Source organism: Streptacidiphilus jeojiense (genome assembly GCF_000719095.1).
GTDB classification, from domain to species: domain Bacteria; phylum Actinomycetota; class Actinomycetes; order Streptomycetales; family Streptomycetaceae; genus Streptacidiphilus; species Streptacidiphilus jeojiensis.
The window spans coordinates 1-115,343 of sequence record NZ_JOEH01000016.1 but is presented as its reverse complement, the minus strand read 5'-3'; the positions used below and the strand labels follow the sequence as shown (position 1 = coordinate 115,343).

General features: G+C 72.1%; 93 protein-coding genes and 1 tRNA gene (1 of these 94 running past the window's edge). 62 read left to right on the top strand and 32 right to left on the bottom strand.

Features of this window, described 5'->3' with window-relative positions:
• The 7 genes from IF29_RS0121450 to IF29_RS0121420 all read right to left on the bottom strand — a co-directional run.
• Nucleotides 1-700 carry the 5' portion of a WXG100 family type VII secretion target gene (locus IF29_RS0121450; protein ID WP_030257408.1) on the bottom strand. It extends 575 nt beyond the left edge of the window, so the window shows 700 of its 1,275 coding nt (coding positions 1-700); it begins with the start codon at nt 698-700; the stop codon falls past the left edge of the window.
• A gap of 12 nt (nt 701-712) precedes the next feature.
• On the bottom strand, nt 713-1,009 hold the full coding sequence (locus tag IF29_RS0121445) for a DUF6317 family protein (protein ID WP_030257407.1): 297 nt from the start codon (nt 1,007-1,009) through the stop codon (nt 713-715).
• A complete protein-coding gene (locus IF29_RS0121440) occupies nt 1,009-1,365 on the bottom strand; it encodes an SAV_915 family protein (protein WP_051725606.1) in 357 nt (118 codons plus the stop codon). Before IF29_RS0121440 ends, IF29_RS0121445 begins: the two co-directional genes overlap by 1 nt.
• 97 nt (nt 1,366-1,462) lie before the next feature.
• Nucleotides 1,463-5,314 (bottom strand): multifunctional oxoglutarate decarboxylase/oxoglutarate dehydrogenase thiamine pyrophosphate-binding subunit/dihydrolipoyllysine-residue succinyltransferase subunit, encoded by a 3,852-nt coding sequence (locus IF29_RS0121435; protein ID WP_030257401.1) that lies wholly within the window; start codon nt 5,312-5,314, stop codon nt 1,463-1,465.
• A 260-nt stretch (nt 5,315-5,574) separates the two neighbouring features.
• Nucleotides 5,575-6,735 carry a sensor histidine kinase gene (locus IF29_RS0121430; RefSeq protein ID WP_051725605.1) on the bottom strand — a complete coding sequence of 387 codons (1,161 nt, stop codon included), beginning with the start codon at nt 6,733-6,735 and terminating at the stop codon, nt 5,575-5,577.
• The gene (locus IF29_RS0121425; RefSeq protein ID WP_030257395.1) at nt 6,732-7,460 is read right to left on the bottom strand and encodes a response regulator transcription factor; all 729 of its coding nucleotides are present in this window, start codon (nt 7,458-7,460) and stop codon (nt 6,732-6,734) included. The genes IF29_RS0121430 and IF29_RS0121425 overlap by 4 nt, the downstream gene beginning before the upstream one ends.
• Nucleotides 7,461-7,649: 189 nt before the next feature.
• On the bottom strand, nt 7,650-8,348 hold the full coding sequence (locus IF29_RS0121420) for a spermine/spermidine synthase domain-containing protein (protein WP_037596022.1): 699 nt from the start codon (nt 8,346-8,348) through the stop codon (nt 7,650-7,652).
• Between the two features lie 155 nt (nt 8,349-8,503).
• Between IF29_RS0121420 and lon the strand changes: the two genes are divergently transcribed.
• Together lon and IF29_RS0121410 are read left to right on the top strand one after the other, a co-directional pair.
• Complete coding sequence (gene lon / locus IF29_RS0121415) at nt 8,504-10,948, top strand: endopeptidase La (protein WP_030257384.1); 2,445 nt, start codon at nt 8,504-8,506, stop codon at nt 10,946-10,948.
• A gap of 128 nt (nt 10,949-11,076) precedes the next feature.
• Nucleotides 11,077-12,555, top strand: coding sequence for an FtsW/RodA/SpoVE family cell cycle protein (locus IF29_RS0121410; protein WP_051725604.1), 1,479 nt, complete (start codon nt 11,077-11,079; stop codon nt 12,553-12,555).
• A gap of 151 nt (nt 12,556-12,706) precedes the next feature.
• On the opposite strand, the gene IF29_RS0121405 is transcribed toward IF29_RS0121410, so the two are convergent.
• Nucleotides 12,707-13,924: a YncE family protein gene (locus IF29_RS0121405; RefSeq protein ID WP_030257379.1), complete on the bottom strand. Its 1,218-nt coding sequence runs from the start codon at nt 13,922-13,924 to the stop codon at nt 12,707-12,709.
• Nucleotides 13,924-14,742 (bottom strand): polysaccharide deacetylase family protein, encoded by an 819-nt coding sequence (locus IF29_RS0121400; RefSeq protein ID WP_030257377.1) that lies wholly within the window; start codon nt 14,740-14,742, stop codon nt 13,924-13,926. The genes IF29_RS0121405 and IF29_RS0121400 overlap by 1 nt, the downstream gene beginning before the upstream one ends.
• Before the next feature lie 127 nt (nt 14,743-14,869).
• On the opposite strand from IF29_RS0121400, the gene IF29_RS0121395 reads away from it, so the two are divergent.
• Together IF29_RS0121395 and IF29_RS0121390 are read left to right on the top strand one after the other, a co-directional pair.
• Nucleotides 14,870-15,664 carry an enoyl-CoA hydratase/isomerase family protein gene (locus tag IF29_RS0121395; RefSeq protein ID WP_232242325.1) on the top strand — a complete coding sequence of 265 codons (795 nt, stop codon included), beginning with the start codon at nt 14,870-14,872 and terminating at the stop codon, nt 15,662-15,664.
• Nucleotides 15,665-15,808: 144 nt separating this feature from the next.
• Nucleotides 15,809-19,549: a S8 family serine peptidase gene (locus IF29_RS0121390; protein WP_051725603.1), complete on the top strand. Its 3,741-nt coding sequence runs from the start codon at nt 15,809-15,811 to the stop codon at nt 19,547-19,549.
• Between the two features lie 93 nt (nt 19,550-19,642).
• Here IF29_RS0121390 and xylA read toward each other — a convergent pair whose 3' ends face one another.
• Nucleotides 19,643-20,815 carry a xylose isomerase gene (gene xylA / locus IF29_RS0121385; protein ID WP_030257371.1) on the bottom strand — a complete coding sequence of 391 codons (1,173 nt, stop codon included), beginning with the start codon at nt 20,813-20,815 and terminating at the stop codon, nt 19,643-19,645.
• 110 nt (nt 20,816-20,925) lie between these two features.
• On the opposite strand from xylA, the gene xylB reads away from it, so the two are divergent.
• From xylB to IF29_RS0121370, 3 genes are all read left to right on the top strand, one after another.
• On the top strand, nt 20,926-22,362 hold the full coding sequence (gene xylB, locus IF29_RS0121380; RefSeq protein ID WP_030257368.1) for a xylulokinase: 1,437 nt from the start codon (nt 20,926-20,928) through the stop codon (nt 22,360-22,362).
• A gap of 55 nt (nt 22,363-22,417) precedes the next feature.
• Nucleotides 22,418-23,650, top strand: coding sequence for an ROK family transcriptional regulator (locus IF29_RS0121375; RefSeq protein ID WP_030257365.1), 1,233 nt, complete (start codon nt 22,418-22,420; stop codon nt 23,648-23,650).
• Nucleotides 23,651-23,744: 94 nt separating this feature from the next.
• On the top strand, nt 23,745-24,782 hold the full coding sequence (locus tag IF29_RS0121370; protein WP_051725690.1) for an ABC transporter permease: 1,038 nt from the start codon (nt 23,745-23,747) through the stop codon (nt 24,780-24,782).
• Between the two features lie 145 nt (nt 24,783-24,927).
• Here IF29_RS0121370 and IF29_RS0121365 read toward each other — a convergent pair whose 3' ends face one another.
• Together IF29_RS0121365 and IF29_RS0121360 are read right to left on the bottom strand one after the other, a co-directional pair.
• Entirely contained in the window at nt 24,928-25,161 is a 234-nt protein-coding gene (locus IF29_RS0121365; protein ID WP_030257361.1) for a hypothetical protein, read from the bottom strand.
• A 13-nt stretch (nt 25,162-25,174) separates the two neighbouring features.
• Nucleotides 25,175-26,347, bottom strand: a complete 1,173-nt coding sequence (locus IF29_RS0121360; protein ID WP_030257358.1) for an inorganic phosphate transporter — start codon at nt 26,345-26,347, stop codon at nt 25,175-25,177.
• A 345-nt stretch (nt 26,348-26,692) separates the two neighbouring features.
• Between IF29_RS0121360 and IF29_RS0121355 the strand changes: the two genes are divergently transcribed.
• Nucleotides 26,693-28,291 carry a C40 family peptidase gene (locus IF29_RS0121355; protein ID WP_157623858.1) on the top strand — a complete coding sequence of 533 codons (1,599 nt, stop codon included), beginning with the start codon at nt 26,693-26,695 and terminating at the stop codon, nt 28,289-28,291.
• Between the two features lie 47 nt (nt 28,292-28,338).
• On the opposite strand, the gene IF29_RS0121345 is transcribed toward IF29_RS0121355, so the two are convergent.
• From IF29_RS0121345 to IF29_RS45135, 3 genes are all read right to left on the bottom strand, one after another.
• Nucleotides 28,339-30,651, bottom strand: a complete 2,313-nt coding sequence (locus IF29_RS0121345) for an FdhF/YdeP family oxidoreductase (RefSeq protein ID WP_030257353.1) — start codon at nt 30,649-30,651, stop codon at nt 28,339-28,341.
• Nucleotides 30,652-30,737: 86 nt separating this feature from the next.
• A complete protein-coding gene (locus IF29_RS0121340) occupies nt 30,738-31,457 on the bottom strand; it encodes an HAD family hydrolase (protein WP_030257350.1) in 720 nt (239 codons plus the stop codon).
• Between the two features lie 52 nt (nt 31,458-31,509).
• Nucleotides 31,510-31,896, bottom strand: coding sequence for a PASTA domain-containing protein (locus tag IF29_RS45135; protein WP_051725601.1), 387 nt, complete (start codon nt 31,894-31,896; stop codon nt 31,510-31,512).
• A gap of 241 nt (nt 31,897-32,137) precedes the next feature.
• On the opposite strand from IF29_RS45135, the gene IF29_RS0121330 reads away from it, so the two are divergent.
• The 3 genes from IF29_RS0121330 to IF29_RS0121320 all read left to right on the top strand — a co-directional run bounded on the left by IF29_RS0121330 (nt 32,138) and on the right by IF29_RS0121320 (nt 34,534).
• Entirely contained in the window at nt 32,138-32,932 is a 795-nt protein-coding gene (locus IF29_RS0121330; RefSeq protein ID WP_030257345.1) for a DUF1684 domain-containing protein, read from the top strand.
• Between the two features lie 29 nt (nt 32,933-32,961).
• Nucleotides 32,962-33,543, top strand: a complete 582-nt coding sequence (locus IF29_RS0121325) for a GNAT family N-acetyltransferase (protein WP_030257342.1) — start codon at nt 32,962-32,964, stop codon at nt 33,541-33,543.
• A 127-nt stretch (nt 33,544-33,670) separates the two neighbouring features.
• On the top strand, nt 33,671-34,534 hold the full coding sequence (locus IF29_RS0121320) for a fumarylacetoacetate hydrolase family protein (protein ID WP_030257339.1): 864 nt from the start codon (nt 33,671-33,673) through the stop codon (nt 34,532-34,534).
• A gap of 132 nt (nt 34,535-34,666) precedes the next feature.
• Here the strand turns inward: IF29_RS0121320 and IF29_RS0121315 are convergent, their stop codons facing one another.
• Nucleotides 34,667-35,428: a TetR/AcrR family transcriptional regulator gene (locus IF29_RS0121315; RefSeq protein WP_051725600.1), complete on the bottom strand. Its 762-nt coding sequence runs from the start codon at nt 35,426-35,428 to the stop codon at nt 34,667-34,669.
• 57 nt (nt 35,429-35,485) lie between these two features.
• Nucleotides 35,486-36,397, bottom strand: a complete 912-nt coding sequence (locus IF29_RS0121310) for an AurF N-oxygenase family protein (RefSeq protein WP_030257334.1) — start codon at nt 36,395-36,397, stop codon at nt 35,486-35,488.
• Nucleotides 36,398-36,527: 130 nt separating this feature from the next.
• Here IF29_RS0121310 and IF29_RS0121305 point away from each other — a divergent pair, with 130 nt between their 5' ends.
• The 4 genes from IF29_RS0121305 (at nt 36,528) to IF29_RS0121290 (ending at nt 42,904) form a co-directional block, all read left to right on the top strand.
• Entirely contained in the window at nt 36,528-37,262 is a 735-nt protein-coding gene (locus IF29_RS0121305; protein ID WP_051725599.1) for a rhomboid-like protein, read from the top strand.
• 4 nt (nt 37,263-37,266) lie between these two features.
• The gene (locus IF29_RS0121300) at nt 37,267-38,961 is read left to right on the top strand and encodes a DUF885 domain-containing protein (RefSeq protein ID WP_030257330.1); all 1,695 of its coding nucleotides are present in this window, start codon (nt 37,267-37,269) and stop codon (nt 38,959-38,961) included.
• 140 nt (nt 38,962-39,101) lie between these two features.
• On the top strand, nt 39,102-41,243 hold the full coding sequence (locus IF29_RS0121295) for a DUF4139 domain-containing protein (RefSeq protein WP_051725598.1): 2,142 nt from the start codon (nt 39,102-39,104) through the stop codon (nt 41,241-41,243).
• A 41-nt stretch (nt 41,244-41,284) separates the two neighbouring features.
• Nucleotides 41,285-42,904 carry a mucoidy inhibitor MuiA family protein gene (locus tag IF29_RS0121290; protein WP_030257326.1) on the top strand — a complete coding sequence of 540 codons (1,620 nt, stop codon included), beginning with the start codon at nt 41,285-41,287 and terminating at the stop codon, nt 42,902-42,904.
• Here the strand turns inward: IF29_RS0121290 and IF29_RS0121285 are convergent.
• Nucleotides 42,884-44,029 carry a phosphotransferase family protein gene (locus tag IF29_RS0121285; protein ID WP_051725597.1) on the bottom strand — a complete coding sequence of 382 codons (1,146 nt, stop codon included), beginning with the start codon at nt 44,027-44,029 and terminating at the stop codon, nt 42,884-42,886. The two genes, IF29_RS0121290 and IF29_RS0121285, sit on opposite strands and share 21 nt — an antisense overlap.
• Nucleotides 44,029-45,255 carry an Rv3169 family protein gene (locus IF29_RS0121280; RefSeq protein ID WP_051725596.1) on the bottom strand — a complete coding sequence of 409 codons (1,227 nt, stop codon included), beginning with the start codon at nt 45,253-45,255 and terminating at the stop codon, nt 44,029-44,031. The genes IF29_RS0121285 and IF29_RS0121280 overlap by 1 nt, the downstream gene beginning before the upstream one ends.
• Before the next feature lie 248 nt (nt 45,256-45,503).
• Between IF29_RS0121280 and IF29_RS0121275 the strand changes: the two genes are divergently transcribed.
• The 5 genes from IF29_RS0121275 to IF29_RS0121255 all read left to right on the top strand — a co-directional run bounded on the left by IF29_RS0121275 (nt 45,504) and on the right by IF29_RS0121255 (nt 51,390).
• Nucleotides 45,504-45,866 (top strand): SAV_915 family protein, encoded by a 363-nt coding sequence (locus IF29_RS0121275; protein WP_051725595.1) that lies wholly within the window; start codon nt 45,504-45,506, stop codon nt 45,864-45,866.
• 14 nt (nt 45,867-45,880) lie between these two features.
• On the top strand, nt 45,881-46,393 hold the full coding sequence (locus IF29_RS43760; protein ID WP_051725594.1) for an Lrp/AsnC family transcriptional regulator: 513 nt from the start codon (nt 45,881-45,883) through the stop codon (nt 46,391-46,393).
• A 154-nt stretch (nt 46,394-46,547) separates the two neighbouring features.
• Complete coding sequence (gene lysA / locus IF29_RS0121265) at nt 46,548-47,858, top strand: diaminopimelate decarboxylase (RefSeq protein ID WP_051725688.1); 1,311 nt, start codon at nt 46,548-46,550, stop codon at nt 47,856-47,858.
• 146 nt (nt 47,859-48,004) lie between these two features.
• Nucleotides 48,005-50,722 carry a sensor histidine kinase gene (locus tag IF29_RS0121260; protein WP_084714711.1) on the top strand — a complete coding sequence of 906 codons (2,718 nt, stop codon included), beginning with the start codon at nt 48,005-48,007 and terminating at the stop codon, nt 50,720-50,722.
• Entirely contained in the window at nt 50,719-51,390 is a 672-nt protein-coding gene (locus IF29_RS0121255) for a response regulator (RefSeq protein ID WP_030257309.1), read from the top strand. Before IF29_RS0121260 ends, IF29_RS0121255 begins: the two co-directional genes overlap by 4 nt.
• 33 nt (nt 51,391-51,423) lie before the next feature.
• Here the strand turns inward: IF29_RS0121255 and IF29_RS0121250 are convergent, their stop codons facing one another.
• The 3 genes from IF29_RS0121250 to IF29_RS0121240 form a co-directional block, all read right to left on the bottom strand.
• Nucleotides 51,424-51,957 (bottom strand): universal stress protein, encoded by a 534-nt coding sequence (locus IF29_RS0121250; protein ID WP_037596018.1) that lies wholly within the window; start codon nt 51,955-51,957, stop codon nt 51,424-51,426.
• Between the two features lie 174 nt (nt 51,958-52,131).
• Nucleotides 52,132-52,878 (bottom strand): DUF2071 domain-containing protein, encoded by a 747-nt coding sequence (locus IF29_RS0121245; RefSeq protein ID WP_030257304.1) that lies wholly within the window; start codon nt 52,876-52,878, stop codon nt 52,132-52,134.
• Nucleotides 52,875-53,213, bottom strand: a complete 339-nt coding sequence (locus IF29_RS0121240; protein ID WP_030257302.1) for a metalloregulator ArsR/SmtB family transcription factor — start codon at nt 53,211-53,213, stop codon at nt 52,875-52,877. Before IF29_RS0121240 ends, IF29_RS0121245 begins: the two co-directional genes overlap by 4 nt.
• Before the next feature lie 192 nt (nt 53,214-53,405).
• Between IF29_RS0121240 and IF29_RS0121235 the strand changes: the two genes are divergently transcribed.
• The 7 genes from IF29_RS0121235 to IF29_RS0121205 all read left to right on the top strand — a co-directional run bounded on the left by IF29_RS0121235 (nt 53,406) and on the right by IF29_RS0121205 (nt 66,172).
• Nucleotides 53,406-57,029, top strand: coding sequence for a DNA polymerase III subunit alpha (locus IF29_RS0121235; protein ID WP_030257299.1), 3,624 nt, complete (start codon nt 53,406-53,408; stop codon nt 57,027-57,029).
• Nucleotides 57,026-58,030: a DNA polymerase Y family protein gene (locus IF29_RS0121230; protein ID WP_030257296.1), complete on the top strand. Its 1,005-nt coding sequence runs from the start codon at nt 57,026-57,028 to the stop codon at nt 58,028-58,030. Before IF29_RS0121235 ends, IF29_RS0121230 begins: the two co-directional genes overlap by 4 nt.
• Nucleotides 58,031-58,095: 65 nt before the next feature.
• Nucleotides 58,096-59,445 carry an MFS transporter gene (locus IF29_RS0121225; RefSeq protein ID WP_198037523.1) on the top strand — a complete coding sequence of 450 codons (1,350 nt, stop codon included), beginning with the start codon at nt 58,096-58,098 and terminating at the stop codon, nt 59,443-59,445.
• Between the two features lie 801 nt (nt 59,446-60,246).
• Nucleotides 60,247-61,206, top strand: coding sequence for a D-2-hydroxyacid dehydrogenase family protein (locus IF29_RS0121220; protein ID WP_030257290.1), 960 nt, complete (start codon nt 60,247-60,249; stop codon nt 61,204-61,206).
• Between the two features lie 58 nt (nt 61,207-61,264).
• Nucleotides 61,265-62,185, top strand: coding sequence for a homocysteine S-methyltransferase (gene mmuM, locus IF29_RS0121215; RefSeq protein WP_030257287.1), 921 nt, complete (start codon nt 61,265-61,267; stop codon nt 62,183-62,185).
• Between the two features lie 362 nt (nt 62,186-62,547).
• Nucleotides 62,548-65,352 carry a glycoside hydrolase family 48 protein gene (locus IF29_RS42230; protein WP_084714705.1) on the top strand — a complete coding sequence of 935 codons (2,805 nt, stop codon included), beginning with the start codon at nt 62,548-62,550 and terminating at the stop codon, nt 65,350-65,352.
• A gap of 76 nt (nt 65,353-65,428) precedes the next feature.
• A complete protein-coding gene (locus tag IF29_RS0121205) occupies nt 65,429-66,172 on the top strand; it encodes an IMP cyclohydrolase (RefSeq protein ID WP_232242314.1) in 744 nt (247 codons plus the stop codon).
• On the opposite strand, the gene IF29_RS0121200 is transcribed toward IF29_RS0121205, so the two are convergent.
• The gene (locus tag IF29_RS0121200; RefSeq protein WP_051725592.1) at nt 66,112-66,540 is read right to left on the bottom strand and encodes a nuclear transport factor 2 family protein; all 429 of its coding nucleotides are present in this window, start codon (nt 66,538-66,540) and stop codon (nt 66,112-66,114) included. The two genes, IF29_RS0121205 and IF29_RS0121200, sit on opposite strands and share 61 nt — an antisense overlap.
• A gap of 97 nt (nt 66,541-66,637) precedes the next feature.
• Here IF29_RS0121200 and IF29_RS0121195 point away from each other — a divergent pair, with 97 nt between their 5' ends.
• The gene (locus tag IF29_RS0121195) at nt 66,638-67,198 is read left to right on the top strand and encodes a TetR/AcrR family transcriptional regulator (RefSeq protein WP_232242312.1); all 561 of its coding nucleotides are present in this window, start codon (nt 66,638-66,640) and stop codon (nt 67,196-67,198) included.
• A 202-nt stretch (nt 67,199-67,400) separates the two neighbouring features.
• Here the strand turns inward: IF29_RS0121195 and IF29_RS0121190 are convergent.
• A tRNA-Arg gene (locus IF29_RS0121190) sits at nt 67,401-67,472 on the bottom strand.
• 181 nt (nt 67,473-67,653) lie between these two features.
• Between IF29_RS0121190 and IF29_RS0121185 the strand changes: the two genes are divergently transcribed.
• From IF29_RS0121185 to murA, 27 genes are all read left to right on the top strand, one after another.
• Nucleotides 67,654-68,064: a response regulator gene (locus IF29_RS0121185; RefSeq protein WP_030257275.1), complete on the top strand. Its 411-nt coding sequence runs from the start codon at nt 67,654-67,656 to the stop codon at nt 68,062-68,064.
• Nucleotides 68,065-68,140: 76 nt separating this feature from the next.
• Entirely contained in the window at nt 68,141-69,802 is a 1,662-nt protein-coding gene (gene argS, locus IF29_RS0121180) for an arginine--tRNA ligase (protein WP_030257273.1), read from the top strand.
• Between the two features lie 153 nt (nt 69,803-69,955).
• Nucleotides 69,956-71,347 (top strand): diaminopimelate decarboxylase, encoded by a 1,392-nt coding sequence (lysA, locus tag IF29_RS0121175; protein ID WP_030257272.1) that lies wholly within the window; start codon nt 69,956-69,958, stop codon nt 71,345-71,347.
• Between the two features lie 132 nt (nt 71,348-71,479).
• A complete protein-coding gene (locus tag IF29_RS0121170) occupies nt 71,480-72,772 on the top strand; it encodes a homoserine dehydrogenase (RefSeq protein ID WP_030257269.1) in 1,293 nt (430 codons plus the stop codon).
• A 21-nt stretch (nt 72,773-72,793) separates the two neighbouring features.
• Nucleotides 72,794-73,864, top strand: coding sequence for a threonine synthase (gene thrC, locus IF29_RS0121165; protein WP_030257268.1), 1,071 nt, complete (start codon nt 72,794-72,796; stop codon nt 73,862-73,864).
• A gap of 240 nt (nt 73,865-74,104) precedes the next feature.
• A complete protein-coding gene (thrB, locus tag IF29_RS0121160; RefSeq protein ID WP_030257265.1) occupies nt 74,105-75,025 on the top strand; it encodes a homoserine kinase in 921 nt (306 codons plus the stop codon).
• A 544-nt stretch (nt 75,026-75,569) separates the two neighbouring features.
• Complete coding sequence (gene rho / locus IF29_RS0121155; RefSeq protein ID WP_030257264.1) at nt 75,570-77,708, top strand: transcription termination factor Rho; 2,139 nt, start codon at nt 75,570-75,572, stop codon at nt 77,706-77,708.
• Between the two features lie 103 nt (nt 77,709-77,811).
• Nucleotides 77,812-78,888, top strand: coding sequence for an LCP family protein (locus tag IF29_RS0121150; RefSeq protein WP_051725591.1), 1,077 nt, complete (start codon nt 77,812-77,814; stop codon nt 78,886-78,888).
• Between the two features lie 230 nt (nt 78,889-79,118).
• Entirely contained in the window at nt 79,119-79,343 is a 225-nt protein-coding gene (gene rpmE, locus IF29_RS0121145; RefSeq protein WP_030257258.1) for a 50S ribosomal protein L31, read from the top strand.
• A gap of 118 nt (nt 79,344-79,461) precedes the next feature.
• Nucleotides 79,462-80,541, top strand: coding sequence for a peptide chain release factor 1 (prfA, locus tag IF29_RS0121140; protein ID WP_030257255.1), 1,080 nt, complete (start codon nt 79,462-79,464; stop codon nt 80,539-80,541).
• 57 nt (nt 80,542-80,598) lie between these two features.
• Nucleotides 80,599-81,465, top strand: coding sequence for a peptide chain release factor N(5)-glutamine methyltransferase (gene prmC / locus IF29_RS0121135; protein WP_030257253.1), 867 nt, complete (start codon nt 80,599-80,601; stop codon nt 81,463-81,465).
• Nucleotides 81,466-81,583: 118 nt separating this feature from the next.
• A complete protein-coding gene (locus IF29_RS0121130; protein WP_030257250.1) occupies nt 81,584-82,231 on the top strand; it encodes an L-threonylcarbamoyladenylate synthase in 648 nt (215 codons plus the stop codon).
• Nucleotides 82,232-82,338: 107 nt separating this feature from the next.
• Nucleotides 82,339-82,986, top strand: coding sequence for an arsenate reductase/protein-tyrosine-phosphatase family protein (locus IF29_RS0121125; protein WP_030257248.1), 648 nt, complete (start codon nt 82,339-82,341; stop codon nt 82,984-82,986).
• 88 nt (nt 82,987-83,074) lie between these two features.
• Entirely contained in the window at nt 83,075-84,316 is a 1,242-nt protein-coding gene (locus tag IF29_RS0121120; RefSeq protein ID WP_051725590.1) for a serine hydroxymethyltransferase, read from the top strand.
• A gap of 152 nt (nt 84,317-84,468) precedes the next feature.
• Nucleotides 84,469-85,812, top strand: coding sequence for an MraY family glycosyltransferase (locus IF29_RS0121115; protein WP_030257243.1), 1,344 nt, complete (start codon nt 84,469-84,471; stop codon nt 85,810-85,812).
• A gap of 218 nt (nt 85,813-86,030) precedes the next feature.
• Entirely contained in the window at nt 86,031-86,480 is a 450-nt protein-coding gene (locus IF29_RS0121110; protein WP_030257241.1) for a Cg1360 family ATP-synthase-associated protein, read from the top strand.
• A gap of 275 nt (nt 86,481-86,755) precedes the next feature.
• On the top strand, nt 86,756-87,553 hold the full coding sequence (gene atpB / locus IF29_RS0121105; RefSeq protein ID WP_030257239.1) for a F0F1 ATP synthase subunit A: 798 nt from the start codon (nt 86,756-86,758) through the stop codon (nt 87,551-87,553).
• A gap of 73 nt (nt 87,554-87,626) precedes the next feature.
• Nucleotides 87,627-87,878, top strand: coding sequence for an ATP synthase F0 subunit C (gene atpE / locus IF29_RS0121100; RefSeq protein ID WP_030257237.1), 252 nt, complete (start codon nt 87,627-87,629; stop codon nt 87,876-87,878).
• A 39-nt stretch (nt 87,879-87,917) separates the two neighbouring features.
• Nucleotides 87,918-88,466, top strand: a complete 549-nt coding sequence (locus IF29_RS0121095; protein ID WP_030257234.1) for a F0F1 ATP synthase subunit B — start codon at nt 87,918-87,920, stop codon at nt 88,464-88,466.
• Entirely contained in the window at nt 88,463-89,278 is an 816-nt protein-coding gene (locus IF29_RS0121090) for a F0F1 ATP synthase subunit delta (protein ID WP_030257231.1), read from the top strand. The genes IF29_RS0121095 and IF29_RS0121090 overlap by 4 nt, the downstream gene beginning before the upstream one ends.
• A gap of 138 nt (nt 89,279-89,416) precedes the next feature.
• Nucleotides 89,417-90,991: a F0F1 ATP synthase subunit alpha gene (gene atpA / locus IF29_RS0121085; RefSeq protein ID WP_030257230.1), complete on the top strand. Its 1,575-nt coding sequence runs from the start codon at nt 89,417-89,419 to the stop codon at nt 90,989-90,991.
• A gap of 28 nt (nt 90,992-91,019) precedes the next feature.
• Nucleotides 91,020-91,931, top strand: a complete 912-nt coding sequence (locus IF29_RS0121080) for a F0F1 ATP synthase subunit gamma (protein WP_030257228.1) — start codon at nt 91,020-91,022, stop codon at nt 91,929-91,931.
• Nucleotides 91,932-91,933: 2 nt separating this feature from the next.
• Nucleotides 91,934-93,379 carry a F0F1 ATP synthase subunit beta gene (gene atpD / locus IF29_RS0121075; RefSeq protein WP_030257226.1) on the top strand — a complete coding sequence of 482 codons (1,446 nt, stop codon included), beginning with the start codon at nt 91,934-91,936 and terminating at the stop codon, nt 93,377-93,379.
• A 165-nt stretch (nt 93,380-93,544) separates the two neighbouring features.
• The gene (locus tag IF29_RS0121070) at nt 93,545-93,916 is read left to right on the top strand and encodes a F0F1 ATP synthase subunit epsilon (protein ID WP_030257222.1); all 372 of its coding nucleotides are present in this window, start codon (nt 93,545-93,547) and stop codon (nt 93,914-93,916) included.
• 165 nt (nt 93,917-94,081) lie between these two features.
• Nucleotides 94,082-94,615: a DUF2550 domain-containing protein gene (locus IF29_RS0121065; protein ID WP_030257220.1), complete on the top strand. Its 534-nt coding sequence runs from the start codon at nt 94,082-94,084 to the stop codon at nt 94,613-94,615.
• Between the two features lie 141 nt (nt 94,616-94,756).
• Nucleotides 94,757-95,329, top strand: coding sequence for a cob(I)yrinic acid a,c-diamide adenosyltransferase (locus IF29_RS0121060; RefSeq protein ID WP_030257217.1), 573 nt, complete (start codon nt 94,757-94,759; stop codon nt 95,327-95,329).
• A 28-nt stretch (nt 95,330-95,357) separates the two neighbouring features.
• On the top strand, nt 95,358-96,656 hold the full coding sequence (gene murA / locus IF29_RS0121055; RefSeq protein ID WP_030257215.1) for a UDP-N-acetylglucosamine 1-carboxyvinyltransferase: 1,299 nt from the start codon (nt 95,358-95,360) through the stop codon (nt 96,654-96,656).
• Between the two features lie 145 nt (nt 96,657-96,801).
• Here the strand turns inward: murA and IF29_RS0121050 are convergent, their stop codons facing one another.
• Nucleotides 96,802-97,158, bottom strand: a complete 357-nt coding sequence (locus IF29_RS0121050; RefSeq protein WP_051725589.1) for a hypothetical protein — start codon at nt 97,156-97,158, stop codon at nt 96,802-96,804.
• A 198-nt stretch (nt 97,159-97,356) separates the two neighbouring features.
• On the opposite strand from IF29_RS0121050, the gene IF29_RS0121045 reads away from it, so the two are divergent.
• The 3 genes from IF29_RS0121045 (at nt 97,357) to IF29_RS0121035 (ending at nt 101,507) form a co-directional block, all read left to right on the top strand.
• The gene (locus IF29_RS0121045) at nt 97,357-98,211 is read left to right on the top strand and encodes a 3-hydroxyacyl-CoA dehydrogenase family protein (protein WP_030257210.1); all 855 of its coding nucleotides are present in this window, start codon (nt 97,357-97,359) and stop codon (nt 98,209-98,211) included.
• 220 nt (nt 98,212-98,431) lie between these two features.
• Complete coding sequence (locus IF29_RS0121040; protein ID WP_030257209.1) at nt 98,432-98,773, top strand: STAS domain-containing protein; 342 nt, start codon at nt 98,432-98,434, stop codon at nt 98,771-98,773.
• Between the two features lie 199 nt (nt 98,774-98,972).
• Nucleotides 98,973-101,507 carry an ATP-binding protein gene (locus IF29_RS0121035; RefSeq protein ID WP_157623856.1) on the top strand — a complete coding sequence of 845 codons (2,535 nt, stop codon included), beginning with the start codon at nt 98,973-98,975 and terminating at the stop codon, nt 101,505-101,507.
• Nucleotides 101,508-101,545: 38 nt separating this feature from the next.
• On the opposite strand, the gene nucS is transcribed toward IF29_RS0121035, so the two are convergent.
• Nucleotides 101,546-102,205 (bottom strand): endonuclease NucS, encoded by a 660-nt coding sequence (gene nucS, locus IF29_RS0121030; protein WP_030257204.1) that lies wholly within the window; start codon nt 102,203-102,205, stop codon nt 101,546-101,548.
• A gap of 524 nt (nt 102,206-102,729) precedes the next feature.
• On the opposite strand from nucS, the gene IF29_RS0121025 reads away from it, so the two are divergent.
• On the top strand, nt 102,730-103,122 hold the full coding sequence (locus IF29_RS0121025) for an SCO5389 family protein (protein ID WP_030257202.1): 393 nt from the start codon (nt 102,730-102,732) through the stop codon (nt 103,120-103,122).
• 105 nt (nt 103,123-103,227) lie between these two features.
• On the opposite strand, the gene IF29_RS0121020 is transcribed toward IF29_RS0121025, so the two are convergent.
• The gene (locus tag IF29_RS0121020) at nt 103,228-104,322 is read right to left on the bottom strand and encodes an LLM class flavin-dependent oxidoreductase (protein ID WP_030257199.1); all 1,095 of its coding nucleotides are present in this window, start codon (nt 104,320-104,322) and stop codon (nt 103,228-103,230) included.
• 368 nt (nt 104,323-104,690) lie between these two features.
• Between IF29_RS0121020 and IF29_RS0121015 the strand changes: the two genes are divergently transcribed.
• Nucleotides 104,691-105,029 carry a hypothetical protein gene (locus IF29_RS0121015; RefSeq protein WP_030257196.1) on the top strand — a complete coding sequence of 113 codons (339 nt, stop codon included), beginning with the start codon at nt 104,691-104,693 and terminating at the stop codon, nt 105,027-105,029.
• 14 nt (nt 105,030-105,043) lie between these two features.
• Here the strand turns inward: IF29_RS0121015 and IF29_RS0121010 are convergent, their stop codons facing one another.
• Nucleotides 105,044-105,811 carry an ABC transporter permease gene (locus IF29_RS0121010; protein WP_030257193.1) on the bottom strand — a complete coding sequence of 256 codons (768 nt, stop codon included), beginning with the start codon at nt 105,809-105,811 and terminating at the stop codon, nt 105,044-105,046.
• Nucleotide 105,812: 1 nt separating this feature from the next.
• A complete protein-coding gene (locus IF29_RS0121005; protein ID WP_030257190.1) occupies nt 105,813-106,847 on the bottom strand; it encodes an ABC transporter ATP-binding protein in 1,035 nt (344 codons plus the stop codon).
• Between the two features lie 130 nt (nt 106,848-106,977).
• On the opposite strand from IF29_RS0121005, the gene IF29_RS0121000 reads away from it, so the two are divergent.
• The gene (locus IF29_RS0121000; protein ID WP_030257189.1) at nt 106,978-107,781 is read left to right on the top strand and encodes an alpha/beta fold hydrolase; all 804 of its coding nucleotides are present in this window, start codon (nt 106,978-106,980) and stop codon (nt 107,779-107,781) included.
• 186 nt (nt 107,782-107,967) lie between these two features.
• On the opposite strand, the gene IF29_RS0120995 is transcribed toward IF29_RS0121000, so the two are convergent.
• From IF29_RS0120995 to mce, 3 genes are all read right to left on the bottom strand, one after another.
• The gene (locus IF29_RS0120995) at nt 107,968-108,903 is read right to left on the bottom strand and encodes a coiled-coil domain-containing protein (RefSeq protein WP_030257186.1); all 936 of its coding nucleotides are present in this window, start codon (nt 108,901-108,903) and stop codon (nt 107,968-107,970) included.
• Between the two features lie 111 nt (nt 108,904-109,014).
• On the bottom strand, nt 109,015-113,205 hold the full coding sequence (locus IF29_RS0120990) for a hypothetical protein (RefSeq protein WP_063757564.1): 4,191 nt from the start codon (nt 113,203-113,205) through the stop codon (nt 109,015-109,017).
• A 262-nt stretch (nt 113,206-113,467) separates the two neighbouring features.
• On the bottom strand, nt 113,468-113,899 hold the full coding sequence (mce, locus tag IF29_RS0120985) for a methylmalonyl-CoA epimerase (RefSeq protein WP_030257179.1): 432 nt from the start codon (nt 113,897-113,899) through the stop codon (nt 113,468-113,470).
• A 201-nt stretch (nt 113,900-114,100) separates the two neighbouring features.
• Between mce and IF29_RS0120980 the strand changes: the two genes are divergently transcribed.
• On the top strand, nt 114,101-115,279 hold the full coding sequence (locus IF29_RS0120980; protein ID WP_030257177.1) for an acetyl-CoA C-acetyltransferase: 1,179 nt from the start codon (nt 114,101-114,103) through the stop codon (nt 115,277-115,279).
• Nucleotides 115,280-115,343 lie beyond the last annotated feature (64 nt).

Sequence of the window (115,343 nt, the reverse complement as noted above, 5' to 3'; positions counted from 1 at the left end):
TGTCCTTGCCTGCGGCCTTGAGCGCTTGGCGCTCGGAGTTGAGCCTGGCCCAGGCGTCCTGGGTGCCTTTGGACGCTGAGTCGAGCTTGCTCCTGGCCTCCTCCGCCTGGGCGGTGCCGCGATCGTCCTTCGCGGCATAGAGGTCGCGCAGGAAGGCGGAGGCGGTGGCCTTGTCGGCGGTCTTCATCGGGCTGTTGGGGTCTATGTCGTCGAAGAGCCGCTTCAGCTGTTCCGCCGCCTGGACCCGGGCCTGCTGGGCGGTGTACGTGATCTGTCGGTAGACCTCGCCGTAGGAGTTCAACTCGGTGATCGCCTGCCGTTCCTTGGGGCTGGGCGGGTTGGCGGTCACCATTTCGAGGGGTTCGCCCCGCGGTCCCACTGCGACACCCTTGCCCCTGGCCGCGTCGGCGGCGTTGTAAAGGGCGCTTTCCGCGGCGGCGAGTTGGCCGCCCAACTCGGTGAGGACGGAGCCGACCGAGCCGATCAGGTCGGCGAGCCCGCCTGCGGTGATCGCGTCCTCGCTCCACTTTCCCCGGAACTCCTCGGCGGAGTCGCCCTGCCAGCCGGCGTCGCCCACGAGCGAGTCGACCTTCCCGCTGAGCGGCTTCACCACGCCGTCCAGATCCTCCCTGGCACCGGTGAGGGTCGTGCCCATCGCCTGGATGCCGCTGATGTCGCCGCCGATCCAGCTCTCTGACATGTCGCCGTCCGCCTATTCCGCCATGAGGTCTTCGAAGACCCCGTGGACGTCCACGTCATTGCGCTGGTACGAGTCGTGGGCGTACGTCAACTTGTCGCCGTGCTCGTCGATCCGGTCGGCCATCTTGGTGTGCAGGCCGTCGATGGCGTCCAGCAGTATCCCCATGGCCTGGTTGAGGCCGGGGTCGCCGCCGTCCGCCACCGGTGGGGTGACCTTGGGTTTGAGGCCGCGGTAGTTCTCCGCCTCGGCGTGGAAGGTGCCGGCCATGCTGGAGAGGTCGCCGAGGACGACCTGGTATCCGGCGCCCATCACGCTTCCTTCCGGTACTCGGCGAGGTCCGTGGACGTCCAGCGTCGGGCGGTCGGGTCGGTCTGCGGATCCAGGTGGACGGCGCCGAGACCGGCGCGCCGCATCAGTCCGACGAACCATTCGGCGGAGGCTGCCACCCAGGGCTGGGCCGCGCCGAGCCGCTCCATGAGCAACTGCGGTGAGGTGAAGGCGACCGGTACCGGTCCGGTGGGGCCTTCCAGCAGCTCGAAGACGATCCGCGGCTGCAGGTCGGGCGGGTACTGCGGGTGCGCGGGCACGCAGAGCACGGTGTCCGCGGGCGGCGCAGCGGCCCCGTCGTAGCGGCCTGGGTTGAGCGCGCGGTCGATCCGGGACATACCACCCCCGTTGTTTGTGTACGGCCGTCCGATGGTAGCGCGGGGGGACATGCCGACGGGCCCGGCACCATGGGTGCCGGGCCCGTCGGGTCGGGGGTTAGATGGCGAAGACGTCCTCGACGAGTTGGTGCTGTTCGGCGGCGTGGCGCTTGGCGGAGCCGACGGCGGGGGCCGAGGAGGCCGGGCGGGCGACGCGGCGCAGGCGGGAGCCGTTGGCGTTGCGGCCGACGACCACGTCCAGGTGGTCCACCAGGTTGAGCGCGATGAACGGCCAGGCGCCCTGGTTGGCCGGCTCCTCCTGGGCCCAGACGTACTGGACGTCGTCGCCGTAGCGCTGCAGCTCCTCCTGGAGCTCGGCGATCGGCAGCGGGTACAGCCGCTCGACGCGGACCAGTGCCGTGTCGGTGATGCCGCGCTCGGTGCGGGCCGCCTCCAGGTCGTAGTAGAACTTCCCGGCGGTGATGACGACCTTGCGGACGTTGGCCGGGTCGACCGTGGAGTCGCCGATCACCGGGCGGAACGCTCCGCCGGTGAACTCCTCCGCCTTGGAGGCCGCGGCCTTCAGCCGCAGCATCGACTTCGGGGTGAAGACGATCAGCGGCTTGTGGTGCGGGTTGTGCACCTGCCACCGCAGCAGGTGGAAGTAGTTGGACGGGAGCGTCGGCTGAGCCACCGTCATGTTGTTGTCGGCGCACATCTGCAGGAAGCGCTCGATGCGCGCGGACGAGTGGTCCGGTCCCTGGCCCTCGTAGCCGTGCGGCAGCAGCAGGGTGACCCCGGAGGTCTGGCCCCACTTGGCCTCGGCGGAGGTGATGAACTCGTCGACGATGGTGGAGGCGCCGTTGACGAAGTCGCCGAACTGGGCCTCCCACGCGACCAGCGCGTTCTTCCGGGCGAGGGAGTAGCCGTACTCGAAGCCCATGGCGGCGTACTCGGAGAGCAGGCTGTCGTAGACGGTGTAGCGGGCCTGGTCCTCGGTCAGGTAGAGCAGCGGGGTGTAGTCCTCGCCGGTGACCCGGTCGACCAGCACCGCGTGCCGGGTGCCGAAGGTGCCGCGGCGGCTGTCCTGGCCGGCGAGCCGGACCGGGTGGCCCTCCATCAGCAGCGAGCCGATGGCGAGGGTCTCGCCCATGGCCCAGTCGATGGTGCCGTCGTCGATGCTGGCGGCGCGGCGCTGCAGCTGCGGCAGCAGCCGCGGGTGCACGGTGAGCCAGTCCGGCAGGGCGACCTGGGACTCGGCGATGCGCTTGACCATCTCCTGGGAGATGCCGGTCTGCACCCGCACCGGGAAGGTGGCCTGCGGACGCTCGCTGGTGGCCGGGGCCGGGCTGGCGTTGGCCTCGCGGACCTCCACGAAGACCTTCTCCAGCTGGTCCTGGTAGTCCTTGAGCGCCTGCTCGGCCTCCTCGACGGTGATGTCGCCGCGACCGATCAGGCCCTCGGTGTAGAGCTTGCGCACTGAGCGCTTCTTGTCGATCAGGTCGTACATCAGCGGCTGGGTGAACGAGGGGTTGTCGGCCTCGTTGTGGCCGCGGCGGCGGTAGCAGATGAGGTCGATGACCACGTCCTTGCCGAACGCCTGGCGGAACTCGAAGGCCAGCCGGGCCACCCGGACCACGGCCTCCGGGTCGTCGCCGTTGACGTGGAAGATCGGGGCCTCGATCATGCGCGCCACGTCGGTGCAGTACGTGGACGAGCGGGAGGCGGCCGGGGCGGCGGTGAAGCCGACCTGGTTGTTGATCACCACGTGCACGGTGCCGCCGGTGCGGTAGCCGCGCAGCTGCGACATGTTCAGGGTCTCGGCGACCACGCCCTGGCCCGCGAAGGCCGCGTCCCCGTGGATCTGCACGGCGAGCACGTCGAAGGAGTTGCCGGCCTTGTCCAGGATGTCCTGCTTGGCGCGGACGATGCCCTCGACGACCGGGTCCACCGCTTCGAGGTGGGAGGGGTTGGCGGCCAGCGAGACCTTGAGGCTCTCGCCGTCGATGCCGGTGAAGGTGCCCTCGGAGCCCAGGTGGTACTTGACGTCGCCGGAGCCGTGCATCGACTTGGGGTCCAGGTTGCCCTGGAACTCGCGGAAGATCTGGGCGTAGGACTTGCCGACGATGTTCGCCAGCACGTTCAGGCGGCCGCGGTGGGCCATCCCGATCACGGCCTCGTCCAGCTTGGCCTCGGCGGCCGAGTCCAGCACCGCGTCCAGCAGCGGGATGACGGACTCGCCGCCCTCCAGCGAGAAGCGCTTCTGGCCGACGTACTTGGTCTGCAGGAAGGTCTCGAACGCCTCGGCGGCGTTGAGTCGGCGCAGGATGCGCAGCTGCTCCTCGCGCTCGGGCTTGTCGTGGCCGCGCTCGACCCGGGCCTGGATCCAGCGGCGCTGCTTGGGGTCCTGGATGTGCATGTACTCGATGCCGATGGTGCGGCAGTACGAGTCGCGCAGCACGCCGAGGATGTCGCGCAGCTTCATGGTCGCCCGGCCGGCGAAGCCGCCGACGGCGAACTCGCGCTCCAGGTCCCACAGCGTCAGGTCGTGCGCCTGGACGTCCAGGTCGGGGTGCTTGCGCTGCTTGTACTCCAGCGGGTCGGTGTCGGCCATGAGGTGGCCGCGGACCCGGTAGCTGTGGATCAGCTCCATGACCCGGGCGGTCTTGTTGACCTCGTTGTCGTGGCTGTTGTCCACGTCGGTGGCCCAGCGGACCGGCTCGTAGGGGATCCGCAGCGACTCGAAGATCTGGTCGTAGAAGTCGGCCTGGCCGAGCAGCAGCTGGTGCATGGTGCGCAGGAACTCGCCGGACTGCGCGCCCTGGATGACCCGGTGGTCGTAGGTCGAGGTCAGCGTCATGACCTTGGAGACGCCCAGGCGGGAGAGGGTCTCCTGGGACGATCCCTGGAACTCGGCGGGGTACTCCATCGCGCCGACGCCCAGGATGGTGCCCTGACCGGGCATCAGGCGGGGGACGGAGTGGACCGTGCCGATGCCGCCGGGGTTGGTCAGCGACGCGGTGACGCCGGAGAAGTCGTCCACCGTCAGCTTGTTCTGGCGGGCCCGGCGGACGATGTCCTCGTAGGCCTGCCAGAAGCCGAAGAAGTCGAGGGTCTCGGCCTTCTTGATGGCGGCCACGACCAGCTGGCGGTCGCCGTTGGGCTTGGTGAGGTCGATCGCCAGACCGAGGTTGACGTGCTCGGGCTTGACCAGGAAGGGCTTGCCGTCCTTCTCCTGGAAGCCCTGGTTCATGGCCGGCATCGCCTTGATGGCCTGCACCATGGCGTACCCGATGATGTGGGTGAAGGAGACCTTCCCACCGCGGGCGCGCTTGAGGTGGTTGTTGATGACGATGCGGTTGTCGATCAGCAGCTTCGCGGGGACGGCACGCACGCTGGTCGCGGTCGGCATCGAGAGCGAGGCGTCCATGTTCGCCACGATCCGTGCAGAGGGGCCCTTGAGGGCGATCAGCTCGGGACCGGTGGGGGCGACGGGGGACGTCACGTTCTTGCTGTCCTTAGGGGTGTCGGCCACATCGGCCGGGGTGGAGGCGGACCGGGGCGCGGGTGCGGGCGGAGCCGGGGGCTTCGGCGGCACGGCGACGGCCGGTGCGGCAGGGGTGGTGACCGGAGTTGCGACCGGAGTGGCGACCGGCGGTGCGGGGGCGGCGGCCGGCGTGGGAGCCGGTACCGGCGCGGGCGTCGGCGGCGGCGCGGGGGCCGCTGCCGGGGTCGAGGGGGCCGCGGCGGTCTGTGCTGCCGCCGTCACCTCGGCTCCGGCGGGGGCACCCGACTGGCCCGCCTTCTCACCGGCCTTGTAGTCGGCGAAGAAATCCCACCAGGCCCGGTCGACGGAGTTCGGGTCCTGGAGGTACTGCTGGTAGATCTCGTCGACCAGCCACTCGTTCGGGCCGAAGCCCGGGTCGGTGCTGGTAGAGCTGTTCGAGGTATGGGGGGACTCTGGCGACACGGCGGCAACCGCCCTCTTCCGCTTCCTTAAGAATGGTGGACAGCGGATGCCAAGGCTACGCCCCCGACACCTGTCCGCGCAGGTCCCGCCCCCCGGCCGTCGCGCAGATCACAGTCCGGCCGTCGGTTTTGGCGCGAAATCGATGTGTGAAGTCGGTCGTGATCGGGGATAACGATTGGCTGTTCGGTCCGGGCCGGTCGGAAAATCACGACATTCAGGTCGATTTCACCGAGCTGCCGACCGCACTTCGGGCAATTGTCTCAGGTCTGTCCCAAACGGACAGGCGAGCGTTGCCCCGGCAGGGTGATCCGGATCAGGCAGCCCACCGGGGAGTCCGCGACCGCGATGGTCCCGCCGTGCAGGTCCACCGCCCAGCGGGCGATGGCGAGGCCCAGACCGGTGCCGCCGTCGCTGCCGGGGCCCTGGGCGGAGGCACCGCTGCCGCGGCTGAAGCGTTCGAAGACCCGGTGCCGGTCCTCGGGGCGGATGCCGGGGCCCTGGTCGGCGACCTCCAGCAGCAGGCCCTCGTGGCCGCCGCTGCCGAGCGCCCGCGCGCGGACGGTGACGGTGCCGTCCCTCGGGCTGTGCCGGCAGGAGTTGTCGACCAGGTTGGCGACCACCTGGTGCAGCCGCTCCGGGTCGGCGACGGCGGTGAGCCCGGGGGAGACGTCCAGCGAGAGCGAGACGTCATGGCGCCTGCGGCTGGCCCCGCCGGAGGTGGAGCCGTCCATGCTCAGGCCGCGGAGCACCCCGGAGAGGAAGGGCTCGACGCCGAACTCCCGGGTGTCCAGAGAGGTGACCCCGTCCGCGATCTTGGAGAGGTCGAGCAGATGGGCGACCAGCCGGCCCAGGCGCTCGGTCTGCTCCAGGGCCGCTGCCATGGTGGCCGGCTCCGGCCGGACCACCCCGTCGACCACGTTCTCCAGCACGGCGCGCAGCGCGGCGATCGGGGTGCGCAGCTCGTGCGACACATTGGCGATCAGCTCGCGGCGCTGCCGGTCGGCGGCCTCCAGGTCGGCGGCCATGGTGTTGAAGGCGGTGGCCAGCTCGCCCACCTCGTCGCGCGAGGTCGCCCGCACCTCGCGGCTGTAGTCGCCGGCGGCCATGGCTCGCGCGGCCGCGGTCATCTCCCGCAGCGGCGCGGTCATCCCGTGCGCCAGCAGCTGGGTGATCAGCAGCGAGGCCACCACGGAGAAGATCATCACAATGCGGATCTGGGTGTCCGAGTTCAGCGCCAGCACCACCATCAGGGTGGAGATGCACACCGAGGTGATCACCAGGACCGCGAGCTTGGCCTTGATCGAGCGGAGCGGGTCCAGCGGGCGCAGATCCGCCCAGACCCGCTGCGCGGCGCGGCGCAGCGGGCCGGGACGCGCGGCTTCCTGCTGGACGCTGCTCCTCGCCCCCCTGGTGGCGCTCATGGCGTCGGGGCCTCCAGGGCGTAGCCGACGCCGTGCACGGTGCGGATCCAGTTGGCTCCGATCTTGCGGCGCAGCGCCTTGACGTGGCTGTCGACGGTGCGGGTGCCGGAGGCGTCGGTCCAGTCCCAGACCTCGGCGAGCAGCTGCTCGCGGGTCAGTACCGCCCGGGGCTGCTGGGCCAGGCAGGCCAGCAGGTCGAACTCGGTGGGCGTCAGGTGAATGTCGCCGCCGGCCACCCGGACCCGGCGCTGGACGTTGTCGATCTCCAGCTCGCCGAGGCGCAGGGTGCCGCCCATCGGCGTGCGGGCCGCCAGCTGGGCCCGCTCCACCCGGCGCAGCAGGACGTTGACCCGGGCCGCCAGCTCGCGCATGGAGAACGGCTTGGTCATGTAGTCGTCGGCGCCGACCCCGAGCCCGACCAGCATGTCGGTCTCGTCGTCGCGTGCGGTCAGCATCAGCACCGGGACCGGGCGGTGCGCCTGGATCCGGCGGCACACCTCCAGGCCGTCGAAGCCGGGCAGCATCACGTCCAGCACCACCAGGTCGGGCTGCCAGGTCTGGAAGCAGTCCACGGCGGTGGGCCCGTCATGGGAGATCGCCACCCGGAAGCCCTCGGCGCCCAGCCGGGCGGCGATGGACTCGGCGATGGTCGGCTCGTCCTCCACGACCAGGACCCGTCGCTGACCACCGGTCCCGTTGGTCTCCTGCTGCTGTGCATCCGTCACGGTCACGCCACCGCCCCCAGGGCTTGCGGGTATCTCGGAACGCCTGTGGGGGCGCCCCAGCTCGCATCGTCTCGTCCGTACTTGTCCGTTGCCGCCGCTCCCACCGGCCGAAGCCTACGGACCGGTGCGGTCCCCCGAAGCCCAGTCTTCTACAAACCGGTCTTTCGGGGGGCGGCATGGGCGTAGACTCTACCCGCCGTTCATGGGAACAGAAATCGCAAGGTACACGACATCTGGTAGACCGCGCTCCACCTGGACGCCCACCGGGATGGTGCTGACCACCGGGAAGCGGCTCCGCAAGCGCTCCTCGAAGGCGGGGGAGGGGGCCGCGCTCCAGAAGGCCAGCACGCCGTTGGGGGCCAGTACCCGCTGCACCAGGTCCAGGCCGGACTCGGTGTAGAGGGTGTCGTTGGACTCGGTGACGGTCCAGTCGGGACCGTTGTCGATGTCCAGGCAGAGCGCGTCGTAGCGCTGGTCGGTGGTGCGGAGGTGCCGCAGCAGGTCGTCGTGGACGATCCGGGTGCGCGGGTCGTCGTGGCCGCCGCCGGCGAAGTGCGCGAGCGGCGCGCCGGCCGCGGTGTGCCAGTCGATCACGGCCTGCTCGCGCTCCAGGACGGTGATCCGGCCGGGGCGGGGGTCGGCCGAGGCCTCGGCCAGCGAGAAGCCGACCCCCAGGCCGCCGATCAGCAGGCTCGCGCCCCGGGGTTCGGCCAGCGCGTCCAGCGCGGCGGTGACCAGCAGGCGCTCGGAGCGGCCGTCCGAGGTGTCCATCAGGAAGCAGCCGTTGGCGATGATCTCGAAGTGCTCGCCACGGCGGCGCAGCACGGCTTCGCCGTAGGGGCCGTCGCGCCGGTCGAGGACTTCGGGGAGGTCGAGCGGGACGGGCATGGCAGGGGCTCTCTCCGGTGTTGCTGAGGTCTGTCTGGACCCTCGCCATTCTGCCCCAGCAGGCCGATCGCTCACGGCGAACAGCGTTGGGGAACACCAGGGGGGTCAATGTCCTTTAGTCCATGTAACTCAACTTTGATTACTGGGGAGAGATCATGGCGAACGCCTCTTCATTGACCCTGCCGGTACTGCCGCTCGATGACGAGGCGGTGCTCCCCGGCATGGTCGTCCCGCTCGACCTGTCCGACCCCGACGTGCGATCCGCCGTCGAGGCCGCGCAGGCGGCGGTGCGGGACAGCGGGGCGCACGCCCCCGGCATCCGTACCGTCGCGAGCGCCCGCAAGGCGCGGGTGCTGCTGGTTCCGCGGATCGACGGCTCCTACGGTGCGATCGGCACCCTGGCGACGGTCGAGCAGGTCGGCCGGCTGGCCGACGGCGACCCGGCCGCCCTGGTCAGGGGCGTGCGACGGGTGCGCATCGGCGCCGGCACCACCGGTCCCGGCGCGGCCCTGTGGGTCGAGGCCGAGCCGATCGAGTCCTCCGTGCCGGACCCGCTGCCCGGCGCCGTCGCCGAGCTGGTGCGCGACTACAAGGCGCTGACCACCACCTGGCTGCAGAAGCGCGGTGCCTGGCAGATCGTCGACCGGGTCGCGGCCATCGAGGACGTCTCCGACCTGGCCGACAACATCGGCTACGCGCCGTTCCTGACCGGCGCCGAGAAGGTGCAGGTGCTGGAGGAGCTGGACCCGGTCGCCCGGCTGAAGCTGTCGCTGCAGCTGCTGCGCGACCACCTGGCCGAGGCGGACGTCGCGGAGACCATCCGCAAGGACGTCCAGGAGGGCATGGAGAAGCAGCAGAAGGAGTTCCTGCTGCGCCGGCAGCTGGAGGCGGTCCGCAAGGAGCTGTCCGACCTCAACGGCGACCCGGACTCCGAGGAGGAGGACTACCGGGCCCGCGTCGAGGCCGCCGACCTGCCCGAGAAGGTCCGCGAGGCCGCGCTCAAGGAGGTCGACAAGCTGGAGCGCTCCTCCGACGCCTCCCCCGAGGGCAGCTGGATCCGCACCTGGCTGGACACCGTCCTGGAGCTGCCCTGGAACGAGCGCAGCGAGGACGAGTACGACATCGCCGGCGCCCGGGCGGTGCTGGACGCCGACCACTTCGGCCTGGACGACGTCAAGGACCGGATCGTCGAGTACCTGGCGGTGCGCAAGCGCCGCGCCGACAAGGGCCTGGGCCAGGTCGGCGGCCGCCGCGGCGGTGCCGTGCTGGCTCTGGTCGGCCCGCCCGGGGTCGGCAAGACCTCGCTGGGCGAGTCGGTGGCGCGGGCCATGGGCCGGTCGTTCGTCCGGGTCGCGCTGGGCGGCGTCCGGGACGAGGCGGAGATCCGCGGACACCGGCGCACCTACGTCGGCGCGCTGCCCGGACGGATCGTCAGGGCGATCAAGGAGGCCGGTTCGATGAACCCGGTCGTGCTGCTGGACGAGATCGACAAGGTCGGCTCGGACTACCGGGGCGACCCGGCGGCGGCGCTGCTGGAGGTCCTGGACCCGGCGCAGAACCACACCTTCAGGGACCACTACCTGGAGGTCGAGCTGGACCTGTCCGACGTGGTCTTCCTGGCCACGGCGAACGTGCTGGAGGCCATTCCGGAGGCGCTGCTGGACCGGATGGAGCTGGTCCGGCTGGACGGCTACACCGAGGACGAGAAGGTCGTCATCGCCAGGGACCACCTGCTGCCGCGTCAGCTGGAGCGGGCCGGCCTGGGCGCCGACGAGGTCGTGGTGGCCGAGGACGCGCTGCGCAGCCTGGCCGGCGAGTACACCCGCGAGGCGGGCGTCCGCAGCCTGGAGAGGGCCGTCGCCCGGATCCTGCGCAAGGTCGCGGCCCAGCAGGAGCTGGGCGCCGAGGGCGCCGAGCTGCCCCGCACGGTCACCGCGGGTGACCTGCGCGGACTGATCGGCCGTCCGCACCACACCCCGGAGGCCGCCCAGGAGCCCGGCGAGCGCCGTACCTCGGTGCCCGGCGTGGCGACCGGACTGGCCGTCACCGGGGCGGGCGGTGACGTCCTCTACATCGAGGCGTCGCTGGCCGACCCGGAGACCGGCTCCACCGGGCTGACCCTCACCGGCCAGCTGGGCGACGTGATGAAGGAGTCGGTGCAGATCGCGCTCTCCTTCCTGCGCTCGCACGGGGCCGAGCTGGAACTGCCGGTCACCACGCTCCGCGAGCGCGGCGTCCATGTGCACGTCCCGGCCGGGGCCGTGCCCAAGGACGGTCCGAGCGCGGGTGTCACCATGACCACCGCGCTGGCCTCGCTGCTCTCCGGGCGCAAGGTCAGGACCGAGGTGGCGATGACCGGTGAGGTCTCGCTGACCGGTCGGGTGCTGCCGATCGGCGGGGTCAAGCAGAAGCTGCTGGCCGCGGACCGGGCCGGGATCACCACGGTGCTCATCCCGTCCCGCAACGAGGCCGACCTGGACGACGTCCCGGCCGAGGTGCTGGAGCGGCTGACGGTGCACCCGGTCTCGGACGTCCGCCAGGTGCTGGAGCTGGCCCTGGAGCCCGCGGTGACGCTCACCAAGAGCGTGCTCGCGGCCTGATTACGGTACCTGCGTGACCGAAACACCCGCCGTCGGAACCGTCGCTTCGAGGGGGCCGTCCCTGTTCGGGACGAGACCTGCGAGAATGCGACGGTTCTGACGGCGAGTTGGTTGGGTGGGTGCGCGCGATGGGCGGACGACGAGCAGCGGGGAGCCTCCCCGGTGCCGCTGCCAGGGCCTCCGGGTTCACCGGGCCCCCGGCGAAGAAGCGGAACCTGGAACTGCTGCTGATCCTGTTCGCGATCGCGATCTGCGGCTTCGCCGAGGCCAGCGTCGAGCTGGCGATCAACGACAAGCTGCCGAGCAGCTTCGCCACCATGGTCGGCGGTCTCGCGGTGCTGGCGCTGGTGGCGCACCTGGTGGTGCGGCAGTGGGCGGCCTACGCCGATCCGCTGATCCTGCCGATCTCGATCCTGCTGACCGGGCTGGGCCTGACGCTGATCCACCGCCTGGACGAGGCCACCGTCAAGCAGAACCCGCACAACGTGACCATGGCGTCCGGCCAGATCATGTGGACGGTGATCGCCATCGCGGTCTTCGCCGGGTTCGTGGTCTGGGTCAAGCACCACCGGGTGCTGCAGCGCTACACCTACCTGGTGATGGCGGTGTCGCTGGTGATGCTGGTGGCCCCGGCCTTCTTCTCCGGGGACACCTACGGGGCGCGGCGCTGGATCCGGCTGGGACCGCTGTCCTTCCAGCCCGGCGAGTTCACCAAGCTGGCCATCATCGTCTTCTTCGCCAGCTATCTGATGGCCAACCGGGACGCGCTGGCGCTGGTCGGCCGGAAGATCATGGGGATAAGCCTGCCGCGCGGCCGGAACATGGGGCCGGTGCTGGTGATCTGGGCGGTCAGCCTGGTGGTCCTGGTCGCCGAGTCCGACCTGGGCACCTCGATGATCTTCTTCGGTGCCTTCATCGTGATGCTGTACATCGCCACCGAGCGCACCGGGTGGCTGGTGCTGGGCTGCGGGATGGCGCTGGCCGGAGCGGTGGCGGCGGGCACGCTGGTCTCGCACGTCACCTACCGGGTCAACAACTGGCTGGACCCGATGGACTACTACACCCACGTGGTCAACGGGCAGCCGCCGCTGGGGAGCTCGCCGCAGCTGGCCCAGTCGCTGTTCGCGCTGGCCAACGGCGGGTTCACCGGCACGGGGCTGGGCCTGGGCCACTCCATCCTGATCGGCTTCGCCTCGCGCAGCGACTGGATCCTGGCCACGGTCGGCGAGGAGCTGGGGACCGCCGGGCTGATGGCGGTACTGCTGCTCTACATGCTGCTGGCCCAGCGCGGGATGCACACCGCGATCAGGCTCACCGACCCGTTCGGCAAGCTGCTGGCCTCCGGGCTGGCGGCCACGCTGATCCTGCAGGTGTTCGTGGTGTCCGGGGGGGTCATCGGGCTCATCCCGCAGACGGGTAAGGCGCTGCCGTTCCTGGCGCAGGGCGGGTCGTCGACGGTGGCGAACTGGATCATGGTGGCGCTGCTGATCAAGCTCAGCGATGCGGCGGGGCAGGCGGAGTTGACTGCTCCGCAGGATCCGGCTGAGACGCTGACGATTTCGGCCGAGGAGATTGCGGCTGCGCGGGCGGAGTTCGGGGCGGCTTAGGCCGTTTTCGAGTGCGGGCGGTAGATGGTTGGTCGCGCAGTTCCCCGCGCCCCTATCTAGCTGCAACTGAACCGCTGTGGGCCAGTTGCAGCCCCCCAGGGGCGCGGGGAACTGCGCGACCAGCCATGCACATGCCGCAGTCGAAGAACCGTCAGCGGAAGACGCCCGTGTGGCCCAAGGAGTAGCGGCCGGGTTGGGGGTAGACGGCCAGGCCGTGTGGTCCGTCGCCGACGGGGATGCGGGCGATGAGGTGTCCGTCGGTGGTGGACATCGCGTAGACCTCGGAGTTGTAGCGGCCGGAGAGCCACAGCACCTTGCCGTCGGCGGAGACCCCGCCCATGTCCGGGCTGCCGCCGCCGGGGATCTGCCACTTGTGCACCAGCTTGCCGGTGGCGAAGTCCAGGACCGAGACCGAGCCCTCGCCGCGGTTGGAGATGTAGAGGTACTTCGAGTCCCGGCTGACGTAGAGGCCGTGCGCGCCGGCGCCGGTCCTGAGCAGGGTGGGCACCGAGAAGGTGTCGCCGTTTAGCTCCCAGACGCCGTTGGCCATCATGTCGGCGACGTACCAGACCCGGCCGTCCGGGGAGATCTTGACGTCCTGCGGCATGGAGCCGTCGTAGGGGATCCGCTGCCTGGCGACGATCGCCATCCTGGCGGTGTCGACCTTGAGCAGGTCGCCGGAGAACTCGCAGGAGACGATGAAGTACTTCCCGTCCGGCGAGAAGTCGGCGTGGTTCACGCCTTCGCAGCCCGCCGGGACCGACTTGACCACCTTCATGGTGTGCGCGTCCCGGAACACCAGGGCGTGGTCGGCCGAGGCCATCACGATCGCGTGCTTGCCGTCCGGGGTGAAGTAGAGGTTGTAGGGGTCGTGCACGTCGACCTCGGCGCCCATCCGGCCGGTGGCCGGGTCGATCGGGGTGAGGCTGTTGCCGAGGTCGTTGTTGACCCACAGCGTCTTCAGGTCCCAGGAGGGCACCACGTGCTGGGGCTGGTGGCCCACGTGCAGCGTCTGGATCACCTTGTAGGTGGCCGGGTCGATGACGCTGACCGTGTCCGAGAGGGTGTTGGGGACGTAGACCCGGGACGGGAAGTCCTTGACCACCGGTGAGAGCGCGTTGGGACGGTCCGCCGCGTAGATGTCGGTGGGGGAGAGCAGCGGCGGCATCCCGGGGAGGGCGTCGGTGCTGCCGGGCGCCGCGGCGCCGGAGGCCGCCGCGGTCCCGGCCGCGGGCCTGGCGTTGACGGCGGCGGTCCGGTCGCCGTGGTCGGCCGAGCAGGCCGAGGCGAGCAGCAGGCTGCCGGCGGCGAGCGCGGCGCAGGCCGACAGCGGGAGCATCCTGGTTCGGGAGAGCGGCGAGGATCGCATCAGCTGAGCAGCTCCGAGGTTGTGACCGCGCGCAGTCCGCGCCGGTGCAGGCCGTCGAGGATTCCGGGCATCGCACTCACCGTGCCGCTGTGCCCGAAGTGCAGGCTGACCAGGGAGCCCGGGCGTACCGCGTCGAGGACGGTCCGGGTCACCGCGGCCGAGCCGGGGTCGGTGTAGTCGAGGGAGTCCAGGTCGTAGCTGAGGCAGTGCCGGTAGCCGGCCCGGCGGGCCTGCGCGGCCACCGTCGCGGTGCAGTCCTGGGCCTGTGAGGGGCGGAACCAGCGTCCGGGGCTGCCGGTGAGCTGCTTCAGCCGGGCGGCGCAGCGGGCGATCTCGGTGTAGGCCTGTTCGGCGGTCATGGTGGAGATCGGGCCGTGGCTCTGGGTGTGGTTGCCCAGCTCGTGGCCGCCGTCCAGGATCCGGGTGGCCATCTCGGGGTACTCGTCCAGCCAGCTGCCCACGGCCATCACGGTGACCCTGGCGTCGGCCCGTTCGGCCTCGGCCAGCACCGCCGCGGCGATCGCCGGGTCGCCCTGGCCGTGGAAGGTGAGCGCGGCCTCCGGGCGGGTGCGCGGGCCCGAGGTGATCTCGAACGGCAGCCCGGCGGCGAGAGCGGGCAGGGCGGAGGCGCCGCCGGTGCTCGGCGCCGCCGACGCGAGGGCGGTGGCACGGGCTGACGGCGGGACGCTGGACGGGGCGGTGCCGGCGGCGTCGTCGGTGTGCACGCTGCCCGAGTTGGCCGAGCAGGCGGCGGTCAGCGAACCCGCGGCGCCGAGGGCCGCGATCCGCAGCAGGCCGCGACGGTCGAGTGGGGTCACCCGTCGAACTCTAGGGTCGGCGGATCGGTCCCGCGCGGTGAACGATCGGGCGCCGACCGTAGAGTGGCGCCTGGTCAGCATGGTGTTCACGGGACCTGTCCAGGTCCGGGCGGTGGAGGTACGGGCAGTGCTGAAGGATCGCCAGGAGCTGCCGTACGGGGTACCCGGGCTCCGGGTCGCCCTGGGTGAGGACGGCATCGCCGTGCTGACGCTGGACCGCCCGGAGAAGCGGAACGCGCTCACTCGGGCGATGTGGCAGGCGCTGCCGGGGCTGTTGCGGGAGCTGGCCGAGGAGCCCGGGCTGCGGGTGCTGCTGGTGCGCGGCGCCGGCGGGAACTTCAGCGCCGGGGCCGACATCGCCGAGCTGCGCGAGGTGTACGCGGACCCGGCGACGGCGGACGACTACCACGCCGTCAACGTCCGGGCCGAGGAGGCGCTGGCGGCCTTTCCGCATCCGACCCTGGCCGTGCTCAGGGGCGCCTGCGTGGGCGGCGGCTGCCAGCTCGCGGTCGCCTGCGACCTGCGCTTCGCCGCGCCGGACGCCCGGCTGGGCATCACCCCGGCCAAGCTCGGGATCGTCTACCCGGCGGTGCCGACGGTGCGGCTGACCCGGCTGGTCGGGCCGGCCCGGGCGACCTATCTGCTCTGTTCGGGTGAGCTGGTCCCGGCGGCGACGGCGCTGGTCTTCGGGCTGGTCGAGGAGGTCGCCGAGGACGTGGAGGCCAGGGCGCTGGAGTTCGCCCGGATCCTCGCCTCGCGTTCGGCGCAGACCCAGGGCGCGGTGAAGGCGGTGATCGCGGCCGAGCTCGGCGGCGGGGACCCGCGGGCCGCGGTGGCCGGGTGGGAGCGGGCGTCGCGGACCGCGCCGGACGTGGCGGAGGGGCTCGCAGCGTTCATCGAGCGTCGGCAGCCCAAGTTCTGACAGTTCGCCGGATAGTGGGGCGACCGGTCCGGCGTATAGCTGCCAGGGCGGTTATCCGCCATTCCCGGCGGCTATTTTTGATGATGTTCATACCAAGGATGTCTTTCAACCTCTGCTGTCTCGCAGATCCAGGAGGACACCCCTGTGCCACCCTCTCTCTTCCGGCGCCGCGGACTGATATCCGCCGCCGCCGCTCTGGCGCTGCTGGCGGTCACCCCGTACGGCGCCCGCGCGAGCAGCCCGACCGGGGCCGCCGCCGCGACCGGCGCCGGTACGGCGGTCACCCGCACGGTCACCCTGATCACCGGCGACACCGTCACCGTGAAGACCCTCAGCGACGGGCGCAGCGTCGCCACGGTGCAGCGCCCGCACGGGCTCACCGGCGGCGTGCGGACCCGGACCGTGGGCAAGGAGCTGTACGTCTACCCCGACGAGGTGCTGCCCTACGTGGCCGCGGGCGTGCTGGACCAGCGGCTGTTCGACGTCACCGCGCTGATCGCGGACGGCTACGACGACGCGCACACCGGCACGCTGCCGCTGATCGTGCAGTACGGCACGGCGGTGGCGGCGAAGTCGGCCGCCCCGGCCGTGCCCGGGCTGACCGCGACCCGGCAGCTGTCCTCCATCCGCGGCGCGGCGGCGACCGTCAGCCATGCGGGGGCGGCCGGGATGTGGCAGTCGCTGGCGCCGGCCGGCACCGGGGCCTCGGCCCAGGCACGTTCGCTGTCGGCTCCGGCGGCCTTCGCCGACGGGGTGACCCACATCTGGCTGGACGGCAGGGTGAAGGCCACCCTCGCGGACAGCACCGCGCAGATCGGCGCCCCGGACGCGTGGGCGGCCGGGACCGACGGCAAGGGCGTGGACGTCGCCGTGCTGGACACCGGGATCGACACCCAGCACCCGGACCTGGTGGGGCAGGTGGACGCGAGCCAGAGCTTCGTCCCTGGCGAGGACATCGAGGACCGCGTCGGCCACGGCACCCACACCGCCTCGACCATCGCGGGCACCGGCGCGGCCTCGGCCGGCAAGGAGAAGGGCGTCGCCCCCGGTGCCCATCTGCTGGTCGGCAAGGTGCTCGACGACACCGGGTACGGCCAGGACTCCTGGGTGCTGGCCGGGATGCAGTGGGCCGCGCAGACCGAGCACGCCAAGGTCATCAGCATGAGCCTGGGCGACCCGAGCGTGGTCGGCGACGGCAGCGATCCGATGAGCCAGGCCGTGGACAGCCTCAGCGCCTCCACCGGCGCGCTGTTCGTGATCGCGGCGGGCAACAGCGGATCGGCCGGCGTCAGCTCGCCGGGCTCGGCGAGCTCGGCGCTGACCGTCGGCGCCGTCGACTCGGGCGACAACCTGGCGTACTTCTCCAGCACCGGGCCGCGGGCGATCGACGGCGACCCCAAGCCGGAGATCACCGCCCCGGGGGTGGACATCCTCGCGGCGCGCTCCCAGTACATGACCGACGGCAGCGGCTACTACACCACGATGAGCGGCACCTCCATGGCCACCCCGCACGTCGCCGGCACGGCGGCGCTGGTGGCCGAGGAGCATCCGGACTGGACCGGGCAGCAGATCAAGGACGACCTGGTCAGCACGGCCGCGCTGACCCCGCAGATCGCGGTCGGCGACGGCGGCAGCGGACGGGTGGACGCCAGGGCGGCGGTGCTGGGAACGGTGCACGCCAGCGCCAGCGCCTGGTCCGGCTACTACGCGTGGCCGCACACCGACGACAAGCCCGGCGTCAGGACCGTCACCTACAGCAACACCGGCAGCGCGCCGGTGACCTTGGACCTGGCGGCCGACGTGACCGCGCCGGCCGGCGCCTTCACCCTCTCGGCGTCCTCGGTGACCGTCCCGGCGAACGGGACCGCGCAGGTCACCGTCGCCGGTGACCCGGCCAAGGCGCCCTACGGCAACACCGACGGCCAGTTGGTCGCCACCGATGCGAGCAGCGGCGCGGTGGTCGCGCACACGCTGATCGGCATCGACAACGAAGCGGAGATGTACAACCTGACGGTCGACGCCACCGACCGGGCCGGTGCCCCGCTGGGCGGCAGCGCGGTGCTCTTCGAGGCGGGCTCGCAGGACGCGCAGATCGTCACCGTCCCGGACAGCGGGAAGCTGACGCTGCGTCTGCCCAAGGGCGAGTACTCGCTGCTGCTGGAGGCCGACCTGCCCGGCGCGGCGGGCCCCGCCGACCTGGGCCTGGCGATGCTGTCGGCGCCGCAGATCCAGCTGACGGCGGACCGCACGGTCGCCCTGGACGCACAGCAGGCGCAGCGGGTCTCGGCGGTGACGCCGAAGCGCAGCGAGAGCCAGGAGACCCGGCTGGAGTGGTACCGCGCGGCGGGCGGGACCAGCTTCGACGAGAGCGACATGATCCCGGTCAAGTACACCAGCCTGTGGGCGCAGACCACGGCCCCGGTGACGGACGGCTCGTTCTCCTTCGTGGCGCGCTGGCGCGACGCCGAGCCGATGCTGACGGTCAGCGGCGCGGGCCAGTCCTTCACCGACCTGTTGCAGCAGATCGGGGCGACCCCGCTCCCGGCCGGGTCCAGCAGGCTGGCCGCGGTGTACGCCGGGCAGGGCGCGAGCGCGGACTACGCGGGCCTGGACGCCAGGGGCAAGGCCGTGGTGGTGGACGACAACAGCGCGGTCGCCCCCACCGACCAGGCGGCGGCCGCCGTCGCGGCCGGGGCCAAGCTGCTGCTGGTCGTCTCCGGGGCGCCGGGACGGGTCAGCAACTGGTACGGCGCCGCGGACTACTCGGCGAACAGCCCGATCGCGGTGGCCTCGGTGACCACGACCGAGGGCAGGGCGCTGGAGGCGGCGATCACCGCGGGGACGCGGGCGACGACGCTGTCGGTGGGGTCGCAGCCGGTCCCGTCCTACGCCTACGACCTGGTGGAGCGTCATGACGGCGCGGTCCCGGCCCAGTTGACGTACCGTCCGAAGGCCTCGCAGCTGGCTGAGGTCGACAACCGGTTCGCCTCCCCGTCGGGGGCGCAGACCGGCAGTGAGGGCCGCTACGACATGCAGGACTTTGACTCCTACGGCACCGGCTTCGACCTGGTCCAGCAGCTGCCGGCGACCCGTACCGACTGGGTCACCCCGGGCGCCGGGTTCACCTGGTACGACGAGGCGAGCAGCCAGACGGTGCAGGAGCGCGCCCCGCTGCGGGCCTTCACGGCGGGCAGCCGGCAGCCGTACGACTGGTTCTCGCCGGTGCTGCACCCGAGGCTGAACACCTCGACCTGGCTGCCGCAGCGCAACGCCGACTGGATGACGGTCAACATCCCCGGCTGGGGCGACGCCATGCCCGGTGACAGCGGATTCGACCAGGGCAACGGGCAGTTGAACGAGACGCTGTGGCTCTACCAGGGCAGCACCCTGATCAAGAAGTCCAACTACCAGGCGATCTACACGGACGTGCCGGCGAGCGCGACCCCGGTGCCGTACCGGCTGGTCGTGGCGACCAACCAGGTGGGGGCGTTCCCGTACACCCCGGGCAGCCGGACCGAGTGGACCTTCACCTCGGGGACCACCGACCCGTCCGTGGTGGACACCCTGCCGCTGATCCAGCTGGACTACGGCGTGGCCACGGACCTGACCGGCAGGGCCTCGCGGTCGACCACGCTGACGCTGACGGCGTCCGAACTGGCCGAGATGTCGCGCACGTCGAAGATCACCGGCGGCACGCTGGAGGTCTCCTACGACGACGGCAGCAGCTGGAAGGCGCTGAAGCTGACCAGGACGGCGACGGGCAGTTGGACGGCCCGGCTCACGGCTCCCAGGTCGGCGCTGGTGGCGTCGCTGCGGGCCACCGCCAGGGACGCGGCCGGCAACACGGTGACGCAGACCGTGCTGGAGGCGTTCGGGCTGAAGTAGCGGGGAGTTGAAGCAGCGGGGGAGTGGTGCGGCGGCGGTCCGTTCTCGGGGGAGACGGACCGCCGCCGCGGCTCGTGCGGACGGAACCTGCTGTCAGGCGATGCCGAGCAGGTGGTCCAGGGCCAGCTGGTCGAGCTGCTCGAAGGCCATGCCGCGCTCGGCGGCGGCCTCGACGTCGAAGGCCTCGAAGGCGGAGTCGTCGGCGAGCAGGTCGGCCAGGGACTCGCCCTCGGCCAGGGTGGGCTGGGCCAGCTCGTCCAGGCGGGCGGCGCGGAGCGCCTCCTGCACGGCCGGGTCGGCGCGGAACGCGGCGGCCTTGGCCTTGAGGGCCAGGTAGTTGCGCATGTTGCCGGCGGCCGAGGCCCAGACGCCGTCGATGTCCTCGGTGCGCGGGGGCTTGAAGTCGAAGTGGCGCGGGCCCGCGTAGTCGGACGACTCCAGCAGGTCGACCAGCCAGAAGGCCTGGCGCAGGTCGCCGGCGCCGAAGCGCAGGTCCTGGTCGTACTTGATGCCGGACTGGCCGTTCAGGTCGATGTGGAACAGCTTGCCGTGCCACAGCGCCTGGGCGATGCCGTGCGGGAAGTTGAGGCCCGCCATCTGCTCGTGGCCGACCTCGGGGTTGAGGCCGACGCGGTCGGCGTGCTCCAGCGAGTTGATGAACGCCAGGGCGTGGCCGATGGTCGGCAGCAGGATGTCGCCGCGGGGCTCGTTGGGCTTGGGCTCGATGGCGAAGCGGATGTCGTAGCCCTGCGAGACGACGTAGTCGCCGAGGAGGTCGAAGGCCTCCTTCAGGCGGTCCAGCGCGACCCGGACGTCCTTGGCGGCACCGGACTCGGCGCCCTCGCGGCCGCCCCAGGCGACGTAGGTGGTGGCGCCCAGCTCGGCGGCGAGGTCGATGTTGCGCATGGTCTTGCGCAGCGCGTAGCGGCGGACGTCGCGGTCGTTGGTGGTGAAGCCGCCGTCCTTGAACACCGGGTGGGTGAACAGGTTGGTGGTGGCCATCGGGACGGTCATGCCGGTGGCGTCCAGGGCCTGGCGGAAGCGCTTGATGTGGCCCTCGCGCTCGCTGTCCGAGGAGCCGAAGGGGATCAGGTCGTCGTCGTGGAAGGTCACGCCGTAGGCGCCGAGCTCGGCGAGCCGGGTCACGGTCTCGACCGGGTCCAAGGCGGGGCGGGTGGCGTCGCCGAAGGGGTCGCGGCCCTGCCAGCCGACGGTCCAGAGGCCGAAGGTGAAGCGGTCTGCGGGGGTGGGTGTGAGGTCGGTCATGTGTACGACTCCAGAAGATGCGGGGCGGGGAGACTATTCGTCATCGCGATAAACAAATTAGTATCAGCTCGTCGGGAGCGGAAGCCCCCGACCCCCACCAAGGAGGATTCGTGCAGGTCGGCAGTAATGAAGTCGTCATCGGGATCGACAGTTCCACGCAGTCGACCAAGGCGGTGGCGGTGGATGTGGCGACGGGGGCGGTGCTGGGCGAGGGCCGGGCCGCGCACACCGTGAGCGGTGGCGCGGTACGGGAGAGCGACCCGCGGGAGTGGTGGCGGGCGCTGGGTCAGGCGGTGGCCGCGACCGGGTACGCCGAGCGGGCGGCCGCGGTCTCGGTCGGGGGCCAGCAGCACGGTCTTGTGACCTTGGACACGGACGGTGAGCCGGTCCGCCCGGCCCTGCTCTGGAACGACGTGCGCTCGGCGCCGCAGGCCGCCGCGCTGGTGGCCGAGCTCGGCCGGGACACCTGGGCGCAGCGCGCCGGGAGCGTCCCGGGGGCCTCGTTCACCGCCGCGAAGTGGGCCTGGCTGCGCGAGAACGAGCCCGAGGCCGCCGCCCGCACCGCCGCGGTGCGGCTGCCGCACGACTATCTGACCGGTCGGCTGAGCGGGGCCGCCGCCACCGACCGCGGCGACGCCTCCGGCACCGGCTGGTGGACCCCGGAGGGGTACGACCTCGACCTGCTGGCCCGGCTGGGCCTCGACGCCGGGATGCTACCGACCGTGGTGGAGGCCGGAAAGGCCGCCGGCGAGGTGCTGGCCGGCACCGGCACCGGGCTGCGTCCGGGCACCCTGGTCGCGGCCGGCACCGGCGACAACATGGCGGCGGCACTGGGCCTCGGCCTCGCCCCGGGCCGTCCGGTGCTCAGCCTGGGCACCTCCGGGACGGTCTACGCGGTGACCCGGGGCCGTCCGGCCGACCCGTCCGGCACCGTCTGCGGCTTCGCCGACGCGCTGGACCACTGGCTGCCGCTGGCCTGCACGCTCAACTGCACCCTGGCTGTGGACCGCACCGCGGCCCTGCTCGGTCTGGACCGGCAGGCCGTGGAGCCCGGCGGCACGGCGGTGGTGCTGCCGTACTTCGACGGGGAGCGCACCCCCGACCTGCCCTACGCCTCCGGGCTGATACACGGGCTGCGCCACGACACCACCGGCGGCCAGCTGCTGCAGGCGGCCTACGACGGCGCCGCCTACTCGCTGCTGGCGGCGCTGGACCAGGTGCTGGTCGCCGGTGGCGAGCAGATCGACCCCGGGACCGAACTGCTGCTCATCGGCGGCGGCGCGCAGGGGAAGGCCTGGCAGGACACGGTGCGCCGGCTGTCCGGGCGGCCGGTGCGGATCCCGGCCGCGGGCGAGCTGGTGGCGCTGGGCGCGGCGGCGCAGGCCGCGGCGCTGCTCACCGGCGAGCGCGCGGACGAGGTCGCCCGGCGCTGGGGCACCTCCGCGGGCCGGCTGCTGGAGCCGCTGCCCAAGGACGACGCGGCGCTGGAACGGATCGCGGATACGCTGCACCGATCCGGAAGTCTGTTTGACCAGCCCACCGTATGAGCGACGGAACGACGCACCGCTGAGAGCGCTGCACCGCTGAGAGCACAGGGGTCCCATGCCGAGCCACAGCCAGAGCCCGAGCCCGACCGGGAGCGGGCAGCGCCGTCCCGCGTCCCAGCAGGGCATGCGCCGGCAGAACCTGGCCGTGGTGCTGGGCGCCGTCGCCGCGCACGCCCCGCTGTCGCGTGCCGATGTCGCCGCCCGCACCGGGCTGACCAGGGCGGCGGTGTCCACCCTGGTGGTGACGCTGCACGAGGCCGGCCTGGTCAGCGAGCTGGGTCCGGCGCCGAGCGGGCGGGTCGGGCGGCCCGGCAACGCCCTGGTGCTCAGCAGCGAGGGCCCGGCCGGCCTGGGCCTGGAGGTCGGGGTGGAGCACCTCGCCGCCTGCGTGGTCGACCTGAGCGGGGAGGTCCGGGTGCAGCGCCGGGTCGCCTCGGCCAACCGGGGCCGCCCGGCCGACGAGGTGCTGGCCGACCTGGGCGGGCTGGCTGCCGAACTGCTGGCCGAGGCGGAGGCGCTGAAGCTGCGCCCGGTGGGCGCGGTACTGGCGGTCCCCGGGCTGGTGGACGCGGCGGCCGGGACGGTCGTGCACGCGGCCAACCTGGGCTGGCGCGAGCTGCGGCTGCCGCCCGAGCTGCTCGGACTGCCGCTGTCGGTGGAGAACGAGGCCAACCTGGGCGCACTGGCCGAGCTCTGGCGCACGGCCGGTGAGGCCGAGGGGCCGGCCCCGGTGGACTTCGTCCATGTGTCGGCCGAGGCCGGTATCGGTGCGGCGCTGGTGGTCGGCGGACGGCTGTTCCGGGGGGCGCGCGGATTCGCGGGCGAGCTGGGCCATGTTCCGGTGCACCCGGACGGACCGCTCTGCCCCTGCGGGGCCCACGGCTGCCTGGAGCAGTACGCGGGCGAGCGGGCCGTACTGGCCTCGGCCGGGCTGCCCGAGGCCGCCGGCGACTGGGTCGCCCTGCTGGCCAAGCGGGCCGCGGAGGGGTCCGCCCCGGTGCGGCGGGCGCTGGAGCAGGCCGGCGCGGCCCTGGGCACCGCGCTGGCCGGCGCGGTGAACCTGGTCGACCCGGAGGCGGTGGTGCTCGGCGGCGCCTACGCCGAGCTGGGCGAGTGGCTGCTGCCCGCGATGCGGGCGGAGCTGGCGGCCAGGGTGACGGTCCGTCCGTGGGAGCCGGGAGCGCTGTCGGCGTCCGGGCTGGGACGGGCCGGGGCGCTGCTGGGGGCCGCGCTGGTGACGGTGCGTCGGATCATCGAGGATCCCTCGGGCGCGTACGGCGTGGGGTGACCGGGTCGGCGCCGAAGAACTGCTACGAATTATCTGATTTGTAGACGTTCCTGACGGTGCGACACATGGACGGACGGTCACCATGGCCAGTGGCATGAGCGGGACAGGGGCGCGCCGCGGTTTCGGCGCGGAACTGCGGGACGCGGTCACCGCCCGGGCGTTTCTGCTGGTCGTCGGGGTGCTGGGGCTGCAGCTCGGCTTCATCGTCTCCTATGTGGGGGCGCTGCATCACCCCTATCCGCACCGGGCGTCGATGGCGGTGGTCGCCCCGGCCCAGGTCGGCGACAAGCTGGTGGCACAGCTGAACGCGCTCCCCAAGGACGTCCTCGACGCCAGGGCGGTCGCGGACGAGGCGACGGCCCGCCGGCAGATCCTGGACCAGAAGGTCTACTCGGCGCTGCTGTTCAACGCGACCGGCACCGAGGACAAGCTGCTGGTGGCCAATGCCTCCGGCCCGGCCCTGGCCACCGCGATCGAGACGACCATGACCGGGGTGGAGCAGCAGCAGGGCCGGACCTTCACCACCGAGGACCTGGTGCCGCTGGCGGCGGGGGACGCCGAGGGGCTGTCCTCGTTCTACCTGGCGGTGGGCCTGTGCGTGGGCGGTTACCTGGTCGCCTCGATCCTCGGGATCAGCGCGGGCTCGCGCCCCGCGAACCGGGAGCGGGCGGTGATCCGGCTCGCGGTGCTGGCGCTGTACTCGATCGCGGCCGGGATCGGCGGTGCGGTGGTGGTCGGACCGGTCCTCAACGCGCTGCCGGGGAGCATCGTGGCGCTGTGGGGGGTCGGCGCGCTGGTGGTCTTCGCGGTCGGCGCCGTCACCATGGCCTTCGAATGCCTCTTCGACGTGGTCGGCATCGGGGTGGCGGTGCTGCTCTTCGTGGTCCTGGGCAACCCCAGCGCGGGCGGGGTCTTCCCTCCGCCGCTGATGCCGCCGTTCTGGCGGGCCATCGGCCCCTGGCTCCCCAACGGCGCGGGGACCAGCCTGGCCCGCTCGATCGCCTACTTCGACGGGACCGCGATCACCAAGCCGCTGCTGGTGCTGGTGGTGTGGGCGGTGGTGGGGTTGGTGGTCTCCCTGGTCGTCACCGGGATCCGCCCGGGGAAGGGGCGGGAGATGGTGGGGGAGTAGGGCTGGTGCGGGCCGTGCATGGTTGATCGCGCAGTTCCCCGCGCCCCTATGCAGCTGCAACTGACCCTCAGCGGTTCAGTTGCAGTCCCCCAGGGGCGCGGGGAACTGCGCGACAAGCCACGCACAGCCCGCAGCCGAAGAACCCTCAGGCCCCCGCGATCAGGTAGAGCCCGTAGCCGACAGCAGCCGCGCACGCGGCGAACGCGACCACGGCCACCACCAGCGCCCCGCCGCCCCGCACCGCTGACCCGCCGTCCGCGAGGACGGCCTCGCGGCGCGACAGCGCCGAGATGCCCAGGCAGAACGCAGTGACCACGCCGAGGGTGATCAGGAGACTGACGCCGAAGGTGTTGCCGAGTGCGGCCCAGTGAATCGACATGGTGTGCAACCTCCTAGGCCGCGATGGGGCCGCTGGCGGCCGGTACGGGGGTGAGTGGGGCGGCGGGTCCCTCGCCGACCGCGGGGACGTCCACCACATTGCCGGCGTCGATCCGCTGCCGCCGGGAGAGGACGTAGATCCAGGCGCTGGCGCCCACGCCGATCATCGCCAGCAGCACCTCGCCGACGGCGCCGCGGTCGACCAGCAGTGCGCCGCCGCCGCCCAGCAGCGCCGCCGCGGGAAGGGTGAGGCCCCAGGCGTACGCCATCCGCCGCGCGGTGGACCAGTTGACCCGGCCGGTGGGGCCGGCCTTGCCCGCGCCCATGATGCCGCCGGAGCAGACCTGGGTGGTGGACAGGCCGAAGCCCATGTGCGACGAGGTGAGGATGACGGTGGCCGACGCGGTCTGCGCGGCGAAGCCCTGCGGGGCCTCGATCTCGGCGATGCCCTTGCCCAGGGTCCTGATGATCCTCCAGCCGCCCAGGTAGGTGCCGAGCGCGATGGCCAGGCCGGAGCTGACGATGACCCAGGTGGGAGGGTTGGAGCCGGGGGCGACGGCACCGGCGGTGACCAGGGTCAGGGTGATCACGCCCATGGTCTTCTGGGCGTCGTTGGTGCCGTGGGCCAGTGAGACCAGCGAGGCCGAGGCGATCTGGCCGAACTTGAAGCCCATGTTGTTGACGTTCTTGCTGCCCTTGGCCGTGGTCCGGTAGGCGATCTTCGTCGCCCCCCAGGCGGCGACGCCGGCCACGATCGGCGAGGCGGCGGCGGGGATCAGGATCTTGGTGACCACGACGTCGAAGTGCACGCCGTGCATCCCGACCGCGACCAGGGTGGCGCCGATCAGCCCGCCGTACAGGGCGTGCGAGGAGCTGGACGGGATCCCCCGGAGCCAGGTGACCAGGTTCCAGATGATGGCCCCGATCAGTGCCGCGAAGACGACCGCGGGCTGGATGCCCGCCTTCTCGTCGACGAGTCCGCCGGAGATCGTCTTGGCGACGGCCACCGACAGGAACGCGCCGGCCAGGTTGAGCACACCGGAGATCGCGACCGCGACCTTCGGCCTCAGCGCGCCGGTGGCGATGGAGGTGGCCATCGCGTTGGCGGTGTCGTGGAAGCCATTGGTGAAGTCGAAGGCGAGGGCCGTGATGATCACGACGGTCACCAGGAACGAGATGTGTTCCATTACCAAACAATCGTCTCAGCGGAATCGTCGTGGCCGACCGTAGGGACATCGGGTGAACGGAAAGTGAACTGACGGCCGATCTGAAGTTGCTGTGACAGCTGAAGCGGGGCGAATCGGGACGCATCACCATGCGGCGTCTGGGAAGTGGAAGGGTGGATTCGTTCAGCGGGCCTTCCGGAGAGAGCTGTGTCACATTCACGTGCGGCTGGTTCGCTGGCTACGGCTCGCGGCCCGGGGACCGGCGGCGGCTGAGATCCGGGTGAGAAAGCGTGACGGCCTCTGCCACATGTCGGTGCGGCGTGGAAGGATCTCCGAGGCAGTGCACGGGGAGCGAGGGGATTGTCGGTGCGGGGCACAGGTGGCGGCAGCAGGGGCAGGGTCGGCGGCGGGGCACGGAGCAGGATCCAGGGCACGGCGGGGGGTGCGGGCGCGCTGAGCGCCGGCACCAGGCCGTGGCTCAGAGGCGTGCTGCGCTGCGGGCTGCTGCTGGTCGCCGCGTCGCTGGTGGTCGTGCCGACGGCCGGTGCCTCCTTCGCCGCCGGCTCGACGGCCACCGCGACCGCCACCGCGACCAACGGCTCGGTGGACGCGCTCACCCAGGCCGAGAAGACGCTGCAGCCGATCCTGGACCAGCTGCACGCCACCTACCAGCAGGCCGAGGCGGCGACGCAGACCTACGACCAGCTCACCGAGCAGCTCACCCAGGCGCAGGCCGACGACGCCGAGCTCCAGGTCCTGGTCGACAACGCGCAGACCTCCGTGGACAACGGCACCACCATCGCCGGACAGCTGGCCACGGCCCAGTACCGCAACAGCGAACTCTCCCAGCTGGGCCAGCTGCTCACGGCCCAGGACCCGGAGCAGGCACTGCACACCGGCGAGCTGCTGGCGATGGCCGGCAAGTCCCAGGCCGCCTTCATCGCCCAGCTCAAGGCCGACCAGGCCGGACTGGTGCAGGCGAAGGCCGCTGCGGTCGAGGCCAAGGCGCACGCCGCGCAGCTGGTCGCCGCCCAGGGCGTGCAGCGGGACACCATCAACAAGAAGCTGGACCAGATCCGCAAGCAGGTCGCCTCGCTCACCGGCGTCCAGCAGCAGGAGCTGTCCCAGCTGGAGCAGAAGGACGCCGACGCCGCGCAGACCGCGCTGCTGGCCTCGGGCGTGCTGGGCAAGGACAACCTGAAGCCCTCCGCCGCGGGGGCGGCGGCCGTCGCCTACGCCTTCCAGCAGATCGGCGCCGAGTACGTCTGGGGCGGCAGCGGCCCGTACGCGGCCGGGTTCGACTGCTCCGGGCTCACCTCGCAGGCCTGGCTGCACGCCGGCGTGGCCATTCCGCGCACCAGCGAGATGCAGTGGGCGCAGCTGACCCATGTGCCGCTGGACGCGCTGCGCCCCGGCGACCTGATCGTCTACTTCAGCGGCGCCAGCCATGTCGCCATCTACATCGGCGGCGGACTGGTGATCCAGGCGCCGCACACCGGCGCCGTGGTGCATGTGACGCCGATGGCGCAGAACCCGATCCTCGGCGCGGTCCGGCCCGACCCGGACAGCCCCTCGCTCGGCTCCTACAAGGCGCCGACCATCCCGAAGGGCGCGACCGGGGCGCAGCCGATAGGCCCGGGACCGGTCACCGGCACGCAGAGCGGCGGTTCGTCGTCCTCCGGCGGTTCGTCGGGGAGCTCCGGCACGCCCACGACCGCGCCCAGCAGCACGGCGTCCGCGAGCAGTTCGGCCAAGCCGTCGGGTTCGGCCCCGGCCTCCGGGAGTGCGGCGCCGAGTGCGTCCGCGACGGCCTCGGCCAGTGCTTCGGCCAGTGCCTCCACGTCGGCCGGCGCCAGCGCCGGCGCCTCCGACAGCCCGTCGCCCTCGGTCACCCCGTCGGCGGACGCGTCGTCGGCCGCGGCGGGCACCGCCTCGGAATCGCCGTCCGGAGCCGCCGCCAGCTGAGGCTCACGGCTGTGGGCGCGGGCCGAGAGGTCCGCGCCCGGCCCGGCTCAGCCGCGGACGGCCTCCGGGCCCGAGTCCTCCGCGAAGCGGATGACCACGGACTTGGAGGTCGGGGTGTTGCTGGTGTCGGCGGTGCTGTCCAGCGGCACCAGCACATTGGTCTCGGGATAGTAGGCGGCCGCGCAGCCGCGCACGGTCGGGTAGAGCACCACCCGGAAGTGCGGTGCGCGGCGCTCCACGCCGTCCGCCCACTCGCTCACCAGGTCGACCAGGGCGCCCTCGGCGAGGCCGTGCTCGGCGGCGTCCTCGGGGTGCAGCAGCACCACCCTGCGGCCGTCCTTGATGCCGCGGTAGCGGTCGTCCAGGCCGTAGATCGTGGTGTTGTACTGGTCGTGCGAGCGCAGCGTCTGCAGCAGCAGCCGGCCCTCGGGGACCTCGGGCGCGGTCAGCGCGTTGACGGTGAAGTTGGCCTTGCCGGTCGCGGTGGGGAAGGCCCGCCGGTCCCGGGGGGCGTGCGGCAGGGCGAAGCCGCCGGGGTGCTCGATCTTCTCGTTGAAGTCCTCGAAGCCGGGGATCACCCGGGCGATCCGCTCCCGGACGGTTCCGTAGTCGGCGGCGAACTCCTCCCAGGGGACCGGGTTCTGCGGGCCCAGGGTGAGCCGGGCCAGCCGGCAGATGATCGCGGTCTCGGAGAGCAGGTCGGCGGCGGGCGGCTTCAGCGCGCCGCGCGAGGCGTGCACCATCCCCATCGAGTCCTCGACGGTGACCTGCTGCGGCCCGGTCTCGCGAACGTCCCGGTCGGTGCGGCCCAGGGTCGGCAGGATCAGCGCCCTGGCCCCGGTGACCACGTGCGAGCGGTTGAGTTTGGTGGAGACGTGGACGGTGAGCCGGCAGCTGCGCATCGCGTCCTCGGTCACCTCGGTGTCCGGGGTGGCCGAGACGAAGTTGCCGCCCATCGCGAAGAAGACCCTGACCTTGCCGTCGCGCATCCCGCGGATGGTGTCGACCACGTCCAGGCCGTGTTCGCGGGGCGGCTCGAAGCCGAACTCCTTGCCCAGCGAGTCCAGGAAGGCCGTGCTCGGGCGTTCGAAGATGCCCATGGTCCGGTCGCCCTGGACGTTGCTGTGCCCGCGCACCGGGCAGACCCCGGCCCCGGGGCGGCCGATGTTGCCGCGCAGCAGCAGGTAGTTGACGACCTCGCGGATGGTCGGCACCGAGTGCTTGTGCTGGGTCAGGCCCATCGCCCAGCAGACGATGACCTTCTCCGACGCCAGGGTCAGCTCGGCCAGCTCGCGGATCTGCCGCTCGGGCAGCCCGGTGGCGGCCAGCACCTGGTCCCAGTCGGTGCTGCGGGCGTCCTCGGCCCATGCTTCGAAGCCGTGGCAGTGCTCCTCGATGAAGGCGTGGTCCAGGACGGTGCCCGGGGCCTTCTCCTCGGCCTCCAGCAACAGCAGGTTGAGCGCGCGGAACAGGGCCAGGTCGCCGCCGAGCCGGATCTGCAGGAACAGGTCGGTGAGCTTGGTGCCGTTGCCGACCAGGCCGCGGGCGTTCTGCGGGTTCTTGAAGCGCTCCAGGCCGGCCTCGGGCAGCGGGTTGACGCTGACCACCTTGGCGCCGGCGCGCTTGGCGCGCTCCAGCGCGGAGAGCATCCGCGGGTGGTTGGTGCCCGGGTTCTGCCCGGCCACGATGATCAGGTCGGCCTGGTAGAGGTCCTTGAGGTGGACGCTGCCCTTGCCGATGCCGATGGTCTCGGTGAGCGCCGAACCCGAGGACTCGTGGCACATGTTGGAGCAGTCCGGCAGGTTGTTGGTGCCGAACTGACGGGCCAGCAGCTGGAAGGTGAACGCGGCCTCGTTGCTGGTGCGGCCGGAGGTGTAGAAGGCGGCGCCGTCGGGGCTGTCGAGGGCCTTCAGCTCGTCGGCGACCAGCGCGAGGGCGTCCTCCCAGCCGATCGGGGTGTAGTGCGTCGCGCCCTCGTCCAGCAGCATCGGCGTGGTCAGCCGGCCCTGCTGGCCGAGCCAGTAGCCGGAGCGCCCGGCGAGGTCGGCGACCGGGTGCTCGGCGAAGAACTCCGGGCCGACCGTGCGCAGCGTCGCCTCCTCGGCGACCGCCTTGGCGCCGTTCTCGCAGAACTCGGCGGTGTGGGTGTGGTCCGGCTCGGGCCAGGCGCAGCCGGGGCAGTCGAAGCCGTCCGGCTGGTTCAGCTTCAGCAGGGTGCGGACCGCGCGGGTGGCGCCCATCTGGGCGTTGGCGATCTTCGTGGTGTGGAACAGGGCGGGGAGACCGGCCGCCGCGTGCTTGGGGGCCGAGACCTCGGGGCTGTCCTGCGCCGGGTCCTGAGCGGGAGCCTTGCCGGCCATGTCGTCCTACCTCGGGTCGCGGGCCGCCGCTGCCGCCCTCGCTGCCACCACTGCTACTCAATCCACTACTTAATCGCTCCAGTCTTTCACTGCCCGCCGGTGTTCGGAACGGTGAGGTCCAGCACAGGCAGCAGGTCGGCCGGGCGCTCCGCCGCGGGGAGCGGCGGGACCTCCAGGAACTGGCAGCCCAGTGCGGTGGCACCCCCGTCGGCGGGCGGGCTGTCGCCGACCATCAGGGTCCGCACCGGCTCCGTTCCCAGCAGCTCGCAGGCGGCCCCGAAGATCCGCGGGTCCGGCTTCTGGACGCCCAGCTCGTAGGAGAGCACGAAGGCGTCGACGAGCTGGTCCAGGCCGTGGGCGACGAAGACCGGGCGCAGGTCCCAGCCGATGTTGCTGACCACGGCGACCGGGACGCTCCGGCGGCGCAGCTCCTTGAGCACCGCCTCGGCGTCGGGGTAGGGCTGCCAGGTCTCCGGGTCCATGTGGCGCGAGTAGAGGGCGTCGGCGAGCGCGTCGGCCCGGTCGGCACCGACCGTCGGCAGCAGGGCGGCCCGGGTCTGCCCGGTGTAGGCGGCGTGGTGCTGCTCCGCACTGGTGTCGCGCTCGTCCCAGCCCGCTGGTGCCTGGACCGGTTGCGGGCCGCCGGGCAGGGCGCCGGCCTCGGTGAGGCGCCGCACGCAGGCCTCGCGTTCGGCCGCGGGCAGGCCGTCCAGGCCCAGGCTGTCGAACCAGTCCTCGACGGACTCGATCCGGAAGAGCGTGCCGGAGAAGTCGAACATCACCGCGGTGGCCAGGTCGTCGATCATGTCCGCGATGGTGCCGTGCGCCGGGGCCGGGGATCAAGTGGCCCTCTCCCCGCTAGTCGCCGGCCGGCTCCTCCACCGGCTCGACGGCGACCTCGACGGTGACATGGCCCATCGGCGGGTCCGGCAGCGGCTCGGGGTCGTGCACCGAGACCGCCAGCGGTGGCGGGTTGGGGTTGCGCGGCTCGCGCACCCCGGCGTCGCCGGGGCCGCCGCCACCGCGGAGCGTCCAGATCACCACGCTCGACCAGCGGGCCGCCAGCGATCCCGCGGCCGGCGACTGCCCGGAGACCACGCCGTGCACCGACGGCAGGGCGTCGGGATCCGGGCCCACCGCGATCAGCTGGGCACGGCGTGCGAAGTCGCGGGCCTGCTGGGCGGACAGGCCGATCAGGTTGGGGACGGTCACCAGGTAGGGCTGCGGGCCGGGACTGGACGCCATGCGTCCCAGGGTAGGACCGCCGTCGGCGGGAGTCAGTCGGATCGTCAGAGAGAGCGCCGGCGCAGGCAGTCCGGACGGTTGTCGACGGGTCGGCAGGTGTGCGGCGCGGAGCGTGGTGGGTACGACTCGGGGTAGCCCGTCCCGGCCGTCGATGGGGGATGGCGGGAATGCAGGACGACCGCCGGGCATTCGTACGTTCGTCCCTACTCGTTCGTCTCGATCTGTACCCGGAGGTACACCTGTGAGCAGCAGCCTGGACGCATGGAAGCGCTGGCGCGACGACCGCGTGGTGACGGCGCGCGCCCCGCACGGCCCGCTCGCCCTCACCGGAACGTACTGGCTGGCCGATCTGCGCGAGGGCGTGCCCGGGGTGCCGGGACGCTGGGAGCTCCAGGGCAGCTGCGTGATCCTCACGGCCACCCGCCACGACGGCCTGGAGGTCGACAACACCCCGCTGGACGGCTCGGTCCGGCTCTGTCCGGACAGCGCGCCCAAGCCGTCGCTGGTCACCCACGGCGGTCGACTGCTGCTGCTGATCCTGCGCGAGGGCGAGTACGCGGTCCGGGTCTACGACCCGGCCTCCGAGACCCGGACCTCCTTCGCCGGCATCGACGCCCACCCCTTCGCGCCGGAGTGGTCGCTGCCGGCCCGCTTCACCCCGTACCCGGAGCCCCGTACGGTCGCCGTCGGCAACGCGGACGGCCGCGAGCGCGGCCTCGCCCTGGCCGGCACGGTCGCCTTCACCGCGCCCGGCGCGGCGGAGCGGACGTTCACCCTGCAGGTCGGCCAGGAGGCGGACGGCGAGCTGAGCGCGGTCTTCGCCGACGCGGGCAGCGGCCGGGACGGAGCCTTCCGCTTCCGCTTCGTCTCCCTGGCCGCCCCCTCCGGCGCCGACGGCGCGACCGTGCTCGACCTCAACCGGGCCTATCTGCCGCCCTGCGCCTTCGCCGACCACTTCATCTGCCCCTTCCCGCCGCCCGGCAACACGCTGCCCTTCGCGGTCCCGGCGGGGGAGAAGCGGGTGCTGAAGCACTGAGCGGCGCCCGGGGTGGGCAGGATGCGGGGATGGACGACGATCAGCACGAAGCCCGCCCCCGCCCCGACTTCCTCACCAAGCCGGTCCTCAGCGGCGACCTGGTCCTGCTGCGGGCCGTGACCGAGCTGGACCTGCCCGCGCTGCGGCCGATGCTGGCGGACCCGGAGATCGCCCGGCTGACCGGCAGCCAGAGCGGCGCGCCGGAGGAGGAGCGGCTCCAGGCCTGGTACCGGACCAGGATCGGGCAGGACGACCGGCTGGACCTGGCCGTGGTGGAGCGGTCGACCGGGCAGTGCGTGGGCGAGGCGGTGCTGAACCAGTGGGACGGCCCCAACGAGAGCTGCAACTTCCGCATCGCCCTCGCCCCCGGCGCCCACGGCCGCGGCCTGGGCACCGAGGCCACCCGGCTGATCTGCGGATACGGCTTCGAGAAGCTGGGGCTGCACCGGATCTCGCTGGAGGTCTACGCCTTCAACCCGCGCGCCCGGCGGGCCTACGAGAAGGCCGGCTTCCGGGCCGAGGGCGTGCTGCGGGACGCGCTGCGCTGGGACGGCGCGTGGGTGGACGCGGTGGTGATGTCGGCGCTGGCGGGGGAGTGGGGGAGCAGCTGACACGGGTGGCCCGCGCGTCCGGATGGTGGCCGGTGGCTGGACGGGGCGTTCCGGATGTTGATATAGATCGGACCTCCTGGCGACGGTGGGCGACCGGACCGTCCTGATCGCAAAGGTGGTGGTGCAGGTGCGATTCCTGCGTGTAGGACCCTCGGGCGCGGAACGACCCGCACTCCTGGGCAGCGACGGCACGACGGCGTACGACCTGTCCGGCATCACGCCGGACATCGACGGGCGCTTCCTCGGACGGCTGCTGGACGGCGGCGCCGCGGAACTGGCGGCGCTGGCCGAGCAGGGCGGACTGCCGGTGCTGGAGACGGCCGGGCAGCGGATCGGCGCGCCTGTGGCCCGTCCGCCCAAGGTGGTCTGCGTCGGCCTGAACTACCGCGACCACGCGGCCGAGACCGGCGCGGAGCTGCCGGCCGAGCCGGTGCTCTTCATGAAGGCGAGCAGCACCGTCGTCGGCCCCGACGACGAGGTGCTGGTGCCGCGCCGCAGCGAGAAAACCGACTACGAGGTCGAACTGGCGATCGTGATCGGCCGCACCGCCCGCTACCTGGACGCGCCCGAGGACGCCGACGCGGTGATCGCGGGCTATGCGCTCAGCAACGACGTCTCCGAGCGCGAGTTCCAGATCGAGCGCGGCGGCACCTGGGACAAGGGCAAGTCCTGCGAGACCTTCAACCCGCTCGGCCCCTGGCTGGTGACCCCGGACGAGATCGCCGACGTGCAGCGGCTGGGGCTGCGCACCACCGTGAACGGGGAGTTGCGGCAGCAGGGCAGCACCGCGGACATGATCTTTTCGGTGCGTCATGTGGTCTGGTACATCAGCCAGTTCATGGTGCTGGAGCCCGGCGACGTGATCAACACCGGCACCCCGGCGGGGGTGGCCATGGGCCGCCCCGACAAGCCGTACCTGCGGCCGGGCGACGTCATGGAACTCTCCATCGACGGCCTCGGCACGATGCGGCAGACGCTCGGCAAGGCCTGAGGCAGGACCTCGGGCTGCAGACCGTAGCAGGCTGGGCGCGCAGTTCCCCGCGCCCCTGACGTTTGCAACTGGCTCAGTTGCACACGCCTAGGGGCGCGGGGAACTGCGCGACAAACCAGGCAGATGCCGCAGCTAGGGGCCGTCAGAACCCCCCGCAGCGAGTCGCGCCACAAGATCCGACCCTGCGTTACCCCCCACCCCCCGCAACACCTCCGCACACTGCGCATCATGCAGCGCCGACACCGCGAACATCGCCATGAACTCGTCCACCAGCCAGTCCCGCAGTTCCGTGGCCGAGCCCAGTCCGGCCGCCCCCGGGTCCTCACGGCTGCTGCCGTCCAGCCAGGTCAGCGCGGTCGTCTCGACCACCGAGATCCAGCAGCGCAGCAGCAGCGCCAGCCGGGGTCCGGGCTGCTCGACCGGCAACTGCTCGACGATGCTGCGGTAGGCGGCCCGGCGCACCTCGTCCACGATCGCGGTGGTGCGCTCGGTCTCGGTGGCCGATCCGCCGCGCAGCAGCGCGCCGTACCCCGCGGCGTGGTCGCCGACGAAGCCGAAGTACTGGTCCAGCACGTGCCCGAGCCGCTCGGTCGGACCGCCGTGGGTGTGCGAGGCGAAGCGGGCCGAGAGCTCGTCGGCGGCGGTGCGCAGTGCCGCCTCGTACAACTGCTGCTTCCCGCCGGGGAAGTAGCGGTAGACCAGCGGCCGGGAGGCCTGCGCCGCGGCGGCCACGTCGTCGAGCGAGACCTCCTCCGGGGCGTGCCGGCTGAACAGCTCCAGCGCCACCGCGATCAGCTGCTCGCGCCGCTGCTCCACCGGCAGCCGCCGGTAGGGGGCCCGCTTCGCCCGGGGCGGTCGGGGCTGCGCCGGTTCCACGGCTGCGGGGGCGTCCATGGCCCCACCCTATGCGTCCCGCCCGATGCGCCGGTGCGGGCGGACCGGGGGCAGCCGTCAGCCCAGCAGGCCGGACCGGCGCCACGCGGCACGGTCCAGCGCGCTGTGGATCACGCCGATCTCCTCCAGGAACGAGACCAGCTTCTCGGCGGACCAGCGCATGGTCTCCCTGCGGTGCGCGCTCTCGCGCGCCTGGCGCTGCGCCTCCTCCACGTCGAGTCCGACCGCCGCGTACACCCCCGGGTGCACCAGGGCCCGGGCCACCACGACCGAGGCCTCGCCGGAGACGGTGCGGGTGAACTGCCGCTCCCATGCCGGGCAGGTCGCCATCTGCCGGCGCAGCTCCTCGCGGGCGTAGCGGACGTGCCGGGCCTCCTCCACCACGTGGATCCGGGTGATCCCGCGGACCAGCGGCTGCACGGTCTCGTCCGGGAAGGTCTGCCGCTGGATCCGGTCCAGGATCTCCTCCACCAGCAGGGTCGCGGTGAAGGCGCCCGGGGTGGTCGCGGTGGTCTTCAGCACCCGGCCCAGGAAGCGGGTGGTGCCGCCGGGGCCGTAGCAGGGGGTGCCCAGCTTGGTGACCATGCGCGCGAACATCTTGGAGTGCCGGCACTCGTCCGCCATCTCGGTGAGCGCGTAGGTGACATGGCGGCTGCGCGGGTCCATGTCATAGATGTGCCGGGCCAGCAGCTGCATCAGGATGACCTCGAACCAGACGCCGGCGGAGGCGAGGCTGGCCGCCTCGTGCCGGGAGAGCTCGATCCGGCGCTCCTCGGAGAGCCGGTTCCAGATCGGCGTGCCGTACAGCGAGACCATCCGCTCGGGCAGGAACCACTTGCCGGGTTCCAGCGGCGCGTCCCAGTCGAGCTCGGTCTCGGGGTCGTGGGAGTGCTTGGCCGACGCCTCCAGCAGCCGCTCCGCCACCTGTTCGCGGTCGGTCAGCAGTGCAGACCCGCTCTTCTCCGCCATCACGACGCCCTCCCTCGGTACGACTCCTTCGCTCTTATGAGACTGCATGTCAGCAAGAGCGTCAATCCCCTGACCCCGGACGCGGGCGCGTCCGTGCCGCCGGGGTGGCGCGAACCGCGACAATGGCGGCATGACGTCGGAGGGGAGCAGCACAGCAACGGCCCGGACCTCCTGGATCCGTCGGTGCGGCGCAGCCGTCTGGCGCTTCGTCAGGGCCGCCCCCGGCACCTGCCTCTACCTGCTGATCCTCGGCGCCAACACCTTCGCCCTGGTGCAGATGTCACCGAGGTTCCGGCGGTACTTCCTGTTCAGCCACAGCACCAATCTGATCGAGCTGCGGCACCATCCGATCAAGGTGCTGGTCAGCAGCGCCTTCTGGACCGCGACCCCGAGCTTCGCCTACTGGCTGCCGCTCTTCCTGCTGTTCCACGTCCCGGTCGAACGCTGGCTCGGCACCCTGCGCTGGCTCGCCGTGGTCGCCATCGCGCACATCCTGGCTACCCTGGTCAGCGAGGGCACCGTGGCCGTGCTGATCAACATGGGCCGGCTGCCGCTCAGCACCAGGCACACCATCGACATCGGCGTCAGCTACGGCCTCTCCGGCTCGGTCGGCGTGCTGACCTGGTTCTTCGCCCGCCCGCTGCGCTGGTGGTACCTGGGCGCGACCACGGCCTTCTTCGCCGTGCTGTTCGCCGTCGCCTGGGACTTCACCAACCTCGGGCACCTCACCGCCTTCCTGCTGGGCGTCGCCTGCTACCCGATCACCAGGGACGTCCCCGGCGGGAACTGGCGCCCGCACCGGCGTCCGCGGGCCGGTTCGGACGCCGACGGTCTGTCACCACTGCGCAGTGGTGCGACAGGATGACAGCATGTCCGACTCATCTGCAGCCAGCGCCCCCCGTACCCCCCGTCAGCTCGCCGACGCCTATGTCGACGCCTACGCCGCCCTGGACCCCGGGGTCGCCGCCGGCCTCGGCGTCAACCTGGACGACGAGCGCCAGCCCGACCTCTCCCCGGCGGGCTTCGACGCCGCCGACGAGCTGGACCGCCGCACCCTGGAGGCGCTCGCCGCACTCCCCGCTGACATCCGCGCCGACCCCGCCGAGGCGGCCTGCGCCCGGCTGCTCACCGAACGCCTCGGTGCCCGCCGGGCGGTCCACGCGGCCGGGGACCACCTCCGCTCGCTGCGGAACATCTCCTCGCCGCTGCACCAGGTCCGGCAGATCTTCACCATGCTGCCGACCGCGACCGAGCAGGACTGGTCGGTGGTCGCCGGGAAGTTGCGCAACACCCCGGCCGCGCTCCGGGGATACCGGGCGACCCTGACCGAGGGCCTACGGCGCGGGCTGTACTCCGGGCCGCGCCAGGTGGAGACGCTGATCGGACAGTTCGACGGATGGCTCGGCGCGGACGCGGGCAGCAGCTGGTTCGCCGACTTCGTGACCGGGGGCCCCGACGCCCTGCGCCCCGGGCTCGACCGCGCCGCCGCCGCGGCCACCGCCGCCACCGCTGACTTCCGCGACTGGCTCCGGGACGGCTACGCCCCCGCCGCCGCGGGCGCGCCCGACATCGCCGGACGCGAGTACTACCTGCGGGCCGCCCGCTACTGCACCGGCGCCGACCTCGACCTGGACGAGGCCTACGCCTGGGCCTGGACCGAGTTCCACCGCCTGGACGCCGAGATGCGGGTGGAGGCCGACCGGGTCCGCCCCGGGGCCGCGCCGCTGGAGGCCGTCGAACACCTGGAGGCGCACGGGCACGCGGTCAAGGGCGTCGAGGGCATCCGCAGCTGGCTGCAGCAGCTGATGGACGAGGCCGTCGCCGCGCTCGACGGCACCCACTTCGACCTGGACGGACCGCTGCGGCAGGTCGAGGCGATGATCGCCCCGGCCGGCAGCGCGGCCGCGCCCTACTACACCCGGCCCAGCCTGGACTTCTCCCGTCCGGGCCGGACCTGGCTGCCCGTCCAGGACCGGGAGACCTTCCCGACCTGGCAGCTCGTCAGCACCTGGTACCACGAGGGCGTTCCGGGCCACCACCTGCACCTGACCCAGCGGATGCGCTGCGCCGACCGCCTCTCCACGTTCCAGATGACCCTCGGCAGCGTCAGCGCCGAGACCGAGGGCTGGGCGCTGTACTCCGAGCGGCTGATGGACGAGCTCGGCTTCTTCACCGACCCGGGCCGCCGGCTGGGCTTCCTGGACGAGCAGATGCTGCGCACCATCCGGGTGATCATCGACATCGGGATGCACCTGGAGCTGGTGATCCCGGCCGACTCCCCGTTCCACCCCGGCGAGCGCTGGACGCCGGAGCTGGGCGCGGCCTTCTTCGCGGCCTACAACGGCAGCCCGGCCGAGATGCGGGAGAGCGAGATCGTCCGCTACCTGGGCTGGCCGGGCCAGGCCATCGGGTACAAGCTCGGCGAGCGCGCCTGGCGGGCCGGCCGGGAGCAGGCCAGGGCCCGGCACGGGGCCGGCTTCGACCTGAAGGCCTGGCACATGGAGGCGCTGTCCCAGGGGGCTTTCGGGCTGGCCGACCTGACGGAGCAACTGTCCGGGCTCTGATCCGTCCGGACCCGCTCGTCCGGACCCGGTCTGCGGAGCCGGCCTCCGGAGCCGGTCCCATTTCGGGGACAGCGCGGACTTTGTCGGTGCCAGCCTCTAACGTGGCTCGCACGCAGGTTCCGGCGAGGAGGTCATGCACGATGTCCGACATCTCTTCCGAGGACAGTCGACTCGTCTCCGTGGTGGTGTACGCCTCGGGCGCGGTCTGCCGTCGCCGTGCCCTGATCCGGGCTCGGAGCGGCCCGGGTCCGTTCCGGATCGCCCTCGGCGGGCTGCCGCTCGCGCTGGACCCGCACAGTCTGCGGGCCGCTGTGGTCAGCGGTCCGCAGCGGCTGCGGGTGCTCGATGTGCGGCGGGAGGTCGAGGCGGCGCTGCCCTCGGTGGAGGACCTGTCGCCGCTGAGGAGCGCCTGCGACGAGGCTGAGGAGGCGGCGGACGCGGCCGGGGCGGCCCGGGCGGCGCTGGCCGCTCAGGTGGAGCACACCGCCGCGTTGCGCGCCGTCCCGCCGGTCCCGCGCCGGGGCGACCCGCCTCGGCACGCGCCGGCGGACGCGCTGCTGGCGCTGGCCGACTTCGTCGACACCCGGCTGGGGGAGCTGCAGCAGCGGCTGCTCGCGGCCGAGGACGCCGAACGCGAGGCCCGGCGCGAGGCGGAGATCGCCCGGCGCCGGCTGCGCGCCGCCTCGGGGGCGCTGCCGACCGAGCGGGTCAGCCCGAGCACCACGGTGGTGCTGACGCTCGATCAGGCCGGGGCCGCCGGGCCCGAGGAGGGGCCGTCAGGGCAGCCGGAGCAGCCGGAGCCGGAGATCGAGCTGGAGCTGGAGTACGGGGTCCCCGGCGCGACCTGGACGCCGACCTACCACCTGCGGCTGGACGGCATCCACAGCGACACCCCCGGCGGCAGCCTGGCGATGCGAGCCGTCGTCGCCCAGCGCACCGGCGAGGACTGGACCGGGGTCCGGCTCGGCCTGTCCACCGCCGACCTGCGCCGCCGCACCGAACTGCCCGAGCTCCGCTCGCTGCGGCTGGGCCGCAGGCAGACCGAGGTGGCACCGATGTTCCGGCGCGAGCCCCCGTCCGGCCTCGCCGAGCTGTTCACCGGGTACGACGCCTTCCCCAAGCCGGCCGCCGTCGAGGCGCAGGCCTCCGCGGCGATGGCGGGCGGAGCCGCGGCGGGCCTGCTGGAGGAGGACGCGGACCTGGCCATGGACACCTTCAGCGTGAAGTCGGTGCGGACCCGGTCGGTGGGCTCGGCCGGCCCCACCGGCGGCCCGGTGCCCTTCCCGCCGGCCATGGCGGCGCCCCCGGCGCCCGCGCCCGGCGGGCCGGCGTACGCGCAGCCGATGCAGGCCATGCGGGCGCCGATGGCCCCCTCCGGCGGCTACGGCGGACCGCCGTCCGAGGCCAAGAAGGCGTTCGGGGCGGGGGCCGCCCAGCAGCCCGAGCCCGACCAGGCCCTGCGCGACCTCGCCCAGCTCGCCCTGGCCGGACCGGACGAACCGGCCGCCGAGCGCGGGCTGCTGCGCCCCGGCGCGGCCGGCACCGGCGCGGTGGCGACCGAGTACCGCCGGCGCGCCGAGTCCGTCGCGCGGCTGGCGCTGCCGCCGCGCTCCGTGCCGGTCCGCAGCTCCGCCGGATCCTTCGACCACCGCTACGACACCGCGGCCACCGTGGACGTCCCCGCCGACGGCGCCTGGCACACGGTGCCGGTGCTGGAGTTCCCGGTGGAACTGGCCGCCGAGCACATCTGTGTCCCGGCCGTCGACCCCCGGGTCTACGCGGCCGTGCGGCTGGGCAACACCAGTCCGCACGCGCTGCTGGCCGGCGCGGCCGAGGTCACCGTGGACGGCGCCTATCTGATGACGGTTCAGCTGCCGACGCTCGCCCCCGGGCAGCACCGCCGGGTCGGCATCGGGGTGGTCGAGAGCGTGCAGGTGGCCCGGCACACCCGGATGCGGGAGTCGACCGCCGGGCTGCGCGGCGGCACCGTCGTGCTGGAGCACTCGGTCGAGATCGAACTCGTCAACCGGCTCGGGCGGCCGGTCACCGTGGAGGTCCGCGAGCGGGTCCCGGTCGGCGGCGACAAGGACGTCAAGGTCGAGGAGCAGCAGGCGAACCCGCCCTGGACGGTGGTCCCGCCGGAGCAGGACGAGCAGCACCAGCGCGGGATGAGGGTCTGGCGGGTCACCCTGGAGCCGCACGCCAAGCAGCAGTTGAACGGCGGCTACGCGGTCAGGATCCCGGCGGCCAAGGCCGTGGTCGACGGCAACCGGAGGCTCTAGTGGCCGACAGGAGGAACGGCCGACAGGAGGAGCTGAGGAGCATGGCCGAGAAGACCGAGGACGGCGCGATCCCCTGCCCGGTCACCGCGGTGACCCTGCTGGAGGACCGGGCCGAGCTCTCGCGCACCGCCGTGCTCGACGGCGGGCTGCCGGCCGGCACCCACCGGCTGCGGCTGGGCCCGGTCGGCCCGCTGGCCGTGGACCGGTCACTGCGCGCCGGACTGGAGGCGCCGGGGGCCGGGGCGGACATCCGCGACGTGCGCCTGGTCCGGCTCTACACCCCGCCGCCGGAGGGCGCCCCGGGCCCGGACGCCTCGGCGCTGCGCCACCGGGTGCACGAACTCGGCGAGCTGATGCGCCGGTTGGAGGCGGACCGGGACCGCACCGGGGCCCGGGTCGCGGTGCTGGACCAGCTGCTGGACGAGCTGCGCCGGGACATCGCCGAGAGCGCCGGCGCCGGCGCGGCCGACCCGCAGCGCTGGACGGCCGAACTGGACCGGGCCTACGACGAGCACACCCGGCACGGCGAGGCGCAGCGGCTGCTGCTGCGCCGCATCGCCAGGACCCGTACCGAGCTCGGCAGCGCCCGGGAGGCGCTGGACGCGGCCGAGGAGCAGCCGCTGGTGCTGTCCGCCTTCGTCGACGTGGTGATCGAAGCCGGCGAGCCGCTGCCGGAGGGGGCCCGGCTGCAGCTGGTGCACCTCAGCCCCTGCGCGCTCTGGCGGCCCGCCTACCGCGCCGAACTGTCCGCCGACGGGACCTCGCTGGCGCTGCAGTGCGACGCGGTCGCCTGGCAGCGCACCGGTGAGGACTGGACCGGCGCGGCGCTCTCCTTCTCCACCGCCCGGACCACGCTGGCCGCTGAACCTCCGCTGCTGGGCGAGGACGTGCTGCTGCTGGTGGACCGCACCCCGGAGGAGCGGAAGACCATCGAGGTGGACCTGCGGGAGGTCGACATCCAGACCGTGGGCCCCGCGGACGACGGCCCGGCCGGGCCGTCCGCCGCCTCGGCCGCCGCGCTTGCCCTGCCCGGGGTGGACGACGGCGGCGAGGCCCGGCTGCTGGTCGCGCCGGCGCCGGTGGACCTGCCCTCGGACGGTCGGCCGCACCGGATCGGGCTGGCCTCCGCGACGCTGCCGGCCACGGCCGAGTACAGCTCCGCCCCGGAGCTGTCCGCCCTGGTCACCCAGGTCGCCCGGTTCCGCAACAGCACCGGCCAGGTGCTGCTGTCCGGCCCGGTCGACCTGATCCGCGGCAGCGGCTTCGTCGGCCGCGGCGAGCTGCGCTTCACCGCCGAGGGCGCCCCGGCCGAGCTGTCCTTCGGCAGCGAGGACACCTTCCGGGTGACCCGCTCGGTCGAGGAGTCCCGGGACACCACGGCGGTCACCGGACGGACCGTCATCACCCGTACCGTCCGGCTAGCGCTGTCCCGCTTCGCGCCCGCGGACGCCGCGCCGCTGGCGGTGGTGGTGCGCGAGCGCATCCCGGTCTCGGAGATCACCGCGGTCGACGTCCGGCTGGACAAGGAGCGCAGCTCGCCGCAGCCGGAGGGGGTGGACGCCGACGGCATCGTCCGCTACGACCTCACCCTGGCCGCCGACGACCGCCGCACCCTGACACTGGGTTACGAGATCACGGCGTCACGGTCGGTGGCCGTCTGAACCGGGTTCCCGCCTGCCGGGCTGTGCCGCTTCCACCAGCTGCTCCAGCCTGGCCCGGTGCATGATCAGCCGGTCCGGGTCGGCCGGGGCCTCGGCCTCGCCGAAGTGCAGCTGCCGGTAGCCGATCCGCAGCATCACCACGGCGTGCCGCAGCGCCGCGTAGAGCAGGTGGAACTCCATGTCCCGCGGGGTGTGGCCGGTGAGTTCGGCGTAGCGGGCGCAGATCCGGTCCGGTTCCAGGAAGTCCGGCATCCCGGGCAGGCCGGAACCCTCGGTCAGGTCCTGGAAGAAGCGGTGCAGGAAGATCAGCCAGGCCAGGTCCAGCTCGCGCGGACCGACCGAGGCCATCTCCCAGTCGAGCACCCCGACCGGGTCGAAGCCCTGGTAGACGATGTTGCCGACCCTGGCGTCGCCCCAGCTCAGCACGGTCGGGCCCTCGTCCTGCGGCCAGAGCTGCTCCAGCCGGGCGAAGGCCCGCTCGATCAGCGGGGAGCGCGGCCGGCCTTCCACCACCCAGGCGTAGTACTCGCGTTGCTCGTCCACGTGCCGGCGCAGCGGGCTGCGGAACGAGCCGTGCGCGGCGGTCGGCGCCAGGAAGGCGGCGTCCTCCGCCGGGACGGCGTGCAGCCCGGCCAGCACCTCCAGGGTGGCCTGCTCCAGATGCGCCCGCTCGGCCGGGGCGGCGTCGAACAGCCAGTTGCCGCCGTAGGTGTAGGGCATCACATCGGGGGGCACCCGGCCCTCCAGCCGTTCCATCACGAATCCCGTGGCGCCCAGCGGGGCCGGGTCGGTCTCCAGCCGCAGCAGCCGGGGCACCGGCACCTTGGTCCGCTCGGCGACCAGCCGGATCGCCCGGTACTGCCGCTCCATGTCGTAGCGCGGGAACACCGCGTAGGCGTTGGTGTCGGCGGCCAGCCGCAGCACGCAGGGCTGGACCGTGCCGTCCGGCCGCCGCAGGTCGAACAGCACCGTCTCGCTGGACATCCCGTTGGAGGGCGGTACGGTCAGCCCGCCCACGGTCGCCCCGGGCAGCCAGCCGGCCACCCAGGCGGCGAGGCGGCGCTGCAGCTCGGCGGGGTCGCGGGTGGTGGTGCGCGGACGCGGGGCCTGCGGGGCGGCCGGCATCAGCGGGGACCTCCGTCCGGGGTGCCCGGGACGCCGCTGCTGGAGACGCGGCTGCGCGTGACGCTGCCGAAGTCGGTGAAGCCGCTGGGGTCGTGGCGGCCGAAGCTGCCGTGCTCGAAGATCCCGTGGCCGACCTCGCCGTCCAGGGTGAACCGGGCCGCGTGGTCGGTGACCCCGTAGGCGGCCGGGCCCAGTCCCTTCGGATCGCCGAGGTTGTACACCATGCGCTCGCTCCAGCCCCGGCCCTGCCAGGTCCCGTGCTGCCAGTCCGGTGCCGGCGGGTAGCCGGCGCCGACCGCCAGCGGGCTGCCGAGCAGCACCTCGGCCCGGACCTCCAGCGGCTTGCGGGCGGCGTCGGTGAGGTGGATCACCGCCGAGCGCGGCTCCCGGCCGCCCGGCGCGTAGGCGATGTCGACGTAGGGCCAGCCCAACTGCTCGTCCCTGCGCCCGCTGCCGTCCCGGTACACCGCGACCGCGTCGTTCAGGGTGCGGTAGCCGTCGGCGTCCTCCTGGAGCACCACCATCAGCATCCGGTCCCGGAACCTGATCGGGCACCAGACCCAGTGGAAGCCCTCGGTGCGGTGCTCCTCGGCGGCGCGCCCCGGCTGCTCGCCGGGGATCGGACGGACGCCCCAGCTGCGGTCCCGGGTGCCGGTCCAGCCGTCCGGGGTGACGGTGTACTCGACGCCGGCGGCGCGGATGGTGCCGGAGGGGGCGCCCGCCTGGACGAAGCGCCGCCCCTCCAGGGTGAGCCGGTCGCCGGTGCGGGCCACGTGGTGCGGCTCCCACAGGGCCGGGAACTCCGCCTCCCAGGTCAGGTCGAAGCTGAGCCCCTCCTCGGCGCCGGCGCCCTGGGCGGCGGCGTCCTGATCATCGGGGTCGGGTTCGCAGACCAGCCGCAGCGTGCGCAGCGGCCGGTGCACCTCGATCCGCAGCGGGCCGACGGCCAGCTGCATCCGGTCGTCGCCCAGCGCGTCGGACGCCCGGACGGCGTACAGCCGGTCGCCGATGCGCAGGGTCGCGTAGGCGTCGATCACCCCGGTGTTCGGGTACACCCCCAGGCCGGTGATCAGCAGCGCGCCGCCGTCGTGGTCGAACACATGGAAGATGCAGCGGTCGTAGGCGTTGCGGTCCCCGGTCGCGACATGGCGCATCGAGAGCGGCACCTGGTGCACCGGGTACTCGTCGAGGGGTACCGGACGGTCGGCGTTCGCGTGCTGGGACATGGCTGGTCCTCCCCGGGGCAGCGTTAGCTGACGGTACGTCAGAAACAGCTGCGCGGACCATACCCCTGCAGCCCCTTCGGCCGTCCGGGTGGCCCGGAGTCAAGACGACGTCAGCGTCCGGCCCCGGCGGATCAATGAAGCGTCAGGACGGCGGCACGGGTCCGACCTGCGGGCTTAGCGTCGAGTCGCGGCCCGGACCTGATCCACCCACCACCTCACCGGGCCTGGTACGAGAGGACCTGACGGACGTGTCCGAGGACCATACTCACCCCGAGGCGGAGCTCGAACCCGAGCCCGGCCACCACCTGCTGTTCGCGCCGGTGCGCGACACCGCCTGCGGCATGGCGCTGCGGCTCTTCCGCGAGCGCGACGGCTCCCGCTGCGCGGTGGCCTTCAGCACCGAGCAGCGGCTGCGCGCCGTGCTCGGCAGCGCGCAGCGCTGCGTCCCGCTGTCCGAGCCCGCGCTGCGGGAGATGACCGGCCCGATCGGGGTGACCCGCCTGGTCGTGGACCCCAACCTGGTCGCGCCGCCGGTGCGCGAACTCCCCGCGGCCTCCCCGGTCCGCACCGCACCCCGGCCGCCGGCCGCGCTGCCGCAACTGCTCCGGTGAGCGGCCCGCACCCAGTGACCGCGGCACCCGCGGTCCCCGCCCCTGCTCCCGCCCCCGGACCCGGACCCGCCCCCGCCCTCGACGACCTCGACCGCCGGCTGCTCCAGGCCCTCAGCGAGGACGGCCGGGCCAGGGCGCGGACCCTGGCCCGGCGGTTCGGCCTCAGCGAGAGCGCCGTCGCCGCCCGGCTGCGCAGGCTGACCAGCACCGGTGTGGTCACCGGCGTCCACGCCGGGATCGACGCCGCCGCGATCGGCCGCCCGCTGCAGATCCAGATCCGGCTGCGGCTCCGTCCCGGGGCCACCGCGACCGGCGTGGAGCAGGCCGCCGCCAGGATGCCGGCCGTCTACGCCGGTTCCGTCCTCGCCGGGGACCACGACCTGGAGCTGCGGCTGGCCTGCCGGGACGCCGCCGAGCTGGCCGCCTCCGTCGCCGAACTGCGACGTTGCGGGGCCGCCGAATGCCAGGTCGAGGTGGTGCTCCGCGGCTTCCTCTACCCGCTGCCGGTGGAGCCGCTCACCAGCTGACCCGACCTCACCACCCCTGCTCTGCCCCGAAGGAGAAGCCGTGCTCACCGCCCGCCGCAGGAACGACCGCGCCGAGGACACCGTCCCGGACCGCGAAACCGTCCCGGATTGCGACACCGCGCAGGACCGCGACACCGCGCAGGACTGGACGCCGCTGGGTGCCCCCTGGCCGGCCGCCGCCCGCCGCGACGGGGACGACGTGCTGGTCGGCGGGGTCGCGCTGGGCCACGTCGCCGCGCGCTTCGGCACGCCGGTCTACGTCCTGGACGAGGCCGAGGTGCGCGAGCGCTGCCGCGCCTACCGCCGGGCGCTGCCGGACGCCGAGGTGCACTACGCCGCCAAGGCGTTCCTGTGCGGGGCGGTCGCCGAGTGGGTCGAGCAGGAGGGCCTGGGTCTGGACGTCTGCTCGGGCGGCGAGCTGGAACTGGCTGTGACCTGCGGGTTCCCGGCCGAGCGGATCGTGCTGCACGGCAACGCCAAGAGCCCGGAGGAGCTGGCCGCGGCGGTGCGCCTCGGCGTGGGGCGGATCGTCGTCGACTCCTTCCCGGAGATCGCCAGGCTCGCCGTGCTGGCCTCGGACGACTGCCCGCAGGACGTGCTGGTCCGGGTGGTGCCCGGGGTCGCCGCCGGGCACCACCCGTCGGTGCGGACCGGGACCGACGAGCAGAAGTTCGGCTTCTCGCTGGAGCCCGGCGAGTCCGGCGCGGTCAGCGCCGCCGTCGACGCGGTGGACCGGATCCTGCACCAGCCGCACCTGCGCCTGGTCGGCCTGCACTGCCACCTCGGCTCGCAGATCGCCGACACCGCGCCCTACCTCGCCGCGCTGGACCGGCTGGTCCCGCTGCTGGCCTCGGTCCGGGACCGGCACGGGGTCGCCCTGCCCGAGCTGGACCTGGGGGGCGGCCACGCCGTCCCGTACCGGCGCGGCGAACCGGCCCTGGACCTGGAGGAGTTCGCGGCGGCGGTGACCACCCGGCTGGAACAGCTGTGCTCCCGGCACCGGCTGCCGGTGCCCCGGCTGGCCGTCGAGCCAGGACGCGCGGTCACCGGCCCGGCCGGGGTCGCCGTCTACCGGGTGCTGACGGTCAAGCACAGCCCGGGCGGCCTGACCTTCGTCGCCGTGGACGGCGGGATGAGCGACAACCCCAGGCCGGCCCTCTACGGCTCCCGCTACACCGCGACGCTGATCGGCCGGGCGAGCGACGCCCCGCTCGCCGAGGCGCGAGTGGTCGGCCGGCACTGCGAGGCCGGGGACGTACTGGTGCCCTCGGTGGAGCTGCCCGCCGACGTGCGGCCCGGCGACCTGCTGGCGGTTCCGGCCGCGGGCGCCTACCACCTCTCGATGGCGTCGGGCTACAACCTGGTCGGCCGTCCGCCGCTGATCGCGGTACGCGACGGCGCGGCGCGGATGCTGATGCGCCGGGAGACCCTGGACGACTTCCGCCGCCGCGACATCGGCCGCTGACCTCCTCCGGAGTGCCCGGTGCGGCAAGCGGCGTCAAGGATCCGTCAAGGTTCGACGGACCCGCGCAAGGGAACCGTCAACCTTCGCGACAGCCCACCTGACGTGCTGTTTCCTGACGATGAGTGCGATGGACGCGGTGGACGCGGATGCGGTTGGTGCGGGGAAGTACAGGAAAGGGAAGCCCGTTGGCACGGTACGGCGGCAAGGGTCGGCTGAAGGTCTTCCTCGGTGCCGCTCCCGGTGTCGGGAAGACCTACCGGATGCTGGACGAGGCGCGGCGCCGGGCCGAGCGGGGCACCGACGTGGTGGTGGCCTTCGTGGAGTGCCACGGCCGCCGCAGCACCGAGGAGAAGCTGGCGGGCCTGGAGGTGCTGCCGCGGCTGACGCGGGAGTACCGGGGCGTGTCGTTCACCGAGATGGACCTGGACGCGGTGCTGGCCCGGCGTCCGGAGGTGGCGCTGGTGGACGAGCTGCCGCACACCAATGTGCCCGGCGGCCGGCACGCCAAGCGCTGGGAGGACATCCAGGAGCTGCTGGACGCCGGGATCGACGTGCTGACCACGGTGAACGTCCAGCACCTGGAGTCGCTGAACGACGTGGTCGAGAAGATCACCGGGGTGCCGCAGCGAGAGACCGTGCCGGACGAGGTGGTGCGGCGGGCGGACCAGATCGAGCTGGTGGACGTGGCGCCGGAGGGGCTGCGCCGCAGGATGGCGCACGGCAGCATCTACGCGCCGGAGAAGGTGGACGCGGCGCTGTCGCACTACTTCCGGGTGGGCAACCTGTCGGCGCTGCGGGAGCTGGCGCTGTTCTGGCTGGCCGGGCGGGTGGACGAGGGGCTGCAGAACTACCGTGCCGAGCACGGGATAGCGGCGGTGTGGGAGACCCGGGAACGGGTGGTGGTGGCGCTGACCGGCGGCCCGGAGGGGGAGACCCTGATCCGCCGGGCCGGACGGATCGCGGCCCGGGCGGCCGGCGGCGACCTGCTGGCGGTGCACGTGGCCCGCAGCGACGGCCTGGCCGACGCCAACCCGGCGGCGCTGGCCGCGCAGCGGCGGCTGGTGGAGAGCCTGGGCGGGAGCTACCACTCGGTGGTGGGCGACTCGGTGCCGCGGGCGCTGATCGACTTCGCCCGGGCCGAGAACGCCACCCAGCTGGTGCTGGGCACCAGCCGGCGCGGCACCCTGGTGCGTTCGCTGACCGGGCGCGGGATCGGCGAGACCGTGGTCGCCCTCTCCGGCGACATCGACGTCCACATGGTCACCCATGAGCAGTCCGGCCGGGGCCGGCGGCTGCCGGTGCCGGGGCGGCTGCACTCCCCGTCGCGCCGGATCGCCGGGCCGCTGGCCGGCCTGGTCACCCCCTTCCTGCTCACCGCGCTGCTCAGCGGGACCAGGGGCACGGTCAACCTGACCAGCGACATCCTGGTGTTCCTGGTCGCGGTGGTGGGGGTGTCGCTGCTGGGCGGGGTGATCTCGGCGCTGCTGGCGTCGCTGGTCGCGTCGCTGCTGCTGAACTACTACTTCATACCGCCGATCCACCGGTTCACCATCAACGACCCCAACAACCTGCTGGCCCTGGTGGTCTTCGCGGTGGTGGCGATCGCGGTGGCGGTGGTGGTGGACCGGGCCGCGCGGCTGGCCCGGCGGGCGGCCCGGGCCACGGCCGAGGCGGAGACGCTGTCGGCGCTGGCCGGCAGCGTGCTGGGCGGGGAGAGCGCGGTGGAGGCGCTGCTGGCCCGGCTGCGGGAGACCTTCGGCATGGACTCCGTCGAACTGCGCGACACCTCCCCCGAGGGGGGTTCGGAGGAGGCGGAGGTGGAGGCGGAGCAACGGCAGGAGCCGGTCCGGGAGGGCGAGGCGGTGGAGGAGGTACCGGTGGGGGACGACGCGGTGCTGGTGCTGCGCGGACGGCCGCTGCCGGCCGCCGACCGCCGGGTGCTGGCGGCCTTCGCCGCGCACGTGGCGGCGGCGCTGGACCGGGCCCGGCTGGCGGAGGTGGCCGCCGAGGTGGAGCCGGTCAAGGCCGCCGACCGGATGCGCACCGCGCTGCTGGCCGCGGTCAGCCACGACCTGCGCACCCCGCTGGCGGTGGCGCTGGCCTCGGTCAGCTCGCTGCGCAGCCAGGACGTCCAGTTCTCGCCCGAGGACCAGCAGGAGCTGCTGGCCAGCGCCGAGGACTCGCTGGGCAAGCTGAACCGGCTGGTCGACAACCTGCTGGACATGAGCCGGCTGCAGGCCGGCGTGCTGCCGATGGACCTGCAGCCCACCGCCCTGGAGGACGTGCTGTCCGCCGCGGTGGACTCGCTGGCGGACGGCAGGCCGCCCAACCTCAGGGTGCAGGGGCTGGAGGAGGCCCCTGCCGTGCTGGCCGACGGCCCGCTGCTGGAGCGGGTGGTCGCCAACCTGGTCGCCAACGCGCTGCGGCACGGCGGCGACGCCCCGGTCCTGGTCACCGCGAGCGCACTGGCCGGGCAGGTCGAGTTCCGGGTCGTCGACCACGGGCCAGGGCTGCCCGAGGACGACCGGGAGCGGGTGTTCCTGCCGTTCCAGCGGCTGGGCGACACCGACAACGGCAGCGGCGTGGGCCTCGGGCTCGCCCTCTCCCGGGGGCTCACCGAGGCCATGGGCGGCACCCTCGTCCCCGAGGACACCCCCGGCGGCGGCCTGACCATGGTCCTCTCCCTGCCGGCCCCCACGGCGACCCCGGACCCGGCCGCCCCCGTACCGGACCCGGCCGCCGCGCCCGCATCCGCGCCCGAACCCGCATCCGCGCCCGAACCGGCGCCCGCGCCTGCACCCGCGCCTGCACCCGAATCCGCGTCCTCCTACGCGACGGCCCCGGACGGAGAAGCCCACCCGTGACCCGAGTCCTCATCGTGGACGACGAACCGCAGATGCTGCGGGCACTGCAGATCAACCTGGAGGCCCGCCAGTACACCGTGGCCACCGCCCAGGACGGCAGCCGCGCCCTGGACGAGGCCGCCGCCTTCCCGCCCGACGCGGTCATCCTCGACCTCGGCCTGCCCGGCCTGGACGGCACCGAGGTGATCCGCGCGCTGCGGGTCTGGAGCGCGGTCCCGGTCATCGTGCTCTCCGGCCGCTCCGGCGCGACCGACAAGGTCATCGCCCTGGACGCCGGCGCCGACGACTACGTGACCAAGCCGTTCTCGATGAACGAACTCCTGGCCCGGCTGCGCGCGGTGCTGCGCCGCCCGGCCTCGGACGAGCCCATCGGCGGCAGCGCGGTGATCGGCGACCACACCGTGGACCTGGCCGGCTGCACCGTACGCCCGGTCCCGGTCCGGCTGACCCCGACCGAGTGGCGCATCCTCACGGTGCTGGTGCAGCATCCGGGCCGGCTGGTGACCGGCCGTCAACTCCTGCTGGACGTCTGGGGACCGGGGCACGAGCGCAAGACCAACTACCTCCGGGTCTACCTGGCCGGGCTGCGCCGCAAGCTCGAACGCGACCCGGCCCACCCCCGGCACCTGCTGACCGAGCCGGGGATGGGCTACCGCTTCGAGCCGTGAGCGAGCCGTGGGCCTGCGTGGCCGACCGCGCGGCTACTGCCGCACGTCGGTGCCCGCGTACGCCTCCACCGGGAGGGCCGGCAGGCGGTGCCGCTGGCGCAGCGGCATCTGGGCCAGCAGCGCGGGCGGCGGCACCGCCAGGACCGGGCAGCCTGCGTGCGCCACGCAGAAGCGGCTGACCGAGCCATGGGTGATCCTGGCGAACAGCCCGCGTTCGCCGGCGCCGACGACCAGCAGGTCGTCCGGGCGGTCGGCGATGTCCACCAGCGCCCGTCCCGCCTCCGCGCGGATCACCAGCGGACGGACCACCAGCCCGCCGGGGAACCCGCCGAAGGCCTCGTCGAAGCTGTTGCGCAGCCGCGCGCAGGCCTGCCGCTCCCAGAGCTTGAGCAGGTCGGGGCAGGGGGCCCGGCGGTAGCCGGTCTCGCCGCCCACCGGGGTCCAGGCCAGCGCGGCCCACAGCTCCGACGGGCCGCGCCGGGCCTCGTCCACCGCGGCCCGCAGCGCCGCAAGGCTGCTCGGGGACCCGCTGACCCCCACCACGACCCGCCGGATCGCCGTCGTCATTTCCGCCCGTCCCGCCTCTGTGCCCCGGAGTTCTCCCCGCTATCGGACCTCGCGACAACGTCCCAGGCCAGAGCCTTGACACCGCCCTGACGGGGCAGCCGCCCGCTTTGACGCGGTCTTGACCAGCCCCGGACGGGATCCACATCACGGGATCCACATCAAGGGCACGGTCACCTACCCGAAGCAGACCGACGGCTGACCGGTGGCCATGGTGGGGAGCGGCCGCCAGCCTGCGGGGACGTTCCGCATGACCAGGGCGCAGTCCAAGGTCGCACTCCCCGACGGGAAGCGGTCCGGGTCGTCGAAGAAGGACGATGCGGCGGAGCGGACCCGGCAGGCTTCCACCTGCCAGGCGTCGGTGTGCAGTTCCATTCCGTCCAGACGGCGGCCGGACCTGGTGGCCGAGAAGCCCTTTGCGCCGCCCTGGAAGAAGCGGGAGGCCTCGGCGAGGTCGGTGAAGAGTTCGCTGCCCCGCAGCTCGTCGGACAACTCGACGGCGACATCCACTCGGGTGTCGCCGTCCCGCGTCGCCAGCGCGACATGTACCCGGCCCGCTGTCTCGTGCACCTCGAAATCGGCGCGGCCGTGTTCGCCGGGGAAGACGCGGCCCCCTGCCCAGGCGTTGAGTCGTGAAGCGGTGTCGCGACGTGGGATGTAGACGCCGGTCTCGACTCCGTCCGGCCCGTCCCACTCGACGGCGATCCGGTGCGCCGCGTTCTCGCTCCGAAGCCCGAACGCCTTGGGCGCCCAGGTCGGCCGGACGCTCCCCAGGCGCAGCAGGCAGATGCCCGCGACCGCGTGGTCGTGCACCAACTGCGGTCGCAGCGGCGCGGGGAGCAGGCGCGCGGCGGCGTCCGGGGCGACCCGGTAGTTCACCAGAAGTCGTCGTTCAACGACGCTGGACAGGCGCGGTTGTCTCATGACCCCTCACTCCGCTCTGCGCCCCCGGGGCGCCATCTGGTGTGGCGCAGCACGAGCTGCTCGGGGCAGACGGCGCTGAGGAACCGGCCGATGCAGGTCGCCAGCCGTTCCTCGGCCAGGGTGTAGAGGATCCGGTTGCCGTCCCGGCGCTCGGTGACCAGCCCGGCTCCCTTGAGCACTCCGAGATGCCGTGAGATGGACGGCGCGCTGATCGCGAACCTGGCGGCGATCTCACCGGCCGCGAGCTCGCCGCCGCGGAGGTCCTCCAGGATCTGGCGCCTCGTCGGATCAGCGAGTGCGCGGAAGGCCCCGGCTTCGTCCTGCGCTGTTGTCATGGCCAATGATTAGCACATTAGCTAAATACCTAACAAGGGTGTCGACGCCTCCCCTTGGTATCGCCGCCTCTGGGCAGGTCATCCGACACATTCCATCGAATACATGTTCGAGAGATGCCCCTATGATGGATGGGAAGGCTGTGGTCCGAGGGTCGGATGGGGAGGGGAGCGGGTGACTGGTAGGAGGCGGCTGTGGCGTTTACGCATCTGCGTGCCGTCTCCGGGTTCTCCGCCCGTTACGGCGCCAGCCACCCGGAACGGCTGGCCGAGCGCGCCGTCGAGCGCGGTCTGGACGCGCTCGCGCTGACCGACCGGGACACCCTCGCCGGCGCCGTCCGCTTCGCCAAGGCCTGCCAGAAGGCCGGGATCCGGCCGCTGTTCGGGGTGGACCTGGTGCTGCCCAGCCACGTGGACGCGACACCCGCCCAGGCGCGCCCCCAGGACCTGGCGCGGACCGAGTCCGTCGTGCGCCGCCGCACGCCCGTGCGCGGGGGTGCGTTCATCGACGAGAGCGCTCCGCGCGGGGTGTTCCTGGCGCGCGACCGGGCGGGCTGGGCAGCGCTGTGCGCCCTGGTCACGGCCGCGCACGCCGGTGCCGGCGACATGCCCGCCCTCGGCTGGCCCGATCTCGAACAGATCGCCGACGCGGCGGCCGGCCACCTCTTCGTGCTGCTCGGCCCCGGCTCCGAGGTCGGTGCCGCGCTCGCGGCCGGGCGCCCGGACCGCGCCGCCCGGCTGGTCGCGCCCTGGCGCCGGCTGTTCCCCGACGCCCTGCACCTGGAGGCGGTGCACCACCCGGTCGCGGCCACCGCGGGCACCGGCCCCGGCAGCCTGCGGCTGGCTGCCCGCACCCTCGCCTTCGCCGAGGAGCAGGGCCTGCCCGTCGTGCTCACCAACCAGGTCCGCTACGCCGACCCCGGCGGCCGGCGGCTCGCCGACGTCCTGGACTCGGCCCGGCTGCTGGTGCCCGTCGACGCCCGCAAGCCGCAGCAGCGGGACAGCGGCGAGGGCTGGCTCAAGGACAGTGGGGACATGGCCGGGCTCGCCGAGCGGATCGCCGACGCCGCAGGCCAGGGCCGCGACGGCGCCCGCCGGCTGCTCGCGGCGACCCGCGCGGTCGCCGAGGCCTGCCTGGTGGACCCGCAGGACGACCTGGGGCTGGGCACAGTGCACCTCCCCGAGCCGGTGCTGGTCGGCGCCGACCGCCGGGGCACCGACCGGGTGCTGCGCTCCCGCTGCGTCACCGCGATGGTCCGCCGCGGCTACCACCGCCGTCCCGACCAGCGGAAGTACTGGAAGCGCCTGGACGCCGAGTTGGACACCATCGCCCGGCTGCGCTTCGCCGGCTACTTCCTCACCGTCGCCCAGGTCGTGGACGACACCAGGGCGCTGGGCATCCGGGTCGCCGCGCGCGGCTCGGCGGCCGGCTCGCTGGTGGTCCACCTGCTCGGCATCGCCACCGCCGACCCGGTCGAACACGGGCTGCTGATGGAGCGCTTCCTCTCGGTCAGCCGCCGGGCGATGCCCGACATCGACATCGACGTGGAGTCGGCCCGGCGGCTGGACGTCTACCGGGCGATCTTCGAACGCTTCGGCGCGGAGCGCACCGCCACCCTCGCCATGCCGGAGACCTACCGGGTCCGCCACGCCATCCGCGACACCGGTGCGGCACTGGGCCTGGACCCGCAGACCATCGACCGCCTCGCCAAGGCATTCCCGCACATCCGGGCCAGGGACGCCCGCACCGCCCTCGCCGAACTGCCCGAACTGCGCGAGGTCGCGGCCGAGGACCACGGCCCGCTGTGGGAACTGGTCGAGGGCCTGGACGGGCTGTCGCGCGGCACCGCCATGCACCCCTGCGGTGTGATCATCTCGGACGCATCGCTGCTCACCCGCACCCCGGTGGTGCCCACCCCCGGCGAGGGCTTCGCCATGTCGCAGTTCGACAAGGAGGACGTGGAGGACCTCGGCCTGCTGAAGCTGGACGTCCTGGGCGTCCGGATGCAGTCGGCGATGGCGCACGCCGTCGCCGAGATCGCCCGCGCCACCGGTGAGCGGATCGACCTGGACGACCCGGTGCAGGTCCCGCCCGAGGACCCGGCGGCGATGGCGCTGATCCGCTCCGCCGAGACCCTGGGCTGCTTCCAGGTCGAGTCGCCGGGCCAGCGCGACCTGGTCGGACGGCTGCAGCCGGAGACCTTTGAGCACCTGGTGGTGGACATCTCGCTGTTCCGCCCTGGGCCGGTGGCGGCCGACATGGTCAAGCCCTTCATCGAGGCCCGGCACGGCCGCAGCACCCCCGCCTATCCGCACGAGGACCTGATCGAGCCGCTGAAGGAGACCTACGGCGTGGTCATCTTCCATGAGCAGGTGATCGAGATCATGCGCATCATGACCGGCTGCGACCGGGACATGGCCGACGAGGCCAGGCGCGGGCTGTCCAAGCCGGAGACCCAGGGCCGGGTCAGGGCCTGGTTCGGCGAGGGCGCCCGCAGGCGCGACTACAGCGCCGAGGTGATCCGCCGCACCTGGGAGATCCTGGAGGCGTTCGGCGCCTACGGCTTCTGCAAGGCGCACGCCACGGCCTTCGCCGTGCCGACGTACCAGTCGGCCTGGCTCAAGGCGCACCGGGCCGCCGCCTTCTACGCCGGGATCCTCACCCATGACCCGGGGATGTACCCGAAGCGGCTGCTGCTCGCGGACGCCCGGCGGCGCGGGGTGCCGGTGCTGCCGCTGGACGTGAACCGGTCCGAACAGGATTTTAGAATCGAACTGGTGTCTGATGAAAACTCCCGGAACGGACGCTGGGGTGTCCGGATGGCGCTGTCCGAGGTCCAGGGCATCACCGAGGCCGAGGCCGCCCGGATCACCTCGGCCAGGGTCGGCCGGCCGTACGGCTCGCTGCCCGACCTCTGGCACCGGGCCCGCCCCTCCCGTCCGCTCGCCGAACGCCTGGTGCAGGTCGGCGCGCTGGACCCGCTGGCCCGCGGCGCGGGCCGCCGCGACCTGCTGCTCCAGCTCGCCGACCTGCACCGGGAGGACCGCGGCCGCCCCGGCGACGGCCAACTCCCGCTGATGGCAGCCGATCCGGACGCGCCTGCTGATCCCTCCGGCCTGCCCGAGCCCGACGCCGACGCCCGCCTCGGCGCGGAGCTGGAGATCCTCGGACTCGACGCCTCCCGGCACCTCATGACGACCCATCACGCCTTCCTGGAGGAGCTCGGGGTCACCTCGGCGGCCCGGCTGCGGCAGACCCGTCACGGTGCGTCGGTCCTGGTCGCGGGCATCAAGGCGGCCACCCAGACGCCCCCGATCCGCTCCGGCCGCCGGGTCATCTTCACCACCCTGGACGACGGCAGCACCGCGGGCCTGGTCGACCTCGCCTTCTTCGAGGACAGCCACCCCCGCTGCGCCGCCGTGGTCTTCCACCACGGGCTGCTGCTGGTCAGGGGCATCGTCCAGCGGCGCGGGCGGCAGAGCCTCAGCGTGGTCGGCAACGCCGCCTGGAGCCTGACCGAACTGGCCGAACTGCGCCGCACCGGCGGCCTGGGGGCCGTCGCCGCACGCCTCGCCGCCGACGCCGCCCCTGATGCGGCTCTCGATGCCGCCCCCGACGCCGAGCCCGCCGAGGCGGAGCCCGCGCAGCCCGGCCCCGAGCGGCCCGGCCCCGAGGCGGGACCCCCCGCACAACCCGGCCGCAGCATCCGGATGTCCACCGGCTACGAGCTGCACCCCTGGGCCGACCTCAAAACCCCCGGCAGCCCGGTCGCCGACACCCGCCGCCTCTGGCACTCCAGCCCCGGGAGCGCAGGATGACTGACTATCAGATCTCCATCCTGCACGTGGTCCTGCGTCGGCCCGGTGTCGCCGCCCCACTCGCCGCCGAGGCCTACGACCAGGTCCTGGGCCTGCTGCGGGGTATCACCCCGGTGGTCGAACCGCTGCCCCCGGACGCCGCCCTGCTCGACGTCCGGGGAGCGCAGCGCTACTTCGGCACCGACGCGGTCCAGCTCGCCGAGATGATCAGGGTCCGCGCCCTCGCCCAGCAGGACGTCGACTGCACCATCGGCCTCGCCGCCAACCCGCTGCTGGCCCGGCTCGCCGCCAACACCTCCATGGTCGGCGGGATCCACGTCCTGGCCGACCCCGAGGCGGCGCGGGCCTTCCTCGACCCGCTGCCGGTCCTCGCCCTGCCCGGGGTCGGCCAGGCCACCGCCCGCACCCTCGGCGGCTACGGCCTGGACACCGTCGGCCGGCTCGCGGCGGCCCCGCTGCCCACCCTCCAGCGCATCCTCGGCGCGTCCGCGGGCCGTCAACTCCACCAGCGCGCCCGGGGAATCGACCCCACCCCGGTCGCCACCGGCACCCCGACCCGCTCCCTGGCCGCCGAGCACAGCTTCGACCGCGACGAACTCGACCCGGTCGAACACCGGCGTGCGCTGCTCGACCTCACCCACCACCTGGGTGCCCGGCTGCGCGCCGGCGGCCAGGCCACCGGCGCGCTCACCCTCACCGTCCGCTACGCCGACCGCTCCACCAGCACCCGCAGCCGCACCCTCGCCGAGCCCACCGCACACACCCCGGCCCTGACCACCACCGCCTACCGGCTCCACGACACCCTGGGCCTGCAACGGGCCAGGGTCCGCGGCATCACCCTCCGCGCCGAGGGCATCCGCCCCGCCGAACTGGCCCCGCACCAACTCAGCCTGGACCCGGTCGACGACCGCAACCACCGCATCGAAGCCGTCATCGACCGCACCACCACCCTCTTCGGCAGCACCGGCCTCACCAGAGCCTCGCTGCGCCGTGTCGCCTGACCAGAAGGCTGCGCTACCCTCCTTCGAACACTGACGACTGTCATGTCTCGGGCTACGGGGGCCTCGTGATATCCGCACGCGTGGAGAAGCTGCTGATCAACCGTGACTACGCACGGCTCTGGTACGGGGAGGCGGTCTCCACCGTCGGGGACTACGTCTTCGACACCACCCTGGTGCTGTGGGTCGCGACGGTCCTCGGGAAGGGCCGGCCCTGGGCGCCGGCGGCGGTCAGCGGGGTGATGCTGGCGGTAGGTGCGGCGGCGCTGGTGGTCGGGCCGCTGGCCGGAGTGTTCGTCGACCGCTGGGACCGCAAGCGCACCATGCTGCGGACCGAGGTGGTCCGCGGGACGGCGGTGGGAGTGCTCGCCGTGCTGTCGTTCCTGCCGGTCTCGGCACTTCCGGTCGGGGCCTGGCTGGGCCTGATCTACGCCCTGGTGTTCCTGGTCAACGCCACCGGGCAGTTCTTCAACCCGGCCAGGCTGGCCGTGATCGGCGAGGTGGTCGAGGGCGACGCGGACCGCGCCCGGGCGGCCGGCCTGGGCCAGGCCACCATGGCGACCGCCTCCCTGATCGGGCCGCCGCTGGCGGCACCGCTGCTGTTCACCGCCGGGTTCCAGTGGGCACTGCTGCTCAACGCCCTTTCCTATGCCTTCTCCTGGGCGGCGGTGCGCTCGGTGCGCGTCCCGGCCCATCCGCAGCCGGCTCGGGACGGCGCCGAACACCCGGACCTGCGTGGGGAGTTCGTCTCCGGTCTGCGCTTCTTCGCGGGCAACCGGGTGCTGGTGGTGATCCTCGCCGTCGCCGCCATCGTGGCCTGCGGGGCCGGGGCGATCAACTCCCTCGACATCTTCTTCGTCACCGAGAACCTGCACGCGAACCCGCACATCTACGGCTTCATGGAGACGGTCTTCGGCGTCGGCCTGATCGTCGGTGCGGTGGGGGCGGGCGCGGTGGTGAAACGGTTCGGTGCGCGCAACACCCTCTGGTTCGCCCTGGCCCTCACCGGGCTGGTGCTGGTGGGCTACGCCCGGCAGAGCCAGCTCTGGGCCGGCATGCTGGTGATCGGTCTGGTCGGTGTTCCGCTGGCGATGGTCAACACCGCGGTGTCGCCGCTGGTGCTGGCGGCGACACCGCAGGAGTACCTGGGCCGGGTGATGGCGGTGATCAACCCGGCGATCCAGCTCGCCTCCATGCTCTCGGTGGTGGTCGCCGGCTGGCTCGCGAGCACCGTGCTGCAGAATCTGCACGCGCGGGTCGCGGGGATGACCTTCGGCCGGATCGACACCGTCTTCACCGCCTCGGGGATCTTCGTGCTGCTGGCCGGCCTCTACGCCATGGTCGCCCTTCCCGCCGGCGGCCCCGGGCAGCAGCCGGAAGCGGAACCCGAATCGGCCGGGTCCGCCACAAGGGCCTGATCCGCCACGCGCCCAGCCGGAGCCGCAGCCGGCACACCGTCGTCGCCGTCGTCGTACCGCGCGGGAGATCAGCGCTTCGCGCTGGTTGTGCAGGGAAGGCGGATCTGTCTCGGTTTCGAGGACAGGTTCGGGGGTGGTGATGTGCGCGCCCCCGTTGCTGGTGTGCGGAAGCTGTGGGTGGCTTACGTGGCGGGTTCGTTGCCGCCCTCCGCCGTACGTGCTTGTTGCTGTTGATCGCTGCGCTCGCGGGCCAACAGCGGGGAGGGGGCTGCTTGGCCGGTCGCCGTAGGCCCGTGACGGGGGCGTGCGGGGGGCGTGCGGGGGGCGTGCGGTGGGTCGAGTTGCCTGAACTCGGGTCACTTCTCGTACATCGGGTCACTCGTCGTACGGAGATGTCCGACATATCCGGGCATTCATGTAGATCAAGTGACCCAATGTCCGAAGATTGACCCAAAGTGTAGAGGGCACCTACCTGGCGAATCGTTTCTCCAGCCGCACCGCCGACCGACCCGCCGCCCGGCAACGGCGAGACCCCGCACCCCTCCCCGTCCTTGTCGCCGCGAGCGAAGCGAGCAACAGCAACAAGCCACGGACGGCGGAGGGCGGCAACGGTGACGCCACGTAAGCCACCTACAGCTGCCGCAAACCACCGAACCACGGCGCTCGCGTTCGTGGAACAGCCAGGGTCCGGACGTCGGCCCCCGGGTCCGGACGTCGGCCTCACCCTGCCCAGTCCCCAGTCCCCAGTCCCCAGTCCCTGACCACAGCCCCTCGCCCCAGGCCCCGTCATAGGCTGGAGCCATGAAACTGCGCTGCGCCGTCCTCGACGACTACCAGAACGTCGCCACCGCCATGGCCGACTGGACCCCCCTCGCCGACGAGCTTGACCTCGTAAGTTTCACCGGGCACTTCGCCACCGAGGACGAGCTGGTCCGTGCGATCGAGCCGTTCGACATCGTGGTCACGCTGCGCGAGCGGGTGCCCTTCCCGGCGGCGCTGTTCGACCGGCTGCCCCGGCTGCGGCTGCTGGTCGCGTCCGGTATGCGCAACGTCGCCATCGACATGGACGCCGCCCGCGAGCGCGGGGTGACCGTCTGCGGTACCGGCAGCAGCTCCACCCCGCCGGTCGAGCTCACCTGGGCGCTGCTGCTGGGCCTCGCCCGCGGCCTCGTCGCCGAGAGCACCGCGCTGCGCACCGGCGGCCCCTGGCAGAGCACGGTCGGCACGGACCTGGCCGGCCGCCGGCTGGGGCTGCTGGGCCTGGGGAAGATCGGCAGCCTGGTGGCGAGGGTCGGACTGGCCTTCGGCATGGAGGTGACGGCCTGGAGCAGCAACCTCACCAAGGAGCGGGCCGACGAGGTCGGCGTCGAACGCGCCTCCGGCCTCGACGACCTCCTGGCGACCAGCGACTTCGTCTCCGTCCACCTCGCCCTGGGGGACCGCAGCCGCGGCCTGCTCGGTCCGGCCGAACTCGCCCTGATGAAGCCGACCGCCTACCTGGTCAACACCTCCCGCGCCGCCATCGTCGACCAGGACGCGCTGCTGGCCGCACTCCGCGAAGGCCGTATCGCCGGCGCCGGTCTCGACGTCTTCGACCAGGAACCGCTCCCGGCCGACCATCCGATGCGCACCGCGCCCCGGCTGCTGGCCACCCCGCACCTGGGCTATGTCTCCGAGGCCAACTACCGCACCTACTTCACCCACGCCGTCGAGGACATCCAGGCCTATCTCGCCGGATCCCCGGTCCGCCGCCTCAACTGAGCAGTCGCCACGCAGAAGATCGCCACGCAGAAGTTCGCCACACACAAGAAGGTGCACCATGTCCGTCCACCCGCCGCAGTCCCCCCTCGCCGCCGCCCTGGCCGAGGGGCCGCTGGTGCTGGACGGCGGGATGTCCAACCAGCTGGCCGCCGCCGGCCACGACCTGTCCGACGGGCTCTGGTCGGCCCGGCTGCTGGCCGACCGGCCCGAGGCGATCGTCCAGGCGCATGCCGCCTACTACGCGGCGGGCGCGCAGGTCGCGATCACCAGCAGCTACCAGGCCACCTTCGAGGGCTTCGCCCGGCGCGGCACCGGCCGCGCCGAGGCGGCGGCGCTGCTGCGGCGCAGCGTCGAACTGGCCGACCGGGCCCGGCGCGAAACCGCAGGTGACGGCTCCAGGTGGGTGGCCGCATCGGTCGGTCCGTACGGGGCGATGCTCGCGGACGGCTCGGAGTACCGCGGCGACTACGGGCTGAGCGTCGCCGAGCTGGAGCGCTTCCACCGGCCCCGGATGGAGGTGCTCGCGGAGGCCGGCGCCGACGTGCTGGCACTGGAGACGGTCCCGGACGCCAGGGAGGCGGAGGCGCTGCTGCGCGCACTGGACGGGCTCGGCGTCCCGGCCTGGCTCAGCTACAGCGTCGCGGGGGAGCGCACCCGGGCCGGGCAGCCGCTGGCCGAGGCCTTCGCCCTGGCCGCGGCCGACGACGCGGTGATCGCCGTGGGCGTGAACTGCTGCGACCCGCAGGACGTGGAGCAGGCGGTGGCGCTGGCCGTGGAGGCCACCGGCAAGCCGGTGGTGGTCTACCCCAACAGCGGCGAGACCTGGAACGCGCGGACCCGGGCCTGGGAGGGCTCCTCCCGTTTCGACGGCCACCTGGTCGAGGGCTGGGTCGAGGCCGGCGCCCGCCTGGTCGGCGGCTGCTGCCGGGTCGGCCCGGACGCGATCACCGCCGTCGCCGAGTCACTGATCCAGCGCTGACTCTCCGTCAACTCGCGCTGACCGAGCAAGATCTGACGATCTCCAGGCCGACTCCGTCGCTGCGGACCGAGGTGCGTCACAGCTCTTGACGTGTCACCGGAAAGCCCCAACTATTGGGAGCGCTCCCACCAGGCTGCTCCGAAGAAAGCCCTGTGGGGCACCACATTCACCCTGTCGGCACCTGCCCGGCAGGAGGTCAGTACGTGCCGTGGATGGGAGCGCGCCCAGTCGCGCCCACCACCCGCCGGTGACCACCCCTCGCCGGTCACGAGCACCCGCCGAACAGTGCGTCCCTTCAGCATTCCCCCCACCCAGGCCCGCCGGGTCCCGGACCCGCCCGCCGTCGAAGGAGTACGACTGCCATGTCCGAATCCCTGTCCCGAAGGCGCTTCGCCATCGCCGCGGTCGGCACCGCGATGGCGGCGGTGAGCGGCGCGCCGGTCATCGCCAAGGCCTGGGCGGATCGCCCGAACACCGTCTCGCCCGAGGTGACCCCCTCGACGGACGCGTACACCCAGCAGTTCCTGACCCAGTACGCCAAGATCAAGAACTCGGCCAACGGCTACTTCAGCCCCGAGGGCATCCCGTTCCACTCGGTGGAGACACTGATCGTCGAGGCGCCGGACCACGGGCACCAGACCACGTCGGAGGCGTTCAGCTTCTGGTTCTGGCTGGAGGCCACCTACGGCCGGGTGACCGGCGACTGGACCGCCTTCAACAACGCCTGGACGACGGCGGAGCACTACATCATCCCGCAGCACGTGGACCAGCCGACCAACAGCTCCTACAACCCCTCCTCGCCGGCCACCTACGCACCCGAGTGGCCGGACCCCAGCAGCTACCCCAGCCCGCTCGACACCTCGGTGTCGGTCGGTCAGGACCCGCTGGCCAGTGAGCTGACCTCCACCTACGGCACCTCGGACATCTACGGGATGCACTGGCTGATGGACGTCGACAACACCTACGGCTACGGGAACACGCCCGGCACCGGCGCCGAGAACGGCCCCACCGCGACCGGTCCCTCGTACATCAACAGCTACCAGCGCGGCTCGCAGGAGTCGGTGTGGGAGACGATCCCGCAGCCCTGCACCGACCTGATGAAGTACGGCGGCACCAACGGCTACCTCGACCTGTTCGTGAAGCAGAGCGGTTCCTACGCCACCCAGTGGAAGTACACCAACGCCCCGGACGCCGACGCCCGCGCCGTCCAGGCCGCCTACTGGGCCTACCGCTGGGCCTCGGCCCAGGGCGCGGCGAGCCAGGTCACCGCCTCGGCGGCGAAGGCCGCCAAGATGGGCGACTTCCTGCGGTACTCGCTGTTCGACAAGTACTTCAAGCAGATCGGCGGCTGCACCAGCCCCACCGGTTGCGCCGCCGGATCCGGACGCAGTTCCGAGCACTACCTGATGGCCTGGTACTACGCCTGGGGCGGGGCGGAGCCGGGCGGCGGCTGGGCCTGGCGGATCGGGGACGGCGCCTCGCACCAGGGCTACCAGAACCCGCTCGCGGCCTGGGCGATGTCCAACGTGGCCGCGCTGACGCCGATGTCGCCGACCGCCAAGGGCGACTGGACCAGCAGCCTGGCACGGCAGTTGGAGTTCTTCCGCTGGCTCCAGTCGGCCGAGGGCGCCATCGCCGGCGGCTGCACCAACAGCTGGAACGGCGCCTACGCCACGCCCCCGGCTGGCGACCCGACCTTCTACGGCATGGCCTACGACTGGGAGCCGGTCTACCACGACCCGCCCAGCAACAACTGGTTCGGGATGCAGGCCTGGGCGATGGAGCGGCTCGCCGAGTACTACTACGTGACCGGGAACGCCAGCGCCAAGACGATCCTGGACAAGTGGATGGCCTGGGCCGCCTCGCAGACCACCGTCACGTCGAGCAACTTCTCGATCCCGTCCACGCTCAACTGGAGCGGGCAGCCGGACACCTGGAACGCGAGCAGCCCGGGCGCCAACGCCTCGCTGCACGTCACCGTCGCGGACTTCGGCAACGACGTCGGCGTCTGCGCGGCCTACGTCAAGGCGCTGACCTACTACGGCGTCAAGTCCGGCAACACCACCTACACCGCCCTGGCCAAGAGCCTGCTCGACGTGATGGCGACCTTCGCCGACACCAAGGGCATCGCGGTGGCGGAGACCCGCACCGACTACAGCCGCTTCAACGACCCGGTGTTCGTGCCCAGCGGCTGGTCCGGCAAGATGCCCAACGGCGACCCGATCGCGCCCGGGGCCACCTTCCTGTCCATCCGCTCCTGGTACAAGAACGACCCGTCCTTCGCCAAGGTCCAGACGTACCTCAACGGAGGGGCGGCGCCGTCCTTCACCTACCACCGCTTCTGGGCGCAGGCGGACATCGCCATGGCCTACGCGGTGTACGGCGAACTCGTCGCCGGCGGTGGCACCAGCACCGGCGACACCACCCCGCCCTCGGCACCGACCAACCTGAAGGTCACCGGCGTGACCAGCAGCACCGTCTCGCTGTCGTGGACGGCCTCGACCGACAACGTGGCCGTGACCGGCTACGACGTCTACCGCAACAGCGCGCTGGCCGGGACCACCACCACGGCGACCACCTTCACCGACACCGGGCTGAGCGCCTCCACGGCGTACAACTACTCGGTCGTGGCGACCGACGCCGCGGGCAACCTCTCGACCGCGTCCAGCACGGTGACCGGCACCACCTCCGCGGGCACCGTCACCACCGGCACGGTCAAGGCGCAGTACAAGAACCTGGACTCCTCGCCGGGCGACAACCAGATCAAGCCGGGCCTGCAGGTGGTCAACACCGGCACCACCCCGCTGGCCCTGTCGACGGTGACCCTGCGCTACTGGTTCACCAGCGACGGCGGTGCCAACACCTTCAGCACCAACGTCGACTACGCGGTGATCGGCTCGGGCAACGTCACCCACTCGGTGGTCGCCATGCCCACCGCGAAGACCGGCGCGGACCACTACCTGCTGGTCGGCTTCACCACCGGCGCCGGCAGCCTCGCCGCGGGTGCCTCCACCGGCGAGATCCAGAACCGGTTCAACAAGACCGACTGGTCCAACTTCACCGAGACCAACGACTACAGCTACGGCACCAACACCAGCTACGCCGACGCCCCCAAGGTCACCGTCTACGTCAACGGCACCCTCGCCTACGGCACCGAGCCGTCCTGACCGGCCGGCCCGACCCACGGGTTCCCCCGGCTCCCTGCCTCCCGGCCGGGGGAACCCGTCCCCGAGAATGCTCCCCATGACGGTGACAGATCTGACCGCTTTGCTGACGTCGAATCCGTACCCGGGCCGGGGCGTCCTCTGCGCCCGCACGCGGTCCGGGGCGGTGCTCGGCGGCTACTTCCTGACCGGCCGCAGTGACGCCTCCAAGGACCGTGCGCTGCGGCGGGAGCAGGACCGGCTGCTGGTGGGCCCGCTCGCGCCGAGCGAGCACGACCCGCTGCGGCACTACGAGGCGGCGCTGACCACCCCCGACTGGCTGGTGCTCGGCAACGGCGAGCAGGTCTCCGAGGTGACCCGAAGGCTCCGGAACGGGACCTCGCCCGCCGACGCGCTGGGCGGGCTGGAGTACGAGCCCGACCCGCCGATCCGCACCTCCCGGATCACCGCACTGCTCAGCCGGGACGGCGGCCGCACCGCCGTGCTCGGCGCGGCGCGTCCGAGCGGCGGCACCCGGTCGACCAGCAACGTCATGACGCTGACCGTGAAGGCCCTGGAACCGGGTGAGGCAGTCCTGCTGACGACCTATCAGTCGGACGGCCGGACCGTCTCGGTGGCGGCACCGTTCCACGAGACCGCGGTCGCCGCCCGGGACGCCGCCGAACTGCTGGACGAGATCTGGTCCGCGCTCGACCCGGAGCTCCGCGTCGCCGCCGCCGTCCTCGATCCCGTCGACGGACCCGCCTCGGTCCTCCTCGCCGCTCAGTCCACCTTCACCGCAAGGAGTTCGAACAGCTGGGCCGCCCGGACCGAGTCGCTGTAGTCGCGCGACTCCGCGATCAGGCCGTCCATGACCCGGACGATGTTGACGAACCTGAGCGAGAACGGGGTCCCGGACGCGACGATCGTCCCGCTCACGCCGAACTCGACGACGACGGTCCCGGGCTCCCGGGTCTCATGGACCGTCACGTCGTCGACCGAGTGGTAGCGGATCAGGTCGCCCATCGCCTTCATCCGGGCGCGCAGCTGCTCGTTGCCGGTGACCGAGGCGGGGACGCCGTCCGGGGCGAAGGGGTTGGTGATGACGGTGTCCGGCGCGTACAGGTCGGCCAGGTCGTCGCGGGTGCCGTGGACGATCGTGTGGAGCATGAGGTCGACCGTCTCGCGGGCCGTGCGGGTGTTCTGGGACATGGCATGCCTCCTGATTAAGCGGGTTAATCGCCCCGCTTTCCGCCGACGACGATACGGGGCGCTCGCCCCGGTTGTCCAGGCGGATAAGCTGACCTCTGTGAACGAGGACCGACCGCTGCGTGCCGACGCCGCACGCAATCGCGCGAAAGTGCTGGAAGCCGCGCGGTCGGCATTCACCTCCGAGGGCCCGTCGGTGCCGCTGGACGAGATCGCCAGGCGCGCGGGGGTCGGTGCCGGGACGGTGCACCGGCACTTCCCGACCAAGGAGGCGCTGCTCGAAGCCGTCATCGTGGAACGGCTGGAGAATCTTCTGGCGGACGCCCGGGCCGCACTCGCCGCAGCGGACGCGGGCGAGTCGTTCTTCGCCTTCTTCACCTCGATGATCGCCGACGCGAGCACCAAGATGGACATGGCCGCCGCGCTCAGCCATGTCGGCGTGGACCTCCGCGAGGCGACGCGGGCCGTCGCGGGCGATCTTCGCGTGGCTCTGGAGGCCCTGATGCAGCGGGCCCAGGAGGCGGGAGCCCTGCGCGCCGACGCCGGCGTCGAAGACCTGCACCTGCTGGTCGTCGGCGCCGTCGCGGCCGAGCAGTGGAGCGCGCGGCCCGAGGCGGCGGCCCGGATCGCGCAGCTGATGTGCGACGCGCTGAGGCCCTGAGCGCGCGTCGGCGAAGAGGAGCGACCGCTGCGGCCGGTGACGCCGGCGGGGCACGACAGGCGGCCCGCCCCGTCGGTTTCAACTCGTCCACCCGGCAACGGGCTTGACGTTCCCTGGGCCGTATCGGCGCACCCAAGCGAAGAGGCCCAGATCACCGGGAACGTCCCGTCCGACCTGAGCCTCTGCCGTGCGTCCTGCGAAGTGCCCCCGGTAGGATTCGAACCTACGCACCCGCCTCCGGAGGGCGGTGCTCTATCCCCTGAGCTACGGGGGCGCACTGTCTTGCGACGTGCAGAACACTACCAGCCCGGCCCAGGTGCTCGTGCACAGGTTTTCCGTCGTGGCGTCGGAGCCGGCGCCGGAGCCTGCACTGAGGACGGCTCCGCGGGGACACGTGTCGGCGGGATGGGGGAAAGCGGGGACGGGGAGTCACCCCGCCGCCTACCCTGAGTGATGTGTCCGGTTCCTCGGGACGGGTCCTCGTGGTGGATGACAGCGAGGTGATCCGCCATCTGATCAGGGTCAATCTCGAACTCGAGGGGTTCGAGGTGGTGACCGCGGCCGACGGTGCCGAGTGCCTGGACATCGTCCACGCGGTGCAGCCCGATGTCATCACCCTCGATGTGGTCATGCCCCGGCTGGACGGGCTGCGCACAGCGGCCCGGCTGCGGGCCGATCCGGTGACGAGCGGGCTGCCGATCGCGATCGTCAGCGCCTGCACCCAGCTGGATCTGGAGCGGGGCGAGTCGGTCGGGGTGGACGCGTACCTGGGCAAGCCCTTCGAGCCGATGGAACTGATCGCGCTGGTGCGGCGGCTGTCCGAGGCGAGGTCGACCGCAGCGCGGTCGGAATTTCGCTCAGAGTGAACAAAACCGGCTCGCCCCGTCTCGCACCGCAAAAGCGATGAAGGAGGACGGGCCCTTCTCGCCTAGGCTTGCCCCTGTGACACCCGCAGAGCTTTCCCAGGCAGTCCAGTCCGCGGTTCGTGCCGCCGTTGAGGCGGGCGAGCTGACCGTCGCCGTGCCCGAAACGGTGACCGTCGAGCGGCCCAAGAACAGGGACCACGGCGACTACGCCACCAATGTGGCCCTCCAACTGGCGAAGGCGGCCGGACAGCCGCCGCGCCAGGTGGCCGAGCTGGTCGCCGCACGCCTGCGAACACTGCCCGGGGTCGCCAAGGTCGACATCGCCGGGCCCGGCTTCATGAACATCACCCTGGACGCCGCCACCCAGGGCGAGCTGGCCCGCGCCATCGTCACCGCCGGCGCCGACTACGGCCGCAACGACTCCTTCGCCGGCCGTCGGATCAACCTGGAGTTCGTGTCCGCGAACCCCACCGGGCCGATCCACATCGGCGGCGTGCGCTGGGCCGCCCTCGGCGACTCGCTGGGCCGGGTGCTCCGGGCCTCCGGGGCCGAGGTCACCACCGAGTACTACATCAACGACGCCGGCGTGCAAATCTCCAAGTTCGGCTCCTCGCTGCTGGCCGCGGCCAACAACCGGCCGGTTCCCGAGGACGGCTACGTCGGCGAGTACATCAACGACATCGCCGAGAGCATCGTCGCCGTCAACCCCGGCATCCTCTACCTCCCCGAGGACGAGCAGCTGGCGCGGTTCCGCTCCGAGGGCCTGCGGCTGATGGTCGCCGAGATCCAGCGCTCCATGGTGGAGTTCGGCGTCCACTTCGACGTCTGGTTCTCGGAGAAGTCGCTGCACGACTCCGGCGCCGTGGAGAAGGCGGTGGAGCGGCTGCGCGAGCAGGGCCACGTCTTCGACCAGGACGGCGCGACCTGGCTGCGCACCACCGACTTCGGCGACGACAAGGACCGCGTCCTGATCAAGGCGGACGGCGAGACCACCTACTTCGCCTCCGACTCGGCGTACTACCTCAGCAAGCGTGACCGCGGCTTCGACGTCAACGTCTACATGCTGGGCGCCGACCACCACGGCTACGTCAACCGGCTCAAGGCCATCGCCGCCTGCGCGGGTGACGACCCGAACGTCAACATCGAGGTCCTCATCGGACAGTTCGTGAAGATGTTGAAGGACGGCCAGGAGGTCCGCATGTCCAAGCGTGCGGGCAACATCATCACCATCGACGACGTCGTCGAGTGGATCGGCGTGGACGCCGCGCGCTACACACTGTCGCGCTCGCCCTCCGACTCCACCATCACCCTCGACATCGACGTGCTCACCAGCACCTCGAACGAGAACCACGTGTACTACGTGCAGTACGCGCACTCCCGGATGTGCTCGATCGAGCGCAACGCCGCCGGGCTCGGCTTCGACAAGGGACCGGCCGAGGGCTTCAAACCGGAACTGCTCGCCCACGAGGCCGAGAAGGAACTCCTCGGCCAGCTGGCCGAGTTCCCGCGGATCGTGGCCAAGGCGAGCGAACTCCGCCAGCCGCACCACGTCGCCCGCTACCTGGAGGAGTTGGCCGGTTCCTACCACCGGTTCAACGACAAGTGCCGGGTCCTGCCCTTCGGTGACGACGAGGTCACCGACCTGAACCGCGCCCGCCTCTGGCTGGTCGAGGCCACCCGAACGGTGATCGCCAACGGCCTGACCCTGCTGGGCGTCTCAGCCCCCGAACGCATGTGAGCCGGGGCGAGGGGCGCGGGGAGAAATCCCGCGCCCCTCGCCACATCTCGCCCCGCACCCCCGGAGACACGTAGACATGAGCGAGCGCAGCGAGCGAATCATTGAGAGGTGCGCAATCGGCGAAGGCACCGCCGAGCGTAGCGAGGCGGGCGCATGAGCCGCTCCGCCCACCCCGCCGGCCCGCGCCACGGGGACGTCCTGCCGGAGGGTCACTTCACTGCGCCCCCGGCCGATCTGAACCTGCTCGACCCCAAGGTCTGGTCCGCCACGGTGCGCCGCACCGACGACGGCTCGGTCACCGTCGGCGGGATCGACGTCCAGGACCTCGCCGAGGAGTTCGGCACCCCCGCCTACGTCATGGACGAGCAGGACTTCCGGGCCCGCTGCCGCGCCTGGCGCGAGGCCTTCGGCACCGACGCCGACGTCTACTACGCCGGCAAGGCCTTCCTCTCCCGCGCCGTGGTCCGCTGGCTGCACGAAGAGGGCCTGAACGTGGACGTGTGCAGCGGCGGCGAGCTCACCGTCGCCCTGTCCGCCGGGATGCCAGCCGAGCGCATCGCCTTCCACGGCAACAACAAGTCCAAGGCCGAGCTGGAGTACGCGGTGAAGTCCGGGGTCGGCCACATCGTGGTGGACTCCTACGACGAACTGGTCCGGCTCTCCTGGATCGCGCAGCAGCAGGGCGTGCGCCAGCAGATCCTGATCCGGGTCACCGTCGGCGTCGAGGCGCACACCCACGAGTTCATCGCCACCGCCCACGAGGACCAGAAGTTCGGCCTCTCGCTCTCCGGCGGCCACGCCGCCGAGGCGGTCCGCCGGGCGCTGATGCTGGACGGCCTGGAGCTGCGCGGCATCCACTCGCACATCGGCTCGCAGATCTTCGACACGGCCGGCTTCGAGGTCGCCGCCCGCCGGGTGGTCGGCCTGCTGGCCGAGATCAAGGCCGAGCACGGGGTCGAGCTCCCCGAGATCGACCTCGGCGGCGGCCTGGGCATCGCCTACACCAGCGACGACGACCCCAGCGAGCCCGCCGCGATCGCCACGGCGCTCACCGAGATCGTCCGGCGCGAGTGCGCTGCGGCGGATCTCACACCGCCGCGGATCTCGGTGGAACCCGGCCGCGCCATCGTCGGCCCCACCGCGTTCACGCTGTACGAGATCGGCACGGTCAAGCCGCTGGAAGGGCTGCGCACCTACGTCAGCGTCGACGGCGGCATGTCGGACAACATCCGCACCGCCCTCTACGACGCCGAGTACAGCGTCGCCCTGGTCTCCCGGGCCTCCACCGCCGAGCCGATGCTCAGCCGCGTGGTCGGCAAGCACTGCGAGTCGGGCGACATCATCGTCCGCGACGCCTTCCTGCCCGCCGACCTGGCCCCCGGCGACCTGATCGCGGTCCCGGCCACCGGCGCCTACTGCCGCTCGATGGCCAGCAACTACAACCACGCCCTGAAGCCCCCGGTGGTGGCCGTGGCCGACGGCCGGGCCCGGGTGATCGTCCGCCGCGAGACGGAGGAAGATCTGCTGCGCCTCGATATCGGCTGATGAAATACCAGTCTCAAACTATGGAACGTACGAAGATTTATCCGTCCCGTCCCTGAGACTGTCCGGACAGGACAGCACCACCCAAGAGAACACAGTCACACTCACCAGAGTTCAGCAGAGCGGAGTCGGACGATGCGCACACTGAAGGTAGCGCTCCTCGGTTGTGGAGTAGTAGGCACCGAAGTGGCCCGCATCATGACGACGGACGCCGCCGACCTCGCCGCGCGCATCGGCGCCCCGGTGGAGCTGGCCGGGGTCGCCGTGCGCCGGGCCAACCGGCCCCGGCCCGGCATCCCGGACCACCTGATCACCACGGACGCCGCCGAACTGGTGAAACGCGGCGACATCGACGTGGTGATCGAGGTCATCGGCGGCATCGAGCCGGCCCGCAGCCTGATCCTCAGCGCCTTCGACAACGGCGCCTCCGTCGTCAGCGCCAACAAGGCGCTGCTCGCCGCCGACGGCGCCGCGCTGCACGGCGCGGCCGCCAAGGCCGGCGTGGACCTGTACTACGAGGCCGCGGTGGCAGGCGCCATCCCGCTGATCCGCCCGCTGCGCGAGTCGCTGGCCGGGGACAAGGTCAACCGGGTGCTCGGCATCGTCAACGGCACCACCAACTTCATCCTCGACAAGATGGACTCCACCGGCGCCGGCTACTCCGAGGCGCTGGAGGAGGCCACCGCGCTGGGCTACGCCGAGGCCGACCCCACCGCCGACGTCGAGGGCTTCGACGCCGCCGCCAAGGCCGCCATCCTGGCCGGGATCGCCTTCCACTCCCGGGTCACCGCCGAGAACGTCTTCCGCGAGGGCATCACCGAGGTCACCGCCGCCGACATCGCCAGTGCCAAGGCGATGAACAGCGTGGTCAAGCTGCTCGCCATCTGCGAGCGCAGCACCGCGGCCGACGGCGCCGAGTCGGTCACCGCCCGGGTCCACCCGGCGATGATCCCGCTCACCCACCCGCTGGCCAACGTCCGCGGCGCCTACAACGCGGTCTTCGTCGAGGCCGACGCCGCAGGCCAGTTGATGTTCTACGGACCCGGCGCCGGCGGCGCGCCGACCGCCAGCGCGGTCCTCGGCGACCTGGTCGCGGTCTGCCGCAACAAGCTGGGCGGTGCCACCGGCCCCGGCGAGTCGGCGTACGCTCAGCTCACCGTGAACCCCATGGACGACGTGGTCACCCGCTACCACGTCAGCCTCGACGTCGCCGACAAGGCAGGCGTCCTCGCCCAGGTCGCCACCGTCTTCGCCGAGCACGGCGTGTCCATCGACACCGTCCGCCAGCAGGGCCGGGAGGGCGACGCCTCACTGGTCGTAGTGACCCACCGCGCCACCGACGCCGCGCTGTCCGCTACGGTCTCCGAACTGCGCACCCTGGACAACGTCCGTGGCGTGGCCAGCATCATGCGTGTCGAAGGGGAGTAACCCACTATGCCGAGCAGCGCAGTGACCAGCGCCCGTACCCACCAGTGGCGCGGCCTCATCAACGAGTACCGCGACCGGCTCCCGGTCACGGACGCCACGCCCGTCGTCACCCTGCTGGAGGGCGGCACGCCCCTGGTCCCGGCCCAGCTGCTGTCCGAGCGCACCGGCTGCGAGGTCTACCTGAAGGTCGAGGGCGCCAACCCGACCGGCTCCTTCAAGGACCGCGGGATGACCATGGCGATGTCCAGGGCCGCCGAGGAGGGCGCGCAGGCGGTCATCTGCGCCTCCACCGGCAACACCTCGGCCTCCGCCGCGGCGTACGCGGTCCGCGCCGGGATGGTCTGCGCGGTGCTGGTGCCGCAGGGCAAGATCGCCCTCGGCAAGATGGGCCAGGCCCTGGTGCACGGCGCAAAGATCCTCCAGGTGGACGGCAACTTCGACGACTGCCTGACGCTGGCCCGCGACCTCTCCGACAAGTACCCGGTGGCGCTGGTCAACTCGGTGAACCCGGTCCGCATCGAGGGCCAGAAGACCGCGGCCTTCGAGATCGTCGACATGCTCGGCGACGCGCCCGACATCCATGTCCTGCCGGTCGGCAACGCGGGCAACATCACCGCCTACTGGAAGGGCTACCAGGAGTACGCAAAGGACGGCCTCTCCAGCCACAACCCCCGAATGTGGGGCTTCCAGGCCTCCGGCTCGGCCCCCATCGTGGACGGCGCCCCGGTCCTCAAGCCGCAGACGATCGCCACCGCGATCCGGATCGGCAACCCCGCCTCCTGGGACTACGCGCTGGCCGCGCGGGACGAGTCCGGCGGGCTCATCGACAAGGTCACGGACCGTCAGATCCTGGCCGCGTACCGGCTTCTGGCCGCGCGCGAGGGGGTGTTCGTGGAGCCGGCCTCGGCCGCGAGCGTCGCCGGGCTGCTGCACGCGGCGGACCAGGGTCTGGTCGATCCGGGGCAGAAGATCGTGTGCACGGTCACCGGGAACGGGCTCAAGGACCCCGACTGGGCCGTCGCGGGCGCGCCGCAGCCGGTCACCATCCCGATCGACGCCACAGCCGCCGCGGAGCGGCTCGGTCTGCTCTGACGTCCACCACCCGGGGCGGGGGCTGCCCTCTGCGGAGGGTGCGCGTCCGTGACGGTTGTTCGCGCAGTTCCCCGCGCCCCTCATAGGGGCGCGGGGCTGTGCTTGATCAACTGCTTGCGCGAACGGCACCCCGCGCCGGGTTCACCCGCAACGCGCCCCCGCCCGGTACCCCCGGTGAACGCATCTTCGATACGCTGAAGGCTCCCTGCCGCAGGCGAGAACATTCCAGGAGCGACAGCGATGCCAGCCCCCGCTTTCCGTGCAGCGGCGACCCGCGTCCGCGTGCCCGCCACCAGCGCCAATCTGGGGCCCGGGTTCGACGCGTTCGGCCTCGCGCTGGGCCTCTACGACGACGTCGTGGTCCGCGTCGCCGACAGCGGCCTGCACGTGGACATCGCCGGTGAGGGCGCCGACACCCTGGCCCGCGACGAGCGCCACCTCGTGGTCCGCTCCATGCGCGCCGCCTTCGACCGCCTCGGCGCCCAGCCCCGCGGGCTGGAGGTGGTCTGTGCCAACCGGATACCGCACGGCCGGGGCCTGGGCTCCTCGTCCGCGGCCATCGTGGCGGGCATCACCGCCGCCCGCGCCGTCACCGTCGGCGGGCCCGAACTCATGGACGACGCAGCGGTTCTCGCGCTCGCCTCGGAGATCGAGGGCCACCCCGACAACGTCGCCGCCTGCATCCTCGGCGGCTTCACCATCGCCTGGACCGAGGCCGGCGACGAGGCCCGCGCGATCACCCTGGCGCCCTCGCCCGACGTGGTCCCGCTGGTGTTCGTCCCGGCGAACCCGGTGCTGACCGAGGTGGCCCGCGGGCTGCTGCCGGCCACCGTCCCGCACGCCGACGCCGCCGCCAACGTCGGCCGCGCGGCGCTGCTGGTCGAGGCGGTCACCAACCGCCCGGAACTGCTGCTGCCCGCCACCGAGGACCGGCTGCACCAGGACTACCGCACCCCGGCCATGCCGGAGAGCGCCGTCCTGGTCGCGGTGCTGCGCTCGCAGGGCGTCGCCGCCGTCATCTCGGGTGCCGGACCGACCGTGCTGGCGCTGACCGACGAGGCGACGGCCGAGAAGGCGCTCGCCGAGGCGGGGCCGGAGTGGGCCGCCCACCGATTGGCCCTGGATCTCGAAGGAGCCTGCGTACTGCCGCTGTCCGGCTGAGGAACGCGCTGTCCGGCCGATTGCGGGCCGGTCGGGGGTGTACCGAAGGGTGAGACAGGGGACACGATTGACAGACACACAGTGGGGGAATGTTTGTTGGGTCCAGTAGTGTTAATCTCATGTCTGCACCAGGCGCCCTACGGGGCCCGGTGCGCCGCGTCCCGATCCCGGTCCTCTCCGTTCCGCGGAGTGACCGTTCCGGGGCAGCAATTCTCCGGGAGCCCGCCACAGCGCGTACGCAGCCTGCCTGCGCAAGTGTGACCGCATCCCGAAGCCGTGTCGGTGCCCCAGTCCCGCATGTGACGCACATGGCCTGCAGATTCCGCGCAGCCGTGCCGAATCCTGCAGACCGGGGCAGTACAGCCGTGACACGCGACGGGGGCCCGGGAAGCGGTGTGCTTCGCCATGTGGGACACCGCACGTCCGTATGACCCGCCATCCGGCGGACCACCGCCCCGCCACTGCGAAAACGAGCGCAGCGGCGGACAGCACAACCGGTCGCCGAGCCAGACAGGCCGACGTCCGCTCCAGGGAAGGACCCTTCGTGAGCGACACCACCGATCTGATGGGCGTGCGCCCGGACGCCGAGGCGTCGGACGCCACTGCGGCCCCCGCGCCGAAGCGCCGTCGGACCACGGGCACCGGGCTCAACGCCATGGTGCTCGCCGAGCTCCAGCAGCTCGCCACCGGCCTTGGCATCAGCGGCACCGGCCGGATGCGCAAGAGCGACCTGATCGACGCCATCAAGGCGAAGAGCGGCGGGGACCCGCTGCTCGCCGCCTCCTCGGAGGCACCCCCCGCGAAGCGCGCCACCCGCGCCGCGAAGACCACCGCTGCCGCGACCGCCTCCGACGAGGCCCCGGCTGCCCCCGCGCGCCGCACCGCCCGCTCCCGCGCGGCCGAGCGCGCCGTCGACAGCGCGGTGGCCGAGCAGCAGCAGATCGACATCCCGGTCCAGACCGCGGGTGACAGTGCCCCCGCGGAGCGCGCCCCGCGCCGCAGCCGCCGTGCCACCGCCCCGGTCACCTCGCTCACGGGTGCCCCGGAGGAGACGCCGGCCGCTGCCGAGCCGGTCGCGGCGCCGGTGTCGGTCGCCACCGAGGTGCGCGAGCGCCAGACCCAGGAGCAGCCGGAGCAGGGCCGTGGGGACGGCACCGAGGGCCGGGAGCGCGAGGGCCGCAGGGACCGCCGCGAGCGCCGCGAGCGCGGCCAGCAGGGCCAGCAGGACGCCGCCCCGGCCGCCGCCGAGTCGGAGGGCGGCGAGGGCCGTCGCGACCGCGGCAACAGCAACGACCGCGGCGGCAACAACGACCGCAGCGAGCGCCGCAACCGCCGGGACCGCGACCGCGGCGGCAACCAGGGCCAGGACGGCCAGGGCCAGGGCCGCCAGCAGGGCGGTCAGAGCCAGAACCAGGGCCAGAACAACCAGAACAACTTCCCCGAGGACGACGAGTTCGGCGGCGGCCGTCGCCGCGGCCGCTACCGCGACCGCAACCGCCGCAACCGCCGCGACGGCTTCGAGGGCCCGGCCGAGCCGCAGGTCAACGATGACGACGTGCTGATCCCGGTGGCCGGCATCCTGGACATCCTGGACAACTACGCCTTCGTCCGGACCTCGGGCTACCTGTCCGGTCCCAACGACGTGTACGTGTCGCTGGCCCAGGTCCGCAAGAACGGCCTGCGCAAGGGTGACGCGATCACCGGCGCGGTGCGCCAGCCCAAGGACGGCGAGCGCCGCGAGAAGTTCAACGCGCTGGTCCGGCTGGACTCGGTGAACGGCAGCGAGCCCGACAACGGCCGCAACCGTCCGGAGTTCAACAAGCTCACCCCGCTGTACCCGCAGGAGCGGCTGCGCCTGGAGACCGACCCGGGGGTGCTGACCACCCGGATCATCGACCTGGTCGCGCCCATCGGCAAGGGCCAGCGCGGTCTGATCGTCGCCCAGCCGAAGACCGGCAAGACGATGATCATGCAGGCGATCGCCAACGCGATCACCCACAACAACCCCGAGTGCCACCTGATGGTCGTCCTGGTCGACGAGCGTCCGGAAGAGGTCACCGACATGCAGCGCTCGGTCAAGGGCGAGGTCATCTCCTCGACCTTCGACCGTCCGGCCGAGGACCACACCACCGTCGCCGAGCTCGCCATCGAGCGCGCCAAGCGGCTGGTGGAGCTGGGCCACGACGTGGTCGTGCTGCTGGACTCGATCACCCGCCTGGGCCGCGCCTACAACCTGGCTGCCCCGACCTCCGGACGCATCCTGTCCGGTGGTGTCGACTCGACCGCGCTCTACCCGCCGAAGAAGTTCTTCGGTGCGGCGCGCAACATCGAGAACGGCGGCTCGCTGACCATCATCGCCACCGCGCTGGTCGACACCGGCTCGCGGATGGACGACGTGATCTTCGAGGAGTTCAAGGGCACCGGCAACATGGAGCTCAAGCTCGACCGCAAGCTCGCCGACAAGCGGATCTTCCCGGCGGTGGACGTGGACGCGTCCAGCACCCGCAAGGAGGAGATCCTGCTCGGCTCCGAGGAGCTGGCGATCACCTGGAAGCTCCGCCGGGTGCTGCACGCGCTGGACTCGCAGCAGGCCATCGAGCTGCTCCTGGACAAGATGAAGCAGACCAAGAGCAACGCCGAGTTCCTGATGCAGATCGCCAAGACCACGCCGGGTCAGGACTGACCGCCGACCGTCTTCGCACTCCATGCCGCCGCCCCGGGACGAAACCCCGGGGCGGCGGCATTTGTGAGAGTGGTTCTCAGGCGGGGCGTTTACTGTTTGGGACATGGAGGACAAGTCGAACGAAACGCCGCAGCACAAGCTCCCGCGCTCACGCAAGCGCGTGCTGACCCTGCTGGCCTGGGCGACCGCGGCTGTCCTGGTGATCTGCGGCGGTACCGGCGGCTACCTGTACTGGAAGCTCAACGGCAACATCAAGACGGTGGACATCAACAGCGCGCTGGGCAGCGACCGCCCGGCCGCGAGCACCACCGGCGCCATGAACATCCTGATCCTGGGCTCCGACTCGCGCTCCGGCGGCAACAGCAAGGTGGCCGGCGGCACCGACGACGGGACGGCCCGCTCCGACACCGCGATGGTCATCCACGTCAACGAGGCGCACACCCACGCCGACGTGGTCAGCATCCCCCGGGACACCCTGGTCACCCGCCCCACCTGCGGGACCAAGGCCGGGGCCAGCGGGGTGATGTTCAACACCGCCTACGAGGTCGGCGGCGCGACCTGCGCGGTGAAGACCGTGGAGTCGATGACCGGGTTGCGGATGGACCACTACATCGAGGTCGACTTCGAGGGTTTCGCCAAGCTGGTCGACGCGCTGGGCGGGGTCACCGTCACCACCACGGTGGACATCAACGACACGGACAGCGGGTTGCACCTCAAGGCCGGCACCCACAAGCTGACCGGCCAGCAGGCGCTGGACTTCGTCCGTACCCGGCACGGCGTCGGCGACGGTAGCGACCTGGGGCGGATCGAGCTGCAGCAGCAGTTCGTCAAGTCGCTGATGTCCCAGGTGCAGAGCCTGGGGCTGCTGACCGACCCGGTGAAGCTCTACGAGCTGGCCTCCACGGCGACCAGTGCGATCACCACCGACAGCGATCTCGGGTCGGTCACCTCGTTGGTCTCCTTCGCGGAGAGCATGAAGAAGATCAAGTCCGCTGACATCACCGCGGTCACCATGCCCAACACCACCGCGCCCAGCGATCCCAACCGGGTGGTGGCGCTGGAGCCGGAGGCCACGGAGCTGTGGACGGCGCTGCAGAACGATGTGGCGGTGCCGGAGTCGGTCAAGGCGCTGCAGAGTGCGGACCCGGCGACGTCCGTGTCGGCCTCGACGGCGGGGTAGCTGTTCGGCCTCGGGTCGTGCATGGCTGGTCGCGCAGTTCCCCGCGCCCCTGGATAGTGCAACGTGCTCACAGTGGGTCAGTTGCAGCCCCCGCGCCTAGCAGGAATACCTGCCGGGCGTCCCCGGTTTTGGGAGATGCGGCCAGTGCTGGCAGACTGGTACGTCGGTCCCGGTTCACGGACGGCAGCCCGCCGCCCGACCCGGAGCCCTCCCGAACCTAGGAGCACCCCTTGAAGCCCGAGATCCACCCGACCTACGTGGTCACCCAGGTCACCTGCACCTGTGGCAACGAGTTCACCACCCGCAGCACCGAGCCCTCCGGCGTCATGCGCGCTGAGATCTGCTCGAACTGCCACCCCTTCTACACCGGCAAGCAGAAGCTCATGGACACCGGTGGCCGCGTGGCCCGCTTCGAGGCCCGCTTCGGCAAGAAGCACGCCGCCAAGCAGGGCTAGCGACCTGTCGGCGCCGACCGGATGCCCTCCCGAAACGGGGGCACCCGGTCGGCGCCGTTCGCGTTGATCCACCCAACCCCACCGTGTCGTGACAAATGTCGGAAGAAGGCGCAGCCCCATGTTCGAGGCAGTCGAGGAGCTCCTGAGCGAGCACGCGGTTCTCGAGGAGCGGCTGGCCGATCCGGCGGTCCACGCCGACCAGGGCGAGGCGCGCCGCCTCTCCAAGCGCTACGCCGAGCTCACCCCGATCACCGCCACCTACCGCCAGTGGCGGCAGACCGGCGAGGACATCGAGACCGCGCGCGAGCTCGCCGACGACGACCCGGACTTCTACGCCGAGATCAAGCAGCTGGAGCAGCGCCGCGAGGAACTGACCGAGGAGCTCCGGCTGCTGCTGGTCCCGCGCGACCCCAACGACGACAAGGACGTCCTGCTGGAGGTCAAGGCGGGCGAGGGCGGCGAGGAGTCCGCGCTGTTCGCCGGGGACCTGCTGCGGATGTACCTGCGCTACGCCGAGAAGGTCGGCTGGAAGACCGAGATCATCGACTCCAACGAGTCCGACCTCGGCGGCTACAAGGACGTCCAGGTCGCGGTGAAGGCGCGGGCCGGCGCCGAGCCGGGCCAGGGCGTCTGGGCCCGGTTGAAGTACGAGGGCGGGGTGCACCGGGTGCAGCGGGTGCCCGCCACCGAGTCGCAGGGCCGGATCCACACCTCGGCGGCCGGGGTGCTGGTCACCCCGGAGGCGGAGGACGTCGAGGTCGAGATCAACGCCAACGACCTGCGCATCGACGTGTACCGCTCCTCGGGCCCCGGCGGCCAGTCGGTGAACACCACCGACTCGGCGGTGCGGATCACCCACCTGCCCACCGGTATCGTCGCCTCCTGCCAGAACCAGAAGAGCCAGCTCCAGAACAAGGAGGCGGCCATGCGCATCCTGCGTTCCCGGGTGCTGGCGGCAGCCCAGGAGGAGGCCGACCAGGAGGCCAGCGACGCGCGCCGGAGCCAGGTCCGCACGGTGGACCGCTCGGAGCGCATCCGCACCTACAACTTCCCCGAGAACCGCATCTCGGACCACCGCACCGGCTTCAAGGCGTACAACTTGGACCAGGTGCTCGGCGGCGAGCTGGACGCGCTGATCCAGTCGGCGGTCGACGCCGACGCAGCGGCCCGGCTCGAGGCCGCGGCCCAGAACGGTTGAGGCTCCTCCGGGACCCCAGGTCGGCCGTAGCACCCGGACATCCAGAGGAGGACTGACGTGAACCTGCTGCTCGCCGAGGTGGCTCAGGCCACCCAGCGATTGGCCGCCGCGGGCGTGCCCTCGCCGCGGTTCGACGCCGAGGAGCTGGCGGCGTACGTCCACGAGGTCAAGCGGGGGGAACTGCACACGGTTGCCGACGGCGACTTCGACGCCCGGTACTGGGAGGTCATCTCCCGGCGCGAGGCGCGCGAGCCGCTCCAGCACATCACCGGGCGGGCCTTCTTCCGGTATCTGGAACTGCAGGTCGGCCCCGGGGTCTTCGTGCCCAGGCCGGAGACCGAGTCGGTGGTCGGCTGGGCCATAGACGCACTGCGCTCCATGGACGTCGCCGAGCCGCTGGTGGTCGACCTGTGCACGGGCTCGGGGGCGATCGCGCTGGCGCTGGCCCAGGAGGTGCCGCGGAGCCGGGTGCACGCCGTCGAGCTGTCCGAGGAGGCCTACGCCTGGGCCCGCCGCAATGTCGACGCCAGCCCGGACGCGGCCCGGATCAGCCTGGTCCAGGGCGATGCCACCCGGGCCTTCGAGGACCAGCCCGAGCTGCACGGCCGGTTCGACCTGGTGATCAGCAATCCGCCGTACATCCCGCTGACGGAGTGGGAGTACGTGGCCCCCGAGGCCCGCGACCACGACCCGCAGCTGGCGCTGTTCTCCGGTGAGGACGGCCTGGACACCATCCGCGGCATCGAGAAGGTCGCGGCCCGGCTGCTGCGGCCCGGCGGTGTCGTGGTGATCGAGCACGCCGACACCCAGGGCGGGCTGGTGCCGTGGATCTTCCGCGAGGAGTCCGGCTGGACGGACGCCGCGGACCACCGCGACCTCAACAACCGACCCCGTTTCGCCACCGCCCGCAGGGCCGCACCGTGAGCACTGCCGCCGCAACCCGCACGACCACAGCGACCCGCATGAACAGCGCCACCCGCACGACCGTCAACCGCACCAACACCGTCACGTCTTCGCCGTCCCAGGGAAGGGGCCTGCACCGATGAGCCGCCGCTACGACTGTGCCGATCCGAGCGACCGCGCCGCCGGTCTGCGAGAGGCCGCGTCCGCGATCAGGCGCGGCGAGCTGGTCGTGCTGCCCACGGACACCCTGTACGGGATCGGCGCCGACGCCTTCAAGCCGGAGGCCGTCGCCGACCTGCTGGCCGCCAAGGGCCGCGGACGGAACATGCCGACCCCGGTGCTGGTCGGCTCGCCGACCACGCTGCACGGCCTGGTCAGCGACTTCTCCGAGGCGGCCTGGGAGCTGGTGGACGCCTTCTGGCCGGGCGGGCTGACCATCGTCACCCGGCACCAGCCCTCGCTGCGCTGGGACCTGGGCGACACCCGGGGCAGCGTCGCGGTGCGGATGCCGCTGCACCCGGTGGCCATCGAACTGCTCAACACCACCGGACCGCTGGCCGTCTCCAGCGCCAACCTGACCGGCGGCACCCCGCCGGCCGACTGCGACGAGGCGCAGCGCCAGCTCGGCGACAGCGTCTCGATCTACCTGGACGGCGGTCCTGCCGACCACGCGGTCGCCTCCTCGATCGTCGACGTCACCGGGAAGACCCCGGTACTGCTGCGGGAGGGCGCGATCTCCGCGGCCCAGCTCCGCGAGGTGGTACCGGACCTGGAGGCCGGCAGTTGACCGATGTCCGAGCGGTCGGCCCCAGGGTCGACCATGCCGGCGCCGGGTCCCTGCGGGGGGCCGCGGCGGGCGCCGTCATGCCCTTGGGCACCCGGTCGGGGAGACCGGTGCCCCGGCCGTACTACGGCGGCGCGGAACCCCGGCACGGCGCCTTCAAGATCCTCTACGTCTGCACCGGCAACGTCTGCCGCTCGCCGATCGCCGAGCGGCTGACCCGGCACGAGCTGACCGACCGGCTCGGCGCCCGGGCCGGCGACATCCTGGTGGAGAGCGCCGGCACCTGGGGGCACGAGGGCGCGCCGATGGAGTCCAACGCGGCCGAGGTGCTGGGCGAGTACGGCGCCGACACCGGCGGCTTCGTCGGCCGTGAGCTGCTCGACGAGCATGTGATCGGGGCCGACCTGGTGCTGACCGCGACCCGGGACCACCGGGCCCAGGTCATCTCCATGGGGCATGCGGCCGGGCTTCGCACCTTCACCCTCAAGGAGTTCACCCGGCTGGTGAAGGCGATAGACCCGGCCACCCTGCCGGAGGCCGCCGAGTCCCCGGCCGAGGTGGCGGAACGGGCCCGGGTGCTGGTCCGGGCCGCCGCCGCGCTGCGCGGCTGGCTGCTGGCGGCGACCCCGGAGGCGGACGAGGTGGACGACCCCTACGGCGCGCCGCTGGGGATGTTCCGCAACTGCGGCGAGGAGATCTTCGACGCCCTGGACCCGATCGTGACCGCCCTGACCGGTGTCGCCCGGGTGAGCGTCTAGCCGTCCGGCGGAACGATTCCGCAGAGCGCGACCCGGCACCCCGTCCTACAGTGAGACCGTCCGCACTGTGGAGCAGGGAGTGTGCACCATGTCCGACCCCGCCCTTGCGACCATCCTCGCGGCCGAGCGGGCACGGCGTGCGGACCAGATCGGACTGCTGGCGGGGGAGAACCACTCGGCTCCCGAGGTGCGCGCGCTGCTGGGCTCGGTCTTCGCGGACAAGTACGCCGAGGGCTACCCGGGGCGGCGGCACCACACCGGCTGCGCGCAGGCGGACGCGGTGGAGACGCTGGCCGTCGACCGGGCCAAGGCGCTGTTCGGCGCCGAGCACGCCAATGTCCAGCCGTACACCGGCACCGCCGCCGTGCTCGCCGCCTACGCCGCGCTGCTGCGGCCCGGCGACGCGGTGCTGGCGATGTCGCTGGCGCACGGCGGCCATCTGTCGAACGGCTCCGCGGCCAACTTCTCCGGGCGCTGGTTCGCCTTCACCGGCTACGGGGTGCGGGCCGGCGACGGGCTGATCGATCTCGACCAGGTCCGCGACCTGGCCCGGGTGGTGCGGCCGAAGGCGATCGTGGCGGGCGCCATCTCCTATCCGCGGGACGTGGACTGGGCGGCCTTCCGGGAGATCGCGGACGAGGTGGGGGCCTCGCTGATCGCCGACGCCGCGCAGACGATCGGCCTGGTCGCGGGCGGGGTGGTGGCCTCGCCGGTGCCGTACGCGGACGTGGTCTGCGGGGTGACCCACAAGGTATTGGGCGGGCCCAGGGGCGGGCTGCTGCTGTGCCGGGCGGAGCTGGCCGAGCGGGTGGACCGGGCGGTCTTCCCGTTCACCCAGGGCGGCCCAGCGGTGAACCAGATGGCGGCCAAGGCGCTGGCGCTCGGACGGGCGGCGCGGCCCGGCTTCGCCGAGTACACCGCCCGGGCGGTGGCCAACGCGCGGGCGCTGGGGGAGGGGCTGGCCGCCGAGGGACTGCGGCTGCTGACCGGGGGGACCGACACCCATCTGGTCACCGCCGACGCCAGGGGGCTCGGGCTGACCGGCCGTGAGGCGGAGCGGCGCTGCGAGGCGGCCGGGCTGCTGATCGGCCGGTGCGCGGTGCCCTTCGACGAGGTGCCGCCCGCGGAGGCGTGCGGGATCAGGCTGGGAACCGCCTGCGTGACCACCAGGGGGATGGCACCGGAGCAGATGGGCGAGCTGGCGGCACTGCTGGGCCGGGCGCTGCGGTCCGAGGACGAGGACGCGGAGGTGGCGGAGCGGGTGCGCGCACTGGCCCGGCGCCACCCCTTGGACTTGGATCGTCGGGCAGAAGAATCATCAGTGAATTGATCTGTAGACAAAACCGCAATGATGGTTGCGGGCGTCCCCGTCAATAAGGTGGTGCGCTGTGACGCTCCATCATGCACACCCAAACCACCAGACTCGGCCGCTATGCTCAGCCGTTGTCACGGGGGTGCCGACCGCAATTCTGGAGGGCGCAGGTGCGTGAGTTCCTGCTGACGCTGTGTGTCGCCACTGCGGTCACCTATCTGCTCACCGGCCCGGTGCGGAAGTTCGCGATCATCGCCGGCGCGATGCCGCAGATCCGTGACCGCGACGTGCACAAGGAGCCGACGCCCCGGCTCGGCGGGATCGCCATGTTCGGCGGCCTGTGCGCGGGCCTGCTGGTCGCCTCCCACCTGACCACCCTGTCCAGCATCTTCAACGGCAGCAGCGACGTGCGCGCGCTGCTGTCGGGTGCGGCGATCATGTGGATCATCGGGGTGCTGGACGACAAGTGGGGCGTGGACGCCCTGGTGAAGCTCGGCGGCCAGATGGTCGCCGCCGGCGTCATGGTCTACCAGGGCGTGACCGTGCTGTGGCTGCCGATCCCCGGCGTGGGCACCTGGGTGGTGCCGCAGACGCTGGGCACGGTGCTGGCGGTGGCGCTGGTGGTGATCAGCGTCAACGCGGTCAACTTCATCGACGGCCTGGACGGCCTGGCGGCCGGCATGGTCTGCATCGCCGCGCTGGCCTTCTTCGTCTACTCGTACCGGCTCTCCTACGGCTACGGCATCGCCGACGCGCTGCCGGCCACGCTGTTCAGCGCGGTGCTGGTGGGGATGTGCCTGGGCTTCCTGCCGCACAACCTGCACCCGGCGCGGATCTTCATGGGGGACTCCGGGGCGCTGCTGCTGGGTCTGGTGCTGTCGGTGTCGATGATCTCGCTGACCGGCCGCGTGGACCCGGCGGCGCTGATCACCGACAAGACCTACGGTTCGCAGACCCAGGCCGTGCACAGCATGGTGCCGATCTACATCCCGCTGCTGCTGCCGCTGACCGTGATCGCGATCCCGCTGGCCGACCTGATCCTGGCCGTGGTCCGGCGCACCTGGGCCGGCAAGTCGCCGTTCGCCGCCGACCGCCAGCACCTGCACCACCGACTGCTGGACATCGGCCACTCGCAGACCCGCGCCGTGCTGATCATGTACTTCTGGGCCGGCCTGTTCGCCTTCGGGACCGTGGCCTTCTCGGTGAACCGCACTCCGTTGCTGCTGGTGAAGATCGCCATGGCGGCCTGCCTGATCGGCATCGTGGTGCTGCTGATGCCCCGCTTCAAGCCGCACGCTCCCCGGATGGCGGAGCGCTTCCTCCCGCCGCGCTACCGCCATGCGACGGAGGACGACGACAAGGTAAGGGAAGTTCTTACCGAAGCGGTGGAGCGGCCTCCGGTCGCGAACGCCGATTCCCTCTCCCACGAGGACGAAGAGTTGCTTCGCAAGATCGGGACCGGTGCCCATGCCGCCGGACGCCATTCCGGCGCATCGGGACGAAACGGACGTTAGCTCCTACGGGTGAGTCGGATGTGGCAAGGAGCACAGGTCTAGGGTAAAGACCTCACCAAATAGCTTGTGATACCGTTCACGACGTCAGGAGAAGAGCCGAAGGACCTTATGGGAGAAGGTCGTTCGGTCGCGACCCGCCTCGCGGGTCTGTGATCCAGTGCTCGTTCTCCGCCTTCCCTTGATCGCCCTTTCCTTTGATTGCGCCGGAGTTGAAGACGATGCTGTCCAACGACGCCAAGATCCTGCGGGGATCGGCCGTACTGGCCGCTCCCGTCGGGATCGTCGCCGCTGTGCTCAGCACTGTCCTCGCCGGTGAGAAGGGTCTGATCGGCGCTCTGGTCGGCCTGGCCGTGGTCCTGGTGTTCTTCGGAGCGGGCTTCTGGGCCCTGATGCGGATCACCCAGGACAAGCCACAGCTGGTGATGTCGGCCGGCATGTTGGTCTACGCGGTGCAGATCCTGCTCGTGGGGGTCTTCATCGTGGTCTTCAAGAACACCACCCTGTTCAACGGCAGGGCCTTCGCCTTCACTCTGCTGGTCACCGCACTGGCCTGGGTGGGCGGGCAGGTCCTGCACACGCTGAAGTCCAAAACGCTCTATGTCGACCCGGAGCCTTCTGTGCCTGTGAAGTCGCAGTCCGTGAAGGCGAAGCCCCGAGATGGGGCATAAGGGCGGGCTAAAGACGGTTCATCCCGATCTGCTATCGTCCGGAATCGCATCCGGCCGAGACGGGCACCCCAGCCCCCTCGGCATGCGACGTACCCGGATCAGCAGCTGTAGCAACGGTGCAGATCCCGGCGGTGCCCGGTCCTCGGTCCCGAACCGAGTCGACCGCACCACCAACCCCACGTCCCCGTGCCGACTCGTGGCCATGAAGGCCGCGCCGACACACAAGGTTGCAGTTCTTATGCGTCACGACGAAGGAGTCACGGGTGAGTACCCACATGCTGCTCGCTGAGAGCGGGTGCCACATCACGCCCTCGGGCTGTGGTTTCCCCGCACCGGGTCTCAACTCGTTCAACTTCAAGCCGATCTTCAGCATCGGCAGCTTCGACTTCACCAAGCCGATGCTCCTCGCGCTCATCTGCATGGTGATCGTGGTCGGGTTCTTCTGGGCGGCCTTCGCCAAGCCCAAGCTGGTCCCCGGCAAGCTGCAGCTGGTCGGTGAGATCGGCTACACCTTCATCGCCCGTGGCATCGCCCGCGATGTGATCGGCAAGAAGGGCGACAAGTTCGTCCCCTTCCTGACCTCGATCTTCTTCTTCGTGTGGATCATGAACATCATGTCCATCATCCCGCTGGCCCAGTTCCCGGTGGCGTCGCGCTTCGCGTACCCGGTGGCCCTGGCTCTGCTGGTGTGGCTGACGTACATGTACCTCACGTTCAAGACCCACGGCTTCAAGGGCGGCGTCAAGAACCTGGTCTGGATGGAGGGGCTCCCGAAGCCGCTCATCCCGCTGATCGTGTTCCTCGAGTTCCTGCAGAACGTGATCACCCGTCCGTTCACCCTCGCAGTGCGGCTCTGGGCCAACATGTTCGCCGGCCACATGCTGATCGTCATGTTCAGCGTCGCGAGCTGGTACCTGCTGACCCCCTCGATCATGACGGCCTTCGCGGGCGGATCGTTCATCCTCGCCGTCGGCATGACCGCCTTCGAGGTACTGATCCAGTTCCTGCAGGCCTACATCTTCACGCTGCTCACTTCGCTCTACATCAGCGGAGCGCTCGAAGAGGGTCACTGACCCGCACTGCAGCACCCAACAGACTTCCGCTGGGAAGCCCCCCATCGGATCGCATCAAAGGAAGACAGGGAAAATGTCTGCCGCTCTCGAGACCATCAACCTCGCTGCCTCCACCGGCGTCAAGGGCAACCTCGGCGCTGTGGCCTACGGTCTGGCCGCCATCGGCCCCGGCGTGGGCATCGGTCTGGTCTTCGGCCACTCGATCGAGGCCATGGCCCGCCAGCCCGAGGCCATGCCGATCATCCGTCAGAACATGTTCCTGGGCTTCGCGCTCTGTGAGGTTCTGGCCCTGCTCGGCCTGGTCGTCCCCTTCATCTTCAGCTAAGCGACCGGCCAGTAGCCACACTCGACGAAAGGTTCAGACATGCTGAAGTTCTTGGCTGAGGGGGCGCCGCAGAATCCGCTGATCCCCGACACCGCGGAACTGATCATCGGCCTGCTCTGCTTCTTCATCGTCTTCGGCGTCCTCGGCAAGAAGCTTCTGCCCAACATCCAGAAGACTCTGGACGAGCGGCACGACGCGATCGAGGGTGGCCTGGAACGAGCGGAGAAGGCGCAGGCCGAGGCCAACCGCACGCTGGAGGAGTACAAGGCCCAGCTCGCGGAGGCCCGTCACGAGGCCGCTCGGATCACCGAGCACGCGCGTGAGCAGGGCGCTGTGATCATCGCGGAGATGAAGGAAGAGGGCCAGCGTCAGCGCGAGGCCATCATCGCCGCCGGTCACGCACAGATCGACGCGGACCGTCGCCAGGTGACGACGGCGCTGCGCCAGGACGTCGGCCGCATCGCGACCGACCTGGCCGGCCGGGTCGTCGGCGAGTCCCTGGAGGACTCCGCGCGGCAGAGCCGGATCATCGACCGCTTCCTCGACGAGCTCGACGCCAAGTCGGCTGCGGCGGCGGGTGCCAAGTGAGCAGCGCCACGCGTCAGTCGAACGCCGCAGCGCGTGAGCGCCTGGAGGCCCTGACCGACAGCGCGTCGGTCGACCTGAAGGCGCTCGGTGCGGACCTGCTGGCCGTGACCGGACTGCTGGACCGCGAGGTCGGGCTGCGCCGGACGCTCACCGACCCGGCGACGTCGGGTCAGCGCAAGGCCGACCTGGTCACCGCGCTGCTCGGCGGCAAGGTCGGTGCGGAGACGCTCGACCTGGTCTCCGGCATGGTGCGCTCGCGCTGGGCCTCCTCGCGGGACCTGGTCGACGGCATCGAGCAGCTCGCCGCCTTCACCCAGATCATCGCCGCCGACAAGGCCGGTGCGCTGGACGAGGTCGAGGACGAGCTGTTCCGCTTCGGACGGGTCGTCGCGGGCAGCACCGAGCTGCGCGCAGCGCTCACCGACGGCGCCGCTGCCAGGACCGCCAAGGCGGAGCTGGTCGAGCGGCTGCTGGACGGCAAGGCCAAGGCCCAGACCGTGCAGCTGGTCGGCGCTCTGGTCACCGAGCCGCGTGGACGTAGCCTGGAAGGCGGCCTGGAGGAGTACTCCCGGCTCGCCGCCAGCCGGCGCGAGCGCGTGGTCGCCCTGGTGACCGCGGCGGTGCCGCTGTCCGACGCCCAGAAGGAGCGCCTCGGCGCCTCGCTGGCGCGGATGGTCGGACGCCAGGTGCACCTGAACATCGACGTGGACCCCGCGGTCCTCGGCGGCGTTCGGATCCAGATCGGCGACGAGATCATCGAGGGCACCATCGCGAGCCGCATGGACGGCGCGCGGCAGGGCCTCGCTGGTTAAGCACAGCGGGCTCTAGCCCAAGCATTGTCCGACCCTCGGTCGGTTAAGCGGTCAGTTCACCAGACTGGCCGAGAGTCGAATACTTGCGGCCCTCCACGGGCGGGCCGAGGATCGCAACTAGGAGAGCAGGGAACCCAGATGGCGGAGCTCACGATCCGGCCGGAGGAGATCCGGGACGCACTGGACAACTTCGTCCAGTCGTACCAGCCGGACGCCGCCTCGCGTGAAGAGGTCGGCACGGTCGTCTACACGGCTGACGGTATCGCCCGAGTCGAGGGCCTGCCCTCGGTCATGGCGAACGAACTGCTGAAGTTCGAGGACGGTACCCTCGGCCTCGCACTGAACCTCGACACCCGCGAGATCGGTGTCGTCGTCCTCGGCGAGTTCAGCGCAATCGAGGAAGGCCAGACGGTCCGCCGTACCGGCGAGGTCCTCTCGGTCCCCGTGGGCGAGGGCTACCTCGGCCGCGTCGTGGACCCGCTGGGCCAGCCGATCGACGGTCTCGGCGAGATCGCCTCCAGCGGCCGCCGCGCCCTGGAGCTGCAGGCTCCCGGCGTCATGGTCCGCAAGTCGGTGCACGAGCCGATGCAGACCGGCATCAAGGCCATCGACGCGATGACCCCGATCGGCCGCGGCCAGCGCCAGCTGATCATCGGCGACCGCCAGACCGGCAAGACCGCGGTGGCGATCGACACGATCATCAACCAGCGCGACAACTGGCGCTCGGGCGACCCGAAGAAGCAGGTCCGCTGCATCTACGTCGCCATCGGCCAGAAGGGCTCCACCATCGCCTCCGTGCGCGGTGCGCTGGAGGAGGCGGGCGCGCTGGAGTACACCACCATCGTGGCCGCCCCGGCGTCCGACCCGGCCGGCTTCAAGTACCTCGCCCCGTACACCGGCTCGGCCATCGGCCAGGAGTGGATGTACGACGGCAAGCACGTCCTCATCATCTTCGACGACCTGTCGAAGCAGGCCGAGGCCTACCGCGCGGTGTCGCTGCTGCTGCGCCGCCCGCCGGGGCGCGAGGCCTACCCGGGCGACGTCTTCTACCTGCACTCCCGTCTGCTGGAGCGTTGCGCCAAGCTGTCGGACGAGCTGGGCGCGGGCTCGATGACCGGTCTGCCGATCATCGAGACCAAGGCCAACGACGTCTCGGCGTACATCCCCACCAACGTGATCTCGATCACCGACGGCCAGTGCTTCCTGGAGTCCGACCTGTTCAACGCCGGCATCCGCCCGGCCGTGAACGTCGGTATCTCGGTCTCCCGCGTCGGTGGCTCGGCCCAGATCAAGGCCATGAAGTCGGTCGCCGGACGCCTGCGTCTGGACCTGGCCCAGTACCGCGAGCTGGAGGCGTTCGCCGCCTTCGGTTCCGACCTGGACGCGGCCTCCAAGGCCCAGCTGGAGCGCGGCTCCCGCCTGGTCGAGCTGCTGAAGCAGGGCCAGTACCAGCCGTTCCCGATCGAGGAGCAGGTCGTCTCCATCTGGGCCGGCACCACCGGTCAGCTGGACGACGTGCCGGTCGCGGACGTCCGTAAGTTCGAGCGTGAGTTCCTGGACTTCCTGCGCCGTGAGCACAAGGGCGTCCTGACCACGATCGTCGAGACCAGCAAGCTCGAGGACGGCACGATCACCTCGCTGACCGAGGCCATCACCTCGTTCAAGCAGGAGTTCACCACCTCCACCGGTGCGCTGCTCGGCGACTCGGCCTGACGAGGGACGGAAAGGACGGTAACGACCCATGGGAGCACAGCTTCGGGTCTACAAGCGCCGGATCCGCTCTGTCACCGCGACGAAGAAGATCACCAAGGCGATGGAGATGATCTCCGCGTCGCGCATCATGAAGGCGCAGCGCGCGGTGGCCGCCTCCTCCCCGTACGCGGACGAGCTCACCCGTGCGGTGACCGCGGTCGCGACGAAGTCGAACGCCAAGCACCCGCTGACCACCGAGCCGGAGCACGCCGTGCGTGCCGCGGTGCTGGTGATCACGGCTGACCGCGGTCTGGCCGGCGGCTACTCCACCAACGCCCTCAAGGCCGCGGTGCAGCTGTCGGAGCGGCTCAAGGCCGAGGGCAAGCAGGTCGACATGTACGCCGTCGGCCGCAAGGCCGTGGGCTACTTCGGCTACCGCGACCAGCCGGTCGTGCAGGCCTGGACCGGCTTCTCGGACAAGCCGACCTACCAGGACGCCAAGACGGTGTCGGCGACGCTGATCGACGCCTTCGTGACGGAGACGGAGAAGGGCGGGGTGGACGAGCTCCACCTGGTCTCGACCGAGTTCGTCTCGATGCTCACCCAGAACCCGGTGGACGTCCGACTGCTGCCGCTGAGCCTGGCGGAGACGCAGGAGAACGCCAAGGAGCAGGGCCCGTTCCCGCTCTACGACTTCGAGCCGTCCGCGGAGGGAGTGCTCGACGCACTGCTCCCGCGGTACGTCGAGAGCCGGATCTACAACGCGCTGCTGCAGTCGGCCGCCTCGGAGCACGCCGCCCGCCGGCGCGCGATGAAGAGCGCGACCGACAACGCCGGAGAGCTCATCAAGTCGCTTTCGCGGCTTGCCAACTCGGCCCGACAGGCCGAGATCACCCAGGAAATCAGCGAGATCGTCGGTGGCGCCACCGCCCTGGCCGACGCGAACGCGGGGAGAGACTGACAATGACTGCCACTGTTGAGACCGCGACGGCCACCGGCCGTGTCGCGCGGGTCATCGGGCCGGTCGTCGACGTGGAGTTCCCCGTCGACGCCATGCCGGAGATGTTCAACGCACTGCACGTGGACATCGAGGCCACCGACGCCTCCGAGAAGAAGACGCTGACCCTCGAGGTCGCCCAGCACCTGGGCGACGGCCTGGTCCGCGCCATCTCCATGCAGCCCACCGACGGCCTGGTCCGCGGCGCGGGTGTCACCGACACCGGCTCCGCGATCTCGGTCCCGGTCGGCGACATCACCAAGGGCAAGGTCTTCAACGCCCTCGGCGAGGTGCTGAACGTCGACCGCGAGGAGTTCAACTCCCAGGTCGAGACCCGCTGGCCGATCCACCGCACCGCCCCGCGCTTCGACCAGCTCGAGTCCAAGACCGAGATGTTCGAGACCGGTATCAAGGTCATCGACCTGCTCACCCCGTACGTCCAGGGTGGCAAGATCGGCCTGTTCGGCGGCGCCGGCGTCGGCAAGACGGTGCTCATCCAGGAGATGATCTACCGTGTCGCCGAGAACTTCGGTGGTGTGTCGGTGTTCGCCGGTGTCGGCGAGCGCACCCGTGAGGGCAACGACCTCATCGAGGAGATGAAGGACTCCGGCGTCCTGGACAAGACCGCGCTGGTCTTCGGCCAGATGGACGAGCCCCCGGGCACCCGTCTCCGCGTCGCCCTGTCCGCACTGACCATGGCGGAGTACTTCCGCGATGTGCAGGGCCAGGACGTGCTGCTCTTCATCGACAACATCTTCCGGTTCACCCAGGCCGGTTCCGAGGTGTCGACCCTGCTCGGCCGCATGCCCTCCGCGGTGGGCTACCAGCCGAACCTGGCCGACGAGATGGGCCTCCTGCAGGAGCGCATCACCTCGACCCGCGGTCACTCGATCACCTCGATGCAGGCGATCTACGTCCCCGCGGACGACCTGACCGACCCGGCCCCGGCCACCACCTTCGCCCACCTCGACGCGACGACGGTGCTCTCCCGTCCGATCTCCGAGAAGGGCATCTACCCGGCCGTGGACCCGCTGGAGTCCTCGTCGCGCATCCTGGACCCGCGCTACATCACCCAGGAGCACTACGACACCGCCCTGCGCATCAAGGGCATCCTGCAGAAGTACAAGGACCTGCAGGACATCATCGCGATCCTCGGTATCGACGAGCTGAGCGAGGAAGACAAGACCACCGTCTACCGCGCCCGCCGCATCGAGCGCTTCCTCTCGCAGAACACCTACGTGGCGAAGCAGTTCACCGGCGTCGACGGCTCGACCGTCCCGCTCGACGAGACCATCCACGCGTTCAACGCCATTGCCGACGGCAAGTACGACTCCACCCCGGAGCAGGCGTTCTTCATGTGCGGTGGCATCGAGGACCTGGAGCGCAACGCCGCCGAGCTGGCCAAGAAGTAACCCTTCCTGGTCGACCTGGCAGGTGCTGAGGGGCGGCCCCGTACGGGACCGCCCCTCCGTTCTTACCCGAGGCCCAACCCCCGATTGCACTCTTGATCGGTTGGACCGTTATTCTTTCCGCAACCCGGGCTTTACGGCACGGGCATCAAGACCGAGGAGCCCACTGTGGCTGAGCTGCACGTCGAGCTGGTCGCGGCCGACCGCAAGGTCTGGTCGGGCGAGGCCACGATCGTCCTTGCCCGTACCAAGTCCGGCGACATCGGCATCCAGGCCGGGCACCAGCCCGTGCTGGGCGTGCTGGAGTCCGACCCGGTGACCATCCGCCAGGCCGACGGCACCACCGTCGTCGCGGCGGTGCACGGCGGTTTCCTGTCCTTCGCCGACAACAAGCTGTCGGTGCTGGCCGAGGTGGCCGAGCTCGCCGAGGACATCGACGTCGAGCGCGCCGAGCGGGCGCTCGCGGCCGCCAAGGCCGAGACGGAGGCCGGCGCCGCGCGCCGCGCCGAGGTCCGGCTGCGGGCGGCGTCCGGCCGCTAGGAGTTCGTTGCACGACCGGTCCCGGGGCACGCGAGTGACCCCGGGACTGCTGTATCTGTCGGCCTGACCGTCGTACGGGAGAACGAGAGTTACTCCCGGGACGGGGCGGCCGTTGACTAGGCACGGCATGGATTGCGGGCCGGCTGGCGAGGGAGGTGGCAGGGCGTGGTCCTCGTGGTGGTGGTCGTCGTGGCGGTGCTGCTCGCCGCCCTGCTCGGCCTGGGCGCGTTCGCCATGCGGCGGCGGTTGATCCAGCGGGTCGGCGGGACCTTCGACTGCTCGGCCCGGCTCCGGGTTGCCGCGCTGCCGGGCGTACCGGGCCTGCCGGTGCCGGACGCGGGGCCCGACGCGCCGCTGCCGTCCGGCTCGGCGCCGGCGCCGTCCGGCTCGGCCGTCGACAACGGCGGGAAGGGCTGGCTCTTCGGGATCGCGCGCTACAACCGGGACTCGGTGGAGTGGTTCCGGGTCTTCAGCTACTCGCCGCGGCCGCGGCGGGTGCTGCAGCGGAGCCGGATCGAGGTCCTGCACCGGCGGACTCCGGTCGGGCAGGAGGAGCTGGCGCTGCTGTCCGGGGCTGTGGTGCTGGTGTGCCGGCACGCGGGGGAGCCTCTTGAGCTGGCGATGAGTGAGGATGCCCTGACGGGGTTCCTGGCCTGGTTGGAAGCGGCGCCTCCTGGGCAGCGGGTTAACGTCGCCTGAGCGGGTGCACGTCTGTGGGTGGCTGGTGTTCGCGCAGTTCCCCGCGCCCCTAAGGTGCTGCAACTGGCTCAGTTGCACATGTTGGGGGCGCGGGGAACTGCGCGAGAACCATCTGCGGGCCCGCGCGATACGCTCGCGCACATGGTCAACCTCACCCGTATTTACACCCGGACCGGCGACGACGGGACCACCGCGCTCGGGGACATGTCCCGTACCGCGAAGACGGACCCGCGGATCGCCGCGTACGCGGACAGCAACGAGGCCAATGCCGCCATCGGCGTGGCCCTCGCCTGCGGGGGGCTGTCGGACGACATCACGGCCGTGCTGACGCGGGTTCAGAACGACCTGTTCGATGTCGGGGCGGACCTGTGCACACCGGTGGTCGAGGACCCGAAGTACCCCCCGCTGCGGGTGCTGCAGAGCTATGTCGACCGGCTGGAGCAGGACTGCGACCGGTTCAACGAGGAGCTGGAGAAGCTGCGCAGCTTCATCCTGCCGGGCGGCACCCCCGGTGCGGCCTACCTGCACGTGGCCACCACGGTGGTGCGCCGTGCGGAGCGCAGCACCTGGGCGGCGATCGAGGTGCACGGGGAGAGTATCAATCCGCTGACCGCGACCTATCTCAACCGGCTGTCCGACCTGCTGTTCATCCTCGCCCGGAGCGCCAACAAGGCCGTCGGCGACGTGCTCTGGGTACCGGGGGAGAACCGGTAGCGGTCCGCCCGCCCCGTACGATGCCGGGATGGAACGGTTGCGAGTGGTGGGCGGCGCGAGGCTGGTGGGGCGGGTACGGGTGCCCGGGGCCAAGAACAGCGCGCTGAAGCTGATGGCCGCGTCGCTGCTGGCGCAGGGGGAGACCCGGCTGGAGAACCTGCCGCGGATCCTCGATGTGGAGATCATGGCGGAGCTGCTGCGGCGGATGGGCTGCACGGTGACCCTGGAGTGGTCGCAGGAGCCCGGCTTCCACAGCGGCACGGCGGTGATCGACGTGCCGGCCGAGCCCGGCCACGAGGCCGACTACGACCTGGTCCGGCGGATGCGCGCCTCGATCGCGGTGCTGGGCCCGCTGCTGGCCCGCTGCGGGAAGGTGCGGGTGGCCCGCCCCGGCGGCGACGCCATCGGCTCGCGCGGCCTGGACATGCACATCGACGGGCTCACCCGGCTGGGCGCGGTGATCACCAATGAGCATGGCTTCCTGCTGGCCTCGGCGCCGGACGGGCTCACCGGTGCCACCGTGGAGCTGGACTTCCCCAGTGTGGGGGCGACCGAGAACATCCTGATGGCGGCGGTGCTGGCGGAGGGTGCCACGGTCATCGACAACGCGGCCCGGGAGCCGGAGATCGTCGACCTGTGCCTGATGCTGCAGGCGATGGGCGCGAAGATCGGCGGTGCCGGGAGCTCCACCATCGAGGTGCAGGGCGTGCCGAGCCTGTCCCCGGTGAGCTACGAGACGGTCCCGGACCGGATCGTGGCCGGGACCTTCGCCGTGGCGGCCGCGATGACCCGGGGCGACATCACCGTCGAGCACGCTCGCGCCGAGCACCTGCGGATCGCCCTGGACAAGATCACCGCCTGCGGCGCCGAGGTGGTCGAGCTGCCGGACGGCTTCCGGGTGGTGATGGACCGTCGGCCCAGCGCGGTGGACGTGGTCACGCTGCCCTACCCGGGCTTCGCCACGGATCTGCAGCCGCAGTTCGCGGCGCTGAACGCGGTGGCCGAGGGCGTCGCGATGATCACCGAGAACATCTTCGAGGCGCGGTTCGTCTTCCTGCAGGAGCTGGCCCGGCTGGGCGCCCAGGTCCGCACCGACGGCCACCACGCGGTGCTGCGAGGCGTCCCCAAGCTGTCCGGCGCACCGGTGCAGGCGACGGACGTCCGGGCCGGCGTGGGGCTGGTGCTGGCCGGTCTGGTCGCCGAGGGGGAGACCCTGGTCACCGAGATACACCACATCGACCGGGGCTACGCCGGCCTGGTCGAGCAGCTGAACGCGCTGGGCGCCGACGTCACCCGAGAGGCGGACCCGGACTCCACCACGTTCTGACTGCGTCGGCTGTCGGCTGCGGCAGGTGCCTGGTTGGCCGCGCAGTTCCCCGCGCCCCCAGCTGGCTGCAACTGGCCCGGTTGCAGACGTCCAGGGGCGCGGGGAACTGCGCGAGCAACCCACCACCTGCCGCAGCCGGGAACGGTCAGAACCCCGCCGACCCGCCCCCGCCGCCACCCTTCTGCAGCTCCCGCAGCACCCGCCGCGCGCCCGCCGCGGACTCCGGCCAGACCATCAGCCGGGTGCCCTGGGTGGTGTCGACCACCGTGCAGCGGATGCCGGCCGCCTCCAGCACAGCGGTCAGCCGCAGGCTCTCCGCGGCGTCCGCGGGGGCGGCGACCGGGACCAGCAGGCCGTACTCGCCGGGGGCGCCGCGGCGGGCGGTCCGCGCCACCAGCGACCGTCCCCTGCGCGGGGTCCAGGTCCAGCGCAGCAGCAGCACCAGGACCACCAGCAGCACGACGGGGACGACCAGTTGGACGACGGGATTGACGCTGCCCATGGTGACCCTCCCGGTCCGCCCCCCAGTGGCCTGCTGTCCAGTATGGCGCCGCTCCGCCCCGCGGTGCCAGCGACCTGGTGAGCTTCGCCACTGGAGGGCGGTTCACCGTCGCCGGGTGCCGGGTGATGCCGTTAGATTCAGCGCAGCCGTCACACACACGGCGCCGTCGAGTGCAGAGATCTACCGAAGGACACCACAGTGGCCAAGCAGATCGCCGTCATCGGAGCCGGCCTGATGGGCTCCGGAATCGCCCAGGTCGCCGCACAGGCGGGGTACGAGGTGGTGCTGCGCGATGTCACCGACGCCGCGCTGGCCCGCGGGCTGGACGGCATCAGGACCTCCTACGCGCGCTTCACCGCCAAGGGCAGGCTCTCCGCCGAGGACGCCGAGGCCGCGCTGGCACGGATCACCACGACCACCGACCTGGACGCGGTGGGCACCGCCGACCTGGTGGTGGAGGCGGTGTTCGAGCAGCTGGAGGTCAAGCAGGAGCTGTTCCGCGCGCTGGACCGGATCGCCCGTCCCGGCGCGGTGCTGGCGTCCAACACCTCGGCCATCCCGATCACCCGGATCGCCGCCGCGACCGGGCGGCCGGAGTCCGTGGTGGGGACGCACTTCTTCTCGCCGGTGCCGATGATGCAGCTGTGCGAGCTGGTCCGCGGCTACAAGACCAGCGACGAGACCCTGGCCGCCGCGCGGGAGTTCGCCGAGGGCGTCGGCAAGACCTGCGTGGTGGTCAACCGCGACGTGGCCGGCTTCGTCACCACCCGGCTGATCTCGGCCCTGGTGGTGGAGGCGGTGAAGCTCTACGAGTCGGGTGTGGCCACGGCCGAGGACATCGACACCGCCTGCCGGCTCGGCTTCGGCCACGCCATGGGCCCGCTGCAGACCGCCGACCTGACCGGGGTCGACATCCTGCTGCACGCCACCGGCAACATCTACAGCGAGACCCAGGACGAGAAGTTCGCACCGCCGGAGATCATGGCCCGGATGGTCACCGCCGGGGACCTCGGCCGCAAGAGCGGGCGCGGTTTCTACGGCTACCAGGACTGATCCCGCGGCAGCAGGTGAGCTTGCTCACCTGCTGCTGTGCCGCCGGTCACTGTGCTCTTTTCAAGAGATGGACGATAATCGTGCGCAGTTCCGCGTCGAGAAGGGAACTCCTCACCCGAAGGAGTGAATTCACATCAGATTTCGCCGTGGCCAGCAACCCTGACACCTGGTTCCGCGTCAGATGAGAGAAGCATCAGTTCAACGCCACGGAGGAGCACGTATGCGGATCAGAGGTGACCACGCCCTGCTGGCCATCGAGGGCCGCCTCGACGTGCGCTCCGCGGCCGACGCCCGATCGGTGCTGCACCAGGCCGTCGACTACGGGCGCGGCGATCTGGTGCTGGACCTCTCCCGGCTGGAGTCCTGGGACGCCACCGGGCTCGGCGTGATCATGGGCACCCACCGCAGGGCCGGCCGCGGCGGTCGCCGGCTGGTGCTGCGCGGGGTGCCGGCGCAGTTGCAGCGGCTGCTGGTGGCGACCCGGCTGCACCGCATCCTGGCCATCGAGGGATACGTCCCGGAGGCCTTCGCCGCCGAACCGGCGGTCTCCTCGGTCCAGTAGCACCCGGTCAAGGCCAGGTCGCAGGGGTCCCAGTATGACTTTCGCATAACGGTGTCCCCCAGAGACTCGCCCCGGCGTGTACGGCTGCGACAGAGTGTGCGAAAGTCCGGGGACCGGTGAGCTCATTGGGATGCGGGCGCATGCGCAGGCACAGCGCGGACAGGGCCCGGGCCGGGACGGCCCGGGGCGAAAGAGGATCATGAACCCACACAGCGTGGGCGGTGGCGCAGGCCAGGACGGACGCCCCTCGCACGACACCGAGTCGCCGACACTGGCCTTCATACCCCCGTCCGACCCGACGGCCAGGCATTCCGGCGGCGCTTCCACCGAGCTCGCCCGGATCGTCTCCTCCCACACCAAGGAACTGGAACCGGCCGCGCCTCCGAGCGGCGCCGCCGAGGGCAGGACCGACGGCAGCGGCCGGGCCGGCACCGTCGTCGCCGGGGAGCTGCGGCTGGTCGTGAACGCACCGGACGGCAGCAGCGCCACCGCCTGCCCGCCGGACCAGCGCCCGCAGCCGGTCCAGGCCCCGGTCGACTCCACCGTCCGGCCCCGCAGCGTGAGCGGCCTGCTGGAACGGGACGCCCTGTGCGAGCGGCTGCGCGGGCAGCTGCTGGAGGGCCGCTCGATCCGGCTGATCGGCGCCGCCGGCTCCGGCCGCTCGGCCATCCTGGACGCGGTCGCCTCGGCCTGCTCCGGGCTGGCGCCCGCCGGGGTGATCCGGCTCAGCGGCTGCTTCCGCACCCCGGCCGACCTGCTCCAGGACCTGTTCGCGGCCGCCTACGACTGCCCGGGATTCCGTCCGGGCCGCGCGCTGGCCCCGGAGATCATGCGCGACCTGTGCGCCATCGTGGTCATCGACGACGTCGAGTTCGGCGGCGAGGCGCTGGAGGAGCTGATCTCGTCGGCGCCCGAGAGCGCCTTCCTGCTCAGCTCCACCCCGGCGGCCGCGGCTCCGGTCGGCGACGGCGCGGGGGAGAACCGGCGGCTGGAGGACAGCAGGCTCCCGGGTCTGTCCCGGCAGTCCTCGCTGGCCCTGCTGGCGCGGCTGGCCGGCCGCACCCTGGACGAGACCGAGCGCGCCTGGGCCGTCGACCTCTGGTTCGAGTCCGAGGGCCTGCCGCTGCGCTTCGTCCAGGCCGCCGCCCTGCTGCGGCACCGCGAGGCCGCCATCGAGGCGATGGCGGCGTTCGCGCCCGAGGAGGACGGCCCGGACGCCGCACCGCAGTTGACGCCCGGCAGCTTCGAGGCCTACCTGCGGCAGCACGGCGGTGCCGGCGGCTCCGGGGAGGCCGGCGAGGCCGCGCTGCCCGATCCGGTGCCGCTGCCCTCGGTGGCGGAGAGCGCCGCCCCGGCACTGCGGATCGCCCGCGGGCTGAGCACCGGGGCCCGGCGCACCCTGCTGCTGGCCGCCGCGCTCGGCGGGGTCTGCCCGAGCGCACCGCACCTGCCCGCGCTGGTCGACGTCGGCCACGGCGAGGTGGCGCTGGAGGAACTGGTCGAGGCCGGACTCGCGGCCCCGGTCGGCGCCCACCACCGGCTGGTCGACGGCGTCGCCGACCTGGTCGCCGGCGAGTGGCCGGTGCAGACGGCCCTGCGCGCGGCGGCCCAGCACTTCACCTGGTGGACCGGGCACGCCTCGGTGACGGAGCAGCAGATCGCCGACGAGGCCGAGGTGCTGCTGGCGACCATGCACGCGGACCGCGAGGCGGGCCGGCACCGCCAGGTGGTGCTGCTGGCCCGGGCCTGCGCCCCGGCCTTCGCACTGGCGCTGCGCTGGGGCGCGTGGGAACGCGCGCTGCGGTTCGGCCTGGAGTCGGCGCGGGCCACCGCCGGTGTCGCCGAGGAGGCCTGGTTCCACCACGAACTCGGGGTGCTGGCGCTGTGCGTGGGCGCCTTCGACCGCTCCCGTGCGGAACTGGAGGCGTCGGTGGCGCTGCGCGGCGCCCTGGGCGACGCCAGGGGCTCCGCCGCGGGCCGGGCCGCCCTGCACCAGTTGGACGCCGCAGCGGCCCGCCAGGGCGGCCGCCTGGTGGCCGTGAGCGGCCGGAGCGGGTCCGGACTGACCGGACTGCGGCGGGTGCTGCCGTTCGCTCGGCCGGCGCTGCGGCGGACGGTGCAGCGGCGCAGCTTCGCCGACAACTCGGTGTCCCGGCGTCAGATCGTGCTGGCCACCGTGGCCGTGGTGGCGATGGGCGCACTGGGCGCGGCCGCCGCCTACGGCATCGGGGCGTTCCAGCAGACCGGCGCCGGCAGCGGCGTGGTGGACCAGAACGTGGGCACCACGGCGCCGCAGAGCACCGGGTCGACCGACCCGGCCGGGATCCCGGCGGCGAGCGACTCGTCCTCCGCGAGCACCTCGGCCTCGGCCTCCCCGTCCGGATCGGCGTCCGCCTCGGCCTCCGGCGGCGCGACCTCCGGGAGCACCGGGTCGAGCGGACCGGGCAGTTCCCAGGGGACCGGGCCCACCGGTGGCGCGTCGGGGCAGAGCAGCAGCCCCAGCGACCCGGTGCACTCGTCGCACCCGGCCGGCCACTCGTCGAGCCCGAGTCTGAGCCCCAGCAGCCCGGCCCCCTCGAAGTCGCCGAGCGCGAGCAGCTCGCCGTCGGCCAGCGCCTCCGCCTCGGCCAGTGCCTCCGCGAGCGCCTCGGCCTCGTCGACCTCGGGCACCACCGGGGCCACCAGTACCTCGGTGCTGGCGGACAGCGCTCCCACGGCCCCGGTGACGCCCTGACCCCGGTGCCGCCCTGACGCACGGCGGGGACGGCAGGCTCAGAACAGTTTGAGCTTGTCGTCCTCGATGCCGCGCAGTCCGTCGTAGTCCAGCACCACGCAGGAGATGCCGCGGTCCGCGGCCAGCACCCGGGCCTGCGGCTTGATCTGCTGGGCGGCGAAGACGCCCTTGACCGGTGCCAGCAGCGGGTCCCGGTTGAGCAGTTCCAGGTAGCGGGTGAGCTGCTCCACCCCGTCGATCTCGCCGCGCCGCTTGATCTCCACCGCGACGGTGACCCCCTCGTCGTCGCGGCAGAGGATGTCCACCGGGCCGATCGCGGTCGGGTACTCGCGCCGGATCAGCTTCCAGCCGGCGCCGAGCACCTCCATCCGGTCCGCCAGCAGCTCCTGGAGGTGCGCCTCGACGCCGTCCTTGATCAGACCGGGGTCCACGCCGAGTTCGTGCGAGGAGTCCAGCATGACCTCCTCCAGGGTGATGATCAGTTTCTCGCCACCCTTGTTCTCGACGGTCCACCTGCCCTCCTCCTCCTTGAGGGAGCAGGGCGGTGACATCCAGTTGAGCGGCTTGTAGGCGCGGTCATCGGAGTGGATCGCGACGCTGCCGTCGGATTTCACCAGGATGAGCCGGGGGGCGGACGGCAGGTGGGCGGTGAGCCGTCCCGCGTAGTCGACGGAACAGCGGGCAATCACGAGACGCATGGCCGACCACGCTAGCCCACCGGAGCCATTCGGAGCGATTCGGTCACCCGGTGATGATCGTCGCGAACGGTGTGTGTGCGGGGCCGCGTTCTGGACATACGAGGGGCTGCACATATGGTGCGTGCGCACACCGTGCCCTACGGTGAGTCACGGGACGTGACGGAGAGGGGGGACAGCATGGACAGCCGGACCGACCTGTCTCGATGGGAAGGATCTGGCCGGACTCGGGCCGGAATGTGTGGTTCCGCCCCCTGCGCGCAGTTTCCCTGCGAACCTGTTCTGTACGTCTCCCTCTGCTCCCCGGACAGCTGGGGCACAGGAGTTGGACGGTACGGGCGTGTACGTACCGACGTCGGGTGCCCTCCCGGTCCGGTGCGTGCGCGTCAGGCGCAACAGCACCACGGCACGGCAGCAAGCCAGCAAGGCACAGCAACACGGCACAGCACCTTCGCACAGCAGCGCCCCCGCGCTGTGGCACCACCTCGTGAGCCGTCCGGTCCGCGAGGTCCGCGAGAGGAGAACCCATGTCGCTCGACGTCTCACCGGCCCTGCTCGAGAAGGCCGAGCGAGGCGAGGTCGATGAGAGGGAATTCGTCGACTGCGTCCGCAACTCCCTGCCCTACGCCTGGGCCCTGATCAGTTCGCTGGTCGCCCAGCAGAAGGTCGACGGCAGCGAGTTCGCCGACAACCAGGTCCCGCCGCCCTCGGAGCAGGCACGTGGCCAGCTGCTCCGCGCGTTGGCGAGTGATGCGATCCGGGGATCGCTGGAGCGGCACTTCGGTGTCCGCCTGGCGTTCCAGAACTGCCACCGGGTCGCGGTGTTCCCGCCGGGCCCGGGTTCGGAGGCCCGGTACGCCCTTTTCACCTCCGTGCGCGCCCAACTGCTCAACCAGTCCGAGGAACTCAGGGACTGCTGAGCGCTTGAACGGCCGCTTGAACAGCTAGTCGAGCGCTGCCCGCACTCGGCAACGCGACCACTGGTCCGCCGACGTACCCCCGGATGTCGGCGGACCGGCGCGTTGTCAGGCCAGCAGCGGCAGCACCTCGGAGCCGAGCCGCTCGACATTGCGCAGCGTCAGTTCCCGGTCGCCGGAGCCCTCCACCAGCAGGGCGAAGCGACGCACCCCGGTGCGCTCGGCGGTGGCCGCCAGCCGGTCGGCGCAGAGCCTGGGCGTGCCCACCGCGTGCAGGTCGCAGAGCAGCTCGGTGTACTCGTGCGGATCGCGCATCCGCCGCTCGCGGCCGTCCACCGTGCGGTGCGCGGACAGGCCGTAGTGCAGCCAGCCCGGCATCGACTTGAGCAGCACCCGGCGGGCCTCGGCACCGCTGTCCTCGATCTGGGCCACGCCGGCCGCCATGTGCTCGGCCTCCACCCGCTCGATCTGCTCCTGGGTCCGCCCGGCCTCGCGTGCGGCCTTCCGGTAGGCGGCGACCATGGCGGCCTTGTCCTCGTCGCCGGAGTGCATCCCCAGCAGCATCGGCAGGCCGCGTTCGGCGGCCAGTCTGACGGTGCCCAGCGAGGTGCAGGCCACCTGCACCGGCGGTCCGTCGCCGCCGGCCCGGGGGCGCACCCCGGCGTACTCCGGGCCGCGGGCCCCGCCGAGGGCGGGGAACGGCAGCGGCTGCTCGGTGGCCCTGGGCACCACGGCGACCTCGGGGAAGCTGTAGCGGGGCCCGGAGGCGCCCACCCTGGCCGAGCGCAGCCAGCGCAGCAGCAGGTCCAACGACTCGGTGAAGCCGCTCTCGTAGGCTTCCGCGCCGGCGCCGAACACCTCCAGGTCCACCCAGGGGCCGCCACGGCCCACGCCGAGCGTGAACCGGCCGCCGGAGGTGAGGTGCAGCAGCGCGGCCTGCTCGCCGAGCGCCACCGGGTGCTGGGTTGGCAGCACGCTCACCGCGGTGCCGATCCGGATCCTGCTGGTACGGCCGAGCAGCAGCGCGGCGAGGGTGGCGGCCGAGGGGCAGACGCCGTAGGGCACGAAGTGGTGCTCGGCCAGCCAGACGCTGTCCAGCCCGGCGTGCTCGGCGGCGACCGCCGCCGAGACGGCGCGGTCCAGCGCTTCGGCGTGGCCCTGGCCGGGGAACTGCGCGGCGAGCAGGAAGGCGCCGGTGCGGATCGGCCCCGGACCGCTGCGGACCGCGGCGGGGGCGGTGCGCTGGCGCGGCACCCGCATCCGGGCGCCGAGGTCCGGGGTGTCGCCGCTTCTGGACGCGGCGGTGCGGACGGTTCTGGTCCTACTGGGCATGAGGGGAATCAGCTCCTAGGTCCCGCGGGGAACTTCGGTCCCGCATCTCCCTCTGGAGTAACTCATGTCATGTGCCGCTGGCACACGGATTCGGGCCCGCGAGCCCGATAACGGGTGGAAATGACGCCTCACCCTGGATCTGCGAGAGATCTTGTGCTAAAGGGGAATTTGGGACGCTATCGTTGTTTTCACCGGCCCCCTCAAGGGGTCCAGCATCCCCCATCTACCCAGGGAGTCCCGTGTCACCGCGCCGAAGTCGCCCCCGGAGGAGTGAGCAGCCGGAACCGCGTTCGGGCGGCTACAGCGGGCTGGGCTGGACCCTGGGACAGACCGACAGCTACGGCGGCGAGGACTGGCAGGTGCGCCCGGTCGCCGGGGACAGCGGCAAGTCCTACCGCTGCCCCGGCTGCGACCAGGAGATCCCGCCCGGCGTCGGCCACCTGGTGGTCTGGCCGCTGACCTCGGTCAGCGGCACGGCCGGGGTGGACGACCGGCGGCACTGGCACCGCGCCTGCTGGAACGCCCGCGAGCGGCGCTCGGCGGCCGTCCAACGCGGCCGCAACGCTCCGAAGTACTAGGAAGTACCGGACCGTCAGGCGTCCCGCCGCTTCAGCAGGGCGTACCCGCCGAGCAGGCAGGCCGCGGCCCAGGCCAGGCAGATGAAGAAGCCGGCCAGCGGGCCGTAGGGCACCGAGGTGCTGGGCACCACGTGGACCATCTGCGATCCGGCGGTGTCCGGGAAGTAGCGCGCGACGTTCTTGACCTTGGGTACGGCGGACAGGATCGGCGAGATCAGGAAGAAGAACGGCATCAACAGCCCCAGCGAGAGCACCGGCTTGCGCAGCATGAAGCCCACGCCCAGGGACAGCAGCGCGATCAGCGTCATGTAGAGCGCCATCCCGACCACCGCGCGCAGTACGCCGTGGTCGCCGATCGACACGTTGTGGTCGCCGAGCAGGGCCTGGCCCAGGAAGAAGGTGACGAAGCTGGTCACCAGGGCGACCGGCAGCACCAGCAGCAGCACCACGGCGGTCTTGGCGAGCAGCAGGGTGGCCCGCTGCGGGACGGCGGCCAGGGTGGCCCGGATCATCCCGCTGCTGTACTCGTTGCCGACCACCAGCACCGCGAAGACGATGACGGCCAGCTGGCCCAGGTAGACGCCGGAGAAGCTGGTGGAGGTGGCGTCGAAGGTGAGCCGGTCGCTCTCGGACATGCTGTTCCACTGGCTGTTGGTGACCGCGGAGATCACCGCGCCCAGGCCCGCCGTCACCACGAAGGCCACCAGCAGGGTGATCCAGGTGGACTTGACCGTCTTGACCTTGACCCACTCGGAGAGCAGGACCGCACTGAAGTCGCCCATCTCAGCTCTCCTTCCGGCGCTTGCCGCCCGGCTGCTGCCACTGCGCGCCCCAGCCGCCTCCGCCGCCGTCCTCGGGCGGGGGCGGTGCGATGCCGGCCGCGTTACCCGGATTGACCGGGATGGCGGAGCCGTCGGCGCCGGTCCGGTACTCCACCGAGTCCGCGGTCATCTGCATGAAGGCCTCCTCCAGCGACGCCCGCTGGGGGCTGAGTTCGTGCAGGGCGATGCCGTGGTCGCGGGCCAGGTCGCCGATGGTGGCCGGGTCGCCGTCGACGACCTCGAAGCCGCCGTCGGCGAGCGGCCTGGAGGTGATGCCCGCGGTCGCCAGCGCCTCCAGCAGGGCCTCCGGCTGCGGGGTGCGGACCCGGACGAAGCCGTGCGAGTTCTGGTCGATGAACTCGTCCATCGACAGGTTGGCGAGCAGCCGGCCCTGGCCGATGACCACCAGGTGATCCGCCGTCAGCGCCATCTCGCTCATCAGGTGCGAGGAGACGAAGACCGTGCGGCCCTCCTGGGCCAGCAGCTTCATCAGGTTGCGGACCCAGAGGATGCCCTCCGGGTCGAGGCCGTTGACCGGTTCGTCGAACATCAGGATCTTGGGGTCCCCGAGCAGCGCGGCGGCGATGCCCAGCCGCTGGCCCATGCCCAGCGAGAAGCCGCCGGACTTGCGCTTGGCGACCTCGCGCAGCCCCACCATGCCAAGCACCTCGTCGACCCGCCCGACCGGGATGCGGTTGCTCCTGGCGAGCCACAGCAGGTGGTTGTAGGCGGTGCGGCCCGGGTGCACGGCCTTGGCCTCCAGCAGCGCGCCGATGTGCTTCAGCGGCTGCCGCAGCTGGTGGTAGGCCCTGCCGTCGATGGTGACGCTGCCGCTGGTGGGGCGGTCCAGGTCCAGCATCATCCGCATGGTGGTGGACTTGCCCGCGCCGTTGGGACCGAGGAAGCCGGTGACCACGCCCTGGGGGACCTGGAAGCTGAGCCCGTCCACGGCGAGCTTGTCGCCGTACCGTTTGGTCAGCTCATGGACCTCGATCATCCCTGCTCCTCAATCCGCCCGTTCCTGGTCACTGTGCGTCAGACTAGGGCAGAAGGGGGCGGGATGCCGGTTCGATAGGGCCGACCGGTCGCTCCCGGCCATCGGCATCCGGCGCGCATAGGCTTCCGGCATGACCGATCGCATCTCCGTACGTGAGGCCGGCCACGGCACCCCCCTCGTGCTGCTGCACGCCTTCCCGCTGTCCTCCCGGATGTGGCGGGAGCAGTTGGACGAGCTGCCGGGAGCCGACGGATCCGAGGCCCGGGTCCTCGCCGTGGACCTGCGCGGCTTCGGCGGCACCGAACTGGGCGACGACGAGCCCTCGCTGGACCTGCTGGCCGACGACGTGGCCCTGCTGCTGGACCGGGCCGGGATCGAGCGGGCGGTCGTCGGCGGGCTGTCCATGGGCGGCTACGTCGCCATGGCGCTGGCCCGCCGCCATCCTGACCGGCTGTCAGGGCTGCTGCTCGCCGACACCAAGGCCACCGCGGACACCGAGCAGGCCCGGGCCAACCGCGAGCGGGTCGCGGCGGCGGTGCTGGCCAGGGACAGCGTGCGGCTGCTGGTGGACGAGCAGGTGCCCTCCCCGTTGCTCGGGGCCACCTCGGTGCGGGAGCGGCCGCGGCTGGAGGAGCGGCTGCGGGCGATGGTCGAGGAGGCCTCGCCACGGGCGGTGGCCTGGGCCCAACGCGCGATGGCGTCCCGCCCGGGTTCACTGGACGTCCTGGCCGGGGTACAGGTCCCGGCGCTGGTCCTGGTCGGCGAGGAGGACGCGATCACTCCGCCGAGCGACGCCGAGGCGATGGCTGCGGTACTTCCCGACGTGGTCCTGACGGTCCTTCCGGCAGTGGGGCACCTCTCGGCGATGGAGTCGCCTGACGCCTTCAACTGGGCCGTACGGGGGCTGCTGGCGCGGGTGGAGGCTTCCGGCTGACGGTCTGTGGGTGGCTGGCCGCGCAGTTCCCCGCGCCCCTAGGTAGTGCAACTTGCCCACTGTGGGTCAGTTGCAGCCCCCCAGGGGCGCGGGGAACTGCGCGACCAACCATCTACGGGCCCGCAGACGAAAACCCGGTCCGTACCCCCCGCAGAAAAGAGGGGTGGACCGGGCCTTCGTGGAGCGTTACCGCGACTGCTGGGCGGGGACCCCGCGGGTCAGCGAGTCGTCGTCGGGCAGGGTCGCCGCGGCGACAGCCGCACCCGTGAGGGTGGCCAGCATCTCGCGGACATTGGTGAGCTGCGCGTTGATGCTGTCCCGACGGTTCGTCAGGGCGGCCAGCTCGCGCTCGGACTCGCTGCGGATGCGGTCCGCCTTGGCGTTGGCGTCCGCGACGATGTCCTCGGACTGGCGCTGGGCCGTCTCGACGGTCTGCCGGGCGCGGCGCTCGGCGTCCGTACGCAGCTTCTCCGCCTCCAGGCGGAGCTGCTCCGCGCGGTGCTCGATCTCCGCGAGGCGCTTCTCGGCCTTGGCCTGACGGGCAGCCAGATCACGCTCGGACTGCTCGCGACGCTTGGCCAGGTTGGTCTCGAAGTCCGCGGCGGCCTGGGCCGCCTTGGCGCGGGTCTCCTCGAAGAGGGCGTCGGCCTCCTCGCGCTTGTTCTGCGCGTCCTTGGTGGCCTCGGCGCGCAGCTGGGTCGAGTCGGTCTTCGCCTTGTCGACGATGCGCTGGCCCTCGTCCTCGGCCTTGGCCTTGCGGTCCTTGGCGTAGGTCTCGGCCTCGCTGCGGACCTGCTGCGCGGCGGCCTCGGCGAGCTCGCGGTGCTGCTCGGCGGCGCGACGGGCCTCCTCGCGCAGGTCCTTCGCCTCCTCCTCGGCCAGGCGCAGGATCTTCTCGACGCGTGCGCCGAGACCCGCGTACGACGGCTCCGAGTCGGTGACCTGGGCCTGCGCGTTCTGCGTTTCGAGGTGAAGCTCCTCGATGCGCTTCTCGAGTGCGGTGATGCGGGCGAGGGCGCTGTCCCGGTCTGCGACCAGCTTGCTGATGCGCTCGTCGACCTGAGCACGCTCGTACCCGCGGCGCACGGTGTCGAAGCCGTGCGGAGAGTGTGGATCGCTCATGGGGTGGAGTTCCTGTCGTATGCCCGGTGAGGTGTGAGGTGAATAGGCGAATCCTGGCACGGATTCGGAGTGTCATCGGCTGAAAGCCCATGAAGAGTGGAGAATGTCCGCTCAATCGGGTGGTGCGGCGTCTCTGTGTTTGTCCCCCAGACGGGTTCCGCCCGCCCGGGTCGCGCCCGCGCCGACCCCCGCCGGGGACGCGCCCCGGCCGCCGCTCCGACCGCCGTCGGACCCGTTGTTGCTTCCCCCGTTGCTCTTGCCCGCCCCGGACCCTGACGGAGCCTCGAAGGACTCCAGGGCCTGCAGGACATCCTGCACCCGGGCGATCTCGGTGTTGATGTCCTTCCTGCGGTTGACGAGCTCGTCGAGTTCACGACGGCCCTCGTCGGTGATCCGCTGGGCTTCCGCCAGCGCCTCGTCGGTGAGCTGCTCGGACTCCTCGCGGGCCCGGGCGATCTCCTCCTGCGCGGCCTGGACGGCCTCCTTGCGGATCCGCTCCGCGGCCTCGGCGGCAGCGGCACGCAGCTGCTCCGCCTCGGTCCTGGCCGTGGCCAGGTGCTCCGCGGCCTCGGCCTCGCGGGCCTCCGCCGTGGCGGTGGACCCGCTGAGCTTCTGCTCCGCCTCCTTCAGCAGCGCCTCCGCCTTGCGGACGGCTGCCAGGCGGACCTTGCTCGCCTCCGTCGACGCGTCGGACTGCGTCTCCGCAGCCTCCCGCTCGGCGGCGGCGACAAGCTCTCCGGCCTTCTCCTCGGCGTCGGTGACCAGTTTGGCCGCCCGGGACTGCGCCTCGGCGAGGGCCTTGGCGGCCCGCTGCTGGGCGTCGTCGACCTGCTCGGTGGCCGCGGCCACCAGCTTGTCCACGCGCTCCCCGGCAGCCTTCATGGCCTCGGCGGACTCCTTGCGGGCCCGCTCGTGCAGTGCGGTGGTCTCGGCGTCGGTGCGGTCCCGGAGCTCCTCGGCGCGTTCCCGTATGGCGGTGGCGTCCCTGCGGGCCTCCACCAGCATCACGTCCGCGTCCGAGCGGGCCCGCTCGACCAGCGCCGCGCCCTCCGCCGCGCCCTCGGCGGCCAGCCGCTCGGCCTCCTTGCGGGCGGCCGACACCATGGCGTCGGCCTGCTCCTCGGCGGCGGCGGTGGTCGCCAGCGCCGCGGTCTCGGCGTCACCGGTCACCGAGTCGGCCAGGGCCTGCGCCTCGTCGATGACCCGGGCCGCCTCGGCCCGGCCGGCGGCCCTGACCGCCTCGGCCTCCTGAACCAGCCGCTGCCGCTCGGCCTCCGCGGCCTGGTCCAGCCGCTCCCGCTCGGCCTGCGCGACCGCCCTGAGCTCGGCGCCGTCGGCCTGGGCCTGCGCCAACTCGGCCTCGGCCTCGGCGCGCAGCCGCGCGGCCTCGGCGGCGGCCTGCTCCCGGATCTCCGCAGCCGCGGCCGCCGCGCTCTCGCGCAGCTCGGCGGTCTCCCGCTCGGCGGTGGCGCGCAGCTGCGTGGTCTGGCTCTCGGCGGCCTCGTACATGCCGGCCACGGACTGCCGCACCTGGGCGGCCTCGTCCTCGGCCGCCGCCACCGCGGCCGCCGCGGCCTGCTCGGCCTCGGCCCGCACCCTGGCGGCTTCGCCGGTCGCCAACTCCCGTACCTGGAGCGCCTCGCGCTCGGCATCGGCCTGCAGCTGGGCCCGTTCGCGCTCGGCCTGCGCCCCGGTCTCGGCGATCTCCGCCTTCAACTGCGCGGCCTCGTCCCGGGCCGCCGCCAGCAACTCGTCCCGCTCGGCCTCGCCCTGCGCCGCGGCCGTGACGGACTCCGCCCGCAGCCGCTCGGCCTCCGCCTGTGCCGCGCCCAGCAGTTCGGCCCGCTCCGCCTCGCCCCGGGCGGCGGCGTCGAGCGCCTCGGTCTGCAGCCGCTCGGCCTCCGCCCGTGCGGCGCCCAGCAGTTCGGCCCGCTCCGCCTCGCCCCGGGCGTTGGCCTCGGCGACCTCGGCCCGCAGCCGGTCGATCTCCTCGCCCTGCCGCCGGGCCTCGGACTCGGCGGCGGAACGCACACCCTCGCCCTCGGCGGCGGCCTCGGCCCGCATCCGTTCGGCATCCGCCTGGGCCGCGCCCAGCAGCTCGCCGCGCTCCCGTTCGCCCTGCGCCGCGGCCTCGGCGGCCTCGATCCGGATCCGCTCGGCCTCGTCGCCGGCCGCGGCCAGCGCCGCCGCGGCCTCCGCCTGCAACTGCTCGGCGTCGCCGCGGTGCCGCTGCGCCTCGGCGTACTCCGCCTCCGCCTGCGCGGCCGACTCCACCCGCAGCGCGGCCAGCTCGGTCTCGGCCTCGGCGAGCAGCCGCTCCCGCTCCACCCCGGCCTCGGCCAGCGCCGCCGCGGCGGCCGCCTCGTCCTCCTCGGCGCGGACCTTGCGGCGCTCCAGCTCCTCGGCCGCGTCCGCGTACGCCTGGCGGGACTCCTCGGCCAGCCGCTCGGCCTCCTCGGATGCCCGGGCGTGCTCCTCGCGGGACTGCTCCTGGAGCGCGGCCGCAGCCGCCGCGGCCTCCTCGCCCCGTTCCCTGGCCAGCTGCTCGGCGGCGGCCAGCACCTGGTCCCGCTCGTGCGCGGCGGCGGCCAGCAGCTCGGTCCGCTCCCGCTCGACCTGGGCGGCGACCTCGGCCGCCGCTGCCTCGGCCTGCTCGGCGCGCTCCCGGGCGGCCTGCTCGGCCGCCTCCAGGATCCGCTCCCGCTCCTGCTCCTGCGCCGCCGCGGCCTCGTCCCGCTCCTGCTGCGCGGTGTTCCGCAGCCGCTCGGCCTCGGCCCTGGCCCGCGCCAGCACCGCCTCCGCGCGGCCCTGCACCTCCTGGGCCTGCTCGTTGGCCCGCTCGCGCAGCTTCGCCAGCTCCACCGCCGCGCCGCCGCGCAGCTCGTCCGCGTCCGCCTTGGCCCGGACCAGCAGCTCCTCGGCGGTGCGGGCGGCCTCCTCGATCTGGGTTATGGCCTGCCGACGCGCCTCCCCGCGCACCTTCTCGGCCTCCACGGCGGCCTCGGCCCGCTGGGTCTCGGCCTCGGCCCGCAGCTCCGCCGCCGCGTCCTGGTGCGCCTGGATCTCCTCTATGACGCTGCCCTGCGCCTGCTCGGCCGCGGCCCGGCTCTCCGCCCGCAGCCGCTCCACCTCGGCCCGGGCCTCGGTGCGGATCCGCTCCGCCTCCTCGGCGGCGCTCGCGGTGGTCTCCTCGGCCTCCCGGGTGGCCCGGCTGAGCACATCCTCGGCGGTACGGGCGGCCTTCGCCAGGTGCACCGTCGCGCTCGCGGCGCCCTCGGTGCGGCCGGACTCCTCGGCCTCGCGCCGCAGCGCCTCGGCGGACTCCTCGGCCTCCGCGGTGAACCGCTCGACCTCGGCCCTGGCCTCCTCCATGAGCTGCTGGGCGTCCGCCCTGAGCTGCTCGGCCTCCCTGGTGGCCGTCGCCACCATCCGGGCCACCTCGGACTTGGCGGTGGCGGTCCGCTGCTCGCTGGAGGCCTCGACCTCGGACAGCCGGCGCGTGGCCGCCGCCTCGGCGTCCGCCTGCAGCTGCTGGGCCGCGGCCCGCAGCTCCTCGGCCTCGCGCCGGTACTGCTCGGCCTCCAGCCGCAGCGCCTCGATCTCGCCCTGCGCGGCCTGCAGCTGCTGGCCGGCCTCGCTCTGCGCGGACTGCTTGACGCTCTCGGCCCGCTGGGTGGCGTCCTGGGCCTGTGCGGCGGCCGCGCCGAGCAGCCGCTCGGCCTCGGTCCTGGCCCGCAGCAGCACCTGGTCGGCCTCGGCCCTGGTCGACTGCACGTCCGCGGCGACCTGCGAGGTCGCCTGCTCGGACACCGCCATCGCCTCGGCCCTGGCGGACGCCAGCAGCCGCTCGGCCTCGACCCGGGCCTCCTCCAGCACCCGCCGGGCCTGCTCCTCGGTCCCGGCTCGGGTCTGCTCGGCCCAGGAGACGTTCTCGTTCACATGCCGCTCGGCGTTGCGGCGCAGCTCGGCGAGCTCCTGCTCCAGCTGGCGACGCCGGTTCTCCGCCTCCGCGGCCCACTCGGCCTGCACCCGGGCGCTGCGCTCGGCGGCCTCGGCCATCACCCGCTGGGTGGTGTTCTGCGCCTCCAGGCGCATCCGCTCGGCGTCGGCCCGGAGCTGCTCCGCCTGCATCTCGGCGTTCCGCAGGATCTGCTCGGCCTGACCGGCCACGGAGTCGAACGCGCGCGGCTGGGCGAGCTGCCGACGCGACTCGTGCAGCTTCGCCCGAAGGACCTCCACCTGGTAGGCGAGGTCCTCGGCATGCGTGACGGCCTTCTCCCGCTCGGTTCGAAGCTTGTCCATCCTGGCTTCGAACTTGGAGAGCTGATCGTCAACCTCGTAGCCCCGCACTCCGCGGTCCCATCCGTCTCCTGGTCGGGTCGCCACCCCACGGCTTCGGCCGTCCGGGTGAGCTCCTTGATGTCATCGTGCCTTAGGGAGACATGGTGACAGATCCCGGGGACCCCGCTCACCCGCGTCCACCCACGCCCCCGCTATCCGGGCACCGCGGTATTTTCTCATGTCACGGGCCTGAAGCGCAGGGGGGTACGGGTGGCTTTTCAGGTTACTCGTGGGTCTTCCCGGACGTGACCAGTTCGGTGAGCACACCTCCGCAGTCCTTGGGGTGCAGGAAGGTGATACGCGACCCCATCGAGCCGATCCGCGGCTCGTCGTAGAGCACCCGCACACCCTTGTCCCGGATCGCCGCGGCGTCGCCGTCCACGTCCGCCGTCCCGAACGCGATGTGGTGCACCCCCTCGCCGTTCTTCGCAAGCCACTTCCCCACCGCGGAGTCCTCCCGGGTGGGCTCCAGCAGCTGCAGGTACGAGGCGCCGCCGTCACCGGTCTCGTTGATCTTGAGCATGGCCTCGCGCACCCCCTGCTCCTCGTTGACCTCGCTGTGGAACACCTCGAAGCCGTACGTGGCCCGGTAGAACTCCACAGTCTTGTCCAAATCGAAACAGGCGATACCGATGTGATCGATCCGAGTGAGCACGATTCCCTCCCTGAGGGCCTTGGAGTCCTCCAATGAAGCGTATGCGGCGCCCCCGGGTAAACCCACGTTAACCGTGCGCGTGATCACACTGCGTCAGCCGTGACGAAGGCGTTACGCGTCAGTATCTTGGCCTCAAACCCTGGATCGCAGAGACGTGGCAGCGTTGCGTTCAGACCCTCATCGCAGCAAAGGGGCTACGAAATGACCAATGTGATCGTCGCGGGCGCGCGCACTCCGATGGGCCGCCTGCTCGGCTCACTGAAGGGCTTCTCCGGAGCGGACCTCGGTGGCATCGCCATCAAGGAGGCCCTCTCCCGGGCGGGGATCACCGGCGACCAGGTCCAGTACGTGATCATGGGCCAGGTGCTGCAGGCCGGCGCCGGCCAGATCCCGGCCCGCCAGGCCGCGGTCAAGGCCGGCATCCCCATGAACGTCCCGGCCCTCACCATCAACAAGGTCTGCCTCTCCGGGCTGGACGCCATCGCCCTGGCCGACCAGCTGATCCGGGCCGGCGAGTTCGACATCGTCGTGGCCGGCGGCCAGGAGTCCATGACCAACGCCCCGCACCTGCTCCCCAAGTCCCGCGAGGGCTACAAGTACGGCGCGATCGAGATGCTCGACGCGATGGCCCACGACGGCCTCACCGACGCCTTCGACAACATCCCCATGGGCGAGTCCACCGAGACCCACAACACCCGCCTGGGCATCGACCGGGCCTCCCAGGACGCCGTCGCCGCGCGCTCGCACCAGCTCGCCGCCGCCGCGGCCAAGAACGGGGTGTTCGACGCGGAGATCGTCCCGGTGGAGATCCCGCAGCGGCGCGGCGAGGCGCTGCGCTTCGCCGCGGACGAGGGGGTCCGTCCGGAGACCACGGTGGAGTCGCTCGCCAAGCTGCGTCCGGCGTTCACCCGGGACGGCACGATCACTGCGGGGTCGGCCTCGCAGATCTCCGACGGCGCCGCCGCGGTGGTGGTGATGAGCAAGGCCAAGGCCGAGGAGCTGGGGCTCTCCTGGATCGCCGAGATCGGCGCCCACGGCAATGTGGCCGGCCCCGACAACTCGCTGCAGTCGCAGCCCTCCAACGCGATCCTCGCTGCGCTGGCCAAGGAGGGTCTCACCGTCGAGGACCTGGACCTGGTCGAGATCAACGAGGCGTTCGCCGCGGTCGCGGTGCAGTCGGTCAAGGACCTGGGGATTTCGCTCGACAAGGTGAACGTCAACGGCGGGGCCATCGCGCTGGGTCACCCGATCGGGATGTCCGGGGCTCGGTTGGTCTTGTCGCTGGCCCTTGAGCTGAAGCGGCGCGGCGGCGGTGTCGGTGCGGCGGCGCTGTGCGGTGGGGGCGGGCAGGGCGATGCCCTGATCGTTCGGGTGCGCTGAGGTTTCGCCTTCGGCGGGGGTTTGTGCAGTGGGGCGGGGGGGGGGCGGGGGGGGGGGGGGGGCT

Coding starts and splice junctions, on each gene's coding strand:
- IF29_RS0121445 (WP_030257407.1), bottom strand. CDS start 1,009: ATGGGCGCCGGATACCAGGTCGTCCTCGGCGACCTCTCCAGCATGGCC.
- IF29_RS0121440 (WP_051725606.1), bottom strand. CDS start 1,365: ATGTCCCGGATCGACCGCGCGCTCAACCCAGGCCGCTACGACGGGGCC.
- IF29_RS0121430 (WP_051725605.1), bottom strand. CDS start 6,735: ATGAGCGCCACCAGGGGGGCGAGGAGCAGCGTCCAGCAGGAAGCCGCG.
- IF29_RS0121420 (WP_037596022.1), bottom strand. CDS start 8,348: ATGCCCGTCCCGCTCGACCTCCCCGAAGTCCTCGACCGGCGCGACGGC.
- lon (WP_030257384.1), top strand. CDS start 8,504: ATGGCGAACGCCTCTTCATTGACCCTGCCGGTACTGCCGCTCGATGAC.
- IF29_RS0121410 (WP_051725604.1), top strand. CDS start 11,077: ATGGGCGGACGACGAGCAGCGGGGAGCCTCCCCGGTGCCGCTGCCAGG.
- IF29_RS0121405 (WP_030257379.1), bottom strand. CDS start 13,924: ATGCGATCCTCGCCGCTCTCCCGAACCAGGATGCTCCCGCTGTCGGCC.
- xylA (WP_030257371.1), bottom strand. CDS start 20,815: ATGACCGACCTCACACCCACCCCCGCAGACCGCTTCACCTTCGGCCTC.
- IF29_RS0121375 (WP_030257365.1), top strand. CDS start 22,418: ATGCCGAGCCACAGCCAGAGCCCGAGCCCGACCGGGAGCGGGCAGCGC.
- IF29_RS0121370 (WP_051725690.1), top strand. CDS start 23,745: ATGAGCGGGACAGGGGCGCGCCGCGGTTTCGGCGCGGAACTGCGGGAC.
- IF29_RS0121365 (WP_030257361.1), bottom strand. CDS start 25,161: ATGTCGATTCACTGGGCCGCACTCGGCAACACCTTCGGCGTCAGTCTC.
- IF29_RS0121360 (WP_030257358.1), bottom strand. CDS start 26,347: ATGGAACACATCTCGTTCCTGGTGACCGTCGTGATCATCACGGCCCTC.
- IF29_RS0121345 (WP_030257353.1), bottom strand. CDS start 30,651: ATGGCCGGCAAGGCTCCCGCTCAGGACCCGGCGCAGGACAGCCCCGAG.
- IF29_RS0121340 (WP_030257350.1), bottom strand. CDS start 31,457: ATGATCGACGACCTGGCCACCGCGGTGATGTTCGACTTCTCCGGCACG.
- IF29_RS45135 (WP_051725601.1), bottom strand. CDS start 31,896: ATGGCGTCCAGTCCCGGCCCGCAGCCCTACCTGGTGACCGTCCCCAAC.
- IF29_RS0121325 (WP_030257342.1), top strand. CDS start 32,962: ATGGACGACGATCAGCACGAAGCCCGCCCCCGCCCCGACTTCCTCACC.
- IF29_RS0121315 (WP_051725600.1), bottom strand. CDS start 35,428: ATGGACGCCCCCGCAGCCGTGGAACCGGCGCAGCCCCGACCGCCCCGG.
- IF29_RS0121310 (WP_030257334.1), bottom strand. CDS start 36,397: ATGGCGGAGAAGAGCGGGTCTGCACTGCTGACCGACCGCGAACAGGTG.
- IF29_RS0121305 (WP_051725599.1), top strand. CDS start 36,528: ATGACGTCGGAGGGGAGCAGCACAGCAACGGCCCGGACCTCCTGGATC.
- IF29_RS0121300 (WP_030257330.1), top strand. CDS start 37,267: ATGTCCGACTCATCTGCAGCCAGCGCCCCCCGTACCCCCCGTCAGCTC.
- IF29_RS0121295 (WP_051725598.1), top strand. CDS start 39,102: ATGTCCGACATCTCTTCCGAGGACAGTCGACTCGTCTCCGTGGTGGTG.
- IF29_RS0121290 (WP_030257326.1), top strand. CDS start 41,285: ATGGCCGAGAAGACCGAGGACGGCGCGATCCCCTGCCCGGTCACCGCG.
- IF29_RS0121285 (WP_051725597.1), bottom strand. CDS start 44,029: ATGCCGGCCGCCCCGCAGGCCCCGCGTCCGCGCACCACCACCCGCGAC.
- IF29_RS0121280 (WP_051725596.1), bottom strand. CDS start 45,255: ATGTCCCAGCACGCGAACGCCGACCGTCCGGTACCCCTCGACGAGTAC.
- IF29_RS0121260 (WP_084714711.1), top strand. CDS start 48,005: ATGCGGTTGGTGCGGGGAAGTACAGGAAAGGGAAGCCCGTTGGCACGG.
- IF29_RS0121250 (WP_037596018.1), bottom strand. CDS start 51,957: ATGACGACGGCGATCCGGCGGGTCGTGGTGGGGGTCAGCGGGTCCCCG.
- IF29_RS0121245 (WP_030257304.1), bottom strand. CDS start 52,878: ATGAGACAACCGCGCCTGTCCAGCGTCGTTGAACGACGACTTCTGGTG.
- IF29_RS0121240 (WP_030257302.1), bottom strand. CDS start 53,213: ATGACAACAGCGCAGGACGAAGCCGGGGCCTTCCGCGCACTCGCTGAT.
- IF29_RS0121230 (WP_030257296.1), top strand. CDS start 57,026: ATGACTGACTATCAGATCTCCATCCTGCACGTGGTCCTGCGTCGGCCC.
- IF29_RS0121220 (WP_030257290.1), top strand. CDS start 60,247: ATGAAACTGCGCTGCGCCGTCCTCGACGACTACCAGAACGTCGCCACC.
- mmuM (WP_030257287.1), top strand. CDS start 61,265: ATGTCCGTCCACCCGCCGCAGTCCCCCCTCGCCGCCGCCCTGGCCGAG.
- IF29_RS42230 (WP_084714705.1), top strand. CDS start 62,548: ATGTCCGAATCCCTGTCCCGAAGGCGCTTCGCCATCGCCGCGGTCGGC.
- IF29_RS0121205 (WP_232242314.1), top strand. CDS start 65,429: ATGACGGTGACAGATCTGACCGCTTTGCTGACGTCGAATCCGTACCCG.
- IF29_RS0121200 (WP_051725592.1), bottom strand. CDS start 66,540: ATGTCCCAGAACACCCGCACGGCCCGCGAGACGGTCGACCTCATGCTC.
- lysA (WP_030257272.1), top strand. CDS start 69,956: ATGAGCCGCTCCGCCCACCCCGCCGGCCCGCGCCACGGGGACGTCCTG.
- IF29_RS0121170 (WP_030257269.1), top strand. CDS start 71,480: ATGCGCACACTGAAGGTAGCGCTCCTCGGTTGTGGAGTAGTAGGCACC.
- thrB (WP_030257265.1), top strand. CDS start 74,105: ATGCCAGCCCCCGCTTTCCGTGCAGCGGCGACCCGCGTCCGCGTGCCC.
- IF29_RS0121150 (WP_051725591.1), top strand. CDS start 77,812: ATGGAGGACAAGTCGAACGAAACGCCGCAGCACAAGCTCCCGCGCTCA.
- prfA (WP_030257255.1), top strand. CDS start 79,462: ATGTTCGAGGCAGTCGAGGAGCTCCTGAGCGAGCACGCGGTTCTCGAG.
- IF29_RS0121130 (WP_030257250.1), top strand. CDS start 81,584: ATGAGCCGCCGCTACGACTGTGCCGATCCGAGCGACCGCGCCGCCGGT.
- IF29_RS0121120 (WP_051725590.1), top strand. CDS start 83,075: ATGTCCGACCCCGCCCTTGCGACCATCCTCGCGGCCGAGCGGGCACGG.
- IF29_RS0121110 (WP_030257241.1), top strand. CDS start 86,031: ATGCTGTCCAACGACGCCAAGATCCTGCGGGGATCGGCCGTACTGGCC.
- atpB (WP_030257239.1), top strand. CDS start 86,756: ATGCTGCTCGCTGAGAGCGGGTGCCACATCACGCCCTCGGGCTGTGGT.
- atpE (WP_030257237.1), top strand. CDS start 87,627: ATGTCTGCCGCTCTCGAGACCATCAACCTCGCTGCCTCCACCGGCGTC.
- IF29_RS0121095 (WP_030257234.1), top strand. CDS start 87,918: ATGCTGAAGTTCTTGGCTGAGGGGGCGCCGCAGAATCCGCTGATCCCC.
- atpA (WP_030257230.1), top strand. CDS start 89,417: ATGGCGGAGCTCACGATCCGGCCGGAGGAGATCCGGGACGCACTGGAC.
- IF29_RS0121080 (WP_030257228.1), top strand. CDS start 91,020: ATGGGAGCACAGCTTCGGGTCTACAAGCGCCGGATCCGCTCTGTCACC.
- atpD (WP_030257226.1), top strand. CDS start 91,934: ATGACTGCCACTGTTGAGACCGCGACGGCCACCGGCCGTGTCGCGCGG.
- IF29_RS0121060 (WP_030257217.1), top strand. CDS start 94,757: ATGGTCAACCTCACCCGTATTTACACCCGGACCGGCGACGACGGGACC.
- murA (WP_030257215.1), top strand. CDS start 95,358: ATGGAACGGTTGCGAGTGGTGGGCGGCGCGAGGCTGGTGGGGCGGGTA.
- IF29_RS0121050 (WP_051725589.1), bottom strand. CDS start 97,158: ATGGGCAGCGTCAATCCCGTCGTCCAACTGGTCGTCCCCGTCGTGCTG.
- IF29_RS0121040 (WP_030257209.1), top strand. CDS start 98,432: ATGCGGATCAGAGGTGACCACGCCCTGCTGGCCATCGAGGGCCGCCTC.
- IF29_RS0121035 (WP_157623856.1), top strand. CDS start 98,973: ATGAACCCACACAGCGTGGGCGGTGGCGCAGGCCAGGACGGACGCCCC.
- nucS (WP_030257204.1), bottom strand. CDS start 102,205: ATGCGTCTCGTGATTGCCCGCTGTTCCGTCGACTACGCGGGACGGCTC.
- IF29_RS0121025 (WP_030257202.1), top strand. CDS start 102,730: ATGTCGCTCGACGTCTCACCGGCCCTGCTCGAGAAGGCCGAGCGAGGC.
- IF29_RS0121010 (WP_030257193.1), bottom strand. CDS start 105,811: ATGGGCGACTTCAGTGCGGTCCTGCTCTCCGAGTGGGTCAAGGTCAAG.
- IF29_RS0121005 (WP_030257190.1), bottom strand. CDS start 106,847: ATGATCGAGGTCCATGAGCTGACCAAACGGTACGGCGACAAGCTCGCC.
- IF29_RS0121000 (WP_030257189.1), top strand. CDS start 106,978: ATGACCGATCGCATCTCCGTACGTGAGGCCGGCCACGGCACCCCCCTC.
- IF29_RS0120995 (WP_030257186.1), bottom strand. CDS start 108,903: ATGAGCGATCCACACTCTCCGCACGGCTTCGACACCGTGCGCCGCGGG.
- IF29_RS0120990 (WP_063757564.1), bottom strand. CDS start 113,205: ATGGACAAGCTTCGAACCGAGCGGGAGAAGGCCGTCACGCATGCCGAG.
- IF29_RS0120980 (WP_030257177.1), top strand. CDS start 114,101: ATGACCAATGTGATCGTCGCGGGCGCGCGCACTCCGATGGGCCGCCTG.